The sequence below is a fragment of the Janthinobacterium sp. NKUCC08_JDC genome (genome assembly GCF_019345575.1).
Taxonomy (GTDB): domain Bacteria; phylum Pseudomonadota; class Gammaproteobacteria; order Burkholderiales; family Burkholderiaceae_D; genus Janthinobacterium; species Janthinobacterium aestuarii.
Map to the genome: position 1 here is coordinate 519,045 of NZ_JAHKQW010000002.1, position 113,786 is coordinate 632,830.

At 61.9% G+C, this 113,786-nt stretch carries 107 protein-coding genes and 1 pseudogene (2 of these 108 cut by a window edge); 41 read left to right on the forward strand and 67 right to left on the reverse strand.

The window, feature by feature from the left end:
* Positions 1–521: the 5' portion of a hypothetical protein gene (locus tag KO538_RS08345; protein ID WP_219328014.1), read on the reverse strand. 85 nt of this gene lie to the left of the window's left edge; the window shows 521 of its 606 coding nt (coding positions 1–521); the start codon lies at positions 519–521; the stop codon falls past the left edge of the window.
* 89 nt (positions 522–610) lie between these two features.
* Here KO538_RS08345 and thiL point away from each other — a divergent pair, with 89 nt between their 5' ends.
* Entirely contained in the window at positions 611–1,591 is a 981-nt protein-coding gene (gene thiL, locus KO538_RS08350) for a thiamine-phosphate kinase (RefSeq protein WP_219328015.1), read from the forward strand.
* A gap of 1 nt (position 1,592) precedes the next feature.
* Here thiL and KO538_RS08355 read toward each other — a convergent pair whose 3' ends face one another.
* Genes KO538_RS08355 through KO538_RS08365 form a run of 3 tightly spaced genes read right to left on the reverse strand, consistent with a single transcriptional unit; the run spans position 1,593 to position 6,826 of the window.
* A complete protein-coding gene (locus KO538_RS08355; protein WP_219328016.1) occupies positions 1,593–4,181 on the reverse strand; it encodes an EAL domain-containing protein in 2,589 nt (862 codons plus the stop codon).
* Positions 4,178–6,208, reverse strand: coding sequence for an ATP-binding protein (locus KO538_RS08360; RefSeq protein ID WP_219328017.1), 2,031 nt, complete (start codon positions 6,206–6,208; stop codon positions 4,178–4,180). Before KO538_RS08360 ends, KO538_RS08355 begins: the two co-directional genes overlap by 4 nt.
* Positions 6,209–6,826, reverse strand: coding sequence for a YfiR family protein (locus KO538_RS08365; protein ID WP_161781465.1), 618 nt, complete (start codon positions 6,824–6,826; stop codon positions 6,209–6,211).
* A gap of 223 nt (positions 6,827–7,049) precedes the next feature.
* On the opposite strand from KO538_RS08365, the gene KO538_RS08370 reads away from it, so the two are divergent.
* Positions 7,050–7,532: a CinA family protein gene (locus KO538_RS08370; RefSeq protein WP_219328018.1), complete on the forward strand. Its 483-nt coding sequence runs from the start codon at positions 7,050–7,052 to the stop codon at positions 7,530–7,532.
* Here KO538_RS08370 and KO538_RS08375 read toward each other — a convergent pair.
* A complete protein-coding gene (locus tag KO538_RS08375) occupies positions 7,522–9,330 on the reverse strand; it encodes a diguanylate cyclase (protein WP_374106836.1) in 1,809 nt (602 codons plus the stop codon). The genes KO538_RS08370 and KO538_RS08375 overlap by 11 nt on opposite strands.
* Before the next feature lie 155 nt (positions 9,331–9,485).
* Here KO538_RS08375 and KO538_RS08380 point away from each other — a divergent pair, with 155 nt between their 5' ends.
* From KO538_RS08380 to KO538_RS08390, 3 genes are all read left to right on the forward strand, one after another.
* Positions 9,486–10,214 carry a hypothetical protein gene (locus KO538_RS08380; RefSeq protein WP_034746168.1) on the forward strand — a complete coding sequence of 243 codons (729 nt, stop codon included), beginning with the start codon at positions 9,486–9,488 and terminating at the stop codon, positions 10,212–10,214.
* Positions 10,215–10,556: a hypothetical protein gene (locus KO538_RS08385; RefSeq protein ID WP_219328019.1), complete on the forward strand. Its 342-nt coding sequence runs from the start codon at positions 10,215–10,217 to the stop codon at positions 10,554–10,556.
* A gap of 90 nt (positions 10,557–10,646) precedes the next feature.
* Positions 10,647–13,466, forward strand: coding sequence for a pitrilysin family protein (locus KO538_RS08390; protein WP_219328020.1), 2,820 nt, complete (start codon positions 10,647–10,649; stop codon positions 13,464–13,466).
* A gap of 6 nt (positions 13,467–13,472) precedes the next feature.
* Here KO538_RS08390 and KO538_RS08395 read toward each other — a convergent pair whose 3' ends face one another.
* A complete protein-coding gene (locus tag KO538_RS08395; protein ID WP_070301074.1) occupies positions 13,473–13,874 on the reverse strand; it encodes a DUF2809 domain-containing protein in 402 nt (133 codons plus the stop codon).
* A gap of 100 nt (positions 13,875–13,974) precedes the next feature.
* Positions 13,975–14,880 (reverse strand): LysR family transcriptional regulator, encoded by a 906-nt coding sequence (locus KO538_RS08400; protein WP_219328021.1) that lies wholly within the window; start codon positions 14,878–14,880, stop codon positions 13,975–13,977.
* Positions 14,881–14,979: 99 nt separating this feature from the next.
* Between KO538_RS08400 and KO538_RS08405 the strand changes: the two genes are divergently transcribed.
* Entirely contained in the window at positions 14,980–16,272 is a 1,293-nt protein-coding gene (locus KO538_RS08405; RefSeq protein ID WP_257620223.1) for an SGNH/GDSL hydrolase family protein, read from the forward strand.
* Here KO538_RS08405 and cysK read toward each other — a convergent pair.
* Complete coding sequence (gene cysK / locus KO538_RS08410) at positions 16,233–17,165, reverse strand: cysteine synthase A (RefSeq protein WP_128141793.1); 933 nt, start codon at positions 17,163–17,165, stop codon at positions 16,233–16,235. The two genes, KO538_RS08405 and cysK, sit on opposite strands and share 40 nt — an antisense overlap.
* Positions 17,166–17,264: 99 nt before the next feature.
* Positions 17,265–17,729 carry an FKBP-type peptidyl-prolyl cis-trans isomerase gene (locus tag KO538_RS08415; protein WP_034746152.1) on the reverse strand — a complete coding sequence of 155 codons (465 nt, stop codon included), beginning with the start codon at positions 17,727–17,729 and terminating at the stop codon, positions 17,265–17,267.
* A gap of 95 nt (positions 17,730–17,824) precedes the next feature.
* Here KO538_RS08415 and thpR point away from each other — a divergent pair, with 95 nt between their 5' ends.
* Positions 17,825–18,343, forward strand: a complete 519-nt coding sequence (gene thpR / locus KO538_RS08420; protein WP_219328023.1) for an RNA 2',3'-cyclic phosphodiesterase — start codon at positions 17,825–17,827, stop codon at positions 18,341–18,343.
* Here thpR and KO538_RS08425 read toward each other — a convergent pair.
* The gene (locus KO538_RS08425; RefSeq protein ID WP_257620224.1) at positions 18,340–19,197 is read right to left on the reverse strand and encodes a tRNA threonylcarbamoyladenosine dehydratase; all 858 of its coding nucleotides are present in this window, start codon (positions 19,195–19,197) and stop codon (positions 18,340–18,342) included. The genes thpR and KO538_RS08425 overlap by 4 nt on opposite strands.
* 112 nt (positions 19,198–19,309) lie before the next feature.
* Between KO538_RS08425 and pdxH the strand changes: the two genes are divergently transcribed.
* Together pdxH and KO538_RS08435 are read left to right on the forward strand one after the other, a co-directional pair.
* Positions 19,310–20,509: a pyridoxamine 5'-phosphate oxidase gene (pdxH, locus tag KO538_RS08430; RefSeq protein WP_219328024.1), complete on the forward strand. Its 1,200-nt coding sequence runs from the start codon at positions 19,310–19,312 to the stop codon at positions 20,507–20,509.
* 127 nt (positions 20,510–20,636) lie between these two features.
* Complete coding sequence (locus tag KO538_RS08435) at positions 20,637–21,884, forward strand: cyclopropane-fatty-acyl-phospholipid synthase family protein (protein WP_219328025.1); 1,248 nt, start codon at positions 20,637–20,639, stop codon at positions 21,882–21,884.
* A 22-nt stretch (positions 21,885–21,906) separates the two neighbouring features.
* Here the strand turns inward: KO538_RS08435 and msrA are convergent, their stop codons facing one another.
* A complete protein-coding gene (gene msrA, locus KO538_RS08440) occupies positions 21,907–22,440 on the reverse strand; it encodes a peptide-methionine (S)-S-oxide reductase MsrA (RefSeq protein WP_219328026.1) in 534 nt (177 codons plus the stop codon).
* Positions 22,441–22,617: 177 nt separating this feature from the next.
* Here msrA and KO538_RS08445 point away from each other — a divergent pair, with 177 nt between their 5' ends.
* Positions 22,618–23,124 (forward strand): flavin reductase family protein, encoded by a 507-nt coding sequence (locus KO538_RS08445; RefSeq protein WP_034746143.1) that lies wholly within the window; start codon positions 22,618–22,620, stop codon positions 23,122–23,124.
* A gap of 38 nt (positions 23,125–23,162) precedes the next feature.
* On the opposite strand, the gene KO538_RS08450 is transcribed toward KO538_RS08445, so the two are convergent.
* The 11 genes from KO538_RS08450 to KO538_RS08500 all read right to left on the reverse strand — a co-directional run bounded on the left by KO538_RS08450 (position 23,163) and on the right by KO538_RS08500 (position 34,369).
* Positions 23,163–23,849 (reverse strand): OmpW family protein, encoded by a 687-nt coding sequence (locus KO538_RS08450; protein WP_219328027.1) that lies wholly within the window; start codon positions 23,847–23,849, stop codon positions 23,163–23,165.
* 98 nt (positions 23,850–23,947) lie between these two features.
* Positions 23,948–25,333 (reverse strand): SGNH/GDSL hydrolase family protein, encoded by a 1,386-nt coding sequence (locus KO538_RS08455; RefSeq protein WP_219328028.1) that lies wholly within the window; start codon positions 25,331–25,333, stop codon positions 23,948–23,950.
* Positions 25,334–25,574: 241 nt separating this feature from the next.
* Positions 25,575–26,594 (reverse strand): L-threonylcarbamoyladenylate synthase, encoded by a 1,020-nt coding sequence (locus KO538_RS08460; RefSeq protein WP_219328029.1) that lies wholly within the window; start codon positions 26,592–26,594, stop codon positions 25,575–25,577.
* Entirely contained in the window at positions 26,591–27,787 is a 1,197-nt protein-coding gene (locus tag KO538_RS08465; RefSeq protein WP_219328030.1) for a 5-(carboxyamino)imidazole ribonucleotide synthase, read from the reverse strand. The genes KO538_RS08460 and KO538_RS08465 overlap by 4 nt, the downstream gene beginning before the upstream one ends.
* Positions 27,788–27,802: 15 nt before the next feature.
* On the reverse strand, positions 27,803–28,300 hold the full coding sequence (purE, locus tag KO538_RS08470; protein WP_034746126.1) for a 5-(carboxyamino)imidazole ribonucleotide mutase: 498 nt from the start codon (positions 28,298–28,300) through the stop codon (positions 27,803–27,805).
* A gap of 1 nt (position 28,301) precedes the next feature.
* Positions 28,302–29,195 carry a phosphoribosylaminoimidazolesuccinocarboxamide synthase gene (locus tag KO538_RS08475; protein ID WP_034746123.1) on the reverse strand — a complete coding sequence of 298 codons (894 nt, stop codon included), beginning with the start codon at positions 29,193–29,195 and terminating at the stop codon, positions 28,302–28,304.
* Between the two features lie 104 nt (positions 29,196–29,299).
* Complete coding sequence (gene fba, locus KO538_RS08480) at positions 29,300–30,364, reverse strand: class II fructose-bisphosphate aldolase (protein WP_034746119.1); 1,065 nt, start codon at positions 30,362–30,364, stop codon at positions 29,300–29,302.
* Positions 30,365–30,443: 79 nt separating this feature from the next.
* Positions 30,444–31,892 carry a pyruvate kinase gene (gene pyk, locus KO538_RS08485; protein ID WP_046684386.1) on the reverse strand — a complete coding sequence of 483 codons (1,449 nt, stop codon included), beginning with the start codon at positions 31,890–31,892 and terminating at the stop codon, positions 30,444–30,446.
* A gap of 110 nt (positions 31,893–32,002) precedes the next feature.
* The gene (locus tag KO538_RS08490; protein WP_070301064.1) at positions 32,003–33,214 is read right to left on the reverse strand and encodes a phosphoglycerate kinase; all 1,212 of its coding nucleotides are present in this window, start codon (positions 33,212–33,214) and stop codon (positions 32,003–32,005) included.
* Positions 33,215–33,291: 77 nt separating this feature from the next.
* Positions 33,292–33,642 carry an AzlD domain-containing protein gene (locus KO538_RS08495; protein ID WP_034746111.1) on the reverse strand — a complete coding sequence of 117 codons (351 nt, stop codon included), beginning with the start codon at positions 33,640–33,642 and terminating at the stop codon, positions 33,292–33,294.
* Positions 33,635–34,369, reverse strand: coding sequence for an AzlC family ABC transporter permease (locus KO538_RS08500; protein ID WP_219328031.1), 735 nt, complete (start codon positions 34,367–34,369; stop codon positions 33,635–33,637). The genes KO538_RS08495 and KO538_RS08500 overlap by 8 nt, the downstream gene beginning before the upstream one ends.
* A 258-nt stretch (positions 34,370–34,627) precedes the next feature.
* On the opposite strand from KO538_RS08500, the gene KO538_RS08505 reads away from it, so the two are divergent.
* The 4 genes from KO538_RS08505 (at position 34,628) to KO538_RS08520 (ending at position 36,934) form a co-directional block, all read left to right on the forward strand.
* Positions 34,628–34,822, forward strand: a complete 195-nt coding sequence (locus KO538_RS08505) for a zinc-finger domain-containing protein (protein WP_034746106.1) — start codon at positions 34,628–34,630, stop codon at positions 34,820–34,822.
* Between the two features lie 72 nt (positions 34,823–34,894).
* A complete protein-coding gene (locus KO538_RS08510; RefSeq protein ID WP_034746103.1) occupies positions 34,895–35,320 on the forward strand; it encodes a nuclear transport factor 2 family protein in 426 nt (141 codons plus the stop codon).
* A complete protein-coding gene (locus KO538_RS08515) occupies positions 35,320–36,345 on the forward strand; it encodes a YheT family hydrolase (protein WP_219328032.1) in 1,026 nt (341 codons plus the stop codon). Before KO538_RS08510 ends, KO538_RS08515 begins: the two co-directional genes overlap by 1 nt.
* Positions 36,338–36,934 carry a DUF2946 family protein gene (locus KO538_RS08520; RefSeq protein ID WP_219328033.1) on the forward strand — a complete coding sequence of 199 codons (597 nt, stop codon included), beginning with the start codon at positions 36,338–36,340 and terminating at the stop codon, positions 36,932–36,934. The genes KO538_RS08515 and KO538_RS08520 overlap by 8 nt, the downstream gene beginning before the upstream one ends.
* Here the strand turns inward: KO538_RS08520 and KO538_RS08525 are convergent.
* The gene (locus tag KO538_RS08525) at positions 36,931–38,439 is read right to left on the reverse strand and encodes a M48 family metalloprotease (RefSeq protein WP_374106840.1); all 1,509 of its coding nucleotides are present in this window, start codon (positions 38,437–38,439) and stop codon (positions 36,931–36,933) included. The genes KO538_RS08520 and KO538_RS08525 overlap by 4 nt on opposite strands.
* A 267-nt stretch (positions 38,440–38,706) precedes the next feature.
* On the opposite strand from KO538_RS08525, the gene moaC reads away from it, so the two are divergent.
* Positions 38,707–39,213 (forward strand): cyclic pyranopterin monophosphate synthase MoaC, encoded by a 507-nt coding sequence (gene moaC / locus KO538_RS08530; RefSeq protein ID WP_176388214.1) that lies wholly within the window; start codon positions 38,707–38,709, stop codon positions 39,211–39,213.
* A gap of 172 nt (positions 39,214–39,385) precedes the next feature.
* Here the strand turns inward: moaC and KO538_RS08535 are convergent, their stop codons facing one another.
* The gene (locus KO538_RS08535; RefSeq protein WP_219328034.1) at positions 39,386–40,279 is read right to left on the reverse strand and encodes a sialate O-acetylesterase; all 894 of its coding nucleotides are present in this window, start codon (positions 40,277–40,279) and stop codon (positions 39,386–39,388) included.
* Positions 40,280–40,579: 300 nt separating this feature from the next.
* Between KO538_RS08535 and KO538_RS29330 the strand changes: the two are divergent.
* A pseudogene (locus KO538_RS29330) lies at positions 40,580–40,714 on the forward strand (cyclic pyranopterin monophosphate synthase MoaC); the annotation flags it as partial.
* 279 nt (positions 40,715–40,993) lie between these two features.
* On the opposite strand, the gene KO538_RS08540 reads toward KO538_RS29330, so the two are convergent.
* From KO538_RS08540 to KO538_RS08555, 4 genes are all read right to left on the reverse strand, one after another.
* Entirely contained in the window at positions 40,994–41,755 is a 762-nt protein-coding gene (locus tag KO538_RS08540) for a hypothetical protein (RefSeq protein WP_219328035.1), read from the reverse strand.
* Positions 41,739–42,752 carry an acyltransferase gene (locus KO538_RS08545; RefSeq protein ID WP_219328036.1) on the reverse strand — a complete coding sequence of 338 codons (1,014 nt, stop codon included), beginning with the start codon at positions 42,750–42,752 and terminating at the stop codon, positions 41,739–41,741. The genes KO538_RS08540 and KO538_RS08545 overlap by 17 nt, the downstream gene beginning before the upstream one ends.
* A 16-nt stretch (positions 42,753–42,768) precedes the next feature.
* Positions 42,769–43,560 carry a sialate O-acetylesterase gene (locus KO538_RS08550; protein ID WP_176388218.1) on the reverse strand — a complete coding sequence of 264 codons (792 nt, stop codon included), beginning with the start codon at positions 43,558–43,560 and terminating at the stop codon, positions 42,769–42,771.
* Positions 43,561–44,540: 980 nt separating this feature from the next.
* Positions 44,541–44,918 carry a DUF6713 family protein gene (locus tag KO538_RS08555; protein WP_219328037.1) on the reverse strand — a complete coding sequence of 126 codons (378 nt, stop codon included), beginning with the start codon at positions 44,916–44,918 and terminating at the stop codon, positions 44,541–44,543.
* 163 nt (positions 44,919–45,081) lie between these two features.
* Here KO538_RS08555 and KO538_RS08560 point away from each other — a divergent pair, with 163 nt between their 5' ends.
* A complete protein-coding gene (locus tag KO538_RS08560; RefSeq protein WP_219328038.1) occupies positions 45,082–45,804 on the forward strand; it encodes a flagellar brake protein in 723 nt (240 codons plus the stop codon).
* A 21-nt stretch (positions 45,805–45,825) separates the two neighbouring features.
* Here KO538_RS08560 and KO538_RS08565 read toward each other — a convergent pair whose 3' ends face one another.
* From KO538_RS08565 to recA, 7 genes are all read right to left on the reverse strand, one after another.
* Complete coding sequence (locus KO538_RS08565) at positions 45,826–46,374, reverse strand: pilin (protein ID WP_374106837.1); 549 nt, start codon at positions 46,372–46,374, stop codon at positions 45,826–45,828.
* Between the two features lie 131 nt (positions 46,375–46,505).
* Positions 46,506–47,387 carry a succinate--CoA ligase subunit alpha gene (sucD, locus tag KO538_RS08570; protein ID WP_034746085.1) on the reverse strand — a complete coding sequence of 294 codons (882 nt, stop codon included), beginning with the start codon at positions 47,385–47,387 and terminating at the stop codon, positions 46,506–46,508.
* 13 nt (positions 47,388–47,400) lie between these two features.
* Positions 47,401–48,570 carry an ADP-forming succinate--CoA ligase subunit beta gene (gene sucC, locus KO538_RS08575; protein ID WP_034746081.1) on the reverse strand — a complete coding sequence of 390 codons (1,170 nt, stop codon included), beginning with the start codon at positions 48,568–48,570 and terminating at the stop codon, positions 47,401–47,403.
* A gap of 78 nt (positions 48,571–48,648) precedes the next feature.
* Entirely contained in the window at positions 48,649–49,209 is a 561-nt protein-coding gene (locus tag KO538_RS08580) for a DUF2889 domain-containing protein (RefSeq protein ID WP_034746078.1), read from the reverse strand.
* 277 nt (positions 49,210–49,486) lie between these two features.
* Positions 49,487–51,025, reverse strand: a complete 1,539-nt coding sequence (locus KO538_RS08585; protein ID WP_219328039.1) for a class I SAM-dependent methyltransferase — start codon at positions 51,023–51,025, stop codon at positions 49,487–49,489.
* Between the two features lie 156 nt (positions 51,026–51,181).
* Positions 51,182–51,637 carry a recombination regulator RecX gene (gene recX, locus KO538_RS08590; RefSeq protein ID WP_034746072.1) on the reverse strand — a complete coding sequence of 152 codons (456 nt, stop codon included), beginning with the start codon at positions 51,635–51,637 and terminating at the stop codon, positions 51,182–51,184.
* Between the two features lie 203 nt (positions 51,638–51,840).
* The gene (recA, locus tag KO538_RS08595; protein ID WP_034746069.1) at positions 51,841–52,944 is read right to left on the reverse strand and encodes a recombinase RecA; all 1,104 of its coding nucleotides are present in this window, start codon (positions 52,942–52,944) and stop codon (positions 51,841–51,843) included.
* Between the two features lie 255 nt (positions 52,945–53,199).
* On the opposite strand from recA, the gene KO538_RS08600 reads away from it, so the two are divergent.
* The 6 genes from KO538_RS08600 to KO538_RS08625 are packed head-to-tail and all read left to right on the forward strand — an operon-like array spanning position 53,200 to position 61,135.
* Complete coding sequence (locus KO538_RS08600) at positions 53,200–53,934, forward strand: response regulator transcription factor (protein ID WP_099376370.1); 735 nt, start codon at positions 53,200–53,202, stop codon at positions 53,932–53,934.
* Positions 53,931–55,472, forward strand: coding sequence for a sensor histidine kinase (locus KO538_RS08605; protein ID WP_034746063.1), 1,542 nt, complete (start codon positions 53,931–53,933; stop codon positions 55,470–55,472). Before KO538_RS08600 ends, KO538_RS08605 begins: the two co-directional genes overlap by 4 nt.
* A complete protein-coding gene (locus tag KO538_RS08610; RefSeq protein ID WP_219328040.1) occupies positions 55,465–55,779 on the forward strand; it encodes a DUF4212 domain-containing protein in 315 nt (104 codons plus the stop codon). The genes KO538_RS08605 and KO538_RS08610 overlap by 8 nt, the downstream gene beginning before the upstream one ends.
* Positions 55,776–57,824: a sodium:solute symporter family protein gene (locus tag KO538_RS08615; protein WP_070301053.1), complete on the forward strand. Its 2,049-nt coding sequence runs from the start codon at positions 55,776–55,778 to the stop codon at positions 57,822–57,824. The genes KO538_RS08610 and KO538_RS08615 overlap by 4 nt, the downstream gene beginning before the upstream one ends.
* A gap of 41 nt (positions 57,825–57,865) precedes the next feature.
* Positions 57,866–59,887 (forward strand): S9 family peptidase, encoded by a 2,022-nt coding sequence (locus KO538_RS08620; protein WP_257620229.1) that lies wholly within the window; start codon positions 57,866–57,868, stop codon positions 59,885–59,887.
* Between the two features lie 33 nt (positions 59,888–59,920).
* Positions 59,921–61,135: a 6-phosphofructokinase gene (locus KO538_RS08625; protein WP_070301051.1), complete on the forward strand. Its 1,215-nt coding sequence runs from the start codon at positions 59,921–59,923 to the stop codon at positions 61,133–61,135.
* Here the strand turns inward: KO538_RS08625 and KO538_RS08630 are convergent.
* Complete coding sequence (locus tag KO538_RS08630) at positions 61,132–61,968, reverse strand: IclR family transcriptional regulator (RefSeq protein WP_083292463.1); 837 nt, start codon at positions 61,966–61,968, stop codon at positions 61,132–61,134. The two genes, KO538_RS08625 and KO538_RS08630, sit on opposite strands and share 4 nt — an antisense overlap.
* Before the next feature lie 163 nt (positions 61,969–62,131).
* Here KO538_RS08630 and KO538_RS08635 point away from each other — a divergent pair, with 163 nt between their 5' ends.
* Together KO538_RS08635 and KO538_RS08640 are read left to right on the forward strand one after the other, a co-directional pair.
* The gene (locus KO538_RS08635) at positions 62,132–63,748 is read left to right on the forward strand and encodes a GMC family oxidoreductase (RefSeq protein WP_257620230.1); all 1,617 of its coding nucleotides are present in this window, start codon (positions 62,132–62,134) and stop codon (positions 63,746–63,748) included.
* A gap of 128 nt (positions 63,749–63,876) precedes the next feature.
* Positions 63,877–65,208, forward strand: a complete 1,332-nt coding sequence (locus KO538_RS08640) for an MFS transporter (RefSeq protein ID WP_219328041.1) — start codon at positions 63,877–63,879, stop codon at positions 65,206–65,208.
* A 64-nt stretch (positions 65,209–65,272) separates the two neighbouring features.
* On the opposite strand, the gene purM is transcribed toward KO538_RS08640, so the two are convergent.
* Positions 65,273–66,316, reverse strand: a complete 1,044-nt coding sequence (gene purM / locus KO538_RS08645; RefSeq protein ID WP_077408694.1) for a phosphoribosylformylglycinamidine cyclo-ligase — start codon at positions 66,314–66,316, stop codon at positions 65,273–65,275.
* A 188-nt stretch (positions 66,317–66,504) separates the two neighbouring features.
* Between purM and KO538_RS08650 the strand changes: the two genes are divergently transcribed.
* From KO538_RS08650 to panB, 6 genes are all read left to right on the forward strand, one after another.
* The gene (locus KO538_RS08650) at positions 66,505–67,587 is read left to right on the forward strand and encodes an AI-2E family transporter (protein ID WP_219328042.1); all 1,083 of its coding nucleotides are present in this window, start codon (positions 66,505–66,507) and stop codon (positions 67,585–67,587) included.
* A 76-nt stretch (positions 67,588–67,663) separates the two neighbouring features.
* Positions 67,664–68,332 carry a DnaA regulatory inactivator Hda gene (hda, locus tag KO538_RS08655; protein ID WP_058048421.1) on the forward strand — a complete coding sequence of 223 codons (669 nt, stop codon included), beginning with the start codon at positions 67,664–67,666 and terminating at the stop codon, positions 68,330–68,332.
* Positions 68,332–69,003: an HAD family phosphatase gene (locus KO538_RS08660; protein ID WP_034747702.1), complete on the forward strand. Its 672-nt coding sequence runs from the start codon at positions 68,332–68,334 to the stop codon at positions 69,001–69,003. The genes hda and KO538_RS08660 overlap by 1 nt, the downstream gene beginning before the upstream one ends.
* Complete coding sequence (gene pcnB, locus KO538_RS08665; protein ID WP_034746042.1) at positions 68,996–70,372, forward strand: polynucleotide adenylyltransferase PcnB; 1,377 nt, start codon at positions 68,996–68,998, stop codon at positions 70,370–70,372. Before KO538_RS08660 ends, pcnB begins: the two co-directional genes overlap by 8 nt.
* Positions 70,372–70,848, forward strand: a complete 477-nt coding sequence (gene folK / locus KO538_RS08670; RefSeq protein WP_219328043.1) for a 2-amino-4-hydroxy-6-hydroxymethyldihydropteridine diphosphokinase — start codon at positions 70,372–70,374, stop codon at positions 70,846–70,848. The genes pcnB and folK overlap by 1 nt, the downstream gene beginning before the upstream one ends.
* A gap of 109 nt (positions 70,849–70,957) precedes the next feature.
* Entirely contained in the window at positions 70,958–71,833 is an 876-nt protein-coding gene (gene panB, locus KO538_RS08675) for a 3-methyl-2-oxobutanoate hydroxymethyltransferase (RefSeq protein ID WP_181878004.1), read from the forward strand.
* Positions 71,834–71,998: 165 nt separating this feature from the next.
* Here the strand turns inward: panB and KO538_RS08680 are convergent, their stop codons facing one another.
* From KO538_RS08680 to KO538_RS08720, 9 genes are all read right to left on the reverse strand, one after another.
* Complete coding sequence (locus KO538_RS08680) at positions 71,999–72,331, reverse strand: helix-turn-helix transcriptional regulator (protein ID WP_034746036.1); 333 nt, start codon at positions 72,329–72,331, stop codon at positions 71,999–72,001.
* A gap of 1 nt (position 72,332) precedes the next feature.
* A complete protein-coding gene (locus KO538_RS08685) occupies positions 72,333–73,625 on the reverse strand; it encodes a type II toxin-antitoxin system HipA family toxin (RefSeq protein ID WP_257620231.1) in 1,293 nt (430 codons plus the stop codon).
* 175 nt (positions 73,626–73,800) lie between these two features.
* Positions 73,801–75,288 (reverse strand): aldehyde dehydrogenase, encoded by a 1,488-nt coding sequence (locus KO538_RS08690; RefSeq protein ID WP_219328044.1) that lies wholly within the window; start codon positions 75,286–75,288, stop codon positions 73,801–73,803.
* Between the two features lie 196 nt (positions 75,289–75,484).
* A complete protein-coding gene (locus KO538_RS08695; RefSeq protein WP_034746027.1) occupies positions 75,485–76,330 on the reverse strand; it encodes an ABC transporter permease in 846 nt (281 codons plus the stop codon).
* Positions 76,327–77,256, reverse strand: coding sequence for an ABC transporter permease subunit (locus KO538_RS08700; protein ID WP_070301043.1), 930 nt, complete (start codon positions 77,254–77,256; stop codon positions 76,327–76,329). The genes KO538_RS08695 and KO538_RS08700 overlap by 4 nt, the downstream gene beginning before the upstream one ends.
* 7 nt (positions 77,257–77,263) lie before the next feature.
* Positions 77,264–78,412, reverse strand: coding sequence for an ABC transporter ATP-binding protein (locus KO538_RS08705; protein WP_219328045.1), 1,149 nt, complete (start codon positions 78,410–78,412; stop codon positions 77,264–77,266).
* A 197-nt stretch (positions 78,413–78,609) separates the two neighbouring features.
* Positions 78,610–80,070 carry an aspartate aminotransferase family protein gene (locus tag KO538_RS08710; RefSeq protein WP_219328046.1) on the reverse strand — a complete coding sequence of 487 codons (1,461 nt, stop codon included), beginning with the start codon at positions 80,068–80,070 and terminating at the stop codon, positions 78,610–78,612.
* 12 nt (positions 80,071–80,082) lie between these two features.
* Entirely contained in the window at positions 80,083–81,453 is a 1,371-nt protein-coding gene (locus KO538_RS08715) for a glutamine synthetase family protein (RefSeq protein ID WP_034746018.1), read from the reverse strand.
* 56 nt (positions 81,454–81,509) lie between these two features.
* Positions 81,510–82,277, reverse strand: a complete 768-nt coding sequence (locus KO538_RS08720) for a gamma-glutamyl-gamma-aminobutyrate hydrolase family protein (protein ID WP_034746016.1) — start codon at positions 82,275–82,277, stop codon at positions 81,510–81,512.
* Between the two features lie 282 nt (positions 82,278–82,559).
* On the opposite strand from KO538_RS08720, the gene KO538_RS08725 reads away from it, so the two are divergent.
* A complete protein-coding gene (locus tag KO538_RS08725; protein WP_034746015.1) occupies positions 82,560–83,705 on the forward strand; it encodes an MFS transporter in 1,146 nt (381 codons plus the stop codon).
* A gap of 4 nt (positions 83,706–83,709) precedes the next feature.
* Here KO538_RS08725 and KO538_RS29630 read toward each other — a convergent pair whose 3' ends face one another.
* The 5 genes from KO538_RS29630 to KO538_RS08750 form a co-directional block, all read right to left on the reverse strand.
* Complete coding sequence (locus KO538_RS29630) at positions 83,710–84,534, reverse strand: hypothetical protein (RefSeq protein WP_219328047.1); 825 nt, start codon at positions 84,532–84,534, stop codon at positions 83,710–83,712.
* A complete protein-coding gene (locus tag KO538_RS08735; protein ID WP_235194146.1) occupies positions 84,531–85,082 on the reverse strand; it encodes a sigma-70 family RNA polymerase sigma factor in 552 nt (183 codons plus the stop codon). The genes KO538_RS29630 and KO538_RS08735 overlap by 4 nt, the downstream gene beginning before the upstream one ends.
* A 64-nt stretch (positions 85,083–85,146) precedes the next feature.
* The gene (locus KO538_RS08740; protein ID WP_219328048.1) at positions 85,147–87,033 is read right to left on the reverse strand and encodes a beta-propeller domain-containing protein; all 1,887 of its coding nucleotides are present in this window, start codon (positions 87,031–87,033) and stop codon (positions 85,147–85,149) included.
* Positions 87,034–87,130: 97 nt separating this feature from the next.
* Positions 87,131–87,754, reverse strand: a complete 624-nt coding sequence (locus KO538_RS08745; protein WP_034746006.1) for a trimeric intracellular cation channel family protein — start codon at positions 87,752–87,754, stop codon at positions 87,131–87,133.
* 4 nt (positions 87,755–87,758) lie between these two features.
* A complete protein-coding gene (locus KO538_RS08750; protein WP_034746003.1) occupies positions 87,759–90,194 on the reverse strand; it encodes a penicillin-binding protein 1A in 2,436 nt (811 codons plus the stop codon).
* Between the two features lie 136 nt (positions 90,195–90,330).
* Here KO538_RS08750 and KO538_RS08755 point away from each other — a divergent pair, with 136 nt between their 5' ends.
* Positions 90,331–91,224, forward strand: a complete 894-nt coding sequence (locus KO538_RS08755) for an HTH-type transcriptional regulator ArgP (protein ID WP_034747696.1) — start codon at positions 90,331–90,333, stop codon at positions 91,222–91,224.
* On the opposite strand, the gene KO538_RS08760 is transcribed toward KO538_RS08755, so the two are convergent.
* The 4 genes from KO538_RS08760 to KO538_RS08775 form a co-directional block, all read right to left on the reverse strand.
* A complete protein-coding gene (locus tag KO538_RS08760; RefSeq protein WP_034746000.1) occupies positions 91,225–92,097 on the reverse strand; it encodes an ABC transporter permease in 873 nt (290 codons plus the stop codon). It lies immediately after the preceding gene.
* Positions 92,094–92,939, reverse strand: coding sequence for an ABC transporter ATP-binding protein (locus KO538_RS08765; protein ID WP_034745997.1), 846 nt, complete (start codon positions 92,937–92,939; stop codon positions 92,094–92,096). Before KO538_RS08765 ends, KO538_RS08760 begins: the two co-directional genes overlap by 4 nt.
* A gap of 1 nt (position 92,940) precedes the next feature.
* Positions 92,941–93,897, reverse strand: coding sequence for an ABC transporter substrate-binding protein (locus KO538_RS08770; RefSeq protein ID WP_257620272.1), 957 nt, complete (start codon positions 93,895–93,897; stop codon positions 92,941–92,943).
* A gap of 88 nt (positions 93,898–93,985) precedes the next feature.
* Positions 93,986–94,870, reverse strand: a complete 885-nt coding sequence (locus KO538_RS08775) for a TauD/TfdA family dioxygenase (protein ID WP_219328050.1) — start codon at positions 94,868–94,870, stop codon at positions 93,986–93,988.
* Positions 94,871–95,081: 211 nt separating this feature from the next.
* Between KO538_RS08775 and KO538_RS08780 the strand changes: the two genes are divergently transcribed.
* Positions 95,082–95,567 (forward strand): tetratricopeptide repeat protein, encoded by a 486-nt coding sequence (locus tag KO538_RS08780; protein ID WP_219328051.1) that lies wholly within the window; start codon positions 95,082–95,084, stop codon positions 95,565–95,567.
* Positions 95,568–95,585: 18 nt separating this feature from the next.
* Here KO538_RS08780 and can read toward each other — a convergent pair whose 3' ends face one another.
* The 7 genes from can to KO538_RS08815 all read right to left on the reverse strand — a co-directional run bounded on the left by can (position 95,586) and on the right by KO538_RS08815 (position 104,549).
* Positions 95,586–96,257: a carbonate dehydratase gene (gene can, locus KO538_RS08785; protein ID WP_034788731.1), complete on the reverse strand. Its 672-nt coding sequence runs from the start codon at positions 96,255–96,257 to the stop codon at positions 95,586–95,588.
* A gap of 135 nt (positions 96,258–96,392) precedes the next feature.
* On the reverse strand, positions 96,393–97,526 hold the full coding sequence (gene dnaJ / locus KO538_RS08790) for a molecular chaperone DnaJ (RefSeq protein WP_034745985.1): 1,134 nt from the start codon (positions 97,524–97,526) through the stop codon (positions 96,393–96,395).
* Positions 97,527–97,686: 160 nt separating this feature from the next.
* On the reverse strand, positions 97,687–99,630 hold the full coding sequence (dnaK, locus tag KO538_RS08795; RefSeq protein ID WP_034745982.1) for a molecular chaperone DnaK: 1,944 nt from the start codon (positions 99,628–99,630) through the stop codon (positions 97,687–97,689).
* A 91-nt stretch (positions 99,631–99,721) separates the two neighbouring features.
* Entirely contained in the window at positions 99,722–100,258 is a 537-nt protein-coding gene (gene grpE / locus KO538_RS08800) for a nucleotide exchange factor GrpE (RefSeq protein ID WP_034745977.1), read from the reverse strand.
* Positions 100,259–100,602: 344 nt separating this feature from the next.
* Positions 100,603–101,712, reverse strand: a complete 1,110-nt coding sequence (hemH, locus tag KO538_RS08805) for a ferrochelatase (RefSeq protein WP_034745975.1) — start codon at positions 101,710–101,712, stop codon at positions 100,603–100,605.
* A gap of 150 nt (positions 101,713–101,862) precedes the next feature.
* Positions 101,863–103,530 carry a DNA repair protein RecN gene (recN, locus tag KO538_RS08810; RefSeq protein ID WP_034745972.1) on the reverse strand — a complete coding sequence of 556 codons (1,668 nt, stop codon included), beginning with the start codon at positions 103,528–103,530 and terminating at the stop codon, positions 101,863–101,865.
* Positions 103,531–103,577: 47 nt separating this feature from the next.
* A complete protein-coding gene (locus KO538_RS08815; protein WP_235194145.1) occupies positions 103,578–104,549 on the reverse strand; it encodes an NAD kinase in 972 nt (323 codons plus the stop codon).
* 262 nt (positions 104,550–104,811) lie between these two features.
* Between KO538_RS08815 and KO538_RS08820 the strand changes: the two genes are divergently transcribed.
* The 4 genes from KO538_RS08820 (at position 104,812) to gloA (ending at position 107,478) form a co-directional block, all read left to right on the forward strand.
* A complete protein-coding gene (locus KO538_RS08820) occupies positions 104,812–105,078 on the forward strand; it encodes a hypothetical protein (RefSeq protein ID WP_034745969.1) in 267 nt (88 codons plus the stop codon).
* 114 nt (positions 105,079–105,192) lie between these two features.
* The gene (locus tag KO538_RS08825) at positions 105,193–106,428 is read left to right on the forward strand and encodes a sorbosone dehydrogenase family protein (protein WP_080698447.1); all 1,236 of its coding nucleotides are present in this window, start codon (positions 105,193–105,195) and stop codon (positions 106,426–106,428) included.
* A gap of 105 nt (positions 106,429–106,533) precedes the next feature.
* A complete protein-coding gene (locus KO538_RS08830; protein ID WP_034745965.1) occupies positions 106,534–106,956 on the forward strand; it encodes an OsmC family protein in 423 nt (140 codons plus the stop codon).
* A gap of 114 nt (positions 106,957–107,070) precedes the next feature.
* Complete coding sequence (gene gloA / locus KO538_RS08835) at positions 107,071–107,478, forward strand: lactoylglutathione lyase (protein WP_080698394.1); 408 nt, start codon at positions 107,071–107,073, stop codon at positions 107,476–107,478.
* Positions 107,479–107,482: 4 nt separating this feature from the next.
* Here gloA and KO538_RS08840 read toward each other — a convergent pair whose 3' ends face one another.
* On the reverse strand, positions 107,483–108,388 hold the full coding sequence (locus KO538_RS08840; protein WP_219328052.1) for a LysR substrate-binding domain-containing protein: 906 nt from the start codon (positions 108,386–108,388) through the stop codon (positions 107,483–107,485).
* 92 nt (positions 108,389–108,480) lie between these two features.
* On the opposite strand from KO538_RS08840, the gene KO538_RS08845 reads away from it, so the two are divergent.
* Positions 108,481–108,948, forward strand: a complete 468-nt coding sequence (locus tag KO538_RS08845; RefSeq protein ID WP_034745960.1) for a DMT family transporter — start codon at positions 108,481–108,483, stop codon at positions 108,946–108,948.
* Positions 108,949–109,020: 72 nt separating this feature from the next.
* Here the strand turns inward: KO538_RS08845 and KO538_RS08850 are convergent, their stop codons facing one another.
* The 4 genes from KO538_RS08850 to KO538_RS08865 all read right to left on the reverse strand — a co-directional run bounded on the left by KO538_RS08850 (position 109,021) and on the right by KO538_RS08865 (position 112,292).
* Positions 109,021–110,343 carry a TolC family outer membrane protein gene (locus KO538_RS08850; protein ID WP_034745957.1) on the reverse strand — a complete coding sequence of 441 codons (1,323 nt, stop codon included), beginning with the start codon at positions 110,341–110,343 and terminating at the stop codon, positions 109,021–109,023.
* A gap of 141 nt (positions 110,344–110,484) precedes the next feature.
* Complete coding sequence (locus KO538_RS08855) at positions 110,485–110,808, reverse strand: rhodanese-like domain-containing protein (protein WP_034745954.1); 324 nt, start codon at positions 110,806–110,808, stop codon at positions 110,485–110,487.
* A gap of 13 nt (positions 110,809–110,821) precedes the next feature.
* Positions 110,822–111,472, reverse strand: a complete 651-nt coding sequence (locus KO538_RS08860; protein ID WP_034745951.1) for a protein-L-isoaspartate O-methyltransferase — start codon at positions 111,470–111,472, stop codon at positions 110,822–110,824.
* 169 nt (positions 111,473–111,641) lie between these two features.
* The gene (locus KO538_RS08865; protein WP_034745948.1) at positions 111,642–112,292 is read right to left on the reverse strand and encodes a TetR/AcrR family transcriptional regulator; all 651 of its coding nucleotides are present in this window, start codon (positions 112,290–112,292) and stop codon (positions 111,642–111,644) included.
* Between the two features lie 296 nt (positions 112,293–112,588).
* Between KO538_RS08865 and KO538_RS08870 the strand changes: the two genes are divergently transcribed.
* Positions 112,589–113,458 (forward strand): head GIN domain-containing protein, encoded by an 870-nt coding sequence (locus KO538_RS08870; RefSeq protein ID WP_034745945.1) that lies wholly within the window; start codon positions 112,589–112,591, stop codon positions 113,456–113,458.
* Positions 113,459–113,528: 70 nt separating this feature from the next.
* Positions 113,529–113,786: the 5' portion of a YkgJ family cysteine cluster protein gene (locus tag KO538_RS08875; RefSeq protein ID WP_219328053.1), read on the forward strand. The gene runs 21 nt beyond the window's last position; the window shows 258 of its 279 coding nt (coding positions 1–258); it begins with the start codon at positions 113,529–113,531; its stop codon lies off the right edge, out of view.

Consider the following 113,786-nt stretch of genomic DNA (forward strand, 5'->3'; position numbering starts at 1 on the left):
TAGATGGCCTGGACATGGCGCGCGCTGGCCGCGCGCAAGTCGATATCGCTGTCGCGGTCCGGAAGCTGGGCATCGGCCACATGTCCCTCGACCAGGGTCAGGTAGTAATGGCGCGGCTTGCCACGCAAGTTGGCGCAAAACTGCAGCACCAGGCCATTCTCGAACAGCAGGGCGCCGCTGCGGCCACCTTGTTCCAGCAGCACGCGACACGTCGGCAAAGGCTGCCGCGCCGCGCGCAGAAAACCGGCCAGATGCACCTGATAACCGAGTTCCAGGCCATTCGCACCCAACTGGCCGCGCTGCAGATACACCTTGAACGACGCCGGCACGGGCCGGCCGGCGCGGCGGAACAGGCGCGCATCTTCGTACAGGCACAGCTGGCCGCCGTCGCTGATGGCGTCGAAGCCGCGCGCCGCCAGCTCCTGCGCTTCGAAGGTGCGCAAGCCGACGGCTTGCGGGTCGCGCAGCCAGCCGTGGTCGAGCCAGGATTGCAGTAAGACGTGAATATCGGGGAGGGGCATGGCAAGCTGTTCGGCAGTGGCAAAGGCGCCTATTGTATGCCAGCCTATAATAGCCGGGCCACACCCTCACTCAACGAACTGACCACGCCATGGCCCCACACGACGCGCTTTCCGAATTCGACCTGATCAAACAATATTTCGTGCGCCAGCGCCCCGGCCGCGCCACCCTGGGCATCGGCGACGATTGCGCGCTGATCACGCCCGGCGCGGGCAAGCAGATCGCCATCTCGTCGGACATGCTGGTCGAGGACCGGCACTTCTTTGCCGGCGCCGACGCCCGCATGCTCGGCCACAAAAGCCTGGCCGTGAATTTGTCCGACCTGGCCGCCATGGGCGCGCGCCCCGTGGCATTTACCCTGGCCCTGGCCCTGCCGCAAGCGGAGCGCAACTGGCTGGCCGGCTTTGCCGACGGCCTGTTTGCGCTGGCCGACGCGTTTAATTGCGAACTCATCGGCGGCGACACCACCAAGGGCCCTTTGAATATCTGCATCACCGTGTTCGGCGAACTGGCGCCGGGCCAGGCCCTGCGCCGCAGCGCGGCCGTGGCGGGCGACGACATCTGGGTCAGCGGCACCTTGGGCGACGCGCGCCTGGCCTTGGCCGGCTACCGCAAGGAACAGGCATTGTCGCCAGCCGACCTGGCCATGGCAGGCGCGCGCATGCACACGCCGACGCCGCGCGTGGCGCTCGGCTGCGCGCTGGCCGAAGCGGGCCTCGCGCATGCGGCCATCGACATCTCGGACGGTCTGGTGGGAGACCTCGGTCACATCTTGAAAGCGTCGCAGGTGGGCGCCACGCTCGACGTCGACGCCCTGCCTGCCGGCCCGATACTGGCGCAGCAAGCGACCGACCTGCGCCGCCGCCACACGGCCGCCGGCGGCGACGATTATGAATTGTGCTTCACGGCGCCCGCTTCCTCGCGCGACGCCATCGCCGCCCTGGCGGCCAGCTGCGCCACACCAGCCACGCGCGTGGGCAGCATCGAGGCCAAAGCGGGCTTGCGGCTGGTGGATGCGGCAGGGCAGCCGCTCGATCTGCAGCTGTCTTCCTTCGACCACTTCACCGATTGAGCTAGCGCACCGCCACCCGCGCCAGCCCCGGCTGGTTCACCATCCAGTAGTGCTGGAAGGCCAGGCGGATGTTGTCGCGCAGCTGGGTGTCGTCCCACGGCTTCGTATAGAAACGGTAGATGGCGCCCCGGTTGATCGAGTCGAGCACGGCTTCGAGGCCCGTGTAGCCGGACAGGATGATGCGGATGGTTTCCGGGTACAGCTCCTTCACCTTGCTCAAAAACTCCGTGCCGCTCATGCTCGGCATGCGCTGGTCGCAGACGATCACGTGCACCCTGTGCAGGGCCAGCATTTCAAACCCTTCGGCCGGCGTGCTGGCCGTAAGGATCTGGTAGCCCTCGGGACGGAACAGGCGGTGCAGCGACGACAGCACGTTGACGTCGTCGTCGACGATGAGCAGCGTCTGCGCGGGCTGCGCGGCCGGGTCGTGGCCGGGCGGCAGACCGGCGCCGGCGACGATCATCTGCCCCAGTTCCAGCGCCGGCAGGGCGCGGCTGAAATAGAAACCCTGGATCTCGTCGCAGCGGTTGCGCCGCAGGTATTCGAGCTGCGGACGCGATTCCACGCCCTCGGCCACGACGCTCAGTTTCAGGCTGTGCGCCATGCTGACGATGGCCAGCGCGATGGCCGCGTCGTTCGGGTTGCTGGTGATGTTGCGCACGAAGGCGATGTCGATCTTCAGCTTGTCGATGGGGAAGCGCTGCAGATACGCGAGGCTCGAATAACCGGTACCGAAATCGTCGATGGCCACCTTCACGCCGATTTTCTTCAGTTTGCCCAGCACGACGATGGTGCGCTCGGCGTTCGACATCAACGCCGTTTCCGTCAATTCCAGTTCCAGCAATTCCGGCGCCACGTTGTGATGCGCCAGCGCGCGCGTCACTTCGCCTTCCAGGTCGCCTTCGGCAAACTGGCGGCTCGACACGTTCACGGCCACGTGCACTGGCCCCACTTCGCTGTCGCGCCATTCGGCGATCTGGCGGCAGGCGGCCTGGATCACCCAGGCACCCACGCGCACGATCAACCCCGTGTCTTCCAGCACCGGCACGAATTCGGCGGGCGCCACCAGGCCGTAGCCGGGACGGCGCCAGCGCAGCAGCGCTTCCACGCCGCTGATGCGGCCCGTGCGCAAATCCACCTTGGGCTGGTAGTACAGGATGAATTGATCGTGTTCGAGCGCATGGCGCAGCGCCAGTTCCAGGTCCAGGCGCGCCAGCACCTGTACGTTCATGCCGGCCGTGAAAAAGCGGTAGCCGTCGCGGCCCGCCTGCTTGGCGCCGCCCATGGCCGTATTCGCATATTTGATCAGGGTTTCCGGGTCGGTGGCGTCGTCCGGATACATGGCGATGCCGATGCTGGCCGTCAGGGTGGCCGCGTGGCCGCGCAAGTCGAATGGCGCACGCAAGGCTTCGCGCACCTGGTTGGCCACGGCGACGGCTTCCTGCTGGTTGCGGCTCATGGTCAGTATCAGTGCGAATTCGTCGTTGCCCAATCGCCCCACCGTGTCGCGCAGGCGCACGCATTCGACAAGGCGGTTGCTGAACTGGCGCAGCAATTCGTCGCCCAGCGCCGCGCCCAGGGTGTCGTTGATGCTTTTAAAACGGTCGAGCGCGATGAACAGCACCACGATGCGCCAGCTTTTCTCTTGCGCCAGTTCCACGGCCTGGGCCAGGGTCTGGTAGAACAGGCTGCGGTTCGGCAGCCCCGTCAAGCCATCGTAATGGGCCAGGTGCTTGAGGCGCTCCTGCGCCTGGCGCCGCTCGCTGATGTCGCGCGCCACGGCGATCAGCAGCAGGCCGCCCGCGCCAGGGGTGCCAGAATAGCCGCCCGTCACGGGCGCTTGCGCATACCAGTGCCAGCCCAGTTCCACGGGGATCAGGCTCAGGTCGCGCCGCACCAGTTCGTACTCCGTCACTTCCGTGGCCAGATGGGCCGCGCCGCCCGGCAGCGCGGCCAGCGGCGGGGCCGGCGGCGATGGCAGCAAGGTGCCCGGCGCCAGCGCCAGCAGTTCGGTGCGCGCATAGCCAAGCAAACGGCAAGCGCCGTCGTTGACGTCGACCAGGGTCATGCCCAGCACGTCGACGAGGAAGATGGCGTCCGTGGTGGCATCCATGGCGCCGCGAAAGCGCTGCAGTTCGGCCGTGCGCTGGCCCACCGTGCGTTCGAGCAGGGTGTTGTAGTGGCGCGCGGCGCGGTGCAGCAGACGCACTTCGAGCATGTTGCGGATGCGCGTGAGCACCTCGAGCGCGTCGAAGGGCTTGCTGATGAAGTCGCGCGCGCCCGCTTCCAGCGCCGCCAACTTGGCGTCCGGGTCGGCGGCGATCACCAGCACGGGCAGGTAGCCTTCCAGCTCCAGCGGACGCAGGGCATCCATCACCTCGTAGCCGCTCATGCCGGGCATCACCAGGTCGAGGATGATCAGGTCGAACTGGTGGCGCTGGTGCAGGCCGGCCACCGCGCGCGCGTCGAGGGTGCTGGTGATGGCCGTGTAGCCGCCGCTTTGCAGCAAATGCTCGAGCAGGCGCAGATTGACTTCCTGGTCGTCGACGAGGAGAATTTTCGCCGCGTAGATATCGGCCTGGCTGATCATGGCGCGCCCGTTCCCTTCTGCCGGCGCTGCTGCGCCACATAGGCCAGGGTGCTGTTGATCGCCTCGGTAAATTCATCGAGGTTGATCGGCTTGGTCAGATAGCGGTAGAACCCCAGCGCCATGCTGCGCTCGACGTCGCCCGGCATGGCGTTGGCCGTCAGGGCGATGACGGGAATGTGCGCCGTGCGCGGATCGGCGCGCAGCAGTTTCAGCGCGTCCGTGCCATTCACGTTCGGCAGATTGATGTCCATCAGGATCAGCTGCGGCAGGTGCGTGCGCGCCATTTCCACGCCCAGGCGGCCATCGGTGGCCGTCAACAGCTGCAATTGCGGGCAGTAGCGCACGATTTCCTCGACCAGGGTCAGGTTGGCGGGATTGTCTTCCACGTACAGCAAGGTCACGGGGGCGCTGTGATCGAGCAGCGCCCCGGCCAGGTCCGGCCGCGGCAAGGCGGGTGCCGCAGGCATGGGCAAGGCGTCGACCACGCGCAGCTCGATCCAGAAGGTGCTGCCCTCGCCGGGTGCGCTGGTCACGCCGATGCTGCCATCCATCAGCTCCACCAGGCGCTTGGTGACCACCAGGCCGATGCCGCTGCCTTCTTCCGTGCCGCCCTCCTGTCCCAGCCGGTTGAACGGCTGGAACAGCAGCGCCACCTGCTCGCCGTCGAGGCCCACGCCCGTATCGCGCACGCTGATGCGCACCCGGCCGGCCGCCTGCGGCGCGCAATCGATGGCCACCTGCCCCTGCTCGCGGTTGTACTTGAGCGCATTCGACAACAGGTTCAACAGGATTTGCTTGAGGCGCGTGCGGTCGGCCAGCACGTTCAGCGGACAGGCGTCGGGAAAGGTCATGCCGATGCCGCGCTGGCTGGCCAGCGGCGCGATCATGTCGCGGCATTCCTGCAAGATAGCGTCCAGGCCCACCGGTTCCAGCGACAGGCTGACCGTGCCCGATTCCACCTTGGCCAGGTCGAGGATTTCATTGATCAGTGTCAGCAGGTGGCGCCCCGATTTCAGGATATGCCCGGCGAACTCCTTCTTTTGTTCCAGGGTCGACGGCAGGCGGTCGGAACTGAGGATTTGCGCGAAGCCCAGGATGGCGTTGAGCGGCGTGCGCAATTCATGGCTCATCGACGACAAAAACGCCGACTTGGCGTAGTTGGCGCTGCGCGCCTCTTCCATCGCCATGGCCAGTTCGCCATTCGTCATTTCCAGTTGCATCGTGCGCTCGTGCACGCGCACTTCCAGTTCCTGGTTCAGGCGCATGACTTCCTGCTGCGCCTCGGTGCGCTGCTCGCCTTCGCGCGCCAGCTCGCCGTTCGAGCGCTCCAGCGCCTGCGTGCGCAGCTCGATCTCGGCCAGCATCTTGTTGAAGGAATCGACCAGCTGCGCCACTTCGTCGACGCTGAGCTTGCGCGCGCGGCGCGAATAATCGCCCGTCTCGATCACTTCGCGCGCCACGTCGGCGATGTCGAGGATCGGTTGCGTGATGACGAAATCGAGGCGGCGCAGCAGCAGCAAGGCCACCAGCAGCGCCAGCACCGTCACGCCCAGCGCGATGGCCAGGTAATCGGCCGTGCGGCCGGCCAGCTCGTAATCGGCGCGCAGATACACGGTGCCCAGCAGTTCGCCATTGTCGACGATGGGTTTGAACAATTCGACGGATTTGCCCGCGATGCTGACGCCTTCCTGGCCCGCCTTCGCCGGCAGTTCGCCCACGTGCTGATGCGCGCGGTAGCTGGCAAACAGGCTGCCGTCGGCCTTGTACAGGGCGCCGGCCGTCACGCGCGGACGGATGCGCATCAAATTGAGGTTTTCCAGCGCCAGGCGTTCGTCGTCGAAGGCCAGCGCGGCCGAACTCATATGCCCGAGCAGCTCGGCCTGGGTACTGATGTCGGCCACCAGGTTGCGGTGGTAGGCGCGCAAGTCGTAGACGACGATGGTGCCCAGCGAAATGACGAGCGCCACCAGGGTGGTCAGCAAGACCACCGACATCAGCTTGTGGCGGATGGAACGCAGTCTGATCATCTAGGCGCCCCCAGTCTGCACGCGGTAGGCGGCCAGCAGCATGCGCGCGCTGATGCGGATATGCGCCTGCGCCACGGGTTTCAAGGCCACATCGAAGCGGACCTTGTCTTCGGCCATCACAAAATTGATCATGCTGCCCATCGCGTAGACCTCATCCGAATCGGACACCGTCAGCAACGCCAGGCCACGGCTGGCGGCCAGCATTTCCTGCAGCGCCGTTTTCTCCAGCGCGCCCAGGTACAGCACGTGCAGCCCGGCCAGCGCTTCGCCGCGGCGTACTTTCTTCACCTGCACGGCACGGCCGTTGACGCTATGCCCGGCCACGCTCTGTTCAAGCTGCTCGGCCAGCGCATCGGCGCCCGCCACGCCGATCACCAGCGGCGAGTCGGGCCGGGCAAAGCTGCCGTCGGGCCATTCGACATAGCCGGCGAACTTGTACAGATACCCGGCCTTGACCTGGCGTTCCAGTTCCCCCGGCACCTGCGATCGCGCATCGGCGCACAGCACGCCCAAAAGCAGCAATAGCCAGCCCCAGCGCAGGGAACGGCAAGCGGCGCCGCGCGCGGGGCGGCGCAAGGGGCCAGGATGACGCCACCAGGTCCAGTTCAGAATTGCCATGACAACCGAGTAAAGATAATGCATACGAAGGCGCGGCACCATGCCGCTTGCCTGTTCGAGCGATGCGCACCTGGGTGGCGCAGCGACAGAGCGCCTGCCGGCCCGAAGTGGTAGCAAATGTATAAAAGAGTGTACGCATTTTCGCTGGTACCGGGGAAAGTTTCTTTTGCCGTCGGCCATGCTACAGTCTTGCCACCATTTTCACCGCATGCAGGAGTCATCCATGAGCAACGAACTCGTCCCCCTCTCCACCGCGCTCGGCCTGGCCTTGCAGGCGAAAGGCCTGCTGCTGGCCACGGCCGAATCGTGCACGGGCGGCGGCGTGGCGCAGGCCGTCACCGATATCCCGGGCTCGAGCGCCTGGTTCGAACGGGGTTTCGTTACGTACTCCAACGGGGCCAAGAGCGGCATGCTGGGCGTGCCTGCCGAACTGATCGCCGCACACGGCGCCGTCAGCGAAGAAGTGGCCGCCGCCATGGCGCAAGGCACCCTGGCCCACAGCGCAGCCCACGTGGCGGTCTCGACCACGGGCATCGCCGGCCCCACGGGCGGCGTGCCGGGCAAGCCCGTCGGCACCGTCTGCTTCGGCTGGGCCATGGACGGGCGCGTGCAGACGCAGCGGCTGGTGTTCGCGGGCGACCGCCAGGCCGTGCGCGAGCAGGCCGTGGCGCACGCGCTGCGCGAACTGCTGCGCTTTATCCAGTAGCGTCGGCGATGCAGGCGCGGTCGCGGCCCGCCTGCTTGGCCGCATACAGCGCGCTGTCGGCGCGCATCAGCAATTCGTGGCGGCCGGCGCCGTGGCGCGGATATTCGGCGATGCCGGCCGAAAAGGTGCAGCCCGTCAAGCTGTGCGGCGCCTGCTGGATCAGCAACTGGCGGTAGCGCGCGGCGATATCGTCGATCTTGTGCGCCGCGATGAGGCTGTCGGCTTCGCGCAACAGCAGGCAAAATTCCTCGCCGCCATAGCGGCAGACCATATCGGTGCCGCGCAGCTGGCCTTCCACCAGGCGCGCGAACTGGATCAGCACTTCGTCGCCAAAGTTGTGCCCGTAGGTATCGTTGACGCGCTTGAAAAAGTCCAGGTCGATGATGGCGATGGCCACGGGCGCATCCGCGTCGGCCTCGTGCAGGATGGCATTGAGGCAGGTTTCAAAATGGCGGCGGTTGTACAGGCCCGTCAGGTGGTCGCGCATGGCCTGTTCCTTCAGGCTGTCCTGCAGGGAATTGACGTGCAGGATTTGGTGCGCCAGTTCGCGGTTCAGGTGTTCGAGCTTGACGTTTTCCGATTCGCGCGCGGCCTGCAGTTCCAGCGCCTTGTCGCGCTCGGCTTTCAGGCTGTGCATTTCCTTTTCCAGATTGCGCATCAGGCTGCGCGACGCGCGCGCCGACTTGCTGCTGGCCTCGTAGGCGGCCTGGTATTGCTGCAGGAAACCATACGCCGCCTGCCATTCGCCCAGCTGGGCATTGATGTCGGACAAGCCGCGCAGGATCTGCTGCTGGTGGAATGGATTGCGCGTCCAGCTCAGCAGGCTGTGCGCCTGCGTCAGCGACGCCAGCGCCTGCGCCGTCTGGCCCGCGTGCAAGTCGAGCTTGCCGCGCACCAGCCACGCATGCATCTGCTCTTCCAGGTCCTGACCCCGGCGCGCGTACTCTTCGGCCCGCAACAGCAATTGCAGGGCACTGTCGGGCTGGCGCAGCAGGATCGCGGCGTGGGCGGCAATGCAGAAAAGAAAGGCGCGCACGGCCAGGTCTTCTTCCGGCCACTCGTAAAACGGTTCCACCAGCGCCAGCGCCTCGGCCGGCTTACCAGTGGCCAATAAACACATGGCCAGGTTGGCCGACACGATGGTTTGCTGGTATTTGAGCTTTTGCGTGCCGATGATCTCGAGCGCCTCGACCAGCAGGGGAATCGCGTCTTCATCGTTGCCCAGGTCATGCTGCGACGACGCCAGGTTCGACAGGCTGTTGACCCGGTGCGCGGGGCTGCCGAAGCGCTCGGCGATGTCGAGCGCCAGCAGGAAATTGCGCGGGCCGTCCTGCGTGTCGCCACGGTTCAGGGCATCGACGCCCAGGCGCGCGTACAGCATGAATTTGTGCAGCGAGTCGGGTATCTGCGCGGCCTGGCTGCGCGCCTGCAGGAAATGCTGCTCGGCATCGGCAAAATCGCCGCGCCGGCTCGCATACGCGCCCTGCAGGGCAGCCACTTCCATGCCCCCCTCCAGATCGCCGCTGTGCTGGAAATACGCGCCCAGGCGCTCGCATGACGGTTCGGCCTCGCCCGCGTAATACGCAAGCCAGCAATGATTAAGTTCCGCATACGCACCGCCGCGCGCATACTGTTGCCGTTGCGCCGCCGCCAGCGCCATCTGCGCCAGCCGGCGCGCCTGGCGGCGGTTGCCGACCAGGCAAGACAGGGCTTGCTGATTCAGACGGTCAATGTCGGCTTTATCGAGACTGGAGATCGGCACTGCGTCCTCGTTCACACTCTTGGGTGGATTTTTCACACAAAACTTGCTCTACATCAATGGTATCCTGATTAACATCATAACCAGATTCGCTGTTCCGCATGGCATATTTGCAAAGGATTGTGGTAAAAATGCCAGTCGCCGCTGTCACGGATCTTTGATTGTCACTGACGCAACAACTTGGAGTAGTCGCAATGCAAAACACGGTACATTTCATCCTGCAGGGCAAGGGCGGCATCGGCAAGACCCTCGTCTCGACCCTGCTGGCCCAGTGGATAGGCGGCAAGGACGACACGCCTTTGCGCTGCTATGACACCGATCAGGAAAACGCCACGTTCTCGCGCTACAAGGCGATGAACGTCAAGCACGTGCCCGTGATGACGGATGCGCGCAACATCGACCCGAAACGCTTCGACGCGCTGATGATCGACATTCTCGACACGGACGGCAACTGCGTGATCGACAATGGCGCGAACACATTTTCGCCGCTGATGGGCTACTTGCTGGAGAACGACTGTTTTTCGCTGCTGGAAGAATCGGGCCGCAAGGTGTACATCCACACCATCGTCGGCGGCGGCGATACCTTGCACGACACGGCCACGGGCTTTGTCGCGACAGCCCAATCGACGAAGGTGCCGTTGGTGCTGTGGCAAAACGAACACTTCGGCCTGCTGCAATCGGCGTCCGGCAAGCAGTTCGTCGAATCGCAGTCGTACAGCGACAACCGCGCGCGCGTGAAAGGCAGCATCACCTTGAGCCAGCGCAATCCCGACACCTTTGGCGCGGACGTCAAGAAAATGAACACGGCGCGCCTGACGATGCAGGAAGTGCTGCAGAACGACAAGTTCAACATCATGGAAAAGCAGCGCATCAAGGTCGTCTACCGCGACATCTTCGAACAGCTCGACAAGGTGCAGTGGTAGATGGACCAGCACAAACTGCGCAGCCACGTGTTCGACAAGACGGGCATCAAGGTCGACGTCGATGACCCGATATTCGCCCTCGTGGCGCTGAACGAAGCCGTGCTGGCGGAAACCGTCGAGCGCCAGCTGGCCCTGCTCGACGCCGCCACGCAGGCGTTGGCGGCCCAGGCGCGCGCGGCGGGCGGCTTGCCTGCGGCCGTGCCCCAGGCTGCGCCGCAAGCGCCCCTGTCCGCCGCTTGGTTTTCTCCGCGCGAATGGCGCTTGCTGGGCGCGGCTGCCATCGTCTCCATCGCCAGCGCGCTGCTGGTGCTCGGCGGCGCGGCCCTGCTGTATAAACTGTAGCACCGGCCGTAGTAACGACCGTAGCACCGTCGCGCTGCGCCAGCCACGAGCGAGCCGCAGCGTCTTCTCCACCCATCCCTGGAAGCATGCATGAAACCGATCAAACTGCTGGCCATTCCCGCCCTGCTGCTGTCGCTGTACGGCGCCCCGCTCACCCTCGCCCATGCCGCCGATGCGGCCGTCACGACAGGGGCGACGTCCGTGCCCCATATCGCCTACGAGAAATACACTTTGCCGAACGGCCTCGACGTGATTCTCGTGGAAGACCATAAATTGCCCGTCACGGCCGTCAACATCTGGTACCACGTGGGACCGGCGAATGAAGCGCCGGGCCTGACGGGCTTTGCGCATTTGTTCGAGCACATGATGTTTGCCGCCACCAAGCACGTGCCGCGCGGCATGGCCGACCAGTTGCTCGAAGGCGCGGGCGCCACCGATTCCAACGGCAGCACGGATTTCGACCGCACCAATTATTTCGACACGGTGCCGTCGAACCAGCTGGAACTGGCCCTGTGGACGCATTCCGACCGCATGGGCTATCTGCTCGACGTGCTCGATCAGACGGCGCTGACGAACCAGCAGGACGTCGTGCGCAACGAGCGCCGCCAAAGCGTGGAGAATGCGCCGTACGGCATCGTGCAGGAAGCGCTGTACCACCAGCTGTTTCCCAAGACCCACCCGTATTACGCCAGCGTCATCGGTTCGCACGCGGACATCCAGAACGCGAAGCTGGCCGACATAAAGGATTTCTTCAGCAAATACTATGGGCCCAACAATGCCAGCCTCGTGATCGCGGGCGACATCGACAAGGCGAAGACCAAGGAACTGGTCAATAAATACTTCGGCAGCTTCAAGAGCGGCCCGGCCGTGCCGAAACCGAATGTCGTGACGCCGCCCATCACGCAGGAACGCCGCATCGTGGTACAGGACCGGGTCGAGTTGCCGCGCGTCTTCATGGCCTGGCTGACGCCGTCCGCCTACACCAGGGACGACGCGGAACTGTCGATGGCCGCGCACATCCTGGCCGGCGGCAAGTCCAGCCGTTTATATAAATCCCTCGTGTACGACAAGCAGATTGCGCAGGACGTGGGCGCCAGCCAGGGCTCGAACGCTCTCACGTCGATTTTCACCATCGACGCGACGGCGCGCCCGGGCCGCAAGCCCGAGGAAATCGAGCAAGCCTTGCAGGCGGAGCTGGAACAATTGCGCGCCAAGGGCCCGACCGAGAAGGAACTGGAACGCGCGCGCAACAGCATCGAGACGAGCATGCTGAGCCAGGTGGAAAAAATGGGCGGCCACGGCGTGGCCAACTTGCTCAACGAATACAACCAGTACGTGGGCGACCCCGGCTACCTGGCCAAGGATATCGAACGCTACCGCCAGGTGACGGCGGCCGGCGTGCAGCGCGCCGTCGACCAGTACCTGAAAAACCAGTCGCGCGTGGTGGTCTATGGCGTGCCCGGCACGCCGGACCTGGGCGCGGAAGTGCCGACGCCGGCGCCGGGCAAGGTCAAGCCTGCGCCAGGCACTGCCATCAATGCGGACGAGCCCTGGCGCAATGCCGTGCCGAAGGCCGGTCCCGCACCGAAGATTGTTTTACCGCAAGGAAAATCGTTCACCCTGGCGAACGGCCTGACCGTGATCCACCACTACAACGGGGCCGTGCCGCTCGTGTCCAGCCAGCTCGTGGTGAAAAGCGGCTCGGGCGCCAATCCGCTGGCGCAGCCGGGCTTGTCGAGCTTTACGGCGCAATTGCTGCAGGAAGGCACGGCCACGCGCAGCGCGCCACAGATCGCCGACGACGTGGCGCAGCTGGGCGCGCTGCTCAATACCGGCTCCGGCGTGGACGCGTCGTTCGCCCAGCTGACGTCGCTCAAAGCCACGTTCCCGCAAGCGCTCGACGTGCTGGCCGACGTGGTGCTGCATCCGCAATTCCCCCAGGAAGAAGTCGAGCGCCAGCGCGCCAGCCGCATCGGCGAACTGGCGCAGCAGCGCGAAAACGCGGGCGCGGTGGCGGCCCGCGTGGAGGCGGCGGCCCTGTATGGCCCGCAGCATCCATATGGCTACATCCAGCTGGGCACGGAAGCGGCGTTGAAAGCGGCCAGCCGCGCCGACTTGCAAGGTTTCTGGCAGCAGCATTACCTCCCGAACAATGCGGCGCTGATCGTTTCGGGCGATATCGGCGAGGCGGAATTGAAAGCGCTGGCCGAAGCGAAGTTCGGCAGCTGGAAGGCAGGCACGGTGGCGCCGTCCGTGGCCGCCGCACCGCAGACCACAAAGGCAAAATTGATCCTGGTCGACAAGCCGGGCGCGCCACAAACGGCCGTGCGTCTGTCGACCATCGCCGTGCCGCGCGCCACGCCTGATTACGCACCGCTGCAAGTGATGAACGCGGCGCTGGGCGGCTTGTTTACCAGCCGCCTGAACACCAACTTGCGCGAAGAAAAGGGCTACACCTATGGCGTGCGTTCGCAATTCCAGTACCGCAATCAGCCTGGACCGTTCTCGATTGCCGCCAGCGTGCGCACCGATGTGACGGGCCCGGCCGTATCGGAAACCGTCAGGGAAATCCGCGCCATGATCGCCAAGCCCCTGAGCGGAAAGGAATTGGCGAATGCGCGCAACTCGCAAGTGCTGTCCTTACCCGGCCAGTTCGAGACGAATGCCAGCATCAGCGCCAGCATGGCCAACACGTATATCTACGGCCTGGGCCTCGACTATTACACGACCTTGCCGCAGCGCTTTGCCAGCGTGACGGACAAGCAGGTACAGCAGGTGGCGAAGAAATACCTGCAGCCGGAAAAGCTGATCGTCATCGGCGTGGGCGACAAGGCGAAGATCGCTCCGCAATTGTCGAAGCTGAAGCTGGCGCCCGTCGAATTGCGCGACGCGGAAGGTAACGTCAAGTAATCAGGATTAGCGGCGCTTGAACAGCGCCGCTTGATCCACCAGCGCCGCGATCGCCACGCCCGCCGTGTAGGCGATCAGGTCGACCCAGCCGAAGGCGGAACCCAGCACCAGGTGTCCCAGCGGATGCGCGCGCAACGCGACGATCCACGGCGCCTGGTATAGCTGGCCGAATTCCACGGCAAAGCAGATCAGCAAGGCCGTCAGCGCCAGCTGCCACGTGCGCATGCGCGTGGCGACAATGCCCAGCGCAAAGACGATCATCATGGCCCACAGGGCGTCGCCCGGATACTTGCCGAGCGCGGCAGGGACGAATTGGGGAAAGGCGCGCGAGGCCAGGCCCAGCGCGATGACAGCCACGGTTGCGCCCACCTGCAGCAGGCGGCGGCGTTCAGGTTTTACCAGGAACATATTTCCATTCAAAGGCACAATACGGGCCGAACCATTGCGGCCCGTCCGATATTGTACTGCGCGGCCGTGCCTGCCTGTAGCCTAATGCGCTTGGACAACCTCAGCCCAGCTCGACGTGCTGCGCCAGGAAATCGAGAAACACGCGCACGCGCAGCGGCACATGCCCGCCTTGCCCCACGAACACGGCATGCACTTCCTCGCTGTCGCCGGGGTTGCACTCTTCCAGCACGGCCTGCAGCCGGCCGGCCGCGATATCGGCGCGCACCTGGAAAGCGGCCAGGCGTGCCAGTCCCAGTCCCGCCAGCGCCAGTTGCCGCAAGGCTTCGCCATCGCTGGCCTGTGCATTGCCCGTGACCGGCACGACGACGTCACCCTCGGGCAGGCGCAGCGGCCAGCCCGAGCGGGCGCGCGCGTAATTGGCGTCGAGCAGATTGTGCGAGGCCAGATCGGTGGCCAGCTGCGGCGTGCGGCGCCGGGCCAGGTAGCCTGGCGATGCCACGATGACCATGCGCGTCTGGCCCAGCTTGCGCGCCAGCAGGCTGGAGCTTTTCAATGGCCCCGCCCGCACGGCCACGTCCGTACGCTGCTCGAGGATATCGACGACGGCGTCCGTGAGCACGATGTCGAGCGTCACCTCGGGATGGCGTTCGAGAAACAACGGCGCCAGCGGCAACAAGAAATGCTGGCCGAAGGGCACGTTCGCATTGACCTTGATTCTGCCGCGCGGCACATCCTGCACGCCGGCGCAGCGCTCGGCCTCGTCCAGCGCCGCCAGCACTTGCTGTCCCCGTTCGTACAGGCCGCAACCCTCGGCCGTCAGCCGCAGCTGGCGCGTGGAGCGGTTCAGCAGGCGCGCGCCCAGGCGCTCTTCGAGCCGCGAGACGAGCTTGCTGACGGCCGACGGCGTCATGCCGCAGGCGCGCGCGGCGGCGGAAAAACCGCCCAGCTCGACCACGCGCACGAACACTTCCAGCTCGCCGGAGCGGTTCACTTCCAGTCTGGCCATTGTGAATTCAACTCATAAATGTTCTTCGATGAGATAGTCTAGTACATAAATGGCTTTGCTTTCATCATGCGCACATTCCCCTTGATGAAGCGAGCCGCCATGCAACGATTGTCCCTCCTCCCCGCCACCCTGCTGAGCCTGGCACTGAGTGCTCCTCCCGCCCATGCGGCCGATCCCGCATCCACCTGGCTGGCCAGCTGGACGGCCAGCCCCCAAGCCGTGTGGGGCAGCGATTTCCTGTTCCCCAGCAATGTGCCCGCCGTGCTGCACGGGCAAACCGTGCGCCAGGTGGCGCGCCTCAGCGTGGGCGGCCCGCGCGTGCGCATCGTGCTGTCGAATGCGTATGGCAAGGTGCCGCTGCGCATCGGCGCGGCCACCGTGGCCCTGGCCGCTTCCGCTTCCGCCATCGAAGCGGGCAGCCTGCGCACGCTCACATTTTCCGGCCAGCCGGCGGCCAGCGTGGCGCCGGGCGCGCCGCTCGTCAGCGACCCCGTCGACCTGTCCGTGCCGGACCTGGCTCGCCTGACGGTGAGCATCCACCTGCCGCAAGCCAGTCCCGCCTCCACGTTTCACTGGGATGGGCGCGAAACGGCGTGGATCGCCCCGCAGGACCAGACGCGGGCCGCGCGCATCGATGACGCGCCTGGCGTGCAGACCACCACGGCGCGCCTTTTACTCAGTGCGATTCAGGTAGAGGCGGCGGCGGGGGCGCAAGCCGTGGCCATCCTCGGCGATTCGATTAGCGACGGCGCCAGCGCCAGCCTGGGGATGGATGCGCGCTGGCCCGATTTCCTGGCCAAGCGCCTGGCGCCGCACGGCGTGGCCGTGATCAATGCGGGCATTTCCGGTGCGCGGCTGTTGTCCGACGGCATGGGAGACAATGCCCTGGCCCGCTTCGAACGCGACGTGCTGGCGCAACCAGGCGTGCGCACGGTGGTCGTCTTGTTGGGAATCAATGACATCAGCTGGCCCGGCACGGCGTTTGCGCCACGGCAAAAACGGCCGACCCTGGAGGAATTAACAAACGGCTACGCCCAACTGGTCGCCCAGGCGCGCAGCCGCGGCGTGCGCGTGATCGCGGCCACCCTGACGCCGTTCGCCGGCGCCCTGCCCGGCACGCCCTTGAGCAACTATTATCAGCCGGAAAAAGATGCGCTGCGCCAGCAATTGAATGCGTGGATACGCGCCAGCGGCCCTTTTGACGCCGTACTCGACTTCGACGCATTGGCGCGCGATCCGGCGCACCCGCTGCGCCTGCTGCCCGCCTACGACTCGGGCGACCACCTGCACCCGGGCGATGCAGGCAACCGGGCGCTGGCGGAAGGGATAGATCTGTCCCTACTATTTACAAATCAGTCGCCCAAGCCCGCGTACAAAGCGGTACTCAGGTAGCGCTCGCCAAACGACGGGATGATGGTGACGATGTGCTTGCCCGCGTTTTCCGGACGGCGTGCCACTTGCAGGGCAGCCCACAGGGCGGCGCCCGACGAGATGCCGACCAGCAAGCCTTCATCGCTGGCGGCCAAGCGCGCCGTGGCGAAGGCGTCGTCGTTCTTGACGCAAATGATTTCGTCGTAGATGGCCGTGTTCAAAATCTGCGGCACGAAACCGGCGCCGATGCCCTGGATCGGGTGCGGCCCTTTTGTCCCCTTCGACAGCATCGGCGACGCTTCCGGTTCCACGGCGATCACTTGCAGGCCGGGCTTGCGTTCCTTCAGCACTTCGCCGATGCCGGTAATCGTGCCGCCCGTGCCCACGCCAGCAACGACGATGTCCACTTGCCCATCCGTGTCGCGCCAGATTTCCTCGGCCGTCGTGGCGCGGTGGATGGCGGGATTGGCGGGATTGTTGAATTGCTGCAGCATCAGGTAGCGCGGATCGGCCGCCACCAGTTCTTCGGCCTTGCGGATGGCGCCCAGCATGCCTTCGCTGCCGGGCGTAAGCACCAGCTCAGCACCGTAGGCGCGCAGCAGGATGCGCCGCTCGCGGCTCATGGTGTCGGGCATGACGAGGGTGCAGCGGTAGCCGCGCGCGGCGCATACCATGGCCAGCGCGATGCCCGTGTTGCCGCTGGTGGGCTCGACGATGACGGTATCGGAATGGATCTTGCCTGCGGCTTCCGCGGCGACGATCATGGCCAGGCCGATGCGGTCCTTGACGCTGTGCGCGGGATTGTAGAATTCGAGTTTGGCCAGGATGGTGGCCACACTGCCGGCGGCGATGCGGTTGATGCGCACCAGGGGGGTGTTGCCGATCAGTTCAGTGACGTCGTTGGCGATGTTCATGGGGGTGGTCTCCACAGCAATTTCAGGAGAACCCAGTCTACCGCGTTTCAGAGCGTAAATGGCGGCGGCGCGGGCATGCGCCGCCGCCAAACTGAACAATTACTTCACGTCCAGCAATTCCACGTCGAAGATCAGTGCCGAGTTCGGCGGAATGTCGCCATTGCCGGCGCCGCGCGGGCCGTAGGCCAGTTCGCCTGGAATGATCAGGGTGCGCTTGCCGCCCACTTTCATGCCGGCCACGCCCTGGTCCCAACCCTTGATGACCATGCCCTTGCCGAGCGGGAAGTCAAACGGGCCACGACCGACAGAGCTGTCGAACTTCTTGCCGCGCGAATCTTTCGCCAGCGGACGGTAGAGCCAGCCCGTGTAATGCACGGTGACGTTACTGCCGACGGACGCTTCCTTGCCCGTGCCGACCTTGTTGTCGATCAGGATCAATTTATCGGCGACAGGGCCGGGGCTCAGCGAGACGGCCGAGGCGGGAACAGGCGCTGGCGCCTGTGCCTGCGCCAGCGACGCGGCGACGGAGCAGATCAGGGCAAACAAAACGGAGCTACGCGTCATGATGTATTCTTTCAGTGAGTTTCGGTAAGATCCCTGCCAGTGCAAGTGGGCAGGGAACGCCAATAATAGCAAACCGCCGCAACGATAGGAAAAACTTGTCGCCCGATACACACTGCCCCCGCCTGTTTTACGCGCTGTGGCCCGATGCGGCCACGCGCGCGGCCCTGGCCGCCTGGCAGGCGCGCCTGGAAGGCAAACCCGTGCGTCCGGACAAGCTGCACCTGACCCTGGCCTTCCTGGGCCAGCGCCCCGCCGGCGACCTGCCGGCCCTGCTGGATATTCTGGCGCACACACCGGCGCATCCCATGCCCTTGCTATTCGATCACGCCAGCCATTTTACGAAGCTGGCGCTGGCCTGGGCCGCCCTGGCGCAGCCGTCGCCCGCCCTGCTGGACTTGCGCGCGGCCTGCATGCGTAACTTGGCGGAACAGGGACTGGCGCCCCGCTTCGAGCACGACCGTTTTACGCCGCACGTGACCCTGGCGCGTCAGGCGCCGCCGCCGGCCATCGGGGACTTCGCGCCCATCGCCTGGCTGGCGGACGAGCTGGTGCTGGTGGAATCGCTCAAGAGCAGCGGCGACTACCGCATCCTGGCCAGCAGGAAATTAAGCTAGGCGGCGTCCGGTATCGACACAGCTACCTCGGCTAATTTGTCCTGGCGCAAGCTTTTCAGCGCATGCGCGGCCGCCACCATGCCGAAGCTGGCCGTCACCACCACGCTGGAACCGAAGCCCGCACAGTTCAGGCCAGTGACGCCGGCGGGCGCGCCGCCATCGATGGCGCACGCTTCAGCGCTCTCGGGGGTGCTCAACGGCTCCATGGAAAACACGGCGTCGACATTGAATTTGTTTTTCACGCCACGGGGGAAACCATATTCGGTACGCAAGAGTTTGCGTACTCGCTTGAGCAGCGGCTCCTGTTCCGTTTTCGACAGGTCGCGCACGGCGATCAGGGTCGGGTCCGTCTGCCCGCCCGCGCTGCCGATGGTCAGCATGGGAATGTTGCGCGCGCGGCAATATGCGATCACGGCCGCTTTCGCCTTGGCATTGTCGATGGCATCAACGAGGTAGTCGAAATCGCGCCCGCCCAGCAGTTGGTCCAGATTATCGGGGGTAATAAAATCCTCGATCTGCGTGACCTGGCAAAACGGGTTGATCAGTTCGATGCGTTCAGCCAGGGCCGTAATCTTGGCCTGGCCAATGGTGTCGCTCATGGCCTGGATCTGGCGGTTGATGTTCGATTCGGCAACATTATCGAGATCGATCAGGGTCAGGCGGCCGATGGCGCTGCGCGCCAGCGCTTCGACGATCCAGGAACCGACGCCGCCCACGCCGATCACACACACATGGGCGGCGCGGAAACGCTCCAGCGCGGGCGCGCCGTACAGGCGGGCGATGCCGCCGAAACGCCGCTCAAAATCGATCTCGGTCAAGTCCATGGAAATTAGTTCATTGGTGGAGGTATGCATGGCGCCATTTTAACGGACACTGCGCTGACGGATATTCTAAAATAGCCGAATTGACACAGCGACAAGCCGTACTGTCGCCACGCCCCCACACCGCCCACCACGAGAACTCGCCATGACCTCTCCCCTGTTCGACTCCGTTCCCGGCTTTGACCAGCCCATCGCCGTGCTCAAGCATTGCCACGACAAGATCCGCAAGCAGCTGACGACCCTGCAAAACCTGCTGGGCCATCTGGCACAGCACGGCAACACGGCGGATGCGCAGCAGGCGGCCAAGGCGGTGTTGCAATATTTCAATAAAGCCGCCCATCTGCACCATGACGATGAAGAGCAGGACTTGATGCCCATGCTGCAAGCGACCGCCACGGGCGACGATGCCGCCCTGCTGGCGACCCTGGTGCCGGAAATCCTGGCCGACCACCAGCGCATGGACCAGGCCTGGCTGACCCTGCGCCCGGAACTGGACGCGATCGCGGCCGGTACGGGCACGCAGCTGTCCGCCGATGGCGTGGCCGCCTACGTTGCCGCCTACCATGCCCATATGAGCAAGGAAGAGGGCCAGCTGGCGCCCATGGCCAAGCGCCTGTTCAGCGCGCAGCAGATGGAGCAGCTGGGCACGGCCATGCAGCGCCGCCGCGGCATCGCGCCCGATGTGCCAGAAGTAGCGGACGCGGCCGCCGTGCTGGCCGCCATGCGCACCGATTACGTGCAATCGAGCCTGAGCGAGACGGATGTGCTGGCCGATCCCATCGCCCAGTTCCAGAAATGGTTTGCCGAGGCCATCAACGCGCAAGTGATGGAGCCGAACGCCATGGACTTGTCCACCGTCAGCCCTGATGGCAAGCCTAGCTCGCGCATCGTGCTGATCAAGCAATTCGACGAGCGGGGTTTTACCTGGTACACGAATTACCACAGCGACAAGGGCCAGCATCTCGAACACAACCCGCACGCCGCCCTGCTGTTCTTCTGGCGCGAGCTGGAGCGGCAAGTGCGCATCGAGGGCACGGTGGTAAAAACCACGGCGGCCGAGAGCGACGAGTATTTCAATGTGCGTCCCCTGCAAAGCCGGCTGTCGGCGATTGCCTCGCAGCAAAGCGCGCCCATCGACAGCCGTGCCGCGCTGGAAAGCAATTACGAAGCCGTGGCCGCCGCCGTTGGCGACGCGCAGCCGCCGCGCCCGGCCCACTGGGGCGGCTACCGCCTGCAGCCGGAGCGCATCGAATTCTGGCAGGGGCGCCGTTCGCGCTTCCACGACCGCATCGTGTTTACGCGCGGTGCTGACGGGCAATGGAGCATGCAACGCTTGCAACCATAAGCAGGATAGCCAAGGCGGCGCAAAGCAAGCTGGTCAATATCGGTGTAGGCTATGACGTTAGAAGTTACTAAATGACATTGTTTCTCAATTTGCGGCTCCAGCCGGGGCCGCTTCATTGGAGGCCATTTTGTTTGTACAAAACCAACTCAAGTCCTGGATCGCCAGCATCCGCAGCAAAACCGCCTTGCCGCTACGCATAGAATTGTGGAACGGCCAGCACGTCGACCTGTCCAGCGAAGCGCCCAGAGTCACCATCCGCCTGCCAACCGTCGCCTCGGCCCGCTATCTGCTGAACCCGTCGCTGGCGAATCTGGGTTCGGCCTATGTGGAAGGCAATATCGAAGTCAAGGGCACGGCCCAGGACATGATTTCCATCTGCAATGCCCTGGCACGCAATACCCTGAAGCCGGAAGGCAAGCTGGCCCGCATCGTGCGCAGCTTTACGCACGACAAGAGCAAGGATGCGGAAGCCATCCGCTATCACTACGATGTGTCGAATGCCTTCTATGAGCAGTTTCTCGACCCCGGCCTCGTGTATTCCTGCGCGTATTTCGAACAGGGCGATGAAACCCTGGCGCAGGCGCAAGTCAAGAAAATCGACCATATCCTGAAGAAAATCCAGCTGCAGCCGGGTCAGACCCTGCTCGACATCGGCTGCGGCTGGGGCGCGCTCGTCATGCGTGCCGCGCAGCAATATGGCGCCCGCTGCGTGGGCGTGACCCTGTCGGAAAACCAGTACGCGCTGGCGCGCGAGCGCGTGGCGGCGGCCGGCCTGGCGCACCTGATCGATATCCGCCTGCAAGACTACCGCGACGTGACGGGCCAGTTCGACCGCATCACCAGCGTGGGCATGTTCGAACACGTGGGATTGAAGCATTTGCCCGACTACTTTTCCATCATCAACAAATTGTTGGCGCCCGACGGCATGGCGATGAACCACGGCATCACCTCGACCGATCCGGACAATGGCGAAACGCCGTACGGCGGCGGCGAATTCATCGAAAAATATGTGTTTCCGCATGGCGAGCTGGCGCACATCGGCAATGTCCTGAAAACCATGCAGCAGGGGGGGCTGGAAGTGCTGGACGTGGAAAACCTGCGGCGCCACTATGCGCGCACGTGCGCCCTGTGGACGGAAAATTTCGAAGCCCATGCCGAGCAGATCCGTCCGCTGGCGGGCGAACGGCGCTTCCGCATCTGGCACGTCTACCTGGCCGGCTGCGCCTATGCCTTCGAGCAAGATTTGATCAGCCTGTACCAGATCGTCTGCGTGAAGGCGGGGCGGCGTTCTTCCACCTTGCCCTGGTCGCGCAACTACATGTATGCGCAGGAGAATACGCAGGAAACAAGGCCGGCGCCCGTGCTCACGCCCTGACAGTCGGACACGTGCGGGGCGCTTACTTCAGGCGCCCCGCATACATGGCGCGGAATTTCTCCACCTTGGGCGCGACGACGAGCGCGCAATAGCCCTGCAAGGGATGCTGCTCGACATAATTCTGGTGGTACTCCTCAGCCGGATAAAAGGTGGCTGCCGGCGCCAGCTGCGTGACGATGGGCGCATCCCACACGCCGGCCATCTCCGCGAGCACCTTGCGCGCCACCTTTTCCTGCTCCGCCGACTGGTAATGGATGACGGAGCGAAATTGCGTGCCGACATCGTTGCCTTGCCGGTTCACGGTGGTGGGGTCGTGCAAAGTAAAAAAGATTTCCAGCAAGTCGTGATAACTGATGACGGCGGGATCGAATTCCAGGCGCACCACTTCCGCGTGGCCTGTCTCGCCCGTGCACACCTGTTCATATGTGGGGTTGGGCACGCTGCCGCCCGTATAGCCGGCCTCGACGCGCGTCACGCCGCGCACTTCCGCGTACACGGTATCGAGGCACCAGAAACAGCCACCGCCGAATACCGCTAATTCCGTCTGTTGATGCATGATGTCCTCCCGCAACGCCTCTGCGACGTATCATTTCATTACTGTAACGCAAAGCGCCATAGCCTGCAGTGCCGCTTGAAACGGTGCGTGGTGCACCGCACATAAGGGGCATGCCGGCCACGATTGCGCTGGCGCGGCCGATTTTTGGCATAATGTCAGCAAATAGACAGGTCACCCATGAACACACGCTCTCCCCGCGCGCCAGCGCAAGAATTCGATACGGCACATTTCCGCCAGGCACTGTCGCAGTTTGCCACCGGCGTGACGGTCATTACGACGCGCCTGGCCGACGGCAGTTTCCGCGGCTTGACGGCCAGTTCCTTCAATTCCGTCTCGCTGTCGCCGCCGCTGGTGCTGTGGAGCCTCGGTTCCGTGGCGAACAGCATGCCCATCTTCAGCGGCAACTCGCATTACGTCATCAACGTGCTCGGCGCCGAACAGGCGGAACTGGCCACGCGCTTTTCACGCCGCACCCCGAACCCGTTCGACGACGTCGAATACGAACTGTCGCGCACAGGCCAGCCCATCCTGAAAGGCGCGTCGGCCTGGTTCGAATGCCACAACCGCAGCCGCTATCCGGAAGGCGACCACGTCATTTTCGTGGGCGAAGTGGAACAATGCGCGTTTGCCGCGCAACCGCCCTTGATCTTCCACAATGGGAAGTTCAATACACCGCCAGCCTGAGCGGGACAAAAAAAATCCGCCGAGGCGGATTTTTTGTTTTACAGGGTAAAGTTATACCCGATGCTGACACTCACGGCGAGCGGGTCGAGCGTGATGCTCTGCGTCTGCCCCGTCGAGAATTTCGCCTTGGTTTTCAGGAAGGTCTTGACCACGGCCACGTCGGCAAACCAGCGCTCGTTGATCGCCAGGGTGCTGCCAACCACCAGGCTGCCTGCCAGCTTGTTGTCCAGGCGGTAGGTGACCGGTTTTCCACCCGGATCGAGCAAGGCCGTCATCTGGCCCGAGCCTTTTTCTTTCTGGAAATAGGCATATGTCAAACCCGCTCCCACGTAAGGACGGATCATCGCATTGGGCTGGAAGAAACGGTACTGGATGAAGGCCGTCGGCGGCAAGGCTTCCGCCGTCCCCAGCTTGCCCGTACCCTTGATGGAACCATCGCCGACCAGCTCATGCTTGTACGGCACGCCCAGGATCATTTCAGCGGCAATATTGTCCGTGATCATGTAAGCAAAGGTCAGGATGGGCTTGGTGTCCGCCTTGACGTCGGCCTTGGTGTTCGGCAATGCCGGCGCGGAAATGTCGCCACTGTCGACGTGCGGCGTGATCTTGTTGACGCCGGCCTTGACCATCCAGGTGCCTGCGCTTTGCGCCGAAGCGCCCGTCGCCATGGCCATCGCGGCGGCCGCGGCCAGCACGCGTACAGCGGTATTCAAACGATTCTTCATCTTGTCTCCTGATTCATTGTGTGCGGAGTGTTCCGCTATCGAGTCTTGTCGCTGCCAGCGCCAGCCACGTCCCGGAGACGCAGCTGGCACGGCCATCCTTACAGCCAGCCCCGCACAACCATGTCCTTGGCCACATAACGTGCCAGCAGCAGGTTGTTGAACGGCGTAGGATGCACATCATCGGCATACGAGTAGTGGCTGACGTCGCCCGCTTTCAGGTTCGTGCCATTGCACACCAGCGAGCTGCCCAGAATATTGCCTGGCGCGCTCAAGTCGCACGCCGTCTCGCTGACGTTGGTCAAGCCATACGGGCCAGGGTTGGTGGCCTGGTCATGGCTGACGGCAAACACGTCGACCAGCAAGACTTTCGCATTGGCGCTCAGGCCGCCACTGAGTTCGCCGTTGAAAGCGCTGACCATGGCGTTGATGAGCGCCTTGGTATTGGCATCCTTGCTCAGGCCAGACGGCGTACCGGCCACGTCAGGCAGATTGTTGACGATGACATAGTTGGCGCCCTTGGCGATGATCTGGTCCTTGACCAGCGCCACCAGTTCGGTACCCGCTTGTTTCATAGCGGCAACCAGCGTCGGTCCCTGAGCCACAGCGTAATCGGCACCGGCCTTGGCGCCGGCAGCGTTACCCGTCACCGTCGCATCGGCTTGCGCCTTGGCGGCCAGGGCGGGGGCCAGGGTTGGGGCATTCGTATTGCCGGCAATCACGGCGGCTTGCACGGCGGCACCGACGATGGTCGTCGACGTGGCGCCCGGCGCGGCGCTGGCCGTCTTGATGGCGGCGCCGATGGCAGCTGCTGCCGTCGCAGGGTTGGTGGCGCCAGCGGCCAGAGCCATGGCCAGGTTGGTGGCGAAAGCCTGGGCGCCTGCGGCCGCGCCTGCAGCCTGGCCAGCAGCGGTCGCACCTGCTTGCAATGCGCCCAGCTGGAACAGCACGTCATTGCCGCCGGCCATCACGAAAACGGCTTCGGTGCCGCTGAACTTGCCACCGGAAACGGCCAGGTGGTTCGCGATCTGCGTCACCACGGGGACGGTCAAGGCGCCCAGCGGGCTGCCCGTCAATTTGTTGTTCGGACCGACGGGGTTGGTGACGCGCGAACCGCCCATGGCGTAGCCGTAGCAGCCGGCATGCTTGACGCGCGGTACGGAAAGGCCTTGCGCCGCATTCCCCTCCAGACCCGTCTCGGCGGCGCATGGCGCGGCCAGGCCGAATTGCGCGGCCAGGTGCTCGGTCCAGTTCTTGCCCGTCAGTTCAGGATTGATCTTGGTATTGTCGCCATTGATGGTGAACTTGCCGCCACCTTTCGCCTGCACCGTACCCACGGCATACGAGCCGACATCGGACAGGCTGTCGCCGAACGACACCTGCGCCGTGTATTTGACTTTCAAGGCTTGATCACCGCCACTGGCGCCGCCGCAACCTGCCAGGACAGCCGCAGCCAGCACGGCCAGCGCGAATTTTGTTTGATGCATTTTGTCTCCTCGGTCTTTTTTCTGGTTTCTAAACGAACGGGCGTGCTATTCGCTACCCAACTAATATGCCATCGTTCCTCAGGCTTGTATAGAAAATATGTTTTAAAAATCAACGAAATAACAACATCGCCAGCGCCCTGTCACGAGCGGCCGATCTGCTGAATTATGGAGGATTTACTATGTTTCGTGGCAAGCATTGCTATTGCGCTGCATCAATAAAAAGCCCCTTGCGGGGCTTTTTTCAGACGGACAGGAATTGCTGCAAGATACCACTTGAGCCGAACGCGGCACGCCGCAAACGGTCATTGACGCCCAGCCACTCAGGGCCGGTCGGAGGCGCTTCGACGAGTATCAGTTCGGCGCCGACCTGGTCCATCGTGCGCAGCGAGGCATACAGCGCATGTGCGTAGTTTTCCGGCTTGGCGGCCAGGCGCACGCTGGCGCTGGCCGGCGGCAGATCCGAGTAATGGATCAGGGCCACGCGGCGCCCGTCGTTGAGCAGGCGGTTCAAGGTGGCGCTCACGTCATCGCTGTGCTGCATCGCAACAGGCGTATGTGGCGCGTAATGCGATTCCAGGGTACCCGAGGCGCGCGGCGCGGCTGCATCGGCAACAGCCGGTGCGCGGCCGATGACGGCGGCGATCTGCTCGCTGCTGATATGGCCGGGACGCAACAATACGGGACCATGTGTGGCCAGGCGCGACAGGTCGACGATGGTCGACTCGATGCCCACGTCGCTCTGCCCGCCATCGAGCACCAGGCCCAGCAAGCCGCTGTCGAGTTCCGCCGCGAATTCATCGCGCACGTGCTGCGCCGTAGTGGGGCTGACGTTGCCGAATTTGTTTGCCGACGGCGCGGCCAGGCCGCCCTTGCCGCCCTTGAAAGTGCGTAGCAATTCGATAGCCACCGGGTGCGACGGGCAGCGCAAACCCACCGTATCCTGGCCGCCGGACACGGCGTCGGGGATATGCGCGGCGCGCTTGACGATCAGGGTCAGCGGACCGGGCCAGAAAGCGGCTACCAGTTGCTGCGCTTCCGGCGGAATATCGTCGGACCAGTGCGCCAGGTCGGCGCCGGGCGCCACGTGCACGATCACGGGGTGGTCCGATGGACGGCCCTTGGCTTCGTAGATGCGCGCCACGGCGGCCGGGTTTTCCGCATCGGCGCCCAGGCCATACACGGTTTCTGTCGGGAAGGCGACGAGGCCGCCCTCTTCCAGCACGGCAGCGGCCGCTGCCAGGTCTTGTGCGGGCACGCTCACGGCGCGATTCCCAGGATCAGGCAAGCGTCGCGCAACCGCTGCTGCGCCTGCGGCAAGCTGGCGGCGATGAAGGTCAAATGGCCCATCTTGCGGCCACGGCGCGGGTCATCCTTGCCGTACAGGTGCAGACAGGCGCCCGGCAACGCCAGCACCTGGTCCCACGCCGGTTCAGTGACCACATCGCTGTCGCCGGCAAACCAGGCGTCGCCGAGGATGTTAAGCATCACGGCCGGCGAATGCTGGCGCACGTCGCCCAGCGGCAAGCGCGCCATGGCCCGCACCTGCTGCGCGAACTGGCTCGTAACGCAGGCATCCATCGTGTAGTGGCCGCTGTTATGCGGGCGCGGCGCCATTTCATTGACCACCAGGCTGCCGTCTTCCAGCACAAAAAATTCGATGCACAGCACGCCGACGTAACCGAGTTCGGCCACCATGGCTTGCGCCGCGCGCTGCGCCTTGGCGGCGCAATCGTCGGACACGTTCGGGCCCGGCACGGTGGTGGTAAACAAGACGCCGTCGCGGTGCACATTCTCGGCGATCGGATAGACGACCGATTCGCCATCCACGCCGCGCGCCGTCAGCACGGACACTTCATACGCCAGCGGCAGCATCTTTTCCAACAGGCAAGTTACTTGTCCCATTTCCGCAAAGGCGGCACGCACTTCGTCGCGCGTGCGCACGCGGAACTGGCCCTTGCCGTCATAGCCCATGCGCACGGTTTTCAAGATACCCGGCAACAAGTCGTCGCCAATGGCGTCGATATCGTCTTGCGTGGCGATCACCATGTGCGGCGCCGGCAGCACGCCCGACTTGGCCGCGCAGTCGACAAAGAAACGCTTTTCCGCGATGCGGTCCTGCGCCACCGATACGCCATGGGCGTTCGGCGCCACGAACACGCGTTCGGCCAGGCGCGACAGGCTGTCGGCCGGCACGTTCTCGAATTCCGTGGTGACGGCCAGGCATTGCGCCGCCAGAGCGTCGAGACCGGCTGCATCGCTGTAGCCGGCATTGATGAGGCGCTGCGCCACCTGCCCCGCAGGGCAGGCGTCCGATGGTTCCAGTACGGCCACCTGATAGCCCATGCTCTGGGCGGCCTGGGCAAACATGCGGCCGAGCTGGCCGCCACCCATCACGCCCAGCCACGCCGGTGGATGGGCGGCGGGCAGCAATGGGGAAGTCGATTTACTATTCATTATTTTTCAAACACATTAATCAGGCAAGACCATGGCCTTGGCGGCCGCCGTTTGCGTGGCACGGAACGCTTCCAGGCGCTCGGCCAGGGCGTCGTCATTGGCGGCAAGCATCGCTACCGCCGTCAGCGCCGCATTCGCCGCGCCCGCTTCACCGATGGCGAACGTGGCCACCGGCACGCCCTTGGGCATTTGCAGGATGGACAGCATGGAATCTTCGCCGCGCAAGTATTTCGACGGCACGGGTACGCCCAGCACGGGCACGATGGTCATCGCCGCCACCATGCCAGGCAGGTGGGCCGCGCCGCCGGCGCCGGCGATGATGGCGCGCAAACCGCGCGCGCGCGCGCTTTTCGCGTACGCATACATCTCGTCGGGCATGCGATGCGCGGAAATGACTTGCGCTTCGTACGGCACGCCAAACTGTTTCAGCATGGCGACCGCGTTCTGCATCACGTCCCAATCCGAAGACGAGCCCATGATGACGCCGACCAGCGGCTTGTTTTGCTCAGTCATCTCAGGCCTTCAGCTTCTCGCCCGTCAGGCGTTCGATGGCTTCGAAGTACTTGGCCTGGGTTTTTTCGATGACGTCGGCCGGCAGCGCTGGCGCCGGTGCGGTCTTGCCCCAGGTCAGCGTTTCCAGGTAGTCGCGCACGAATTGCTTGTCGAACGACGGTGGCGAAATGCCAGGCTGATACGAATCCGCGGGCCAGAAGCGCGACGAGTCGGCCGTCAGCACTTCATCCATCAAATGCATGACGCCATTGTCGTCCAGGCCGAATTCGAACTTGGTGTCGGCGATGATGATGCCGCGCGTGGCAGCGTATTCGGCGGCCGTCTTGTAGAGTTGAATGGCGACGTCGCGCATCTTGGCGGCCAGTTCGGCGCCGATGCGCTCTTCCATTTCAGCAAAGCTGATGTTTTCGTCATGCTCGCCCAGCTCGGCCTTGGCCGCCGGCGTGAAGATCGGCTCCGGCAATTTTTCCGCCTGTTGCAGGCCCGCTGGCAGCTTGATGCCGCAGATGCTGCCCGTGTCCTGGTAATCTTTCCAGCCCGAACCGATGATGTAGCCGCGCACGACCGCCTCGACCATGATCGGTTTCAAGCGCTTGGCCACGACGGCGCGGCCCTTGACTTGTTCCACTTCCTCGGGCGCCACCACGGATTCCGGCGCCACGCCGGTCAGGTGGTTCGGCACGATATGGCCCAGTTTCTCGAACCAGAAATCGCTCATCTGGTTGAGAACCTTGCCCTTGCCGGGGATAGGCTCGTTCATGACGACATCGAAGGCCGACAGGCGGTCCGTGGTGACGATCAGGATCTTGTCGTCGCCAACGGCGTAATTGTCGCGGACCTTGCCGTGGCCCAGCAATGGCAGGGAGTGGATGGAAGTCTGATAGAGGCTGTTCATAGCGGGGGAATAGTTGGATGAAACGAAACCGGCAGGCAGGGGGTGCCCGCCGGTCGAGAAAATCGGGCACGGAGGATTGCCTCCGGCCCGTTCCAGACAGAATTTTACTTCACAATTTGCGACAGCTCGCCGGCCTTGTAACGCTCGGCCATTTTTTCCAGTGGCATCGCCTTGATTTTCGACGCCTGGCCTTCGCAGCCGAATGCCTGCATGCGGGCGCGTACGATTTGCTCTGCAGCAAGACGGGCTGGCTTCAGGTAGTCGCGCGGGTCGAATTTCGACGGGTTTTCAAACAGGTATTTGCGGATCGCGGCCGTCATCGCCAGGCGGATATCGGTGTCGATGTTGATCTTGCGCACGCCGTGACGGATGCCTTCCTGGATTTCCTCGACTGGCACGCCGTAGGTTTCCTTCATGTCGCCGCCGAATTCGCGGATGATGGCCAGCAATTCCTGCGGCACCGACGAGGAACCGTGCATCACCAGGTGAGTGTTCGGGATGCGTGCGTGGATTTCCTTGATGCGGTCGATGGCCAGGATGTCGCCCGTCGGCTTGCGCGTGAATTTGTAGGCGCCGTGCGAGGTGCCGATGGCGATCGCCAGGGCGTCGCACTGGGTGCGCTGCACGAAGTCGGCCGCTTGCGCCACGTCCGTCAGCAGTTGCTCGCGGGTCATGGTGCCATCGGCACCGTGGCCGTCTTCCTTGTCGCCCTTCATGGTTTCCAGCGAACCGAGCACGCCCAGTTCCGCTTCCACCGTCACGCCGATGGCGTGCGAGAATTTTACGACTTCACGCGATACTTCCACGTTGTATTCGTAGGAAGCGACCGACTTGCCGTCCGCTTCCAGCGAACCGTCCATCATCACGGAAGTAAAACCCGAGCGGATGGCGGCCATGCAGACGGCCGGCGACTGGCCGTGATCCTGGTGCATGACGACGGGGATGTGCGGATACGCTTCGACGGCGGCGTCGATCAGGTGGCGCAGGAACGCTTCACCGGCGTACTTGCGCGCGCCAGCGGACGCTTGCATGATCACCGGGCTGTTGAGCGCATCGGCGGCGGCCATGATGGCTTGCACTTGCTCCAGGTTGTTGACGTTGAAAGCAGGAATGCCATAACCGTTTTCGGCGGCATGGTCCAGCAGTTGACGCATGGATACGAGAGACATGGTAATACTCCAGATAACAATAGAAACCGTTGCGGCGCTTCGCGGTCGATGACCGCGGCGGCGCCTGAATTCTTGGACCTTAGTCGAATTCTCCGACCTTCACAATTTTCAAGGCATTCGTGCCGCCCACCTGGCCCATCGGCTCGCCCCAGGTGACGACGATCATGTCGCCCTTGCGGACGATGCCCTGCGCCACCAGCAGCTCTTCCGCCTGCTTCAGCACTTGCGCGCTGGGGGCGTTCTGCATCAGATGATACGCCCGAACATTGCGGTACAGCGCGGCTTTGCGCAAAGTCGTGACGCTGGGTGTCAGTGCATAGATCGGCGTGTCGATACTGTGGCGGCTCATCCACAAGGCGGTGGAACCGGATTCCGTCAGCGCCACGATGGCTTTGACGCGCAAATGGTGGGCCGTAAACAGCGCGCCGTACGCGATCGACTGGTCGATGCGGGTAAACGTGACGTTGAGGAAATCGGCATCGAGCTTGTTGTATTCGGACTGTTCCGCTTCCACGCAGATGGCGGCCATCATTTCCACCGTCTCGATCGGGTATTTGCCCGAGGCCGTTTCGGCCGACGTCATGACGGCGTCCGTGCCGTCGAGCACGGCATTCGCCACGTCGGATACTTCCGCGCGGGTCGGCACGGCGTTGACGATCATCGATTCCATCATCTGCGTGGCCGTAATCGCCAGCTTGTTCGACGCGCGCGCCATCTTGATCATGCGCTTTTGCAAGGCCGGCACGGCCGCATTGCCCACCTCGACCGCCAGGTCGCCACGCGCCACCATGATGCCGTCGGAAGCGTCGAGAATTTCCTGCAGCGCAGGAATGGCTTCCGCACGCTCGATCTTGGCGATCATCATCGGCTTGTGGTGATACGGTTCACCGGCGATATTGGCCAGCTGGCGCGCCATTTCCATGTCGGTCGCGCATTTCGGGAAGGAAATGGCCAGATAGTCGGCCTGGAAACTCATGGCCGTCTTGATATCTTCCATATCCTTGGCCGTCAGCGCCGGGGCCGACAAGCCGCCGCCCTGGCGGTTGATGCCCTTGTTGTTCGACAGCTCGCCGCCAATTTTGACGGTCGTGTGGATTTCGCTGCCGTGGATGCGCTCGACGATCAGTACGATGAGGCCGTCGTTCAGCAGCAATACGTCGCCCTTGTGCAAGTCGCGCGGCAAGGCCTTGTAGTCGAGGCCGACTCTTTCCTGGTTGCCCAGTTCACCGTTTTCGCCCCACTTGGCGTCGAGGATGAAGCGCTCGCCCGCTTCGAGCTGGATGCGCGTGTTTTCAAACTTGCCGACGCGAATCTTCGGCCCTTGCATGTCGGCCATGATGGCCACTTCGCGGCCGCACTCGGCGGCCGCCAGGCGCACCAGCGCCGCGCGGTCGATATGGTCTTGCGCCTTGCCGTGGGAAAAATTCAAGCGCACCACGTCGACACCCGCACGTATCATTTTGACCAGGATATCGAAGTCAGTGGAAGCGGGGCCGATTGTTGCTACGATTTTTGTACCGCGTGGCATAGGAGTCCTTGTGCGCGAGCGAAGGTGAGCAAGACCTGGCGGCTGAGCCGCCCGGCAAGGTAAAAGCGCAGCGGTCAGGCTGCGCTTGGTGGCACGACAGTCAGGCCGGATCAGCCTGCGCGTTGCATCAGGATCTCAACTGCTGGGAGGGTCTTGCCTTCCAGGAATTCCAGGAAAGCGCCGCCACCGGTCGAGATATAGCTGATTTTATCGGTAATATCGTATTTGGCAATCGCCGCCAGGGTGTCGCCACCGCCAGCGATCGAGAAAGCTTTCGAATCGGCAATGGCCAAGGCCAGGGTCTTGGTGCCGTTGCCGAACTGGTCGAATTCGAATACGCCAACGGGGCCGTTCCACACGATGGTGCCGGCGGCGCCGATCTGCTGCGCCAGCAGGGCCGCCGTTTTCGGGCCGATATCGAGGATCATGTCGTCGTCCGCCACGTCGGCCACGTCCTTGACGGTGGCGGCTGCCGTTGGCGAGAATTCCTTGGCGCACACGACGTCGACGGGAATCGGTACTTGCGCACCGCGCTTGGCCATGATCTCGATGATGGCTTTCGCCTCTTCAACGAGCTCCGCTTCCACCAGCGATTTGCCGACATTCAAGCCGACGGCTTTCATGAAGGTGTTGGCGATGCCGCCGCCGACGATCAGGTTATCGACCTTGTCGGACAGGGCTTTCAGAATGGTCAGCTTGCTCGATACTTTCGAACCAGCAACGATGGCCAGCAGTGGACGGGCTGGCGCGTGCAGCGCTTTCCCCAGCGCATCGAGTTCGGCGGCCAGCAGCGGGCCGGCGCAGGCGACGGGCGCGAACTTGGCGATGCCGTGCGTGGACGCTTCGGCGCGGTGGGCCGTGCCGAACGCGTCATTGACGTAGATATCGCACAATTTGGCCATTTTTTGCGCCAGCTCATCGCTGTTTTTCTTTTCGCCCTTGTTGACGCGCACGTTTTCCAGCAAGACCACTTGGCCGGCAGCCAGATTTTCTAGGCCGGCGCCATCGATCCAGTTTTGTTTCAGTGCAACTTCCTGGCCCAACAGCTCGGACAAACGTGCCGCCACGGGCGCCAGGCTGTCGGCCGGCTTGAACTCGCCTTCCGTCGGACGGCCCAGGTGCGACGTCACCATGACGGCGGCGCCAGCATCGAGGGCGGCGCGAATGGCCGGCACCGAGGCGCGGATGCGCGTATCTTCGGTGATCTTGCCACTGTCATCTTGCGGGACATTCAGGTCGGCGCGGATAAACACGCGCTTGCCTTGCAGTGCATTTTGGGCGATCAAATCTTGCAGACGGATGAAGTTGAGAACAGCTGACATGGCGATCCAGATGACGAGTGGAAGGAAGTGCGCTATTTTACCGCAAGGACCAGACCAAATCGCCGATTTGTCCTGCTTTACTGAAAAACATGCAACAGTCGCAAGCCCGTGAAAACCAGCATGCCGAAGACGATGGTTTGCAGCATATTGCGGCGAATCACGAAAAAGAGCGTGGCGGCAATACCCGACAAGAGTTTCAAATTGGATAAGTCGAAGTGCACTTGCTGCCCTTCCATCAGCAGGTCGGGCGCGATGATGGCCGCCAGCGCGCAGGCCGGCGCATAGCGCAGCATCTCGCCCACACGGCGCGGGATGGTGATGTGATGGCCGATCAGCCAGAAGGTGCTGCGTGTGGCGGCCGTTGCCACCACCAGCACGGCGATGGCGATCCACACGTCGGCCCTGCCCCAGTCGATGCCGTCAATCATGGCGTTTTGTCCATTTTTCAGTCAATTCTTCCACGGCCATGGCGCTGACCATGCCCACCACGACGGCTACCAGCAAGCCCAGCTTATACGGCAGGCTGAAGGCCAGCACGGCCACCGCGCCCGCCACCAGCACGCCGCACAGGGCGGCGCGGCTGAGGATCAGCGGCACCGTCACGCACAGGATCGCCAGGGTCCCGGCAAAACCGAGCCCCCATTCGGCCGGCACGACGGCGCCCAGCACGATGCCGATGAAGGAACCGATTTGCCAGGCCAGCCAGTTGGGGTAGATCAAGCCTTTCAGGAAAGGCAGCTTGGCCGGGTCCGGCGTTTCATGGGGGTAGCGTTGCAGGAACAGGCCCACGGTGATGTCGCCGGCCACATAGCCGAGCGCAAAGCGCTGGCGCCACGGCAGATGGGCGAAATGGGGAGCCAGCAGCACGGAAAAGATAACAAAACGCAAATTGACGACGAGGGCTGTGGCGAAGATCACCCACACGGGCGCCTGCGCCGCCAGCAGAGGCAAGGACGCGAGCTGGGCCGAACCGGCGAAGACAAACAGGGTCATGGCCCCCGCCTGCGCGACAGTCAAGCCGCTTTTCACCATGGCCACACCCACCACCATGCCCCAGGCGGCAATGCCCAGCAGGGTGGGCGCACCCAGGTTCAGGCCGGCGCGCCAGGCGTCTTTCAGCAGGGCCTCGTCCTTGGCGGCCGGGACGGCGTTCATGCGGCGCTCCGGCCGAGGTAGTGTGGTAACTGCACAACAATGGTGCGCGGAGAACGGCTCCGCAACGGTGATACCGGCAAGGCAAATCCAGTCAGGGTGGCGCTACGGCAGCCATATTGTCGCGAAAAACCGCGCCGCAGCCGAAGATGATCAAGCCGACATTTTAGCCATGATTTTTGCTGTCTGCCTGAATCCGTTAAAATCGTGCTTTTGGCAGCAGCCGACTTCCTTCCATACAGCCTCACGGAGCATGACAAGATGACAAAAACCACCCAGCCAGCGGTCGAACTCGACAGTAAAGACTTGCCAGCCCACTGCCCTAACCCGGCCATGCCGCTGTGGTCGTCGCATCCGCGCGTGTTCCTGGAATTCAACAAGGACGGCGTCGCCAAGTGCCCGTACTGCGGCACGGCCTACACGCTGAAGGAAGGCGCCAGCGCCGGCCATCATTAAACTGCCCAGCGGCGCGCCCCCAGCGCGCCGTTTTTATTTGCATCAAGTTATACCGTTCAGCCCGGAGTCGTCATGAAACGTCTGAAAGAACTCAATGGCAGCGCCGCCGAAGTCGAAGCGGCGTTTTACGATGCCTTGCACCGCGCCGACCTCGAAGCGCTGATGGCGCTATGGGCCGACGATGAAGAAATCGTCTGCATCCACCCGGGTGGCGCGCGCCTGATCGGCCATGCCGCCATCCGCGCCTCGTGGGAAACCATTCTGGCCGGCGGCGGCCTGCACATCGTGCCGGCGCAGCTGCATGAAACGCACAATCTGATGAGTTCGGTGCACACGGTGATCGAAGGCGTGACCCAGGAAGAAGGCGGCCCGGCGCATCTGCTGGCCACGAATGTGTATGTAAAAACGCCGCGCGGCTGGCGCATCGTGCTGCACCACGCTTCCATCGCCCCCGGTGGCGCACCGGCCGACGCCGCGGGGACGCAGATCCTGCACTGATGGCTTTGTCTCTTTCCTACACCGCCCCGCTGTGGCTGCCTGGCGGCCACGCGCAAACGATTTATCCGGCCGTATGCCTCGCCAAGCCGGCCGTGGCCTTCCGCCGCGAACGCTGGCAAGCGCCCGATGGCGATTTCGTCGACGTCGACCTGGTCGACGGCCAGCCTGGCCAGCCCTTCGTCGTGCTGTTCCACGGCCTGGAAGGCTCGTCGAACAGCCATTACGCGCGCTCACTGATGGCCGAGGTGGCCGCGCGCGGCTGGTCGGGCGCCGTGCCGCATTTTCGCGGCTGCTCGGGCGAGGCGAACCTGGCGCCCCGTTTTTACCATTCGGGCGATGCGCAGGAAGTGGATTGGATCGTGCAGCGCCTGCGCCCGCGCGCCACGGGAAAGTTGTATGCGGCCGGCGTCTCGCTGGGCGGCAACGCCCTGCTGTGCTGGCTGGGCCAATCGCAGCACCAGGCCGATTTCATCGATGCGGCAGCGGCCGTGTCCGCCCCGCTGGACCTGGCGCAAGGGGGCAAGGCCCTGTCTTCCGGCGCCAACCGGCTCTACACGCGCATGTTCTTGAACACCTTGAAGCCGAAATGCCTGGCCAAGCTCGAGCAGTTTCCCGGCCTGTTCGCGCGCGACGCCATGCTGGCCGCGCGCGATCTGCACGCCTTCGATAATGTCGTCACGGCACCGCTGCACGGCTACCGCGACGCCGACGATTACTGGCACCGCGCCAGCGCCAAACACGTCTTGCACGATATCACCGTGCCGACCCTGGTGCTGAATGCGCAAAACGATCCTTTCCTGCCCGGGCGCTTCTTGCCGCGCAGCGCCGCGCCGAAGGTCACGCTCGAGTATCCGCGCCACGGCGGCCACGTCGGCTTTGCCGCTGGCAAGCTGCCGGGAAGCTTGTATTGGCTGCCGCAACGGCTGCTTTCCTTTTTTGAAAACGGCAACATGGCGCCGTCTGTGTCGCAAAGCTGGCACGCTGGCGGTGCGCGCACTCACATGGAAAACGCTACACATGGATGAACTCGTCAAGCAAGCCCTGGCCAAATGGCCGAACGTACCGCACTGCTACGGCTGGCTGGGCCTGGATGCGCGCGGCCACTGGCGCATGCGCGACCAGCAGGCGCAACAGCAACAACTGCCCGGCGACAAGATCGCCCACGCGGCCCTGTTGAATTTCATCAACCGCAATTACGCCCAGGATGAACGCGGCTGCTGGTTTTTCCAGAATGGCCCGCAGCGCGTGTATGTGAACCTGGAAGCGACGCCGTACATCGCCCGCAGCGACCCGCAACACGGTTTTGTCTTGCAGACAGGCGCGCCACTATCGAGAATCGAGCAGGTTTACCTGTGCGACAACGGCGCGCTAATCTTGCGCCACGCCGATATCGTGGCGCAGGTCGACGACCGCGACATGGCGCAAGCGCTGGCGTCGCTGCGCGTTGATGGGCTGGCCTTGAGCGACGAGACCCTGCTAGCCTGGCTGGAGCATGCTCAAGGCAATTTGATGTTATTGCATGACAGCAAGGAGATCGCCGTGCAGCCGCTGGGCTATGACTCCGTGCCGCAGACCTTCGGCTTCCAGCGGGCGCCGCAAGCCGATAAAAACTAGCCCTTCTGGTCCTTGATCTGCTCGCGGCGCTTTTCCTGCAGTTCACGCTCGCGCGCATCGATCACGGCCTGGTCATAAAAAGTTGCGTCCGTCGATTTGCGGGCGATCGTCAGCTGGTCCAGCGCGGCCATGGTGGCGCCCTGCAGCACGTAGGATTCAGCCAGCGCCATGTGCTGCAAGGTCATCTTGCCCTGGTCCGCATAGGCTTTCGCCAGCAAGTCGTAGAGTTCCGGCTCTTCCTTGTAGAGCTGCACCTGCTCGCGCAGATACACGGTCGATTGCTCCAACTTGCCCGCAGCCATCAGCGCTTCCGCATACTGATGGGCAATACCGCGCGAGAGGGGAAATTGCTGGCGCGCAGCGTCCGCCGCCTTCAGGGCTTGCTGCGCCACTTCCTTCTTTTGCGCCGGCATCAACAGCACTTCCAGCCCCATCGCCGTCAGCAAGGAATTGGGCGCCTGCGTGCCGCCCGAGGTAAACACATTCGGCCCCACCGGCTGGTGCAAGGCCGCATTGGCCGCATCGAGTTCCTTTTGCGCCTCCGCCGGCTTGCCCTGCTTGACAGCGACAATGGACAAACCGTAATGGGCGGCCGTCACCTGGAAGCGGCTTTGCTGTTCCAGCTGCGTCTTGAAGACGGCCTTGGCGTTCAACAGGCCTTGCACGCTTTCATCCTGCAGCACGCGGGCGCGCGCACGGGCCAGATGGAAACTCAGGCTGTCCGCACGCTGCTTGTACGGCTGCTCGCGGATGCGCGCCTGGATGTCGGCGATGCGTTCCGTCGTCAGCGGGTGGGTCTGCAGGTAGGCGGGCATCAAGTCGCTGTACGAGCGGCTGGCCGCCTGCATGCGGCCGAAGAAGGCCACCATGCCGGTGGTGTCGAAACCGGCTTCGCCCATGATCTGGAAACCGATGCGGTCCGCCTCGCGTTCGGCGTCGCGGCCGAAATTGAGCTGGCGCTGGATGGCCAGGCCCTGGCCGGCGGCAAACACGCCCATGGCCACATCGCCGCCTGCACGCGAAGCGAGCGCCGCCAGCAGCATGGCCGCCAGCGGCATCAGGGCGTCCTGGCGCTGCTGGCCCAGCATGCGCGCGATATGGCGCTGCGCCACGTGGCCGATCTCGTGCGACAGCACGGACGCCAGTTCCGCCTCCGTTTGCGCCGCCAGCACCAGGGCCGAGTGCACGCCGATGAAGCCGCCGGGCAAGGCAAACGCGTTCAACTGGGGATCGCGTACGGCAAAGAAGAAATAGTCGTAATTCGTTTCGCCACGCACGCTGGGGCGTGCCGCCACGAGCGCGTTGCCGAAGGTATTCAGGTATTCGAGCAAGGGCGCGTCGTCGAGGTAGTCGCGGTCGCCGCGGATGCCGCGCATGATTTCCTCGCCGATCTTGCGCTCCATCGCCGGCGACAGGTCTTCGCGCGACGTGTCGCCCAGGTTCGGCAGGTTCGGCGCCGGCGGCACGGCCAGCGGCGTCCAGCCGCTTCCCGGCTTGGCCGCCACGCTGGCGGCTGGCACCGCTGGCGCGGACGTATAGGTTTGCGCCAGCGCACAGGGCGCCGCCAGCCACAAGGCAGCCAGCACCGACGCGCGCCGGGAGCCGCGCAGCCATGCCGCAGCGGCGTTTTCAACGATGATCGGAAGGGGAGTTTTTGAATTCACGGGTGCTATCATACCTTGTTAGCGGCGCCCATTCCCACGCGTCATGCCAGTGGCATGAGGTCGTGACAGGGCGTGCCGCGCTTCCCTTTTCTTACCTATTTTGACGCCATGACAACAGCAGACAAGCAAGCCCCCGCCGGGGAACTGACCCATTTCGACGCCACGGGCCAGGCCCATATGGTCGATGTGGGCAGCAAGGAAGACACGCGGCGCAGCGCCGTGGCCGCCGGAACCATCCGCATGCAGCCGGCCACCCTGGCATTGATCATTTCCGGCAACGCCAAGAAAGGTGACGTGCTGGGCATCGCCCGCATCGCCGCCATCATGGGCGCCAAGCGTACCAGCGACCTGATTCCCCTGTGCCACCCGCTGGCCCTCACGCGCGTCACCGTCGATTTTGAAGTGGACGAAGCGGCCAACAGCGTGCACTGCCGCGCCCAGGTCGACACAACGGGCAAGACGGGCGTGGAAATGGAAGCGCTCACTTCCGTGCAGATCGGTCTGCTGACGATCTACGACATGTGCAAAGCCGTCGACCGGGGCATGGTCATGACGAATGTGCGCGTGCTGGAAAAGCATGGCGGCAAGTCGGGTGATTGGACAGCGGCTGTGTGAGCTCCAGTGGCAAGCGCGCTAATTTAGTACGCCGCACCGTCAAGGCGTTAGTCTGGCAGCCTGCTGCACGCAAGCAGATGCATGGCGCGTCCCATGAAAAGAGCCAGAACCACTAACGCCATGGCGTGTATCGACTGGCGAAGGGCACAGGGGCGCTTACTTCGCGCAGATGTCATTCAAGAGCAGCTTTCACTGAATCAAGCCACATCGATGACATTTTCTCTTGCCCTTTTTCGTTTAAATGACAAGCATCAAACCTGTACTCATCACCCAGCAAATTCGTGTTTGGCCCGGGATAACGCTTCAATTCAGGCGCATTGCCAAATATTAATTGAGCAGACTCGATATTACGGTCATACGCCATCCCGCAACGCGAATGAGCAGCAATCATCCAGCGGTTTACCTTGATTTTACTATTGACGTAGCCAATTACTTCGCCCAATCGCTGTATATACACATCTTTGTCAGTACCGGAATCCGAAGAACCCTGGTGCCAAAACGCAAAATCAAATTTAATTCCCTGTGCCAGGATTACGCCGATTGCAATGTTGAGCTTTCCAAATGCCACACCACCTGCCTGCCAATCTGCCACTTTAGTCCCACCCACACCGATCGGCATAAAAATGACTTTACGCGCGATACCTGCGCCAATCAGCTTTTTCCCCAGCGGCATCCACATTGATCCATGATTACAATCGGCCCACTCAAAGGGGTCACTTGCAATTTTTATCACACCATCTTTACCAACCTGAAATACATTATCCACAGCAGGATAAACATGTTCATTGCAATTCGATGATATCGATTGACCGATGACCAAAATTCGTAGTTCCGGCAAGGGATCGGGAATACCGGGGGTGACGGGAATGACTGGAATGATTGGGGGGACCGGGGGGACTGGGATGACTGGAGTGACCGGAGTAACCGGCGGGACGGGAATGACGGGAATAATCACAGCACCGTCAGGCGCACTGCCAGTACCGCCGCCGCATGCGGCAATTACCAAAATACAAGATAGGCCGAGAAGATACTTAAACAAACGAAGATTTTTCATCATTGAAGTCATGTTGACATCCATAGAAAAACATCACGTCTGGCGCGTGCGGTGTTCGCAAGCGTCCACATTCAAGTCACCTTCCATGCAGCATGGATGAAGAGGGATATTGCTCATACATCTCAGAAAGCGCTAACAACACTCCATGAAATATATCGAAAAAAAAACGCTCGTTATTGAGAAAAATCGAAAGATATGTCTTATGGGAACAAATGACATTGCTGTCTTCCCATGAGGTCATGCCAAATGCAAAAATAGCAATTAAATAGAAGAGGAAAAGTGATAAGAAGGAAGAGTGGGGCTTGCAGACTTGTTGAAGCATTGACGTCCACGGAGGTCGGTCTGTTGCCGACCTGAGACATGTGCAACGCCGTCAATTGCGGCATGGTCTTGACGAACGTGCGCGTGCTGGAAAAGCATGGCGGCAAGTCGGAAGACTGGTGGTGATATAGCAAGACACAATTTGACTACACCGCTGTATCGAAACTAGACTGACAAATGCTCTGCAAGAAGCAAAGCATTCCTCATGCTTATCTATCCGGAGGAATATTATATGCAGGAGCTAACTAGGCGGCAAGAAATGACGGGCGGTTAAAACGTCATACGTTCACCACCCCGCCACAGAAAAACTATACATCAACAAATACCCCTGTCGGTTCGACAAGCGTGTATTATTTTTTGGCACATCAGCATGCGCCATTTATTGCAAAAACGAAGTTTTTAAAATTACTTAAAATAATATAGCAAGGATTCCTTTTGATATTTCACACTTGCAATATCTACGCTTTGTATCTTACTGAGCCATAATTGAGCCAATGTATTTTGCCCAAGCTCATTCAGCGAACAATTTCCAGAGCGATACTTTTCATCGAGCTGAGCAACATCCGGCCCAGGAAACCGATTTAATAGAGCTTCCCATTTTCCCGAAGTAGCATGCGTAGTATTTTTTTCACCACATTTACCATTGCGTCCAATTATCCATTTTTCCACAGCCATACCAAGACTCACGGATTTGACTACGCGCCGGACTTCGCCTTCATATTTTGACTCTAGCAATTGATTATCTGCAAACCAACCTTGCCATAGTGCGTAATTAAATTTTATATTTCTTAATTTCGCCGTTTTCATGGCTAACTGCAGATCTTTATATAAAACCCCACCAGTCAGCCAATCATCTACACGCTCTCCCGATGCGCCAAGCGTCATGAAAAAGACACGTTCAGCGATACCCGCCTGAACTATTTTTTGACCTAAAAGCACAGAAATATTATCAGCAGCACAGTCGGCCCGTCCGGTCGAGAGCCGTGCAGGGGTCTCCTGTCCGTTCAAACCAAGTAGATACACACCCTGAACTTTTTCATGTGCCACTTCGCGACAGGCCGCCGTGCCACCTTCTTGCATTACAAGTATATGAAGGTCGTGGGCGCTTGTTGATACCGAAAACAAAAGCAACGGTATTACCAGAAAAATCTTAACACCCGACAACATAACGACTCCGTTTTTTCAAAACTTTCTTCATTATTAAAACCACAGCGATGGACACACAAAAAACAACTCCGACCTCCAGGAAAATTTTTCCAGCCTCACTGAAAAATACATTTCTCGCCATCAACTTAGAAAATGCATAAATAACAAAACCATGCACAAAAAACAATCCAAAACTTATCTTTGCAAAATATCCTAATATTTTATTTTCACGATTCATGAATCGTTCAAAAAGAAAAAATATAGCGACCAACAATGCCAATTTCCCAATTGAAATATAATTTGGAAGGCCTAAACCGCTAAAAAAATCCGGAGGAAATTTTGGTTGTTTAAAATACAGTGATGCAGAAATAAAAAACACAAAAAAGGAAACCGTGATAATTATTGTTTTAACCGACTTGCTTAAATTATCCAATACTGATGCATTACTTGCCGCCAGCACGCCAAACAAATAAAATCCTAGGAAGTGCAGGAATGCCAGAATAGCGTTTGAATTATTTATTGGCCGGGAAGAAAAAGCACTAAACAGCAATGCAAAAAAGGTCACCACATACAATGACTTCGTTTTAGACAACACATTAAAAACTGGCGTCATCAAAAAAAATATTACTATCATCGGTATAAACCAGAGTGGGAAAACAATTGCCCACCCAACAAGCAGAGACCACAATACATAATTTAATGGGGTCAAATCAAATAGAACATTTTGTGAAACATAAAGCTTCAAGGACAAAGCTATAAATGCAAAGAAAAAATATGGCAAAATTACATACTTTGCCTTTTTTAGCAAATAGTCCATGTAATTAAATTTATTCACTTCCAGATAACAAAATAAATATCCTGAAATAAATACAAACCAAGTTGTAGCATCCGTCAAAGTAAAATTCAGATACTTTCCCATGCCGCCCATTTCCTGAATGGATGGCGTATGAGAAAGGATGACAAAAAGTATCGCCATGCCTCTGAAATTATCCAAAAAATACCTAAAATTCAATTTCATTTATTACTCAATTCCATTATTTAAGGGCGGACTTTATTGATTCCAACCACATCGCCGCCATTTCATCTTGGCCACTTTTTTTAAGGTGACAACCATCAGTCCTGTACTCATCTCCCAACAAATTGCTATTGGCACCGACATAACGCTTAAGCTTGGCCATTTTCCCCATTTCCATCTGAGCAGATTCAATATTGCGATCATAGGCTCCGAAGCATCGCGAGTGAACGCCTATCAGCCATCGATTAATTTTTACTCGCTCATCGACGTAATCAATTACAGCGCCAAGACGACTCATGTAGGCGTTTTTCTCCATTCCGGAATTTGACGACCCTTGATGCCAGAAAGCGAAATCAAAACCAATTCCTTGTCCCTGAATTAAAGAAATTGCAGAATTCAATTTCTTAAACGCGATTCCATTCGCCTGCCAATCTTCAACCTTGGATCCGCTAACACCAATGGGCATAAAAGTCACTTTACGTGCAATACCAGCATCGATCAGTTTCTTCCCAAGAGGCATCCACATTGAACCTCTTTCACAATCCGCCCATTCAAACGGATCTGCCGCTGCTTTGACAGATCCATTGTTACCGATCTGAAATACATTATCTACTGGGCCATATTTATACTCGTTGCAATTGGATGATATAGACTGCCCTATCACCAAAATACGAAGTTCCGGCAGTGGGTAAATAATGACAGGAACAAAAACAGGTTCATTAGAACTTCCTGCACTACTCGAATTACCTCCCCCGCATGAGGTCGCCATCAGGCCTATAAAAATGGCCAACGCACATTTAATCAATTTCATTTTTTCTCTGAATGATCTATATTTTATGGCATGGAAAAAGCCAGCCTCTTGAACTTTTTTAGAGCCCTACGACAGCCAGACAGCAATAAAGTCAGCCATGTATCTACTCTCGTGCCCACACTGGCAGCTACTTACATCATCAACACGACAAGAAATGTACAAACAATCAACGAGAAAAAGATCAAGTCATGTAAAAAAATACAATGTTATCGACTCAATTCCGTAGCGGAAAAGTAATGAAAAATCACTAAAGTGTAACATATTCATGCGTAAATAAGATTTACGTCAGAAGAAATCACACTTCCCATTGCATAGAAAGAAACATTTGTTACAATTAGATACAAACCAAGTGCATTATTTTCATCATTCCTCTTCATATCCGCAGCTAAAGGCACGCCGTCTCGTCTTCGTCTCAACTGGCAATCGCTTGTCAGCATAATACGTTCGTGTCTCACGTAATCTGTACATAACGAGGCAGACCATGTCAACGACACATCGTTGATTCATCGACCTAGATTCGCTCACGTTCGCTTCTTCGCCAGCTAAAATGCAGCATCAGAATTGCATAGCAAAACACCGACAACAGGGTTACCGCCCATCACATCTCTGACGTTTGCTCGGAAGTGCTGTTTTTACGACGCATGGATACAATAGGACAAACTAAAGATATATGGAACGCGCCGCGCTGCACCGGTTTGTCAGTGATTAAAGTCGGAGGAGGGTATGGCAAGTATCTTGCGCGGCAATTCGAGGGAACAATATCCCTCGCATGCCAATTGGCCCACGTGGCATGTCCGGCAACTTGGTTATCAAGTAAGAGAAGTTTCGATTCGCCCACCAAGAGAGTTGCCAATCCCGATACTGGCTTGATGGCAACAGATATTTCCTTGCCAGCCACTGCAATACCTGGATGAGGCTTGCCCGCCACCTTCAAGTAATGTCTTTCTCACATACCCAGGATTATCGCGCACGAGACCGCGTCACAAAACGTGCCGTGTGCGAAGATCGTCCGCACGCCATGCAAACAATAGCCACAGGCCACATCCCAGGCACAGGACGATAATGGCGATCGACAGGGGCAAGTGAAATTGCGCCAGTCCCGCCAGTGCGAAGCCGGCGTGGATCAGGAAGGTGCCCACGCCCAGTACGGCGCATACTGCCGCATAGCTAGGCGCATGTCTGGTGTTCAGCAATACATGCCGGTAGCCGATCAGCACCACGGCAATCGCCGCCAGGTTAAACACGAGAAAACCCTGCACGCCGCCCGGCAGATGGAACATCTCCCACTCTTTCCAGTAGGCAGCGTCGATTTGATGCAGGATGAGGAACAACATGGTCCAGAAGTAGCTGCGCGGCATAGGATTTACATTCGTCAATATTGATCCCATTGTAAAGCCTGCACCGCGCGGCGGCGCGTGCACCTGGCATTTTTCGATGCCAATATGAATTTCATTGATATAAATGCTTTTTCATCAAGAAATCATGCATACTGCGAGTCGTCCATATCCAGATGAGCATCGCATGACAAGCAAGCAGCCCGCCGTGGAAACCAAGCTCCAGGACTTCGACTTCGAGGCTATGAATCTGCAGGTGGGTGGCCGCATCCAGTTCATCACGCACCGCACCATCAAACCCATCCAGCATTTCTCGACCCTGATCGGCTATGTGAAAGACGAGTACCTGATCGTCAAGATTCCCATGGAAAACGGCGCTTCCATCGTACTCAACGAGGGCGACAAGCTGACCATCCGCGTGTTTTCCGGCGTCACCGTGTGTTCGTTTTCCTGCAGCGTGCTGCGCATCTTTGGCCGCCCGCTCAACTATGTCCACCTGAGCTTTCCCGATGCCATCCAGGGCACCAGTCTGCGCACGGCCATGCGCGTCAAGGTGGACATTCCGGCACAGCTGAGCTACCGCGACGTGGCGGCCGTGCCCGTGTTCATCGTCAACCTCAGCGTCTCGGGCGCGCTGATCGAGGCGCCCAGCATGCTTACGCCCGATGACGAAGGCGTGGCGCTGAGCTTTACCCTGCTGGTGCAGCCGAACAAGCATCAGATGCGCGTCAACACGCGCGCCCGCATCCAGAACGTGAGCGTGGGCAAGCCGTCGAATGGCCACGCCACCGGGGTAGCTGAAATTCATACGTACGGCGTGCAATTCATCGACCTGGAACCGACCCACTACACCCTGCTGCAAAACCTCACGTATGAAGCGCTGATCGCGGACCGGCAAAAAATCGTCTGATACCCAACTGGCAAACGCCACCTACAGCGTCGATGTCACGTCGGGAATGTTGCTTTTGGTAATCGCTTCCTTCGCTGCCGGATTCGTCACGGTGGTGCTATTGAACCAGGTCAGGCTGCTGGTGCCCGGCTTCATGGTCATCGTCACGGTTTGTCCACCGATACCCGTGCCCAGGTCGGCCGCCAGGGTCAGCTCGATATTGCCCTTGTCGACCTTTCCGCTGGCCACTTCGCGCGTGGCACTGAACACGGGGATGGCGCTGGGCACGGCCGGGGTCGGCGTGCTGCAGGCGGCCGCCTCGCCGCCATTTTCCTGCACGCACAGGGCCACGGCAGTCTTCAGCGGCGCAGCGGCCGCCAGCACATTGCTGACCTTGGCCCGCATCGTATAGTCGCCGTACTGTGGAATGGCCACGGCCGCCAGGATGCCGGCGATGGCCACCACGATCATCAGTTCTATCAGGGTAAAACCGCTTTGCGCGCGCATCGTATCCTCCCATTGTGCGTTGCTCGTGCCGTGCATGGTGCAAGCGCCATGCCAGCGGCGCGCCCGGGCAGCGGCGGTACGCATGGAAAGAAAAGCGACGCATTTGGGCGGGTTCGGACCAGCGCCGTCCGCCCAGGCCGGGAATCGGCCTGTCTGGCGGACAAAAAAAAAGGAGCCGAAGCTCCTTTTTTGTACTGCATGAACCAAGCTGAAAATTACAGCATGGCTTTCAGCAGACGCGCCATTTCCGACGGGTTTTTGGTCACGGTGATGCCGCAAGCTTCCATGATTTCCAGCTTGGCTTGTGCCGTATCGGCACCGCCCGAGATCAGCGCGCCGGCGTGGCCCATGCGCTTGCCTGGAGGAGCGGTTACGCCAGCGATGAAGCCAACGACCGGTTTTTTCATGTTGTCTTTGATCCAATAAGCCGCGTTGGCTTCGTCCGGACCACCGATTTCGCCGATCATGATGACCGCGTCGGTATCTGGATCGTCATTGAACATCTTCATGATGTCGATGTGCTTCAGACCGTTGATCGGGTCGCCGCCGATGCCGACTGCCGACGATTGGCCCAGACCCAGTGCGGTCAATTGACCCACTGCTTCATAGGTCAGGGTGCCCGAACGGGACACCACGCCGATACGGCCCTTCTTGTGGATGTGACCTGGCATGATGCCGATCTTGATTTCGTCTGGCGTGATCAGGCCTGGGCAGTTAGGGCCCAGCAGCAAGGTCTTGCTGTTGGCTTTAGCCATGCGGTCTTTCAGGGCCATCATGTCGCGGACAGGAATGCCTTCGGTGATGCAAATGGCCAGATCCATTTCAGCTTCGACAGCTTCCCAGATCGCCGCTGCCGCGCCTGCTGGCGGTACGTAGATCACGGAAACGTTGGCGCCGGTTTCTTTTTTCGCTTCGGTAACGTTAGCGAAAATAGGAATGCCTTCGAAATCTTCGCCGGCTTTCTTCGGGTTCACGCCTGCCACGAAGGCAGCTTTGCCGTTCGCGTAGTCGCGGCAACCGCGGGTGTGGAACTGGCCGGTCTTGCCGGTGATCCCTTGGGTAACGACTTTGGTATCTTTATTGATCAGAATGGACATGTTGATTCCTTAATTAAGCTTGACCGGCAGCAGCGGCAACGACGCTCTTGGCTGCATCTTCCATGGTGTCGGCTGCGATGATAGGCAGACCGGAATCGGCCAGCATCTTTTTGCCCAGGTCTTCGTTGGTGCCCTTCATGCGCACGACCAGCGGTACGTTCAGCGAGACGGCTTTCACTGCGGCGATCACGCCTTCAGCGATCACGTCGCAACGCATGATGCCGCCGAAAATGTTCACCAGGATGGCTTTCAGGCCTGGGTTTTTCAGCATGATCTTGAACGCTTCGGTGACTTTTTCTGCCGTGGCGCCGCCGCCGACGTCCAGGAAGTTGGCTGGCTCGCCGCCGAACAGCTTGATGGTGTCCATGGTGGCCATGGCCAGACCGGCGCCGTTCACCAGGCAACCGATGTTGCCGTCGAGCGAAATGTAGGCCAGGTCGAATTTCGACGCTTCGATTTCAGCTGGATCTTCTTCGTCCAGATCGCGCAGGGCGACGATTTCCGGATGACGGAACAGGGCGTTCGGGTCAAAGTTGAACTTGGCGTCCAGGGCGATGACTTTGCCGCTGCCGGTGACGATCAGCGGGTTGATCTCGGCCAGCGAGCAATCGGTTTCCCAGTACGCTTTGTACAGGCCTTGCAGGTTGACGCGGGCGTCGGCGATGGAGCCGGCAGGCACGCCGATTTTGGCGGCGATGTCGTCTGCCTGGGCATCGGTCAGGCCGGTGCCTGGATCGATGGTGACGTGGTGGATCTTTTCAGGGTGGCTCTCGGCCACTTCTTCGATGTCCATGCCGCCTTCGGACGACGCCATCAGGACGATTTTCTGGGTAACGCGGTCGGTGACCAGCGAAACGTACAGTTCTTGTTTGATGTCGGCGCCTTCTTCCACCAGCAGGCGGTTGACTTTCTGGCCTTCGGCGCTGGTCTGGTGCGTGATCAGCTGCATGCCCATGATCTGGTCAGCGTATTCCTTGACCTGTTCGATCGATTTCGCCACTTTCACGCCGCCGCCCTTGCCGCGGCCACCTGCGTGGATCTGCGCCTTGACAACCCATACCGGGCCGCCCAGGGTTTCCGCAGCCTTGACGGCTTCTTCGACGGACATGCACGGAATACCGCGTGGTACCGTCACTCCGTGCTGCCGGAGGATTTCTTTGGCTTGATACTCATGGATTTTCATGCTGGCTTCCCTTCTGATACTGATTTGTAAAAATACGGTTAGTGGTGCAAAAAAAACAGGAAAAACAGAGCGCCGGGGTCACGCTTTGGCTACCCAGCGCGGGTAATACTGTGCCACCGCCCCGCCATCGGTGCGCAGGGCGTGGCATTTGTCGAGTTGAAACGGCTTTTCATGCGACAAGTCAGCATTCTCACCGTCACGGGTCGACCAGACATCGCCGGCAAATGCCTGAACCGTCGCAGTCGGCAAGACTTGCGCCAGTTCGGTCAAATGGGTACAGCCAGCGATTCCCGCCAGGCGCTGTTTCAAGTCGCGGCGGAAATTCTTCAATAAATTCAAACCGATCAGCGCCCTGTAAGCGGGGCCGATGGTATCGCAAAAACCGGGATAGGGCACGGCATCGGAGGCAGCTTCGGCCTCGACAATGGTCAGTTCGCGATCGACGGTAATACGTAAGTGGAGGTCATGCAGAGGGGCGCCGGCGGGACGGGGGCCGGAGGCCAGGGTCGCGTCATAGCTTTTGATGTCGGTGATATGGGCGTCAATATCCCACAGGCCGTCGTCGCGCATATACGCTTGGACGTCGATAACGCGGGAGTGCCGTAGGGCGCGCCGGGATACGGGAGTTGACAGGGGCATAAGACCGATGCCGCTTGCGCGGCCATAATTAGTAAGCAGCCATGTGCCTAAAGCACTCTGTTCGCAGCTTCTACGAACAGCAACCGCACCTGCGGCGCCGCAAAAACCCTAAAAGTGTAGCACACAGGGCGCTAGTTGCGCCGCAACATAATTTTTTATTGGTCGTGCCGTCTGCCGCAAATCATTAACGAAAATCGCAAAATCAATGACAATTATTCACAATGCAGATAACTTGAAAGCATGCCTGCGGCACCGGCGCACTGGCCGGCACCGCGCTTCAGTCAGCCACACCCAGTGCGCGTAAAACGGGCAAGGTGCGCGCGGAAAAATATTCCGCGCGCGCCAGCAGTTCGGCCAGGTTTTCCTCTTCCGTCAACAAGGGCTGCCCGTCCTTCGTCAGCAGTTGCTCCAGGCGCAGCAGTACCGGCCACGTCGCGCGCACCCATTCTTGCGGCGTTGGACAACCTTGCTGTTTTGCCCACAGGAACAGTTGTTGTAAATGCGATACAACCACGCCGCCGCCCGTCAGGGGGCTGGCGAGGCTGTGCAAGTCGGTTCTTGCCAGCGCCTGCTCCAGCAAGTGCGCATTCAGCCGCGCCGTCTGCGGCCGCGCCACGGCGATGTCGGCCTCGTCCTGGACGGCAAGCACGCTGCCCTTGCTGACCAGCACCAATATGATCTGCAGCAAGGCGGCCAGGCCGGCTTCGCTACCCGCCAGTTGCAGCTCCAGTTCGCCTATCGTGTACACGCGATGGTCGGCCATGGCGTCGAGCACGGGCGCATACACGCGCTCGTCCATATCGGCGTCGCCCAGCACCCCATGCACGCTCAACACCACTTCGTCGCGGGGCACGGCCAGCATCACGCGCACGGCCCGCACGGCGCTGACCTGGGCCAACGGCGTCAGCCTGCGCGCGCCCTTGACCCAGTAATCCTTGCGGAATTGCTCGTTGACGAGAAAGGCGCGCGTCGTCTCGCGGAAGACGGGATCGGGTATCTCGGCCAGGAATTGCTGGTGTTCGGCCGTCAGGTTCAGCATGTCGACCAGAGCGGTATAGTTGGCGGACGAGGCGAACTCCAGCTTGGCCTCGCCCAGCATGGCCGCAACGCTGGAAAAGGCCATCGGCTGCCAATCCGCATTGAAATATTCGTGTGCAATATAGTTGCGGTCCAGCGCTTTCAGCTTCTCGAAACGGTCCGCCAGCAGGGGATTGGCCTCCAGGTAGCGCGGTTGCACGGCGATCATCCTGTCGACAAAATCGATGGCGCCGTCGACTCGTGCCAGCACGCCCACGCCGGGCGCGCTCATGACGCGGCTATGCTCGGCCAGCAAGTCGCGCATCGGCATCATGGCACTCCAGCCCGGCTGCGTGTTATAGCTGATATAGGCGACGCCACCCACTTTCAGCTTGCGCTGCAGGAAATCGACGATCAAGGCGCGATTTTCTGCCGAGACCCAGCTCCAGATCCCGTGCAGGCAGATAAAGTCGAAATCGGGCAAGTCGTCACGGCGGCAAAACTGCGCGAACGATTCGTCCGTGAACTGTGCGCCGGCGCCGGTCACGCTGGCCAGCTCCTGCGCAAAGGCGGCCTGGGACGGATTGAAATCATTGCCATGCCAGCGCGTGGAAGACGCCGCCGCATGGATGTTGGCGCTGATGCCCTGGCCAAAGCCCAGCTCGCAAGCCGTGCCGCTGGCCGGCAAGGCAAGCCCGGCAGCCAGCAGGGGCAGCCGCAGGCGCAGAGGATTCAATTCTTCGTAATAGCCATAGGTATAGGCGATTTCGGCCACATAGCCGGCATTCCAGTTGCTCATCTCGATCCTGTCACGGTCAGTGGTGCTGCGCGCATCGCACAGCGTTCGAGCGCCAGAATACCTTATCGCGCGGCGTCGCCATACTGGAAACAAACGGCGTTTGAAAGCGCAGTTCATGGGGCACGACGGAGGCCGGCCGGCGCGCCATGGTCAGCCTCATTCCTCGTCGGGATCCAGCCCCTTCAAGGCCGCTTGCACGGCGCGCTGGGAAAAGCCGCGCTGCATCAGGAAGCGCATCTGCTTGTTGCGCTGCTCGGCATCCTGCGCTACTTCACCAAACTTGCGGCGCCACACTTCGCAGGCGCGCGCAACTTCCCCTTCGGCCAGGCCCGCCTTGAGTTCCTGCAGCGCCTCGCCGCCGATGCCATGGCTTTGCAACTCCGCCATGATGCGGCTATTGCCGAAGCGGGCCGAGCGGCGGTGGATCAGCGACTCGGAAAAGCGCTCCTGCGACAGCCAATTGGCTTGCTCCAGGCTGTCGAGCAAGGCTTCCACGTCATCGCCCTCCTGCGCATGGCGCTGAAGCTTGCGCCGCAATTCCATGCGGCTGTGTTCACGCATCGACAAAAAGCGTAGCGCCCTGCCCTTCAGGCTTAGTTGTACTGCGGCCATACACCCACCTTGTCTTTCATTCCACAATCACATCACCCAAACACAATCGCCGCCCGGCGCAACAGCGCGGGACGGCGATCATGGTCCTACCTTGCGGCAAGCCATGCGTAGGCCGGATCAGGGCCCTTGGACCGTAATCCGACAACATTGTTGACGTCTGTGGTGTTGTCGGATTACGCGCGGCTTTGCCGCGCTAATCCGACCTACTCTGGCTTGGCTTCCGCAGCCTTGGCAGCCTTGTCGGCGGCTTTATCCGCTTTTTCCGGCTTTTCAGCAGCCAGCGGCGGCAGTTCGCGCACGCCCAGCGAAGCGCGGACCTTGTTTTCGATTTCGCGGGCCAGCGCCGGACGCTCCTGCAGGAAGGCGCGAGCGTTGTCCTTGCCCTGGCCGATACGTTCGCCGTTGTAGCTGTACCACGAACCGGATTTTTCCACGATCTTGGCATCCGAGCCCAGGTCCAGGATTTCGCCTTCGCGCGAAGTGCCTGCGCCGTACAGGATGTCGAAGTGCGCTTCCTTGAACGGTGGCGCGATCTTGTTCTTGACGACCTTGACCTTGGTTTCGTTGCCGATCACTTCATCGCCGGACTTGATCGAGCCGGTGCGACGGATATCCAGGCGCACGGAGGCGTAGAATTTCAGCGCATTGCCGCCCGTGGTTGTTTCCGGGCTACCGAACATCACGCCGATCTTCATGCGGATCTGGTTGATGAAGATGACCAGGGTATTGGTGCGGTTGATGGAACCGGTCAGCTTGCGCAGGGCTTGCGACATCAGGCGCGCTTGCAGGCCTGGCAGGGAATCGCCCATGTCGCCTTCGATCTCGGCGCGTGGCGTCAGTGCGGCCACGGAGTCGATGACGACGAGGTCGACGCTGCCCGAACGCACGAGGGCGTCGCAGATTTCCAGCGCCTGCTCACCCGTGTCCGGTTGCGAGATCAGCAATTCGTGCAGGTTCACGCCCAGCTTTTGCGCGTAACCGACGTCGAGCGCGTGCTCGGCGTCGATAAAGGCGCACGTGCCGCCCAGTTTTTGCATTTCGGCGATGGTTTGCAGGGTCAAGGTGGTTTTACCCGACGATTCCGGACCGTAGATTTCCACCACGCGGCCGCGCGGCAAGCCGCCCACGCCCAGCGCGATATCGAGGCCGAGCGAACCGGTCGACACGACTTGCACTTCTTCGATCGGTGCGCTGGCATCCATGCGCATGACCGAACCTTTGCCAAACTGCTTCTCGATCTGCGCCAGTGCGGCGGCGAGCGCCTTGGCTTTTTCCGATGCGGGTACTACAGCTTTTTTATCGTCCATATGTTCTTTCAGCCGTTCTACAGTTGCGGATTCACGTGACGCATCTACGTGAACCGTGCAGCCTGCGATAGCGCCAGTGGGTTAAATTCTTTACACAGACAGTACTGTATAAAAAAACAGTGATCAATGCAAGCGGAACGTGGATTTGTTTTGAAACAGATCAATACAAGCGTGGATTTTCACAAAAATTCGCCACCTTGCGGAAAATGAAACACAATACAAGCTTCTACCGCCGCAAAGCATAGGAAGTGCACCATGCGTATTTTACTTGCCGAAGATGACAGCGTGCTGGCCGATGGCCTGACCCGCTCGCTGCGCCAGTCCGGTTATGCGATCGACTACGTCAAGACGGGGCAAGAGGCCGATACGGCCCTGTCCACCCAGGAATTCGACTTGCTGATCCTCGACCTGGGCCTGCCCAAAATGTCCGGCCTGGAAGTGCTGCGCCGCCTGCGCGCACGCGCTTCGCTGCTGCCTGTGCTGATCCTGACGGCCGCCGATTCCATCGAACAACGCGTGAATGGCCTCGACCTCGGTGCCGATGATTATATGGCCAAGCCGTTCGCCTTGTCGGAACTGGAGGCAAGAGTGCGCGCCCTGACGCGCCGCGGCGCTGGCGGCGGCGCCACCATCATCAAGCACGGCCCCCTCAGCTACGACCAGGTGGGGCGCAGCGCCTACATCAACGACCAGATGCTCGACCTGTCGGCGCGCGAACTGGGCTTGCTGGAAATCCTGCTGGGCCGCACCGGCCGCCTCGTCTCGAAAGAGCAGCTGGTCGACCACCTGTGCGAATGGGGCGAGGAAGTGTCGAACAACGCCATCGAAGTGTATGTGCACCGCCTGCGCAAGAAGATCGAAGTGGGCGGCGTGCGCATCGCCACCGTGCGCGGCCTCGGCTATTGCCTGGAAAAATACTCGGAAACGGCGCGCCTGAACGCTGAAGCGGGCGAGTCGGCAAGCCCGGCCAGCGGACCCGCCAGCAAGTGAAGGCGCGCGAGGCGCCAGCGGACGAGCCGGATGATGACGACTGGTTCGAGCCGCCCACCACGGAGCAGGACGACACCATCGAGCATTCGCTGTTCGGCGAAATCCTCGACTGGATGCTGGCGCCCCTGCTGCTGCTGTGGCCGATGAGCATCGCCATCACCTATCTGGTGGCCAAGGGCATCGCCAATCAGCCGTTCGACCATGCGCTGGAAGACAGCGTGACCGTGCTCACGCAGCAAGTCAAGCAGGCCGATGGCGCCATGTTGCGCCGCGCGCCGGACAAGAACAGCAGCAATAATAATGGCCGCGACTTGCTGCGCGGCGACGATGTCGACACCCTGTATTACCTGGTGGTGGGTCCGCGCGGCGAATACCTGGCCGGCGACCGCGATTTGCCGCCGCCGCAGGATCCCGACAAATACCGCAGCGGCATGGTGCTGTTTCGCAACGACACCATCCACGGCACGCCCGTGCGCGTGGCGTTCAGCTATCTCGACATTCCTGCCGACAACGACGATGAGCCGCACCGCGCGCTGGTACAAGTTGCCGAAACCCTGGAGAAACGCGCCCAGCTGGCCAATGAAATCATCAAGGGCGTGATTTTGCCGCAGTTCATCATCCTGCCCGTGATCCTGGCTCTCGTCTGGTTTGCCCTGGCGCGCGGCCTGTCGCCGCTGGCGCAATTGCAGGAGCGCATACGCGCCCGGCCACCCGACGATTTATCGCCCATCGAATCGGGCCAGGTACCCGAGGAAATCACGCCGCTGGTCGGTTCGCTCAACGAGATGCTGGCGCGGCTATCGCTGTCGATCGACATGCAGAAACGCTTCATCGCCGATGCCGCGCATCAGATGAAAACGCCGCTGGCCGGCATGCGCATGCAGTCGGAACTGGCCCTGCGCCAGACCGACCACGACGAGATCCACCGCTCGCTGCTGCAACTGGCGAAAAGTTCGGAAGCGGCCACGCGCCTCGTCAACCAGCTGCTGGCCCTGGCGCGCGCGGAAAACCAGCCGCAGGCGGGCACGGCGTTCGAGCCGATCGAGCTGAGCGAACTGGCGCGCGGCGTGGTGCAGGACTGGGTGCAAGCTTCGTTTGCCCAGCATATCGACCTGGGCTTCGAGCAGCCCGCGTATTCGATCATGATTTCCGGCAATGCCATGATGCTGCGCGAGCTGCTGAGCAACCTGATCGACAACGCCCTGCGCTACACGCCGTCGGGCGGCAGCGTCACGGTGCGCGTGCGCAGCACCCTGGAACTGGCCATCCTGGAAGTGGAAGATACGGGTCCCGGCATTGCGCCGGCCGAGCGGGCGCACGTGTTCGAACGCTTTTACCGCATTCTCGGCAGCAATGTCGACGGTAGCGGCCTGGGCCTGGCCATCGTGCGCGAAATTGCGCAGCAGCATGGCGCCGAAGTCGATATTTTTAACAATCCGCGCGCGCAGTCGCCGAAGCTGCCGGGCACCCTGCTACGCCTGAGCATCGCCCTGCTGTTGCCGGACGCGCCAGAAGAGGATGACGTCACGTATGGATAAGCCGAGCCCACCCGTTGCCCCGGCGCGGCCATCGCACGCGCCCAGCCCCGAGCTGCAGGCGCGCCGCGACATCCACTGGCGCAAGACGCGGCGCCTGACGGCCATCCTGCTGCTGGTGTGGCTGCTGACGGGTTTTCTAACCGTATTCTATGCGCGCGAGCTGCTGCACCTGAACCTGTTCGGCTGGCCGCTGCCCTTCTATATGGCGGCCCAGGGCGCCTCGCTCGTGTACCTGGCCATCATCGCCTTCTATGCCTGGCGCATGCGACGCCTCGACCGCGACTTTCATGCCGAGGAGCAAGCATGAGCGGCCAGCGCAGTTTCTTTGCGCGGCTGAGCCGCTACTACCTGCTGTTTACGGCCGGTTTCGCCGCTTTCCTGCTGGCCTTGTCCGTGCTGGAACAGGAAGGCATGCCGCGCGCGTGGATCGGCTACCTGTTCATGCTCGTCACCATCACCCTGTACGCCACCATCGGCGTCATCAGCCGCACCTCGAACGTCACCGAATACTATGTGGCGGGGCGCCGGGTGCCGGCCATGTTCAACGGCATGGCCACGGCCGCCGACTGGATCTCGGCCGCCAGCTTCATCAGCCTGGCCGGCGGCCTGTACCTGAACGGCTTCGACGGCCTGGCCTTCATCATGGGCTGGACGGGCGGCTATTGCCTGGTGGCGCTATTGATCGCGCCCTACCTGCGCAAATTCAGCCAATACACGATTCCCGATTTCCTCGCCGCCCGCTACGGCAGCGGCACCGACAAGCGGGGCGCCAGCGTGCGCGTGGTGGCCGTGGCCGCCACCATCATCGTGTCGTTTACCTATGTGGTGGCGCAGATCTACGCCGTCGGCCTGATCGCCTCGCGCTTCACGGGCGTGGATTTTTCCGTCGGCATTTTCCTGGGCCTGGCCAGCATCCTCGTCTGCTCCTTTCTGGGCGGCATGCGCGCCATCACCTGGACGCAGGTGGCGCAGTACATCATCATCCTCGTCGCCTTTCTGATTCCCGCCATGTGGCTGTCGGTCAAGCATGCGGACAATCCCGTGCCGCAGATCGCCTACGGCAAAGTGCTGACGCAACTGAGCGCGCGCGAACACGTGCTGGAAACGGACCCGAAAGAAAACGAAGTGCGCGCCATCTTCCGCCAGCGCGCGCAAAGCTACCAGGCGCGCATCGACGGCTTGCCCGGTTCCTGGGAACAAGGCCGCCTGGCGGCCCAGCGCCAGCTCGATAGTTTGCGCCAGCGCAATACCTCGCTGTTCGACATCCGCAACGCGGAGCGCTACCTGATCGCCTATCCGAAAAGTCCGGACGAGGCACGCGTGCTGTGGCAGGCGGCGCAGGCGCAGAACCAGAAACGCGCCGAGCCGATCATTCCACACGCGCAGCCATTTCCCGCCGCAGACCGCGAGCAATCCGACATCAAGCGCAACAATTTCCTGGCCCTCGTGTTTTGCATGATGCTGGGTACGGCCGCCCTGCCGCACATCCTCATGCGATCGTACACCACACCCTCCGTGCACGAAACGCGCGTTTCCGTGTTCTGGACCCTGTTCTTCATCTTGTTGATCTATCTCACGATTCCCGCGCTGGCCGTGCTGGTCAAGTACGATATTTACTCGGCGCTCGTGGGCACGCAGTACGCGAACCTGCCCACCTGGGTGTCGTACTGGGCCAATGTGGACAAACTCAGTCCCCTGATCAGCATCGTCGACGTGAACCGCGACGGCATCGTGCAACTGGCGGAAATTTCCATCGACGCCGACGTGCTGGTGCTGGCCACGCCCGAGATCGCCGGCCTGCCCTACGTCATTTCCGGCCTGGTGGCGGCAGGCGGCCTGGCCGCCGCCCTGTCGACGGCCGATGGCTTGCTGCTGGCCATCTCGAACGCCCTGTCGCACGACGTCTATTACAAGGTGGTCGATCCCACGGCTTCGACGCAAAAGCGCGTGACGATTTCAAAATTGCTGCTGCTGGCCGTGGCCTTCATCGCCGCCTATGCGGCCTCGCAAAAGCCGGCGGACATTTTGTCGCTGGTGGGCGTAGCCTTTTCCCTGGCCGCCTCGACCCTGTTCCCGCCGCTGGTGCTGGGCGTCTTCTGGCAACGCGCCAACTTCCAGGGCGCACTGGCCGGCATGTTGACGGGCTTTGGCGTATGCCTGTATTACATGCTGCACACGAGCACCATGCTGGGCGGCAATGCCAGCGGTCAATGGTTCCACATCGCGCCCATCTCGGCCGGCATCTTCGGCGTGCCGGCCGGCCTGGCCGCCGCCATCCTCGTCAGCTGGCTGACGCCGGCGCCGGGACGCCGCAGCACAGGGCTGGTCGAACATATCAGGGCGCCGGAGTGAGCGTCCATAGGTCAATTTTTTATTCCAGGTTACAACACACCATGCCCCAGGCTTTCTTGCGTCTGCTACAGATCCTGGCCGCCTGCGCCAGCCTGTTCGCCCTTTCCGCACAGGCGCACACGGCCATCGCGCCGCCACCACTGTCGGCCTTCTTCGCCAACCCCGAATTCAGCGGCCCCCAGTTGTCGCCCGATGCGCGCCATCTGGCCGTGAAGGTGAGCGGCGCGAACAATCGCGAACGGCTGGCCATCGTCAACCTGCTCGATAACAGCATCAAGGTCGTGGCGCAATTCAGCGATGTCGACGTGGGCGACGTCGAATGGGTCAACAACGAACGCCTGATCCTGAACACGCGCGACCGCCAGACGGCGCCCGGCGACATGCGATTCGGGCCGGGCCTGTTTGCCGTCAACCGCGACGGCAGCAACTTTCGCCAGCTGGCCGCCCGCAGCGCCATGCCCGATGCCTCCACCTCGATCTATAAACTGCTGCCCTGGCATACCTACCTGACGGGCCAGCGCGGTGCGCAGGATTCCCAGGCCGTGTATGTGCGCAGCACCGTGTACGCCTCGACGGGCGAAGTCGACTACGAAGGCTTGCGGCAGCTCGATACGCTCACGGGCCGCAGCACGGCCGTCAAGCCGCCAGGCAAGGTGCGCCGCTGGCTGCTCGACCAGCATGGCGAACCGCGCCTGGCCGTGACCCGGGAGCGCAATATCGAAAGCGTGCAGTACCTTGATCCGGCCAGCGGCGCCTGGCGCACGCTGGCGCAGTTCGACGCCTACCTCGGCGGCCCCGACGCCTTCACCCCGCTCTCCTTCGGCCCGGACGGCACCCTGTATGTGAGCGCCCGCATGGGCAGCGATACGCTGTCCGTGCATGCCTATGACCTGGCCGGCAGCCGCATCGTGCCCACGCCCATCATCTCGCTCGACGGCTATGACTTCAGCGGCAATCTGATCGTCGGGCAAGGCAAGCTGCTGGGCGTGCGCCACCTGAGCGATGCGCGCGCCACGCGCTGGTTCGACCCGGCCATGACGGCGCCCCAGGCACGTATCGACGCCCTGCTGCCAGCGACCATCAACCTGGTCTCGCTGGCGGCCCGCCCCGCCACACCCTTCATGCTGGTGACCTCGTATTCCGACCGGCAGCCGGGCAAATTCTCGCTGTTCAACAGCGACACGGGCAAGCTGAGCATCATCGGCGAAGCGCAGCCGCTCATCAAGCCGGCGCAGATGAGCGAGCAGCAGCTGGTGCGCTACAAGGCGCGCGATGGCCTGTCCATTCCCGCCTGGCTCACCGTGCCCGCCACGACTTCCGGCAAGCAGCTGCCGCTGGTCGTGCTCGTGCATGGCGGCCCGTATGTGCGCGGCAGCTCCTGGCAATGGAATGCCGAAGTGCAATTTCTTGCCTCGCGTGGCTATGCCGTGCTGCAACCGGAATTTCGCGGCAGCACAGGCTTTGGCGCCAAGCATTTTCGCGCCGGCTGGAAACAATGGGGCTTGAAGATGCAGGACGATCTCGCCGATGGCGCGCGCTGGGCCATCGCCGAAGGAATCGCCGATCCGCGCCGCATCTGCATCGCCGGCGCCAGCTATGGCGGTTATGCCGCTTTGATGGGCCTGGTCAACGATCCCGACCTGTTCCGCTGCGCCATCGACTGGGTGGGCGTGACCGACATCAACCTGCTGTATAGCGGCCACTGGAGTTTCAAATCCGACCTCGGCGATGACTGGAAACAGTACGGCATGCCCGAGCTGATTGGCGACCGCACGGCCAACGCGGCCCAGTTCCAGGCCACCTCGCCCATCGCCCAGGCGGCGCGCATCACCCAGCCCCTGCTGCTGGCATACGGCGCCGCCGACCAGCGGGTGCCGCTGTACCACGGCAAGCAGTTTTACGCGGCCGTCAAACAGCACAACCGCGATGTCGAATGGGTGGTCTACGATGAGGAAGGCCATGGCTGGACATTGCCGAAGAACCGCATCGACTTCTGGGGCCGGGTGGAGAAATTCCTCGACAGGACTATCGGAAAAGACAGCGTCCCGGAAAAAAAGGAGTAGGCTGGAGGGCCGTTCCATTTACGAGGAAATCCCATGCCGTCTGGAAAAATTCTTGTCGCCCAGGGAGGCGGTCCCACCGCCGTCATCAACCAGTCGCTGGTGGGCGTGGTGCTCGAGTCGCGGCGCTTTCAGCATGTCACGCGCGTGTATGGCGCGCTGCACGGCGTGCGCGGCATCGTCAATGAAGAATTCGTCGATCTGACGCAGGAAACCAGCCACAACCTGGAACTGGTAGCCGCCACGCCATCGTCGGCCCTCGGTTCCACGCGCGACAAGCCCGACATCGCCTACTGCCAGCAAATCTTCGAAGTGCTGCGCGCGCACGAGATCGAACATTTCTTTTATATCGGCGGCAACGACTCGTCCGACACCGTGCGCATCGTCAGCGAAGAAGCCCACAAGGCCGGCTATCCGCTGCGCTGCATCCACATCCCGAAAACCATCGACAACGACCTGGTGGGCAGCGACCATACACCGGGCTTTCCCTCGGCCGCGCGTTTCGTCGCCCAAGCGTTCGCCGGCGCCAACCTCGACAACGCGGCCTTGCCCGGCGTGTACGTGGGCGTGGTGATGGGCCGCCACGCGGGCTTCTTGACGGCCGCCTCGGCGCTGGGCAAGAAGTTCCCCGACGACGGCCCGCACCTGATCTACCTGCCCGAGCGCGTCTTCGTGCTGGAACAGTTCCTTGCCGACGTAAAGGCGACCTATGAAAAATATGGCCGCTGCGTGATCGCCGTCTCGGAAGGCATCCACGACGCCTCGGGCGAACCGATCGCCAGCCTGCTGGCGAAAGAAGTCGAACGCGATGCGCACGGCAATGTGCAATTGTCCGGCACGGGCGCGCTGGCCGACCTGCTGTGCGACGAAATCAAGGCCAAGCTCGGCATCAAGCGCGTGCGCGGCGATACCTTCGGCTATCTTCAGCGCTCCTTCATCGGCTGCGTTTCCGACGTCGACCAGCGCGAAGCCCGCGAAGTGGGCGAAAAAGCGGTGCAATTCGCCATGTGGGGCGACCGCGACGGTTCGGTGGCCATCAAGCGCACGGGCTTTTATTCCGTCGATTACGAGTTGCTGCCCCTGACAGAAGTGGCAGGCAAGACGCGCACCATGGAAGACGAGTTCATCAGCGCCAGCGGCACGGACGTCACCGATGCTTTCCGCCTGTACTTGCGTCCGCTGCTGGGTTCAGGCATGCCCGATGCGTTCCGCCTGCGAGCCGCGAAAGTAGCGAAGGTGCTCAAACCCTAGCTGTTTTCCGCAAGCAACAGCGGCCGTAGTTTCACGGCCGCCTCCTTGAGCTGCGGCACGTGCTGCATCAGTTGCTCCACGGATTTGCGTGCCACGGGCGCGTGGCAGGCGACAGCCGCCACAATGCGTCCGTCGGCCGCGCAGATGGGCACGGCCACGGCCACCATGCCGTGCACGAATTCCTCGTCGTCGATGCCGATGCCCAGCCTGGCGATGCGCACGATCTCGCGCTCGAGCAACACGGGGTCGGTAATGCTTTTCGGCGTGCGCGCTTCCAAGGTCAGCATGGCCAGCAGCTCGCGCCGCTCCAGCAAACTCATGTGCGCCAGAAATAATTTTCCGCTGGCCGTGCAATGCATGGGCGCCCGGCTGCCCAGCACCAGATGCAGGCGCAGCGGTTCCTGCGTTTCCACGCGGTCCACATAGACGATCGCATTGCCTTCGGGAATGGCCAGGTTGCACGTCTCGCCCGTGATGGCCACCAGGCTGCCCAGGATGCTGCGGCTCACGCGGATCAGGGCATTGTTGCGCAGGGTGGCCAGCGCCAGGTTGGTCGAGGCGGCACCGGGCACATAGCCGCGCCCCACGGGCGTGCGCAGCACATAGCCATGCTGCTCCAAGGTATCGAGCAAGCGCATCATGCTGGCCTTGGGCACTTGCATGCGCGCGGCCAGCTGCGACAGGGTCAAGGGCTGGCTGGCGCTGGCCAGGTGCTCGATCAAACGCAGCACGCGCAAGCCCCGCGCCTCGTCGCCATGGCTTGCCGTCGTACCGGTCTCCACTTGACCACCTTCTTCGGCCTCGCCCGGCCGTTTTTGAAACGCATCATGCATGTTCTGTTTCACCTCTCGCGTATGCGGCTGTTTCCGCTTGTCCCGGTGCCGCACGTCTTTTATAAATGGAACCAGACGTTCCAAAAATAACCAATAAAGACCAGTGTATCGCAAAAAACGCCCGCCGAGGCGGTGCGATACCGCAACGCAGGAGACAAGAACAATGTTGCAAATACACTACGATTACATCGTTGTCGGCGCCGGTTCCGCCGGCTGCGTGCTGGCCAACCGCCTGTCGCACGACAGCAACAATCAGGTATTGCTGCTGGAAGCGGGCGGCAAGGACAACAATCCCTGGATACACGTGCCGGTCGGCTATTTCAAGACCATGCACGATCCCAAGCTCGACTGGTGCTACCGCACGGAAGCGGACGCCGGCATCGCCGGGCGCCAGTTGCAATGGCCACGCGGCAAGGTACTGGGAGGCTCCAGCTCGCTCAACGGCTTGCTGTACGTGCGGGGCCAGAAGGAAGACTACGACCGCTGGGCCGAACTCGGCAATGCAGGCTGGAGCTATGCCGAGGTGCTGCCCTATTTTAAAAAATCGGAGGACCAGGAACGCGGCGCCAGCGATTACCATGGCGTGGGCGGTCCGTTAAAGGTGTCGGACCTGCGGCTGCGCCGCCCCATCGCCGAGCATTTTATTGCGGGCGCCACGGAAAGCGGCATCCCCTTCAATGCCGATTACAACGGCGCCACGCAGGAAGGTGTCGGCTATTTCCAGCAGACAGCCAGCAAGGGCTTGCGCTGGAGCACGGCGAAAGCCTTTTTGCGCCCCGCCCGCAAGCGCGCCAACCTGCGCGTGGAAGTGCGCGCGCAAATCACGCGCGTGCTGTTCGAGGGCAAGCGCGCCGTCGGCATCGAATATCAGCAGGATGGCCAGCTGCGCCAGGCGCGCGCCAGCGGCGAAGTGATTTTATGCGCGGGCGCCATCGGCTCGCCGCAAATCCTGCAATGCTCGGGCGTGGGACCGCGCCCCCTGCTCGATGAAGTGGGCGTGCCGCTCGTGCACGACTTGCCCGGCGTGGGACAGAATCTGCAAGACCATCTGCAAATCCGCCTCGTCTTCAAGACGCGGCTGAAAACCCTGAACGATGAAGTCAACAGCCTGTGGGGCAAGCTGTGGGTGGGCATGCAATATGTGTTTTCCCGCTCGGGGCCATTGACCCTGGCGGCCAGCCAGGTGACAGTGTTTACCAAGTCGTCGCCCGACGTGGAGCGGCCCGACATCCAGTTCCACATGCAGCCGCTGAGCGCCGACAAGCCGGGCGAAGGCGCACATCCGTTTTCCGCGTTCACGTCGTCCGTGTGCCAGCTGCGCCCGCACAGCCGCGGCCACGTGTCGATCAAGTCCGCCGACCCTCTCGCCTATCCGGGTATCTACCCGAACTACCTGTCCGACCCGCGCGACCAGCAGACGGCGATCGCCGCCCTGCGCGTGGCACGCAAAATCGCCGCCGCCCCGTCGCTGGCGCCGCACATCATTTCCGAGTTCGTGCCCGGCCCGCAGTTCCAGAGCGATGAAGAACTGCTGGACGCGGCGCGGCGCTTCAGCCAGTCGATCTACCACCCGAGCGGCACCTGCAAGATGGGGCATGACGCCATGGCCGTCGTCGACGAGCGCCTGCGCGTGCACGGCATGCAGAACCTGCGCGTGGTCGACGCGTCGATCATGCCGGAAATCGTCTCGGGCAATACGAACGCGCCCACCATCATGATCGCCGAAAAAGCGGCCGACATGATTCTGGCGGACGCAGTACGCCTGCCCAAGGCGGCCTGACTCGCCCCCATTCCGTTCCCAAAGGAGGATGCCAGCGGCGGGCAGAGCGGCCCGCCCCTCAATGACTTGGCAATCAGCCAGGCATCAGAAAAAAACACATAATCGATATCGATAGGAGACTAGATATTATGGATAACAATACGAGCAATCCGAAAAAGGCCAAAGAGCTACGGAAAGTCGTGATGGCCAGCGTGATCGGCGCCACCATCGAATGGTATGACTTCTTTTTATACGGCGTCGTGGCCGGCATCGTGTTCAGCAAGCTGTATTTCCCGGGCGGCGATCCGCTCGTCTCGACCATGCTGGCCTACGGCACCTTTGCGGTAGGTTTTCTGTCGCGCCCCATCGGCGGCGTGATCTTCGGCCACTTCGGCGACAAGATCGGCCGCAAGAGCATGCTGGTGATGACCCTGATGATCATGGGCATATCCACCTTCCTGATCGGCGTGCTACCGACGTATGACCACATCGGTTACTGGGCGCCTGGCCTGCTGCTGTTCCTGCGCGTGCTGCAAGGTATCGGCCTCGGGGGCGAATGGGGCGGCGCCGTGCTGATGGCGTATGAATATGCGCCACCCAAAGATCGCGGCTTCTATGCCAGCCTGCCGCAGATCGGCCTGGCCATCGGTCTGTGCCTCGCTTCGGGCGTGGTGGCGATCCTGTCGTATACGCTGACGGATACGCAATTCCTGTCCTGGGGCTGGCGCGTCGCCTTCATCCTGTCGGCGGCCCTCGTCTTCATCGGCATGTGGATACGTTTGAACGTGATGGAAACGCCCGAGTTCCAGGCCGTCAAGGAGAAGAACGCGGAGACGCAGATTCCATTCTTCGACCTGCTGAAACGCTATCCGGGCAATGTCTTGAAGGGCATGGGCGCGCGCTATATCGACGGCGTGTTCTTCAATATCTTCGGCGTGTTTTCCATCACCTACCTGACCAACACCATCAAGATAGACCGCACGGAAGCGCTGATGGGCGTGATGGCATCGGCCGTCGTGATGTGCTTCTGCATTCCGTTCTTCGGCAGGCTGTCGGACCGCATCGGCCGCAGCAAGGTGTTTTTCTGGGGTTCATTGATCACGGGCGTGTCGTCGATTCCGGCCTTCTGGATCATGCTCAACCATGCCGACAATCCGCTGCTGCTGTGGTGTTCCGTGATCATCCCGCTGGGCGTGCTGTATTCAGCCGTGTACGGCCCGGAAGCGGCCCTGTTCTGCGACCTGTTCGACGCCAAGGTACGCTACACGGGCATCTCCTTCGTCTACCAGTTCTCCGGCATCTTCGCCAGCGGCCTGACGCCCATCATCGCCACCTACCTGCTGAAAACGGGCAATGGCGAGCCATGGCACATCGTCGGCTACATCCTGTTCGCCTCCCTCGTCTCCGCCGTCAGCGTGGCCATGATCGGAAAAGGAGGCTCGCAGCCGGATGGCCGCATGAAGACGGCGCACGCGCGGTAGACATCCAGGCGTAAAAAAAGGCAGGCCTCTCGCGAGTGCCTGCCTTTTCCATTCAAGCTACAACTTAGATGACGATCGTCTGATGCTCGTCGCCCACGCGGGCGCGGATCGTGCCGATGCGCGACACGGTTTCGCCGGCCGCTTGCAGCTGGGCGATGGCGGCGTCCGCGTTCTCTTGCGAGACGATGACGGTCATGCCGATGCCGCAGTTGAAGACGCGGTGCATTTCGGCGTCAGCCACGCCGCCGTGCTGTTGCAGCCACGTGAACAGCGGTGGCATGGTCCACGATTTCGAATCCAGTTCGGCCACCAGGCCAGGCTGCAGCACGCGCGGGATGTTTTCCACCAGGCCGCCACCGGTGATGTGCACCATGCCCTTGACTTCCATGGCATCCATCAGCGCCAGCAGCGGCTTGACGTAGATGCGCGTCGGCTGCATCAGCACGTCGGCCAGTTTACGGCCGTGGAAGTCGCCTTCCAGGTCAGGTTTCGCCACTTCGATGATCTTGCGCACCAGCGAGTAACCGTTCGAGTGCACGCCCGACGAGGCCAGGCCCAGCACCACGTCGCCCGGAGCGATCTTGGTGCCGTCGATGATTTTCGATTTTTCCACGGCGCCGACGGCAAAACCTGCCAGGTCGTATTCGCCGGCCGGGTACATGCTCGGCATTTCCGCCGTTTCGCCGCCGATCAGCGCGCAACCGGCTTGTTCGCAACCTTGGGCGATGCCCTTGATGACGTCGGTGGCAATGGCCACGTCCAGCTTGCCGCAAGCGAAGTAGTCGAGGAAGAACAGCGGCTCGGCGCCTTGCACCAGGATGTCGTTGACGCTCATGGCGACCAGGTCAATGCCGACCGTGTCATGGCGGTTCAGTTCGAATGCCAGGCGCAATTTGGTGCCGACGCCGTCGGTGCCCGAGACCAGCACCGGTTCCTTGTACTTCTTGCTGATTTCAAACATGGCGCCAAAACCGCCCAGGCCGCCCATCACGCCTTCGCGCAGGGTGCGCTTGGCAAACGGCTTGATTGCTTCGACTAAAGCGTCGCCTGCGTCGATATCGACGCCAGCGTCACGGTAGGAAAGGGAAACATTAGAAGTCTGGTTCATGGTGTGGTGGCAGCGGAGGCGGTAAAATAGAAGGCGGATACCCGCCGGCACGCGCGCGCAAGCATGTTTTTCAACATCGTGCGGCAGGGCGCCAGCGGGTGAATTCGGTCGATCAAGACGCTATTTTATCAAACTGCCCCGCCATTTCGTAATTAACTGCCTTTTTTTAACGCAACAGTACAAACTACATGCCATTCGCCATCACCGCCGAACAGAAGCAAACAGCATTTTGGATCGCGGTCTGGCTGGCATTTTTGCTGCTGCTCGTCAGCCTCGGCCCCATCCTGACGCCCTTCCTGGCCGCCGCCATCCTCGCCTACGTGCTCAATCCTGGCGTGGACCGCTTGCAGCGCCTCCATTACAAGCGCTTTTACGTGCCCCGTCCGCTGGCCGTGCTGGTCGTCGTAGTGTTGTTTTTCCTCGCCATTACGGCGCTGGTGCTGATCGTCGTGCCCGTGTTGCAGAAGGAAATTCCCTTGCTGCAGGCGCAAATCCCGCAATTCCTCAGCAAGGCGAACGAGTTCCTGGCGCCGAAACTGCGCGACCTCGGCATCCGCGTGCGCCTGGACGGCACGGGCATCAAGCGCATGCTGAGCCAGCAGATGGCCACCAGCGGCGATGAAATCTGGAGCACGGTGCTCGCCTCGGCCCGCATCGGCGGCACTGCCGTGCTGGGCTGGCTGGCCACCGTGGTGCTGATTCCCGTGGTGCTGTTCTACCTGTTGCTGGACTGGCATCCGATGCTGGCGCGCATCGCCGGCGCCGTGCCGCGCCGCTGGGTCGGCCGCACGGTGGGCATGGCGCAGGAAGTCGACACCCTGCTGGCGCAATACCTGCGCGGCCAGTTGCTCGTCATGCTGGTGCTGGCCACGTATTACTCGGTGGCGCTGGCCATCGCCGGTTTTGAAGTGGCATTGCCTGTAGGCATCATCACGGGCTTGCTGGTGTTTATCCCCTACCTGGGCTTCGGACTGGGCCTGATGCTGGCGCTGATCGCCGCCCTGCTGCAATTTTCCGACTGGAGCGGCCTCATCGCCGTGGCCGTCATCTACGGCTGCGGCCAGGTCATCGAAGGCTTTTTCCTCACGCCGCGCCTGGTGGGCGAGCGCATCGGTTTAAATCCGCTGGCCGTGATCTTTGCCTTGCTGGCTTTCGGACAATTGTTCGGTTTCGTCGGCGTTTTGCTTGCTTTACCCGCTTCTGCCGTCCTGATGGTCGCTTTTAAGCATCTAAGACGCCACTACCTCTCCAGCAGCTTCTATAATACCTAGTAAAAGCGGATATCATATCAACCTAGCAATACCACGATGCACATGCAGTAATGAAAAACAGGACAAGGCGTACGCCATGAAACAACTGGTGCTCGATTTAGGCACAGACCAGGCGCACAGCCTCGATACCTTCGAGGTGGGACAGAATGCCGAAGTGGCGCAGCTGATGCGCCAGTTCGCTGCGCGCACTTCGCGCGAACATTTTGCCTACCTGTGGGGCGAACTGGCCGCCGGCAAGAGCCACCTGCTCAAGGCCCTGGCCAGCACCGAGCGCGCGCGCTACATTTCGCCATTCTCGATCGAGTCCGAATTCGTGTATTCGCCTGACGTCGACCTGTACCTGCTCGACGACTGCGAAAAGCTGTCGCCGCTGGCGCAGATCGACGCTTTTGCCCTGTTCAATGAAATCCGCGCCAACAAGGCGTTCATGGTCTGCAGCGGCGCCGTGCCGCCCGCCGTGCTGCCCGTGCGCGAAGACTTGCGCACGCGCATGGGCTGGGGCCTGATCTACCAGATCCACGGCTTGACCGACGATGAAAAAATCGCCGCCCTGACCCAGGCGGCCACCACCCGCGGCTTGACCTTGTCGCCCGGCGTGTTACCCTATCTGCTGTCCCATTTCCGGCGCGACATGCGTTCGCTGTCGACGATGCTGGACTCTCTCGACCTCTACTCCCTTGAAACCCAACGCCCGATCACCTTGCCATTGTTGCGCGAGTTGCTGCAGGCGGAAGCGAAAGAATGATGAATCTGGCCCTGTTTGACCTCGACCACACCCTGCTGCCCATCGACTCGGATCACGAGTGGGGCGAATTCCTGGTACGCATCGGTGCCGTGGACGCCGCCGAATTCACCCGCCGCAACGACGAATTTTTCGCGCAATACCAGGCCGGCACGCTCGATCCGGTGGAATACCTGGAATTTTCGCTCGGCACCCTGGCGCAATTCCCGCGCGAACGCCTGGAAGCGCTGCACCGCCAATTCATGGCGGAAGTGGTCATGCCGGTCATCCGCCCGGAAGTCGTGGCCCTGCTGAAACAGCACCAGGATGCGGGCGACCTGCTGGCCATCGTCACGGCGACCAACCATTTCATCACCAAACCCATCGCCGATGCGCTGGGCGTCGAGCACCTGCTGGCCGCCATGCCCGAATATGACGACGCAGGCAACGTCACGGGCAAGCTGGTCGGCACGCCGACCCTGGGCGCGGGCAAGCTGACCCACACCCACGCCTGGCTGGAAAAGATGGGCAAGGAACTGGGGCAGTTCGAGCGCAGCTATTTTTACAGCGATTCGCACAACGACATTCCCCTGCTGTCGGTCGTGACCCACCCTGTCGCGACCAACCCCAATACCGCTTTGAGCGCACACGCATCCCTCCACGGCTGGCCATCACTCCACTTATTCAATGATTAAAAAATTCATCCGCAAGATCCTCGGCGTTAAAAAAGAGGCAGCGCGCGACACCACGGCCCCCATCGTGCTCGGTCCTGCGCAACACGGAATCGACCCGAAACTGGTGTCGTCGAATGCCATCCGCGTCACCAGCAGCCTGCAGGAAGCAGGCTTCGAGGCCTTCGTCGTCGGCGGCGCCGTGCGCGACCTGCTGCTGGGCGTGAAACCGAAAGACTTCGACATCGCCACCAACGCCACGCCGGAACAGGTCAAGCGTTTGTTCCGCCGCGCCTTCATCATCGGCAAGCGCTTCCAGATCGTGCACGTGATGTTTGGCCAGGATTTGCTGGAAGTGACGACCTTCCGCGGCGCCGGCGCCGACTCCGCGCCCAAGGATGAACATGGCCGCGTCCTGCGCGACAACACCTTCGGCTTGCAGCACGAAGACGCGCTGCGCCGCGACTTCACGATCAACGCCATGTATTACAACCCGGCCACGCAGGAAGTACTCGACTACCACGGCGGCGTGGAAGACATCCGCGCCAAGACCTTGCGCATGATCGGCAAGCCGGAAGAACGCTACCGCGAAGATCCCGTGCGCATGCTGCGCGTCGTGCGCTTCGCCGCCAAGCTGAAATTCACCATCGAGCCGCATACGGCCGCGCCGATTCCCGTCATGGCGCCGCTGATCAACAACGTGCCCGCGCCGCGCGTGTTTGACGAAATGCTCAAACTCCTGATGAGCGGCCACGCGCTGGCTTGCCTGCAGCAGCTGCGCAAGGAAGGCTTGCATCACGGCCTGCTGCCGCTGCTCGACGTGGTGCTGGAACAGCCGCTGGGCGCGAAATTCGTCACGCTGGCGCTGGACGCCACGGACCAGCGCATCGCCGCCGGCAAGACCGTCTCGCCAGGCTTTTTGTTTGCCTCGCTGCTGTGGCACCAGGTGCTGGAAAAATGGACGGCCTACCGCGCCGCAGGCGAATCGACGATTCCAGCGCTGCACCTGGCGGCCGACGACGTGCTCGACTCGCAAACGGAAAAACTGGCCTTGCAGCGCAAGATCGGTTCCGACATGCGCGACATCTGGTCGATGCAGCCGCGCTTCGAGCGCCGCGTCGGCAAGGCGCCGTACAAACTGCTCGAGCACCTGCGCTTCCGCGCCGGCTACGACTTCCTGTTGCTGCGCTGCGCCTCGGGCGAGATCGACATGGACATCGGCGAATGGTGGACAGCCTTTTATGAAGGCGACGAGGAAACGCGCGAAGCGCTGCTTGTCAGCGCCAATGCCGCACCGGGGGCCGTCAAGAAGAAGCGCCCGCCACGCCGCAGCACGCGCAGCAAGACCAGCACGGGCGGAGGTTCGACCACCGGCAGCACCAGCGGCGAATAATGACGGTCACCGCCTACATCGGCATCGGAGCCAACCTGGGCGACGCACGCGCCAACGTGCAGGATGCGATCGCGCGCCTGGCGCGCCTGCCCGGTGCATCGCTGGTCGACGCCTCCGCCAGCTACCGCACGGCGCCCATCGATTCGAGCGGTGACGACTACATCAACGCCGTGGCGCGCATCACAACCACCTTGCCGGCTGAAGAACTGCTGCTGGCGCTGCACGCCATCGAGGCGGCGCACGGGCGCGAGCGGCCATACCGCAACGCCCCGCGCACCCTGGACCTGGACTTGCTGCTGTACGGCGATGAACAGATCGCCAGCGCCACCCTGACGGTGCCCCATCCACGCATCACCGAGCGCGCCTTCGTGCTGGTGCCGCTGCTGGCCCTGACGCCCGCCATCGTCGTGCCCGGACGCGGGCCGGCGCAAGCCTTCCTGGCAAGCGTCGCCGACCAGGCCATCAGCCAGCTCTGAGCCACGGCGCCAGACATACACTACAATGCCGCCCCTGCAGCACGCCGCATAAAGTACTACACTAGCGGCGTCGCAATCGCATCACCCCCTTTCACTCTAGAGAATACCTATGTCCGCTTATTTGCAAGGAACAGATCTGGCAGCCAAAGACAAGGCCGCCACACCGGCGCCGGCGCCAGCCAAGCCTGTCGCCAACAAGGCCGTGACCATCCATACCCTGGCCACGCTGCGCGCCGCCGGCGAAAAGATCACCATGCTGACCTGCTATGACGCCAGCTTCGCGTCGCTGATGGACCGCTGCGGCGTGGAGATTCTGCTGATCGGCGATTCGCTCGGCATGGTCTGCAATGGCCACAATTCCACCCTGCCCGTCACCGTGGCCGAACTGGCCTACCACACGGCGTCCGTCGCACGCGGCAGCAAGTCGGCCATGATCATGTCCGACCTGCCGTTCGGCGCGTACGGCACGCCTGAAACAGCCTATGCGAACGCCGTCATCCTGATGCAGGCTGGCGCGCACATGATCAAGATCGAAGGCGGCGCCTGGCTGGCCGAGACCGTGCGTTTCCTCACCGAGCGCGGCATCCCCATCTGCGCCCACATCGGCCTGACGCCGCAATCCGTGCACCAGCTGGGCGGCTATAAAGTACAGGGCAAGAGCACGGAAAGCGCGGCCGAACTGAAGAACGATGCGCTGGCGCTGCAAAACGCGGGCGCCGCCATCGTGCTGATGGAAGCGATGCCGACGCAGCTGGGCAAGGAAGTGACGGACATGCTGACGATACCGACGATCGGCATCGGCGCAGGCCCCGACTGCTCGGGCCAGGTGCTCGTCATGCACGACATGCTGGGCGTCTTCCCAGGCCGCAAAGCGCGCTTCGTGCGCAACTTCATGGAAGGCGCCGCCAGCATCGACGACGCCGTCACCGGCTATGTGAAAGCCGTCAAGGATGGCAGCTTCCCGGCGCTGGAACACTGCTTCTGATCCAAGTAACCCCCATAAATTATTGTGATTTCTGACTTCCATAACCGGCACTCTGCGGCGTTGCCCACCGCTCGCAGTGCTCGCACTGCGTCGCGGCGGACGCCTTGCATAGCATCCGGCTATGTTCGTCATAATTTCACAATAATTTCCTGAGGATTACTTAGCCTATTGAGGCGATATCGCCCCGGTACTTGCCGGGGCGATTTTTTTTTCGCGCAGCGTTTCTGTCCGTACAAACGCCACCTCCAGCCCAAAGAACTGTCCTATGCGGTTCAGCGTCTGGATGGTTGGATTGCCCTTGCCGCTCTCGATTTCCTTGATGACCTTCGTGCTCACGCCCCGGTGCGTCGCAAACTCTGCCTGCGTCATGCGCGAGATGGCGCGCATTTCCTTAACGGCGTGCTGTAGCGTGACGGCGCCTGCTTCAATGGCTTCGTAAAGCACCGCCCTGCGCTGCCGCAGCTCCTCCTTGTCAACGGTCTTTTTGGTACGCGCCATGTCAGTGCTCTCCCAAGGCCTTGAGCTGTTCGAGCTGCCCGGCGATATGTGGCCGAAGGAAAGCAATGATGTCATCATCCACGCCTGCCTCCTGCATATGCTGTTCCAGCGCAGCCAGTTGCTGGGCAAATCCATATAGCGCGAGGCGAACCTGCTGGCGCTCGACGTCCGTCATGCCGATCGTAGCCAGTATCGTCGTCCAGTCATGCAGCTCATTTTGAGTATCCGGGTGATACCAGCGCGCCGCGCGTGGTATGCCATCCGGGTCCAGATACATCGGTGCAAAATCGAACAGCGGCGTGAGGCGCACCTCGGCACCCACTTGCTGTACCGCCGTATTGCGTGCGTGATTATCGGTATTGCGCATGGCCAGGTTCAAGATATCGCGTTTGAGAAATTCAATGGTTTCCGCAGTCTTGTCGCTGACGACGGCGCGCAGCGCCTGCAATAATACAAACTGGCTGGGCGTGGCTTCAAAGCCAACGATACCTGCCAGCGAAGCGGCGCTTTCCTGATGCAGTCGCAGCACTTTTCCATCGCGGATGCGGCGGTCAAAACGGGGAATGAACAAGGTATCGTCCTGGTAGCGCAGTTGGCCTTCGGTGCGCAAGCCCACCGCGCGCGCCACAGTCATGTATGCGGCTTCATTTCTCAATACCTTGGCGTCGCTGGCGGTCTTTCCGCGCGGACGCTTGACGATGAAATGTGCAGCCGCATACTTGTCCGCCAGAGCGCCATCGGCATGCCAGAGGCCAGCATGGTCGGTAGTCAGCAGATATTTCGGTGCCGCTCCTTGTACCCCCAGACTGCCGGCGGCCAGCATGCTATGCATCAGCATGCGCTCATTGAAGGCATCGCCGCGACCTATAATCTCCTCCAGTGAAAAGCCGGTCTGCGGCTTGCCCTTGTCGTGGCGATTCATATGGTGTGCGTAGTACTGCACGGCCTCGGCGATGCGCACGCGCCCGACTGGATTGAATGCACCGGCACACGCAAGCGGAAAATCGGCAGCCGGACCATCGGCCAGTTGAAGCTGCCCAAGCAGATATGTCCGGCCGCTTCCCTGGGGAATCAGGTCAAAGATAAAAGCTGGCCATTGCGCCAGCTTCTGCATTTCTGCCGTGACGGGGAACCGCAGCGAGACAGGTCCACTCTCAAGCTTGAAGAAGGCATAATCGAGGTCATACTCGAACAGGGTACCGGTGCGTGGATTGCCGCCTGCAGGATCAAGCAAAGTCAGCGATGCGCAATCGTGCCACGCATCATCATGAAAAATTTGAAAATGGCAGTGCATGACGGCTCCAATTGGATCTTATAGTAGCTAATTGTGTTCAGTTTATCCTTAAATTAGCACTTATACGATCCAAATTTTAAAAAATACATCGCCATAAAAAATTTAATGGCTCCTAAAAGGACTATTTTAAGCCATTAACACCATAAATTAGTCCTTTTAAGTTCTATTTTAAAAATTATCCCACCTGTATCCAAGTCGTCTTCAATTCCGTGTACTTGTCCAGCGCGTGCAATGACTTATCACGCCCGTTGCCCGACTGTTTGTAGCCGCCGAACGGCACGGTGATGTCGTCGCCGTCGTACTGGTTGACGTGCACGGTGCCCGCACGCAGGGCGCGCGCCGTCTGGATGGCCTTGGTGATGTCGGACGTCCACACGGCCGCCTGCAAGCCGTACGGCGTGGCATTGGCCTGTTTGATGGCTTCGGCGATATCCGTAAAGCCCAGCACGGAAAGGACAGGGCCGAAGATCTCTTCGCGTGCGATCGTCATGCCGGCGTCCACGCCGAAGATGGTCGGCTGCACGTAGTAGCCGCCCGTCTCCGCGCGCACGGCCTCGCCGCCGCCCAGCAACTGCGCACCCTCCTGCTTGCCGGAAGCGATGTAGCCCATCACGGTCTTCATCTGCGTGGCGTCGACAATCGCGCCCATGACGGTGGCTTCGTCGAGCGGGTCACCGGGCTGGAAGCGGGGCAGCATGGCCAGCGCCTTGGCGATAAATTCTTCCCTGATCGATTCTTCCACGAACAGGCGCGAGGGCGCATTGCAGCTTTCGCCCTGGTTGAAGAAGATGGAACCGACGGCGGCCGCTACGGCCTTGTCCAGGTCCGGGCAATCGGCGCAGACAATGTTGGCGGACTTGCCGCCCAGTTCCGTCCACGCCCGTTTCAGGTTCGACTGGCCTGCCATCTGCACGATCAATTTCCCCGTGCGCGTGGAACCCGTAAAGCCGATGCAATCGACGTCCATGTGCAGCGCCAGCGCGGCGCCGGCCTCGTTGCCGTAACCTGGCAACACGTTGAAGACGCCCGCCGGCACGCCCGCTTCCAGCGCGATGTCGGCCAGGCGCAGCGCCGTCAGCGGCGATTTTTCGGACGGTTTCAATATCACGCTGTTGCCGGCCGCGAGGGCGGGAGCGATCTTCCAGGCGGCCATGATCATCGGATAGTTCCACGGCACGATGGCGGCGACGACGCCCACCGGTTCGCGCGTGATCAAGGCCAGGCTGTTGGCGGGGGTCGGTGCGATTTCATCGTAGACTTTATCGATCGCCTCGCCATACCAGCGCAGGCAGTTGGCTGTGGCGCCCACGTCCACGCTCTGGCTGTACTTGATCGGTTTGCCCATGTCCAGGGTTTCCAGCAGGGCCAGCTCGGAACCGTATTTCTGCACCAGGTCGGCGAACTTGATCAGCACGCGCTTGCGCTGCGCCGGCGATTTTCCTGCCCAGCGGCGGTCCTCAAAGGCGGCGCGGGCGGCCTGCACGGCCGCATCCACATCCGCACCATCGCAGCGGGCCACCTGCCCCAGCAAGCGCCCGTCGATGGGCGACAGATTGTCGAAAGTCTGGCCGGATGTGGCCCAGGTGCGCTCGCCGTTGATGAAGGCGCGGCCATCGATCGTGAGCGCTGCGGCCCGCGCATGCCAGCTGGTGTTTTCCGTCATGGTCGTCTCCTGCAAGGTGAAAACGCCAGCTTACTCCTAAGTAGGGCGTAATAAATTATTGTTATTTCTGACTTCCATACCCGGCGCTCTGCGGCGTTGCCCGCTGCTAGCAGTGCTCGCACTGCGTCGCAGCGGGCGCCTTGCAGAGCATCCGGTTCTGTTCGTCATAACTTCACAATAATTTCCCACGACCTACTTAGTCTTCCAAATACGCTGCGGACAGTTGCTTGCGGCGTCTGCGGTCGGCGCGCGCCAGCATCACGGCGTACGCGATCACGGCGAGCGTCACGACGAGGATGGTCAGCGCAGCGATGGCGTTCACGCGCGGATCGAGCCCCAGGCGCGCGCGCGAGAAGATCACCAGCGGCATCGTCGTCGAACCGGGGCCGGACAGAAAAGCCGAGAGCACCACGTCGTCGAGCGACAAGGTAAACGTCAGCAGCCAGGCGGACGCCAGCGCTTGCGTGATGTTCGGCAGGGTCACGAGGAAGAACACCTGGTGCGCGCGGCAGCCCAGGTCCATGGCCGCTTCGGCCAACGACTTGCTCATTTCTTGCAGGCGCGATTGCACCACCACGGCCGCATACGCCATGCCCAGCAGGGTGTGGCCGAGCCAGATGGTCAGCACGCCCCGTTCGGGAAAACCGAAGACCTTTTGCATGGACACGAGCATCAGCAGCAGAGAGAGGCCGATGATCACTTCCGGCATCACCAAGGGCGCGCTGACCATGGACGAGAACAAGGTACGGCCACGGAAGCGCTGGTAGCTCGTCAAGGCAAAGGCGGCAAACGTGCCGAGGATGACGGATGATGTGGCCGACATGAAGGCGATCTTCAGTGACAAACCGAAGCCCGAGATGATCTCCGTATCGCTCATCAACTCGCTGTACCAGCGCAGCGAAAAACCGCTCCACACCATGTCCTGGCGCGAGCTGTTGAACGAAAAGACGATCAGCACGATGATGGGCAGGTAGAGGAACAGGTAGCCGAGCGAGAGCCAGCCACGGCCGAACCAGCGCTGCAGGAAAGTACGTCCGTTCATGTGCGCTCCTCCGCGTCCTGCTCCGTCTTGTATTTGTTAAAAATCGCCATCGGCACGAGGATCAGCAAGACCACCAGCACCGTCACCGACGACGCCATGGCCCAGTCGTTATTGGTGAAATATTCATCCCACAGCACGCGGCCGATCATCAGGGTTTCCGGGCCGCCCAGCAGCTCGGGAATCACGTATTCGCCCACGGACGGAATGAACACCAGCATGGCGCCGGCGATGATGCCCGACTTCGACAGGGGCACGGTGATGCGCCAGAACGCCTGCAAGGGCGTGGCGCCCAGGTCGGCCGCCGCTTCCAGGTAGCGCATGTCCATTTTCACGAGGTTGGCGTACAGGGGCAGGATCATGAAAGGCAGGTAGGCGTACACCATGCCGACGACCAGCGAGAACGAGGTATTCATCATGTGCAGCGGTTCGCTCACCACGCCCAGCGCGATCAGCAGGTCATTGAGCAAGCCGTGGTTGGCCAGGATGCCCTTCCACGCATACACGCGCAGCAGGAACGAGGTCCAGAACGGCAGCATCACCAGCATCATCAGCACGGGTCGGATCGACGGTTTGGCGCGCGCCATGAAGTAGGCGAACGGGTAGCCGATGAAGAGGCAAATGGCCGTGGTAATCGCCGCGTACTTGATGGAACTGAGGTAGGTGAGCAGATACAGTTCATCGGCGGCGATGAACAGGTAGTTGGCAATTTTCACCTTCAGCACGACGATGCCGTCAACGTAAGACAGCAAGCCGCCGAACGGGCTGCCCGCCGTGTCCATGTCGGACAGGCTGATACGCAGCACGATCAGGAAGGGCACGAGGAAGGCGGCCGCCAGGAACAGCGACGGCACGGCGATGACGGCGTTGCGCCCGGTGACCCAACGCAGGGTGACCAGGCTACGCAGCGATTGCAGGAGGGATGTCATAATGGCCTCAGCTGGTCAGCACGACGATGTCGGCGCCATCCCACCACACCCACACGCGCTGTTCGCGCTCGAGGCGCACGGCGTCGTGGCGGGCCGCGTTGGTGCGCGACACTTTCACCACGGTGCCGCTGTCGAGGCGCACGTGGTAGCTGGTTTCGTTGCCAAAATACGCCATGGCGACGATCACGCCCTGGGCGCAGTTGTAGCCGTGTTCCTTTGGTGACGCGCGCTCCTCCAAAGCGGGTGGCGCGATCTGGATGCCGATTTTTTCGGGGCGCACGGCCACCGAAACATCCATGCCCAGGTTGCCCGTGATGCCGTGCGAAACATAATGCTCGCCATCGGGCGTGGCGATGACCACGTGATCGGGTTCGTCCTGCGTGATGCGGCCGTCGAACAGGTTGACGCTGCCGATGAAGTCGGCCACGAAACGGCAGTTCGGCGTTTCATAGATTTCGCCCGGTGCGCCCACCTGCAAGATGCGCCCTTCGCTCATGACGGCGATGCGCGTGGCCATGCTCATGGCCTCGTCCTGGTCGTGCGTGACCATCACGCAGGTCACGCCCACCTGTTCGATGATGTTGACCAGTTCCATTTGCGTGCGCTCGCGCAGTTTTTTATCCAGTGCGCCCAGCGGCTCGTCGAGCAGCAGCAATTGCGGCCGCTTGGCCAGGCTGCGCGCCAGCGCCACGCGCTGCTGCTGCCCGCCCGACAACTGGTGCGGCTTGCGCTTCGCGTATTGGCCCAGCTGCACCAGTGCCAGCATCTGCTCGACGCGCGCCGCCACTTCCGCTTTCGGCAAGCCATCGCGGCGCAGGCCGAAGGCGATGTTGTCCCACACGGACAAATGCGGGAACAGCGCGTACGACTGGAACATCATGTTGATGGGGCGCTGGTGCGGCGGCACATCGACGATGCTGTTGCCCGCCAGGGCGATGCGCCCCGACGTCGGCGTCTCGAAACCGGCCAGCATGCGCAGCAGGGTCGACTTGCCGCAACCCGAACTGCCAAGCAGAGCGAAAATCTCGCCCTTGTTGATCGTCACGGAAATATCATTGACGGCGCGCACGCCATCGAATTCCTTGACTAGTTGATCAATCAGCAAGAAAGGCGCTGGGGCGTCGCTGGCCGACGCGGCTGGTGTTGCTATCGTCATGTGTGGGTAGCTTCTGGGTAAGAGGGTGTCAAAATGAAAAACTGGCCGCTACAAAGAGCGGCCAGGATGGAAGTTTAGCGGAACTGCCGCTTATCGGGTCTAAAAATTGTACAGATGTCGATAAAAACCCAACAGCAGAGACTGGGGTCGTACCCTCAGGGTACGACCCCGGCCCTTGCGTTTGGGTTCGACGATAGCTAAACCCACCCCTTCGCCTGTACATCCGCATACGTCTTGTCCAGGCACAGCCGTATCAAGCCCACCATTTCATCGATCTGCGCGCGCGTCATGACCAGCGGCGGGGCGACGATCATGCGTTCGCCCACGGCGCGCATGATGACGCCGTTGTCGAACATGTGGCCGCGGCAGATCATGCCCACGCCCTGGCCCTCGTCGAACAGCTCGTTCTCGTGCACGGTGGCGCCCTTCTTGCGCACCAGGTTCAGGCCCGCGACCAGGCCGCAGCTGTCCGCATAGCCGACCAGCGGGTGTTCGCCCAGGCTGGCGAAGCACTGCTGCAGGTACGGTCCCGTATCCTCGGCCACCTTCGCCACCAGCTGCTCTTCCTCGATGATGCGGATGTTTTCCAGCGCCGCCGCGCAGGCGACGGGGTGGCCCGAATACGTAAAGCCGTGGGTGAATTCGCCACCCTGCTCGATCAGCACCTTGGCGACACGGTCTCCCACCAGCACGCCGCCCAGCGGCACATAGCCCGAGGTGACGCCCTTGGCGAACGTGATCAGGTCGGGCTTGATGCCGAACAGTTCGGAGCCGAACCAGCGCCCCAGGCGGCCGAAGCCGCAGATGACTTCATCGGCGATCAGCAAGATGCCGTACTTGTCGCAGATGCGCTGGATTTCGGGCCAGTAGGTCGATGGCGGGATGATGACGCCGCCCGCGCCCTGCACCGGTTCGCCGATAAAGGCGGCCACCTTGTCGGCGCCGATTTCCAGGATTTTGTCTTCCAGCCAGCCGGCCGCCTTCAGGCCGAAGGCTTCCGGTGTCAAGCCGTGGCCCGACTCCAGGTAATTGGGCTGGCCGATATGCGCGATGCCCGGGATCGGCATGCCGCCCTGCGCATGCATGCCGTCCATGCCGCCCAGGGACGCTCCCGCCACCGTGCTGCCGTGATACGCGTTGTGGCGGCTGATGATGGTGTGGCGTTCCTTGTGGCCGAGGATGTCCCAGTAGCGGCGCACCATGCGCAAATTCGTGTCGTTGCCTTCGGAACCGGAACTGGTGAAGAACACGTGCTGGAACTGCGGCGGCGATATCTGCGCCAGCTTGGCCGCCAGCTGCGCGGCCGGCACGTTCGTCGTGCCAAAGAAGCTGTTATAGAACGGCAGCGTTTCCATCTGTTTGTACACGGCTTGCGAGATCGACGTGCGGCCGTAGCCCACGTTCACGCACCACAGGCCCGACATGCCGTCGACGATCTTCTTGCCCTGGCTATCCCACAGGTAGACGCCGTCGCCGCGCACCATCACACGCGCGCCTTTCGACGCCAGGTCCTGGAAATCGGTGAACGGATGCAGGTAGTGGGCCGAGTCCATCTGCTGGATGGCGGCCGTGTCGTACACCTGCGGCGCCGCGTTTTTCTGCGCCACGGAGGCAACCAGGGCGGCGCTTGGCGCCAGCGGATTATTGGATGTGCTCATTGAGATCCTTTCTTAAACGTGGAGCAGAAGATGTTCGCGCTCCCACGGGCTGATGACGGTCATGAACTCCTGGTGCTCGAGGTCCTTGATGGCCGCATACACGTCGATGAAGCGCTCGCCCAGTACCGTGCGCAGCTTGTCTTCCGCGCGCAGCAGTTGCAGGGCCTCGGGCAAGCCTTGCGGCAATTCGAACTTCATGTCGTAGGCGCTGCCCACCATCATCGGCGTCGCTTCCAGCTGCTCCGTCATGCCCAGGTAGCCGCAGGCCAAAGTGACGGCCAGGGCCAGGTAGGGATTCGCATCGGCGCCGATGATGCGGTTTTCCACGCGGCGGTCCTGCACGCCCGATTCGGGCACGCGGAAGCCCACCGTGCGGTTGTCCAGGCCCCACTGGATGTTGATCGGCGCGGCCGTGTGGCGCACGATGCGGCGGTAGGAATTCACGTAGGGCGCGACGATGGCCATGGCCGACGGCATGTAGCGCTGCAAGCCCGCGATGTAATGCTTGAAGATGGGCGCGGCCGAGCCGTCCTCATTGCTGAAGATATTCAGGCCCGTCTTCGCATCGACGACGCTCTGATGCACGTGCATGGCGGACCCCGGCTCGCCCGCCATGGGCTTGGCCATGAAGGTGGCGTACATATCGTGTTTCAAGGCCGCTTCGCGCAGGGTGCGCTTGAAGAAGAAGACCTTGTCGGCCAGGCCCAGCGGGTCGCCGTGCAGGAAGTTGATTTCCATCTGCCCCGCGCCGATTTCGTGGATCAGGGTGTCGACGTCAAGGTTCATCAATTCGCAGTAATCGTAGATATCCTCGAACAGGGGATCGAACTCGTTGACGGCGTCGATGCTGTACACCTGGCGGCTCGTCTCGGCCCGGCCGCTGCGCCCGATGGGCGGTTTCAGGGGCAAGTCCGGGTCCATGTTCTTCGCCGTCAGGTAGAACTCCAGCTCGGGCGCCACGACAGGTTTCCAGCCCTTGTCCGCATACAGTTTCAGCACGCGCCGCAACACGGATCTTGGGGCGAAATCGACCAGCGCGCCGTCGGAAAAATAGCAGTCGTGGATGACTTGCGCGGTGGGGTCCGTGGCCCACGGCACCATGGTGATGGTGGTGGGATCGGCCTTCAAAATCATGTCGCGGTCGGTGCTGGAAATGGCGCGGTCGTAGCCGCCATCGTCGACCGGGTAATTGCCCGTCACCGTCATGCCCAGTACCGCTTCCGGGATGCGCATGCCGCGCTCCTGGGTGAATTTCCCGCGCGGCAGGATCTTCCCCCGCGCCACGCCCGTCAAGTCGGGGACCAGGCATTCAATTTCCGTGACGCGCTTTTCATTGAGCCACAAATCCATGTCCGTATAAGTGAAATTTTCGCGTATTGCCATGTTTCCCTCTCGCTGGTCTTGATCAAACGCCGCGTGCTACGCGTGCGGCGCGCCGGTCATTCTTTCTTTCGGTGCTGCTGTTCCTGGTAATCGCGGCATGCCTGGCCGAAGGCGCCAAACAGGCGCATGGACTGCGGGTTGTCTTCCACCTGCCACTCGGGGTGCCATTGCACGGCCAGGGCAAAGCCGGCGGCGCTGGCCACGCTATACGCCTCCACCAGGCCGTCGTCGGCCAGCGCTTCCACCAGCAAGCCATCGGCCAGCCGGGCGATGCCCTGGCCATGCAGGGAATTGACCATCATCTCGCTCTCGCCGCCCAAGAGGCGCGACAGCAGGCCGTCGGGCATCAGCTTGATGCGGTGCGCGGGCCCGTACTGGCGCTCCAAAGGATCGAGCACGTTCTCGCGGTGGTCCTGCATGCCCGGCACCGCATGCACGGCCTGGTGCAGGCTGCCGCCCAGGGCCACATTGACTTCCTGGAAGCCGCGGCAAATGGCGAGCAAGGGCAGCTGGCGCGCCAGCGCGACGCGGATCAGGGGCAAGGTGGTGGCGTCGCGCGCGGAGTCTTGCGGCAGGTCGGGATGCAGGATGTCTTCGCCATACAGGCGCGCATCGACGTTCGAAGCGGAGCCGGTCAGCATGACGCCGTCGGCGATGTGCAGCGCCGCTTCCAGGTCCGCGTCCGCGCCCAGGGCGGGCAGCAGCAGCGGCATGCTGCCGGCGCCGTGCAGCACGGCGTGCAGGTATTTGTCCTGCGCCATGTGCCAGGCGTGGCTGCCAAGCTGGCGCTGGCAGGCGGGAACGAGAACGATGGGACGGCGCATAGAGCTACCTCGCTGGCGTGACGATCCAATGACAACGCCATGACAGCGCTGCCGCTCGCTTCACTGTACAGCAGAGCCGCAGGCAGCGGCCACACCGATGGGCATGGCCATCGATGGCACACATCGCCTACACTACGGCTTTGCAATATTGCACTTAGTAAAATCATCATATGCCCGTCCGGCGCCAAACACCAGCGCCGCAGGCAAAGTCCCTCACTTTCCCATGCATCCACACCGTATTCCAGCCTTCCCGAACACCTTTTCCACCCCAAGGGGGCGGCCATGAAGCACATGCCGTGGCGCGACTTCTTCGCCCTCGTCGTCAGCATCGGCGTGGTCGGCCTAGGCCTGGGCGCCACCATGCCGCTCACCGCCTTGACCCTGCACCAGCGCGGCGTGGGCACGGACATCATCGGCATGATCACGGCCGTCAGCGCCCTCGGCATCCTGGCCGCCTCGCCATTCGTTTCGCGCTGGGTGGGACGTTTCGGCGCGCGCGCCACCATGCTGGGCGCCGTGTGGGTGGCCTCGCTGGCGACGATCGCCATGCAGTGTACCGACCATCTGCTGGCGTGGAGCGTGCTGCGCTTCCTGTTCGGCGGCGCCATGGGCGTGTTGTTTACCATCGGCGAAGCTTGGGTGAACCGGCTGGCGCCCGACAATTCGCGGGGCCGCGTAGTGGCCATGTACACCACCAGTTTTACGTTTTTCCAGCTGATCGGACCCGCCCTCGTGGCGCTGTTCAACGACAAGATTTCGTGGAGCTTCGCCGCCTGCGGCCTGCTGTTTTTGCTGGCCGTGCCGGGACTGATGCTGATCTCGAACAGCGGCCCGGAAAGAGAGCCGGAAGAACATGGCGTGAAGTGGACCCTGATCCTGCCACGCATGCCGATGATCGTGCTGGGCGCCGCCTTCTTCGCCCTGTTCGATACGCTGGCATTGAGCCTGCTGCCGCTGTACGCGATGGAGCACGGCATCGGCACGGACCTGGCCCTGCTGTCGGCCACCGTGGTGCTGGTGGGCGACACGGGCCTGCAATTCGCGCTGGGATGGATGGCCGACCGCTACGGCCGCGCCAAAGTCCACGCGGGCTGCGGCGTGGCCGTCTGCCTGCTGCTGCCGCTGCTGCCGTTTGCCGTCGGCACGCCGTGGCTGTGGTGGACCTTGCTGCTGTTGCTGGGCGCGGCGGCGGGCGGCATCTACATGCTGGCGCTGGTGGCCTGCGGCGAACGGTTTACGGGCCTGTCGCTGACCAGCGCCAGCGCCATCGTCAACGCCACCTGGGGCGTGACAAGTGGCGGCGGCCCCCTGCTGACGGGCGTCCTGATGCAATCGGTGGGCGTGAACGCCCTGCCGGCCGTGATGTGGGTATGCGCCGCCATTTTCGTCGGCAGCGCCGTGTGGGAACGCAGGAAGGGGATCGTTTAAACCGCTACTTTTTTTCCAGCCGCTGCCGCAGTTCCTCGGCCACCGGATAGTCGGGATAGGCCTGCCGGAACGCCGTCCACTCCTCGCGCGCCAGTGCGTCCTCGCCGGCCTTGAGCAGGGCGTCGATCTTCACCAGCCACACGCCAGCGTCGAGTTTTGCGGCCGGCGGCAGCGGCGCGGAGCGGGCCGCGACGGGCGCGGGCATGGCCAGCGCGCGCTGCACGGGCGCCTGGCGCTGCAGGCTGGACTCGGCCTGCATGGCCGCTTGCTGCTCCATCGCCTCGCTCATCGCCGTGGCAGGCGCCGGTGGCGGCGGCGGTGCTGGCGGCGCCGGTGGCGCTACTGCTACCGTCTGCGGGGTGGGAAACGAGACTGGCGCCGGCGGCGCTGGCTTGGCTGCCATTTTGGCCATGGCGCGCGGCGCTGGCGCAGCTGCTGTCGATTCGGCAGCCTGCGGCACTGGCGCCGCTGCCGGCACCACCTCCTGCGTGACCGGTTCCCCCACCACAGGAAATTGCGCCGGCTTCGAGCCGAACCAGTCCACGCCGATCAGGTTCACGGTCAGCAGCACGGCTGCGGCCAGTCCCAGCGGAACGCGCCAGCGCTGCAGGTAGTCCGGCGATTTCTTGGCGGGCAAGGTGCGCAGCACGCCATCGGCGCTGTCGTTCGCGGCCGCCGGTTTTTGCAAGGCTTTTTCCGCGTCCGCCAGAATGGCCGCATCGAGCGCGCTGGAAGGCGCGGGCTGCGGCAGGCTGGCCAGCAGCGCGTTCAACTCCTCGTCAATCGGTGCGTCGTTCGGTTTGTCGTTATCTTGATCGTGCGTATTCATGCCTGTCCTCCCGCGCCAGCGGCGCTGTCCAAGCCCGCGCGCAATTTCTGCATGGCGTAGCGCAGCCGGCTCTTGACGGTTTCCGCTTCCGCCTCCGTCACGACGGCGATCTCGAGAATGCTCATGCCGCTGAACTGCTGCAGCACCAGCGCTTCCTTCTGCTCCACCGGCAGCGCGGCGATGGCCGCATGCAGCAACGCATGCTGCTGTTTCTGCTCCAGCGATTGCGGCGGCGATGCGCCCTCGTCCGCCAGTTCGCCCGCAGCGTCGATTTCCTGTCCTTCCCGCTGGCGCAGCAGGTCGATCAGGCGGTTGCGCGCGATCTGGTACAGATAGGTGCGGAATGCCGCCTGCGGCTGGTAGCCGGCGCGCGCCGCATGCAGACTGGCCCACGCATCCTGCACGATCTCGTCCACCCACGCGCGGCGCGGCGAACGCCAGGCCACGAAGCGGTACAGGCCATGGCTATGGCGCCGGTACAGTTCGCGAAACGACGGCAGGTCGCCGGCGCTATAGCGCAGCATCAGGTCTTCATCCGTCGCGGTCATCAGGGTGTCGGGCATGCGGACCAGTGTAGCCGAACTACGCGGCAGCGGCAATTTCACTACGCCGTCAACGTGCAGTGGGTGCATAGCTGATGCGGCGCACTTCGCGTATCTGTCCTTCTTTGAGTGCCCCTTCCACCAGTTCATAGCCGAGCAAAGCGAAGACCCGGCCCTGCAGGAACAGGGGCCGCGCATTGCCATACCAGTCCACGCAGGACGCGCGGCAGCCGTCATCCGGCGCCTGGCCCGGCCGCGCGGCCAGCGCCCCCAGTTCCGTCAATGTCAAACCGCTGTTGCGCAAGTAGAGCACGGAGGCGGATGACTTGTTAAGGCCAGGCCGCTCATCCGCGCCCAGGATGGGCAAGCCGATCACGCCCTCACCGGCTGCTTGCGGCTTGTAGAAAAAGCCGTGGCTGCGCGACTCGCCCTGCGCCGCGTCGGCGCGGATGTAGCGCGTGGCAATCGCCGCCTGCGCCCCCAGGCCGATGGTGCTGAAGTGCAGATCCCTGCCCTGCGCGCCGATCACTACGGCGTCATTGCCCAGCGCCTCGATGCGCTCGACGCCATGCGGCAGGGACAAGGCTTGCACGCTGCCCGCATCGGCCCAGCGCACGGCGTACAGGGGCTGGCGCGGCCAGGCCTGGTCCGCCTTGCGGCGTCCCGGATTGCCCGGATTGCCGTACAACAGATAGGACCCCACGTAGCGGTTCTGCAAACCGTAGCCGCCGCCACCGGGCAGCGGCTTGTAGCTGCTGGCGGGCGCGCTGTCGCGGCCATCGGAAAACGACGCCAAGGGTACGCGCAGCAAGGCCATGTCGCCCCGCCCTCTTGCACCATCCCACATGGCGTCGCCCTGGCCCTCGGCACGCAGCAGCACGTTCAGGTGGCCGTCAGCGCTTTCCAGGAACGAGAACTGGTCGACGGGCGCGCCGGCCACCTTCAGGGCGCTGGGCGCGCTGCCGTCGAGGGGAATGCGGAACACGCCCGAGTCACTGCCGCGCCGCGTCGTCCACACGAAAACGGATTCGCCCGACACATAAAATACGCGGCCCTGCGGCCCCATCACGGCCGTCGCTTCGCAGCGCATGTCGCGCTGCGCCAGGTCGCACACGGTGACCGTATGCAGGGTCAGGCCGAAGCCCGTTTCAGGTTCTTCATCGGTACGGTAGATGCGCGTGGCCGGGGCGATGCGCTTGAAGTCGGACGGCACGACGTCAGGGCGCCAGCGGCGCAGCGCGGGGAAGCCGCCGAACGGGTCGCCCCGGCGCAGGTTCAGCGACAGGGGCGAATAGAACACCAGTTTGCCGCCGACCAGGCGGCTCGCGTAATTGCGCGACGAGTAATAATCGTTGGAGCGCAAGTGATAGGTGGAACGGTAGGCCAGCTTGCCGTTCGCATCGATGTCGAACAGGCCGATCTCCGTGCCGCCACGGCTGTAGCTGTAGCCGATCACCACGACCGTGTCGCCATCGATCAGCATTTCGTCATACCAGCTGCCGGAAGGATCGCTGCCCGGCGCGAACGCGTCGAGCGAGGACACTGGCTGCAAGGCATTGCCTCCCACCTGCACGGTGAACAGCTTGCCACGCCGGAGCATCACCAGGTGCTTGCCATGCAGCTTGACGATGCCGCCTTCGTCCACGCCCGCCGTCTGCACATTGGTGACGGATTCCGCCGCTTCTGCCGATGGCGCGGGGGCAGCCTTGGCCGCCATCGGCGCGGGAGGAGCGGGAGGAGCGGGAGGAGCCGACATGGACTGCGCCGTGGCGCGCTGCAGTTTCTGCTGCTTCAGCAGCAAGGCATCCTGGCGCGCCTGCAACTGCTGCAGGTAGCTGCTCAAGGCCTGCTCGCTGGCGAACGGCGCCAGGGTCTTGCGCGGCGCCGTGCCGGCGGCGTGGCTGCCTGCCGACAGCAGCAGGGACAGTGTCAATGTGATCTTGAGGGCGCTGGACATCGCTTCTTCTCCGGTTGGCTGGGGTGTCCAACATGAAACGCGGCAGCGCAGAAAAAGGGGTTAAAGGCGCGTGAAAATAATCACGCAGCGTTTTACCTTATTCAAAACCCCGTATGCGGTCGCCATTGAAATTCGGCAGCCGCCACTCGAAGTGCAGCGCCAGGAAGCGGAACAGGAAACCGGCGCCGATGGACGCCAGCTGCGCCACAGAGCTGTCGACCTTGAAGTACAGCAGGCCCACGTACAGGCTGCCCGTGAACAGCGCCACGGTGGCATACACTTCGCGCTGCAGCACGAGGGGAATCTGGTTGCACAGGATATCGCGCAGCAGGCCGCCAAAGACACCCGTGATCATCCCCGCCAGCACGACGATGGCCGGATGCATCTTGGCCGACATGGCGATGTCGCAGCCGATCACGCAAAACGCCACCAGGCCCAGTCCATCGACCAGCAGGAAGATGGCGCGCAGATGGTGCAGATAGCGAGCGACAAAAGCCGTGACGATGGCAGCGCCGATGGTAAACAGCAGGTACTCGGGATGCGCGATCCAGCCCAGCGGATAGTGCCCCAGCAGCACGTCGCGCACGGTACCGCCGCCGAGTGCCGTGACGGTGCCGATCATGCAGATGCCGAACAAGTCCATGCCGCGCCGCATGCCCATGATGGCGCCGGACATCGCTTCGGCGACGATCGCCACCAGGTAAATCGTATATAGCAGCATGCTCTTACTCTTCCGAAAATGATTTGAGAATTTGTTCGCGTTCGCGCGCTTCGCTCAGGGTGCGCGCTTCGTTCGTGCCCGTGCTCGAGCCGCCATCGCCGGCGCCAGCCTCACCGTGCGCCATGCGCGTATCCGCATCGCCGCTGCCGCAGCCGACGCTGCTGTGGATAAAGGCAAAGTTATCCTTCAGGCAGTCGCCGGCCAGATATTCGGCATACACGTAATCGCCGTCGAGCAGGGCCAAGCCAGGCGGTTCGGCCAATACTTGTTCGCGGCGGCCCTGCACGGCCACCTGCATGTAGTCGCGCCAGACGGGCAGCGCCAAGGTGCCGCCCGTAGCGTTGCCCAGGCTTTTCGGCTGGTCGTAGCCGAGCCAGACGACGGAGACGAGGCCGGACGAGTAGCCGGCGAACCAGGCGTCGTAGGCGTTGTTCGACGTGCCCGTCTTGCCGGCCGCGTCGCCACGCCCCAGCGCCAGCGCGCCGCGGCCCGTGCCGCTCTTGACGACGTCGCGCAGCATGCTGTCCATGACGTAGGCGTTGCGCGTGGAGATCACTTGCGTGCCCGGCGCCGGCTCGCCCTTGGCGCGTGGCGCCGCATCGCTGAACAGCACTTCTCCGCTACGGCTGCGCACTTCCTTGATCAGTTTCGGCGGCATCTGCATGCCGCCGTTGGCGAACACGGCATACGACTGCGCCAGCTGCAGCGGCGTGACGGCGCCCGCGCCCAGCGCCAGCGGCAGGGACACGGGATTGCGCGCGCCCTCGAAGCCGAAACGCGTGGCGTAGTGCTGCACGTAGCCGGGGCCGGCCGCCTGCATCAGGCTCACGGCCACGAGGTTTTTCGAACGCACGAGGCCGCGCCGCACGCTGATGAAGCCTTCATAGTTGTTGCCGTAATTGCGCGGACGCCAGGGCCGTGCGCCCGTTTCCTGCGGCAGCAGCAAGCGCTGCGTGTCGTCGACGGCCGTGCCGGGGAAATATCCCTTTTCCAGCGCCGCCGAATACACGAAGGGCTTGAAGCTGGAACCGGGCTGGCGGTAGGCCTGCATGGCGTGGTTGTAGTGGTTGCGGTAGAAATCGAAGCCGCCCGCCATGGCGACGATTTCGCCGCTGTGTGCCTCGACGGAAATGAGCGCGCCTTCCATCTCGGGCAGCTGGCTCACCAGCCAGCCCTTTTTCGCCGCGTCGCGCACCACGCGGATCACGCTGCCCTCGGCGATGGCGCGCTTGCCATCCCAGGCCAGCTTGCCGCCCAGGCGCGCTTCCGATGCCGTCAGCACGATCTCGTCGCCATTGCGCAGCTGCGCCGTCACCTGGCGCTTGCCGGCGGTATCGACCTTGCGCACGAGGGCGGCGCGCAGTTCTCCGCTGTCCGGGTAGGCGGCCAGCTGGCGCGCCACGCTGTCTTCGGAAGCGGCCAGGCGCGCTTCCGGGCCACGGTAGCCACGGCGCGCCTGCGCATTCAATAGCCCATCGCGCAGCGACTTGTCGGCCGCCCGCTGTGGCGCCATGCGGATGGTCGTCGTCACGTCCAGGCCCATGCTGTAGGCGCCTTCGGGATAGCTTTGCAGGATCAGCTGGCGCGCTTCCTCGACCGCATATGCGGCCGCATGCACGGAGCTGTTGCGGTCCTTGTTCAGGGCCAGTTTTTCCGCCACGGCCGCGTCGTATTCGGCCGGCGTGATGTAGCCGAGTTCGCGCATGCGCTGCAGGATGTAATGCTGGCGCACGGTGGCGCGCTGGGGATTGGCGACGGGGTTGTAGGCCGACGGGGCCTTCGGCAAGCCGGCCAGCATGGCTGCCTCCGCGATGCTGACGTCGGCCAGCGGCTTGTCGAAATAAATGTTCGAGGCGGCGGAAAAACCGTAGGAACGCTCGCCCAGATAAATCTGGTTCATATACAGTTCCAGCAGCTTGTCCTTGCCGTAATGCTGTTCCAGCTTGTAGGCGAGCAGCATCTCCGTCAGCTTGCGCTGCACGGTCTTTTCGCGCGACAGGAAGAAGTCGCGCGCCACCTGCATGGTGATGGTGCTGGCGCCTTGCGCATGATGGCCCGTGACGACGTTGGCCAAGGTGGCGCGCGTCAAGCCATAGAAGTCGACGGCGCCATGCTCGTAGAAACGCGCATCCTCGATGGCCAGCAAGGCCTGGCGCATGCGCAGCGGGATTTCCTTGAGGGGCAAAAATTCGCGGCGTTCTTCGCCGTATTCGGCCAGCAGCTCGCCTTCGCTCGAGAAAATACGCAGCGGCAGCGCGGGCTTGTACTGGGCCAGGTGTTCGACGGCCGGCAAATCCTGCCACGCCTGGCGCAGCCACCAGCCGCCCGCCAGCGCGGCGGCCATGCCCAGGCCCAGGGTCAATCCCAGGCCGAATTTCAGATTGCGCGCCAGCTTAGACTGGGGCTTGCGGATGCTGCTGTCGTTCGCTTGTGCTTCCATGGTGGGATTCCTTGCTGTCAGGAGGCCGCACGCTGGCGCGCGGTACTCCATCAAAGAGGCATTGTGCACTGCAACACACTCATCCTTATGAAAAGTAAGTATTATTTAGTATTGATAAATTTTTCTTATGCAAGCGATGACCATGGATCTCAATCCCAAACATACGGAAGCATTCCGCGCCGTCGTCGAAACGGGCAGTTTCGAACAGGCGGCGCTGCGGCTGCACCTGACCTCCCCCGCCATTTCCCAGCGCGTGCGGGCACTGGAAAGCCAGTTGGGCAATGCACTGATCGTGCGCAGCCGCCCCGCGCGGGCCACACGCATGGGCCAGCGGCTGATGCAGTATCTGAAACGGGCCAAGTTGCTGGAAGCGGACTTGCAGGCGGAACTGGCGGTGCAGCAGGATGCCCCGCTGACCCTGGTGCTGGCGCTGAACGCCGATTCGATGGGCACCTGGTTTTTCCCCGCCCTGTCCGAGGTGCTGATACGCGAGCGCGTGCTGCTGGATCTGACCGTGGAAGACCAGGACCACACGTACACCTTACTGGAAACAGGCATGGCGATCGGCTGCATCAGCACGGAGCCGAAACCCATGCGCGGCTGCACGGCCGAGCCGCTGGGCGTGATGCGCTACTGGCTGGTGGCCACGCCCGCGTTCCGCCAGCAGTGGTTCGCGCACGGGCTGACGCGCAAGGCGGCGCGCACGGCGCCCGTCGTCGCCTACACGCGCAAGGACACCTTGCAATCGTCGTTCCTGCAAGAGGCGCTGGGGCTGCCCGAAGGGGCCTACCCCTGCCATTACGTGCCGGGCGCCACCTCGCACTTCAACGCCATCCGCTACGGCCTCGGCTACGGCATGGTGCCCGAACTGCTGCTGAAAGCGAACACGGATGGCGAACTGGTGGAAATGCTCACGCCCAAGACCCCGGCCGACGTGGCCCTGTACTGGCACACGTGGAAGGTGCAGTCGCCACGCATGGAGCAGTTGTCGCGGCAAATCATCGCGGCGGCGCGCAGCATGCTGAAATAACTATCGTTGCATGCCCCAGCGTTTCAAGGTGACGCGCTCCAGGCTGCGAAAACCGATGTTTTCCACCAGCAAGCCGATGACGATGACGGCCGCCAGACCGGCAAACACCTTGTCCGTGTACAGCTCGTTGCGGTTCTGGAAGATGTACCAGCCCAGGCCGCCCTGCCCCGACGTCGTGCCGAACACCAGCTCGGCCGCAATCAGGGTACGCCAGGCAAACGCCCAGCCTATCTTCAAGCCCGAGACGATGGAAGGCAGAGCACCCGGCACGAGGATGTGCAGCACCAGGCGCAAGCCGTTCAAGCCATAGTTGCGGCCCGCCATGCGCAAAGTCTCGGGCACGCCCTGGAAGCCTGCATACGTGTTCAGGGCCAGCGGCCACATTACGGAATGGACGATGACGAATATCAGGCTGGCGCGCCCCAGTCCGAACCACAGCAAGGCCAGCGGCAGCAGGGCGATCGCTGGCAAGGGATTCAACATGGCCGTCAGGGTTTCCAGCACGTCGCGCCCGATGCGGCTCGACACAGCCAGCAAGGTCAGCACGAAGGCGGCCAGCACGCCCACCGCATAGCCTTGCAGCAAGACGACGAGGGAGGCGGCTGTGCGCGTGAGCAATTCACCGCTGGCGATGCCGCCGATAAACGCCTGCGCCGTTTGCAAAAAACTGGGCAGCAATAAATCGTTCTGCGTCCAGCGCGCCGCGCCTTCCCACAGCAGGGCCAGGCTGAGCAAAATGAGCGCCTTGCGCCACAGCGCGTGCTGGCTCACACGCTGCCAGTGCGACAGCGGCTGCTCGACGGTGACGCCGGCTGGCGGCGGCGCGGCGTAGATGAATTCCTGGCGGATCGGCGGTTCCAGCAGCGCGCTCATACGGCCTCCCGCTGCGCATTAACTGCTTGCGGGACGGCAGCTACTTCCTCATCGAACAGCAAGCCGTGGATGCGGCTGCTGGCGGCCTGGAATTCCGCGCTGCCCGCGCTGTGCAAGCCGAATTGATGGCTGTTGAGTTCAGCGCGCACGCGGCCCGGATGGGGCGACAGCAGCAGGATGCGGTTGCCCACGACCAAAGCTTCCTCGATCGAATGCGTGACGAACACGAGGGTAAAGCGCAGCTCTTCCCACAGGCGGCTCAGTTCTTCCTGCATCTTACGCCGCGTCAGCGCATCGAGGGCGGCAAACGGCTCGTCCATCAGCAGTACTTCCGGCTGCATGGCCAGGGCGCGGGCGATGGCGACCCGCTGCTTCATGCCGCCAGACAAGGTGTGCGGATGGGCATCCTCGAAGCCGGCCAGGCCCACCTTGGCGATCCAGTGATGGGCGCGCTCGCGGGCCGCCTGCTTGTCCAGGCGCTTGCTGGCAAGCAAGGGGAACATGACGTTTTCCAGCACGGTTTTCCAGGGCGGCAACTGATCGAATTCCTGGAACACGACGACACGGTCCGGCCCCGGTTTATGAATGGGCTGGCCCTGCATGGCGATGCTGCCCGCGCGCGGCACGATGAAGCCGGCCACGGCTTTCAGCAGTGACGACTTGCCGCAGCCCGATGGTCCCAGCAGCACGAAACGGTCGCCTCGAAACACGTCGAAACTGACGTCATGCGTGGCGCGCACGGTGCGCTGCTCGGTGCGGTATTCCAGGCTGACATGTTTGACGCTGAGTAATGGCTGTAGCGCAACGGGAGGACGGACCAGATGAAAAGCGGGCGCGTTCATGTCAGCCTCCTTGCGTGATGGCAGGATCGTCAAAGAAATAATCGCGCCAGCTGCCGGGCAAATTGCGGATGGCGCTCACGCGGTGCAGGAATTGCGCAAGGCCATAGGTGTTTTGCGGGGCAATCTTGAATTGCACTTGCGGATTGGCAAAGATTTTCAACAGCAAGTTGCGGTCCACTTTGCTCTTGTTGACCTTGATGTAGATGTCGGCCGCGCCTTGCGGGTTGCTGCTCGCATACTGCGCCGCTTCCGCCAGCGCGGCGATGAAGGCGCGGTAGGTTTTCGGATTGTCCTTGCGGTACTTTTCCGTTGCATACAGCAGGGTCGACGAGCTGGGTCCGCCTTGCACGTCGTACGAGTTCAGGATGATGTGCGCGTTCGGGTTTTGCGCCAGTTCCTGTTCCTGAAATGGCGAATTGCCGAAGTGGCCGCTGAGCTCCGTGCCGCCGGCGATGATGGCAGCCGCCGCATCCGGATGCGGCAGGGTTTGCGTGATCTTGTCGAGGCGGGCAAATTCCTTGTCGCCCCACTGTTTCGCCACGGCCATTTGCAGGATGCGCGCCTGCACGGAAACGGAGACGGCCGGCAAGGCGATGCGGTCCTTGTCCGTCAAGTCCACCAGGGTTTTTACCTTGGGATTATTGCTGACCAGGTAATAGGGGAAATTGCCCAGCGAAGCCACGCCGCGCACATTCTGCCGGCCTTTCGTGCGGTCCCAGATGGTCAAGAGCGGACCCAGCCCAGCACCCGCGATATCGATATTACCCGACAACAAAGCATCGTTGATGGCCGGGCCGCCGGACAGGGTGATCCACTCGACTTTCACATCGACGCCCTGCTGCTTACCATGCTTTTCAATCAGCTTTTGTTCCTGCGCGATATTGAGCAAAAGAAAAGTGATGCCATGCTGGCCCGCGATGCGGATCTGCCCTTCGGCCCGGGCCATGGGCATGGCCATGCACAGCACGGCGATGGCGGCGAGCAGGCGGCGGGTAAAGGTCAAGATCGGCAACATGGACACTCCTTGGTCAACTACGTTCAAAAAATCAGTACGGCGCATCGCCTTCGATCGTCGTGCGGTAGAGCTTGCGGCGCTGGTCGGACGGACAACCTGTCGCCAGATGCATCAGGGAACGGTTGTCCCAGAACACCAGGTCATGCGGTTGCCAGCGGTGCACATACAGATGCTCGGGGCGCACGCTATGGGCAAACAGTTCCTCGAGCAGGGCGCGGCTTTCATCGTCGGGCAAGCCGACGATGCGCGTGGTGAAATGTTCGCTGACAAACAGGGCGCGGCGTCCCGTTTCCGGATGCACGCGCACGACGGGATGGGTAACGGGTTTGACTTCATCGATCTGCGCCTGCGTCAGCGCGGGCCGCCATGGGTTGCGGCGGCGCAATTCCTCGTACTGGCTCAGATAGCTGTGCTCGGCACGGGCCCCGCGCACGGCGTGGCGCAGCGCGGCCGGCAAGCTTTCCCACGCCAGGTGCATGTTCGCAAAGACGGTATCGCCGCCCTCGTCCGGCAACTCTTGCGCGTGCAGCATGGAGCCGAGGCTGGGCACTTCCTTGTACGACAAGTCCGAGTGCCAGAAATGGCCCGCGTCCCCGAGGCCGATGGGCTGGCCGTTTTCAACGATATTCGAGATGATCAGCACTTCCGGCTGCGATGGCAGCTGGAACTGGCGTAGCACATGGATTTGCAGCGGGCCGAAGCGGCGGCTGAAATCGACTTGCTGCTGCGGCGTGATGCGCTGGTCGCGAAACACCAGTACGTGATGGTCGAGGTGAGCGTGATGCAGGCGCTGGAAATCGCCCTGCGACAGCGGCTGCGCCAGGTCCAGACCCAGCACTTGCGCGCCCAGGGGTGCATCGAAAGTTTCGATCTGGAAAGGGCTAGTGGATTGCACGGGTTTCAGGACGGCCGACATGGGAGTTCGCCAAGAGTCTGGGGAAGTCCACTGTATGCCGGCCTGCGGTCCTTGCAAACGAAGCATTTACTATATGGATATGCGCGGCGCGTTGCGCCACGCTGCAACAGGCACTGTCACGCAATGGCGCAGCAGCAGGGGCTTTGCCCGGGAATGGGGTGAGCATGCAATTTGCTTACCCACCAATTCTCAACCATAGACCAGGATAGCCATGCCCACCTACGCCCTGCTGCTCGCCTTGCTGTTCCCTGCTTTCGCCCACGCGCAGGATAGTGAGGGTGAAAGCGATCTCAGCTACAAAGCCTATGTGCACAGCGACAAGCGCATCAAGTGTTTGTACGGCTATGCGGCCGACAAGACGGGCGACCATGCGGCCGCCGTCGCCATCTTTGAAGATTGCATCCGTCGCTGGAACGATGTGTATTCGATGATTTGGCTGGCCCAGCTGTATGAAACGGGCATCGGCGTGTCGAAGGACTTGCAACAGGCGACGGCGCTGATGCGGCGCGGTGCGTATACGAATGATGACGCCGCCTACGCGCGGCTGGCGCGCTACCACTATGGCGTGGCGCTGGCCGAAGGCCGGGGCACGCCGCAGGACATTCCCCAGGCCAGAATCTGGCTGCGCCAGGCGGCGCAGGAGGGCGTGCGGGAGGCGGCCGATTATCTGGGCCGCCTGGACAATGCGGCGCCGTAGGCACGGCGCCAGCATCGATTACGCGATGGCTTCGTAACGGGCCAGGCGCGTCGCCATGCGCGGCGCCAGTTCGTGGCCAGCCGTGACGGTCACTTCCAGGTCGTTCAGCAAGCCATCCTTCAAGCCATAGACCCAGCCGTGCACGCTGAGTTCCTGGCCGCGTTCCCACGCATCTTGCACGACGGTGGTCTGGCACACGTTCAAGACTTGTTCGACGACGTTCAGTTCGCACAGGCGGTCGCCGCGCTGGCGGCTCGTCAGCACGTCGCCCAGATAGCGCTCGTGCTTCTGGCCCACGTCCTGGACGTGGCGCAGCCAGTTGTCGACCAGGCCGATGCGCGTGCCCGTCATGGCAGCATGCACGCCCTTGCAGCCGTAATGGCCGACGATGATGATATGTTTGACTTTCAGCACGTCCACGGCAAATTGCAGGACGGACAGGCAATTGAGGTCGGAATGCACGACCACATTGGCAATATTACGGTGCACAAACACGTCGCCAGGCGCCATGCCCAGCAGTTCATTCGCTGGCACGCGGCTGTCGGAACAGCCGATCCACAGGTATTCGGGCGACGTTTGCGCTTCCAGGTTCTTGAAGAAGTTCGGGTCTTTCGCCACCATCGAGTCGGCCCAGCGGCGGTTACGCTGCAGCAGTTCCGCCAGGGCCGGGCCATTTTTCTGTTCGGTCATATCGCTCCCATTGTGTACGTACGACTGAATTGGCGGCAAATCGCGCCCATAGGCCGGCGATACCGCACATTGCTCAGTCGTGATGAAAAAAACGCCGGGATGTTGAAGCATCCCGGCGCATGGTATTACGTGTGCTTATTCAAAAAAATCCTTGACCTTGTCTTTCCAGGTCTTGCTTTGCGGACTGTGCTTGGCACCGCCCTCGGTCGTCGACTTTTCAAAGTCGCGCAGCAGGTCTTTCTGTTTTTCCGTCAATTTCACGGGCGTTTCGATGGCCACGTGGCAGAACAGGTCGCCCGCGTAACCGGAGCGCACACCCTTGATGCCCTTGCCTTTCAGGCGGAAAGTCTTGCCCGACTGGGTGCCTTCCGGGATCGTGAACGACACTTTGCCGTTCAGGGTAGGCACTTCGATTTCGCCACCCAAAGCTGCCTTGGTGAACGAGATCGGCATTTCGCAATGCAGGTCGTCGCCTTCGCGCTGGAATACGGCGTGCGGCTTGATGTGGATTTCCACATACAGGTCGCCCGACGGACCGCCATTCGTGCCCGGTTCACCGTTGCCGGACGAACGGATACGCATGCCGTTGTCGATACCGACTGGAATTTTCACTTCCAGGGTCTTGTTGCGCTTGATGCGACCGGCGCCGCCGCACGGCGTGCACGGGTCGGTGATGACCTTGCCGCTGCCATGGCATTTCGGGCAGGTTTGCTGGATGCTGAAGAAACCTTGCTGCATGCGCACCTGGCCGTGGCCACCGCAGGTACCGCAGGTGGTGGGCGACGTGCCCGGCTTGGCGCCGCTGCCGTGGCAGGTATCGCACTTGTCCCAGCTCGGCACGCGGATAGTCGTGTCGAAGCCGTGAGCAGCTTGCTCCAGTGTAATTTCCAGGTTGTAGCGCAAGTCGGCGCCACGGTACACCTGCGGCCCCGCATTGCGGCTGCGTCCACCGCCACCGCCAAAGATGTCGCCGAAGATATCGCCGAAGCTGTCGGCAAAGCCGCCAGCACCGCCGCCGAAGCCGCCACCGCCGCCCATGTTCGGGTCCACGCCAGCGTGACCATAACGGTCATACGCATCGCGCTTTTCCGGATTGGTCAGCATCTCGTAGGCTTCTTTGACTTCCTTAAACTTTTCTTCCGATTCCTTGCTATCCGGATTGCGGTCCGGATGGTATTTCATCGCCAGTTTACGGTAAGACTTTTTGATCTCTTCTTCCGAAGCATTTTTTGCGACACCGAGTGTCTCGTAAAAATCACGCTTTGCCATGTTGTCGGCACCTTGCAGTCTATCTACTGATGTAAAAATTACACGAAAAAGCCGAGTCGAGTGCTGCACTGGGCAACGACTCGGCTCGGCCGGTCTTCGCGGCTAATCCCGCGATGTAGCGTTCAGCCCGGCTGCCCCCAGTTCATGGGAGCGCAAGACATTACTTGCTGTCTTTGACTTCTTTGAAGTCAGCGTCAACAACGTCGTCTTGCTTGGCGCCTGCGTCCGATGCGCCAGCAGCTTGCTGTGCACCTTCCGCGCCGCCGGCAGCTTGCTGCGCTTGCATGTCGGCATACATTTTTTCGCCCAGTTTCTGCGATGCGCTCGACAGTGCTTCCACCTTGGCGTCGATCTCAGCCTTGTCGCCCGCCTTGATGCTTGCTTCCAGGTCGGTGATGGCCGCTTCGATCTTCTCTTTCTCGCCCGCATCCAGCTTGTCGCCGTATTCGGTCAAGGATTTCCGGGTCGAGTGTACCAGAGCATCGGCCTGGTTGCGCGACTCGGCCAATTCTTTGACCTTTTTGTCTTCTTCCGCGTTCAGCTCGGCATCCTTGACCATCTTCTGGATTTCAGCCTCGGTCAAGCCGGAATTGGCCTTGATCGTGATCTTGTTTTCCTTGCCGGTGGCCTTGTCTTTCGCGCCGACATGCAAGATGCCGTTGGCGTCGATGTCGAAGGTCACTTCGATCTGTGGCGTGCCGCGCGATGCTGGCGGGATGCCTTCCAGATTGAATTCGCCCAGACCCTTGTTGCCGGCGGCGATTTCGCGCTCACCCTGGAAGACCTTGATGGTCACCGCAGGCTGGTTGTCGTCGGCCGTCGAGAACACTTGGCTGAACTTGGTCGGAATCGTCGTGTTTTTGTGGATCATCTTGGTCATCACGCCACCCAGGGTTTCGATACCCAGGGACAGAGGAGTAACGTCCAGCAACAGCAAATCCTTGCGTTCGCCCGACAGGACCGAACCTTGAATCGCTGCGCCCACGGCGACGGCTTCGTCCGGGTTCACGTCCTTGCGTGGATCCTTGCCGAAGAATTCCTTCACTTTTTCCTGCACCTTCGGCATACGGGTCATACCGCCGACCAGGATGATGTCATCGATGTCCGACACTTTCACGCCTGCATCCTTGATAGCGATGCGGCATGGTTCCATCGTGGCCGTGATCAGCTCTTCCACCAGCGATTCCAGCTTGGCGCGGGTCATCTTCAGGTTCAAGTGGACCGGCGCGCCGTTCGCCATGGCGATGTACGGCTCGTTGATCTCGGTTTGCTGCGACGACGACAATTCGATCTTCGCGCGCTCGGCCGAAGCCTTGATGCGCTGCAGAGCGATCGGATCTTTTTTCAGGTCGATGCCGTTGATCTTCTTGAACTCGTCGATGATGTAATCGATGACGCGCTGGTCGAAGTCTTCGCCGCCCAGGAAGGTGTCGCCGTTGGTCGACAGCACTTCAAATTGTTTCTCGCCATCAACATCCGCGATTTCGATGATCGACACGTCGAACGTACCGCCACCCAAGTCGTACACGGCGATTTTACGGTCGCCTTTTTCGGTCTTGTCCAGGCCGAACGCCAGCGCTGCCGCGGTTGGCTCGTTGATGATGCGCTTGACGTCCAGGCCAGCGATACGGCCGGCATCCTTGGTGGCTTGACGCTGCGAGTCGTTGAAGTACGCAGGCACGGTGATGACGGCTTCGGTGACTTCTTCACCGAGGTAGTCTTCTGCCGTTTTCTTCATCTTGCGCAGGACTTCAGCCGAAATTTGCGGCGGAGCCAGTTTTTTGTCGCGTACGCCGATCCATGCATCGCCGTTGTCGGCTTTCATGATCTGGTACGGCATCAGCGCGATGTCTTTTTGAACTTCTTTTTCGTCGAACTTGCGACCGATCAGACGCTTGACTGCGTACAGCGTGTTTTTCGGATTGGTCACGGCCTGGCGTTTCGCTGGCGCGCCGACGAGAATTTCGCCATCTTCTTGATAAGCAATAATCGACGGCGTCGTGCGTGCGCCTTCAGCGTTTTCGATTACCTTTGGTTGACCGTTTTCCATGATGGAAACGCAGGAATTCGTGGTTCCCAGATCGATACCGATAATTCTACCCATGATTTATTTCCTTTTATTTGCTAGATTTCAGATGGTTCTTATATGTGGCAAAGCGGCATGTTTTCAAGGCTTGCTTGATGCCGCCCTCTGATTATTTTGCTTGCGCGGTCGTTACAATGGCTGGACGCAGCAGGCGGTCCGCAATCATATAGCCCTTTTGCAGGACTGACACGATGGTATTGGCTTCCTGGTCCGCCGGCACCACGGCAACGGCCTGGTGTTTCATCGGATCGAGCTTTTCACCCTGCACTGGCAATACTTCCACCAGGCGGTTGCGCTCGAACGCGGCGTTCAGTTGCTTCAAGGTCATTTCGACGCCTTCTTTCAGCGATTCGATGGTCGGTGCTTCCACCGTCAGCGCCGTTTCCAGGCTGTCTTTGACCGGCACCATGGCTTCGGCAAAGCTCTCGACTGCGAATTTGTGCGCTTTAGCAACATCTTCCTGCGCGCGGCGACGGATATTTTCGCCATCAGCCTTGGCGCGCATGAAGGCATCGTGCATCTCTGCAAGACGCGCTTCGGTACTCGCCAGCTGCTCTTCCAAAGTAGGCTCTGCGGGAGTCGATGGGGCAGTCGCCGCGGCGTCCGCTTGCGGATTAGGTACAGCTTGGTTTTCCTGATCTTGCATCTGAAAAGCTCCTACAATCAATGGCTTAAATGAGTTAGTCTAACTATCTTTACAACACTAACGGGCAGATGGGGCTATATCCTATTGTTTCAAGGGGTATTCGTGGCAAAACCGGAATTACATCGGTCCATGTTACAGCGTATTACAAAATGCTATCCATTTCGGCCAGCGATCCGTGCGCGCATCCCTTGATTTTCCAGGCTTCCCACGGCAAAGCGGGCATTCTACCAGCCCCGCCGCCGCCATCGCCACTGGCTGTGTTGCTATTTGGAAAGCTGCTTGGCCGCGCCAGACATGACAAAGCCGCGCAAGCGCGGCTTTTTATTGTCAAAAATTTACAATCCTTAATTCGTCGCGCCCAAGGCCAGCGCTGCTGCACGCGCCTGCTCGCCCGCTTTCTTGTCCGCTTCGCGCTGCGCCGCCGTCTTCATCGTCGGCCAGCCAATCATGTGCTGTTCCGCAATTTCCGCCATGCCCGCAATCCAGGCCGGCGTTTCGTTCAGGCAAGCGATGTAGTGAAACTGCTGGCCGCCGGCCGTCTCGAAATCATGCTTCGCTTCCATGGCGATCTCTTCCAGGGTTTCCAGGCAATCGCTGGTAAAGCCCGGGCACAGCAAGTCGACGCGCTTGACGCCCTGCTGGGCCAGCGCCACCAGGGTGGGCGCCGTGTACGGCTGCAGCCATTCGGCCTTGCCAAAACGGGACTGGAAGGTCACCACATATTGCTCTTTAGTTAATTTCAGCTTTTCCGCCAGCAAGCGCGCCGTTTTCAGGCATTGGCAGTGGTAGGGATCGCCCAGCAGCAAGGTACGCTTGGGCACGCCATGAAAACTCATCACCAGTTTTTCGGGACGGCCATGCGCTTCCCAATGATTCAGCACCGAATCTCGCAAGGCGTCGATATACGTGTCGTGCTCGTGATATTGCTTAATGAAGCGCAATTCCGGCACATTGCGCACGGTGGCGTAATGGGCAAACACGGCGTCGTAGATGGAACCCGTCGTCGTGCCCGAGTATTGGGGATAGGCCGGCAGGATGGCGATGCGCTCGCAGCCTTCGTTTTTCAGCTTGGCCAGCACTTCCGGCAAGGAAGGCGAACCGTAGCGCATGGCCATCGCCACCGTCACGCCGTCATGGCCGCGCTCGGCCAGGGCGCCGGCCAGCAACTTGGCCTGCTTTTGCGTATGCACTTTCAGAGGCGAGCCCTCGCGCGTCCAGATCGACGCGTATTTCTTGGCCGACTGGCCGGAGCGGAACGGCAAGATGATCAGGTTCAGGATGAACCACCAGACGATGCGGGGAATCTCCACCACGCGCGGATCGGACAAGAATTGCTTCAGGTAACGCCGCACGGCCGACGACGTCGGTGCATCGGGCGTGCCCAGGTTGACGAGCACCACGGCGCTGCGGTCGATGCTGCCATGCGTGTACGGCGGTTCTGTTTGAAATGACATGAAGGCTCTTCGAAGGCGTTGGATGGATTAGCCAGTTATTATAGTTGCATTGAGTTAATAGCGAAGTGCTGGGGTCAGACCCTCAATGCCGCTAACGTCAAGCTCAGCGCTAACGCATCCGGGGGTCTGACCCCGGATTTAAGCCTGCGTTTAAATTGCCAGCAGTTCACGCGCATGCTTGCGCGTGGTGGCCGTGATTTCCAGGCCGCCCAGCATGCGCGCCACTTCTTCCACCCTGGCCTTGGCGTCGAGCATGTCGATGCGCGAGGCCGTCTTGCCATTGTCCAGGGTGCTTTTCGCCACCTGGAAATGCTGATTCGCCTGGCTGGCCACCTGCGGCAAGTGGGTCACGCACAGCACCTGGCGTCCCTGCCCCAGGCGTTTCAATAGCCGCCCGACGACCTCGGCGACGGCGCCGCCGATGCCGCTGTCGACCTCGTCGAAGATCAGGGTCGGTGTGGTGGTGGCGTGCGAGGTGATGACGGAAATGGCCAGCGCGATGCGCGCCAGTTCGCCGCCGGACGCCACCTTGGCCAGGGAACGTGGCGCCGTGCCGGCATGGCCGGCGACGAGGAACTCGACTTGCTCGAGTCCGTGGGCGGCCGGTTCGCACGGGTGCAGGGCGATTTCAAAACTGCCGCCCGTCATGCTCAGTTCCTGCATGGCGCGCGTGACGGCTTGCCCCAGTTCCAGGGCGGCGGCGTGGCGCGTGGCGGACAGGCGCTCGGCCACGGCGCGGTACTCGGCCTCGATCTTCGCTTCCTGGCGCAGCAAGCCTTCGATGTCGGAAGCGTCCGCCAGATGCTGCAGCTTTTCCGACAGCTTTGCGTGTTCCTCCGGTAACTCTTCCGGCGTGACGCGGAATTTGCGGGCCGTGCTGTGCATGGCTTCCATGCGCGCATCGAGCTGGTGCAGGCGCTCCGGGTCCAGTTCCACCCGGTCCAGGTAATTGTTCAGCGCGTACACGGATTCCTGCAGTTGGATGCGCGACGATTCGATCAGGTCGACAATCGGCTGCAATTCCGCATCGACGGACACGAGCTTGCCCAGCTTCTGGTTCAGGGCCGACAGTTGCGACACGATCGGGTGGTCTTCCGACTCGGAAATGAGGGACAAGGCTTCCTGCGCCCCTTCCAGCAGGCTGGCCGCGTGCGACAAGCGGCTGTGCTCGTTCGTGATGTCTGTCCACTCGCCGGGCTTGGCGGCCAGTTTTTCCAGTTCGCCCACTTGCCATTCCAGGCGTTCGCGCTCGTACAGCACGTTGGCCGCATTCGTTTCGAATTCCTCGCGCTGGCGCACGAGGGCGCGCCAGCGCTTGTGCAAGGCGGCCACTTGCCGCGCGTCCTGTTCCGCACCCGCTTCGCGCGCCGTCGCCTGGCCGTCGAGCAAGGCGCGCTGCGCTTCGCTTTTCAGCAAGGACTGGTGTGCGTGCTGGCCGTGGATATCGACCAGCATGTCGCCCAGTTCGCGCAACTGCGCGGCTGTGGCGGGGATGCCGTTGATGTACGCTTTCGAGCGGCCCGCGTTGTCGATCACGCGGCGCAGCAGGGCGCCGCCATCGTCGTTGGCAAATTCATGCGCCACCAGCCAGGCTTGCGCCACGTCGCTGACGGAGAAATCGGCCGTGATGTCGGCCTTGGCCGCGCCTTCGCGCACCACGCTGGCGTCGCCGCGCCCGCCCAGCGCCAGGGTCAGCGCATCGATGAGGATGGACTTGCCGGCGCCCGTCTCGCCCGTCAGCACGCTGAAGCCGGCGGAAAATTCCAGTTCAATGGTATCGACAATGACAAAATCGCGAATGGACAGTGTATGGAGCATGGCTTCTGTGGTTGGGCGGCGCACCGCGGGTTGAGGTGGAGAAAAAGTTAGCTGAGCTTGCCCTCACCCGACGGGTACTCATTCCAGTGCAATTTTTCACGCAGGGTGTTGTAGTAGCTCCACCCTTCCGGATGCAGGAAGGTAATCGTGTGCGGCGAACGGCGGATGAGGATGCGGTCTTGCTGCACCAGGCTGGCAAAGGTCTGCATGTCGAAATTGACGCTGATATCGCGCCCGCGCACGATTTCCACGACGATCTGGCTGGAATCGGGCAAGACGATGGGGCGGTTCGACAGCGCATGCGGGGCGATCGGCACGAGCACGATGCCGCCCAGGGTCGGATGCAGCAATGGGCCGCCGGCCGACAGCGAGTATGCGGTCGAGCCCGTCGGCGTGGAAATGATCAAACCATCGGAACGCTGGTTGTACATGAAGTGGCCATCCACCTCGACGCGCAATTCGGCCATGCCGGCGCCGGCGCCGCGCGAGACGACGACATCGTTGACGGCCATGCCCACGTGAATCGACTCGCCGTCGCGCAGCACGCTGCCTTCGAGCAAGGTGCGGCGTTCGGCCTTGAAGCGGCCGCCGAGAATTTGCGCCAGCACGGGCAGCATGCGCTCGAGCGGGATATCGGTCATGAAACCCAATCGCCCTTGATTGATGCCGATCAAGGGTACGTCGAATGGCGCCAGCTGGCGCGCAATGCCCAGCATGGTGCCGTCGCCGCCCATGACGATGGCGCAATCGGCGGCGGCGCCGATCTCGGCCGGCGACATGGCGCGCACGCCGGGAAACGCCAAGTTCAGGTGCGCGGCCGTCTCCGCCTCGAAGACCACCGTGTGGCCCAGCACTTGCAGGAAATCGACGATGCTTTTCACGGGTTCGGCAATGCCATCCGTATTCTGGCGCACGACCAGGGCGATGGTCTTGGCGCCCAGGTTGAAGCGCTCGCCCGGGGCTGGCAAGGTCGCGGCTGGCTGTTCGGCGCGCTGTTCGGCGTGATTATCGACGGGCATAAGAGTCTCGGTAGTGAATTCGGTGGCAAACCGCCCCAGGCTGTCGCGTCGCACGCCGGCATCGCATGATACTGTATATATGCACAGTATAGTGCGGCTGCCGTGTGCCCGCAAGGGGCGTTCTTGGTGTTGCACGCAGTGTAGCGCAGAAAAAGAATCGTCCATGCGTGCGCCAGCGCTCCCTGCATGGACAAATCCGCTTGCAGATGGCCTGCCGCGGCAGGACACTGATTTCACGTTACTTTTACTGTCAGGAGGCCATATGGTTACCCAGCATAGCGAACGCAAGATCAATACCGATGAAAAGGTCAAGAATGACGGCGTCGACCGTCTGCCGCACGAGCGCGATGAATCGCCCGATGCGCAAAACGTGCGCCCGCGCAAGATCATGCAACAGGCGGCCAGCGACTTGGAACAGGGCCTGGTCGACACGGACCGCCGCGCCCAGCCCGGCGTGGAAAAGGTCAAGCCCAGCGAACCGAAACAGGCCCGTCCCGACCCGCAGCTGGAACCAAAGAAGGCGCGCTGACTCCAACTGTCACGCACTGCTAGCGTTATGGAGTACGTCATGCACCGTTAAGTCTGTTCCTTGCTGCTGGCCGCCGTCTGCGGCCCCACTACCACCCATGCCCAGGCGCCCGCCATGCCCGTCGGCTTCGGCCCGCAACCCGTGCTGCCTGCGCCGGACAAGCAACTGATTCCCACCGTCAATGTGGCGCCCGTGCAGCGCTGGACGGCGGCACAGCGCCCCGTGGCCGCGCCCGGCCTGGCCATCCATGCCTATGCGCGCGACCTCGACCATCCGCGCTGGCTGTACGTGCTGCCGAATGGCGACGTGCTGGTGGCGGAAACGAATGCGCCGCCGAAGCCCGACGATAACAAGGGCATCAAGGGCGCCATCATGCAGATGCAGATGAAAAAGGCGGGCGCCGCCACGCCCAGCGCCAACCGCATCACCTTGCTGCGCGGCGTCGATGCAAACGGCGTGGCGCAAACGCGCAGCGTGTTCCTGCAAGGATTGAACTCGCCATTTGGCATGGCGCTGGTCGGCAACGAACTGTACATCGCCAATGCCGACGCGCTGCTGCGTTTTCCCTACAAGGAAGGCCAGACGAGCATCACGGCGCCTGGTGTCAAGGTGGTGGATTTGCCGGGCGGACCCATCAATCACCACTGGACCAAGAACGTCATCGCCAGTGCCGATGGCAAATTTCTCTATGTTGCCGTCGGGTCCAACAGCAATGTGGGCGAGAATGGTCTGTCGGCCGAAGACGGCCGCGCCGCCATCTGGCAAGTCACGCGCGCGACGGGCAAGGCACGCGTGTATGCGACGGGTTTGCGCAACCCCGTCGGCCTGGCCTGGCAGCCGCACAGCGGGGCACTGTGGACGGCCGTCAATGAACGCGACGAGCTGGGCAACGACCTGGTGCCCGACTACATGACGTCCGTCAAGGACGGCGCCTTCTATGGCTGGCCCTACAGTTATTTCGGCCAGCACGTCGATGCGCGGGTCAAGCCGCCACGTCCCGAACTGGTGGCCACCGCCATCGCGCCCGACTACGCGCTGGGTGCGCACACGGCCTCGCTGGGACTGGCATTTTATGACGGCGCCCTGCTGCCCGAACGCTACCGGGGCGGCGCCTTCATCGGCCAGCACGGCTCGTGGAACCGCAAGCCTTTCAGCGGCTATAAAGTCATCTTCGTGCCCTTCGCGAATGGCGTGCCCAGCGGGCCACCGCAGGACATCATCGCCGGTTTCCTTGACAGCAATGGCAAGGCGCAGGGGCGCCCCGTCGGCGTGGCCGTCGACAAGGCGGGCGCGCTGCTGGTGGCGGACGACGTGGGCAATGTGATCTGGCGCGTGACGCCGGCGCCGTGAGCGGCGATGCCCGGCGCGCGCATGCGCCCCCTGTGTGGCGCAACGAACGGAAGGGCAAGGGTGGCACGCGCATGATGGGCGCTCGAACCACGCAAGGAGTACATCATGAAAAAAACAGGATCAGCCGTCTGGAGTGGCGGCCTTAAAGATGGCAAAGGGTTTATTTCCACCCAAAGCGGCGCGCTCGACAATGTAGCCTATGGCTTCAACACGCGCTTCGAAGACGGTCCCGGCAGCAATCCGGAAGAACTGATCGGCGCGGCCCATGCGGCCTGCTTCACCATGGCCCTGTCCGGCCAGCTGGGCGAGGCGGGCATGCGCGCCACCGCCCTGAAAACCACGGCCGATGTCAGCCTGGAAAAAATCGATGGCAGCTATGCCATCACGGCCGTGCACCTGACCCTGGTGGCGACCATTCCCGGCGCCACCGACGAAGCGTTCCAGGACGCGGCCCTGCGCGCCAAGCTCGGTTGCCCCGTATCGAAGTTGCTGGCCACGGAAATCACCTTGGACGCCCATCTGGAGTAATGCCGGCATGCCGTCCGCTGCTGTTCCATCACCGGGCGGCAGGGGCGGTCTCGGCAAGAAAGCCGTAAAACGCATAAAATCCTGCCATTCCCCTATCACCATCAAGGATTTACGATGCGTATTTTGCACACCATGTTACGGGTCGGCGACCTGCAGCGCTCCATCGATTTTTACACCAAGGTCCTGGGCATGACGCTGCTGCGCACCAGCGACAATCCGGAATACCAGTACACCCTGGCCTTCGTCGGCTATGGCTCGAATCCCGATCATGCGGAACTGGAACTGACGTATAACTATGGCACCACCAGCTACGAGCTGGGTACGGCGTATGGCCACATCGCCATTTCGGCCGACGACATCGTCGCCGCTTGCGCCGCCGCACGCGCGAATGGCGGCAACGTCACGCGCGAACCGGGTCCCGTCAAAGGCGGTAATACCGTCATCGCCTTCATCACCGATCCGGACGGCTACAAGATCGAATTGATCGAACGCAAGTTCGACGGCCAGGGCGGCGGGCTGTAAGTCCTCAGCCTGGCTCGGCGGCCTGTGCAATGGCCGCGCGTAGCCAGGCGATGCCCGCATCGCCGTCCGTGCGGCGGTGCCGTATCGTTTCAAACGCAAACGGCGCGATGGCAAATGGCGCGGCGTACAGCGCCAGCCCCTGCGCCGCACTGTCCTGCAAGGCGCGCTGCGCCACCGTCAGGATCAAGTCCGTCCCCCTCACGACCTCCGGTGCGACCGTCCAGTACGCCACACGCACGGCGATGCGGCGTGTCTGTCCCAGCTGGGCCAGGGCAGCATCGACTTCGGCCGCCATGCCGCCTTCGCTGGATGCCACCAGCACATGCGGGCGCGCCAGATAGGTTTCCAGGCTCAGCATTTCACCGGACGCCAGGCTGTCCGGGTCGAGCGCGCACACGAATGTTTCCTCGAACAGGGTTTCACGATGTAAGTGCTCGGGCAGTTGCGGAAACACGCCCAGCGCCAGGTCGATCTCGCCATCCTGCACGCCAGCGATCACGGCCGGGCGGCTGGCATAGCTGATGGCCAGGTCGATACCGGGCGCTTCCACGCGCAAGCGGCGCAGCAAACGCGGCAAGATCAGCGCCGCGCCGTAATCCGACATGGCCAGGCGAAACACGCGCTGCGCCGTGGCCGCCTCGAAGACGGCGCCACCGAGCACGGAGCGCACGCTTTGCAAGGCTTCGGCCAGCGGCCGCGCCAGCTCCAAAGCACGCGCCGTCGGCTGGAAGCCGCCCTTGCCACGCAGCAGCAGCGGATCGCCGAGCAGATGGCGCAAGCGGGCCAGCGCATGGCTGACGGCAGGCTGGCTCATGTGCAAGCGCTCGGCCGCGCGCGACAAGTGGCGCTCGCTGAGCAGCGCTTCCAGGATTACCAGCAAGTTCAAATCGACAACCCGCAGATTATTCATTTGGTGCATAGTTGGCTGACAAACTACGAATTGGATTTAATGATGACAGCATAATACGATGACTCCATTAACTTAAGGTGATGGAGTCACACATGCATGGATGGATTACCGTATTTGCCCCGCTGGCCATGCTGGCCGGCGCCGTCGTCCCGTTCCAGGCGGGCGCGAATGCCGCACTGGGCCGCAACCTGGGCCACCCGCTGTGGGCCACGCTCGCCTCGCTGGCCGTCAGCGCCGTGCTCGCGTCGCTCGTGATGCTGGTCTGGCGGGTGCCCGCGCCCGATGTCGGTCTCGCCATGCGTGGACCGGGCTGGTCCTGGCTGGGCGGCGCGGCCGGCGTGTTTTACATTACGGCCGCGCTGATGCTGGCCCCGCGCATGGGTTCCGGCCCCTTCATGGCGGCCGTCATCGGCGGACAGATGCTGGCCGCGCTGGCCATCGACCGCTACGGTTTGCTGGGCTTTGCCGTCAAGCACATTTCTCCGCTGCATTGGGCCGGTGCGGGACTGGTGGTGGCGGGGGTGATCCTCACGCAAATAGCCAACAGCCGTGCCGCGTGAAAACAGGTCAAGACGAAGAAAAACCAGCGCCGTCACCGGGGCTGGTTTTCATCTGAATCTGCAGAAAAAAGATTACTTGTCGAGCAAGGCGTTGACGGGCATCAAATCCGTTTCCTTCAACGTGCCGGCCGCCGCCTTCAGGCGCAAGCCGTTCATGATGGTGTCGTAGCGGGCTTTCGACAGGTCTTTTTGCGTCGAGAACAGTTGTTTTTGCGCATTCAAGACGTCGATATTGATGCGTACGCCCACTTGATAACCGAGCTGGTTCGACTCCAGCGCCGACTTGCTCGACACTTCCGCCGCTTCCAGCGCCTTCACTTGCGCCAGGCCGCTGTTGACGCCGAGGAAAGCCTGGCGCGCGCCTTGCGATGCCGTGCGGCGTGCCGTTTCCAGGTCGTTGCGGGCCTTATTTTCCAGCGCGATCGATTCGCGCACCTTGCTGGTGACGGCAAAGCCGCTGAAGATCGGGATGCTCCACTGCACGCCGATGGCGTTGTTGTTGGAACTGCCGCTGCCGCCGCCCGTCGTATAGGTATGGCCCGCGTTGGCGATCAGGTCCAGGGTCGGATAATGGCCGGCGCGGTTGCGGCCGATGTCGCGCTTGGCCGATTCCACGTTGAACTGGGCCGTGACGACGCCAAAGTTCTGCTCTTCCGCCGAGCTCACCCATGGTTCGATGGCGGCCGGTTCCGGCGCGCTGATGACCACGCCCGTGCGCATCGGCGCCAGCGACGTTGGCGCTTCGCCGATGATGGTTTGCAAGGCGCTGCGCTTGTTGGCCAAGTCATTGATGGCGGCAAATTCCTGCGCCACCACCAGGTCGTAGGCCGCCTGCGCTTCGTGCGTGTCGGTAATCGTTTGCGTGCCGACTTCGAAGTTGCGCTTGGCCGATGCCAGTTGCTCCGTCGTGGCCACTTTTTGCGCCTGCGTGGCGCCCAGGTTATCTTGCGCGCTCAGCACGTCGAAATACGCCTGCGCCACGCGCGTGATCAGGTCTTGCTGCACCTGTGCAAATTGCGCTTCCGCAATCGCCTGCGCCAGCTTGCTTTGCTGATAGGTTTCCCAACGATCCCAGCGGAACAGCGGCTGCGCCAAGGTCAGATTGTAGGTATTCGTGTGCACCTTGACCGTCGGCATGGAAATCGTACTGGTGATCGGCTCGATGCTGTTGCGCGTATTGCTGCCCGAAGCCGACACTTGCGGCAGCAAGCCTGCCAGTCCTTGCGGAACCCGCTCCATCCCGGCCGACAGGGCCGCACGCGCACTCGCATACTGCGCGTCATTGGCCAGCGCCTGCTGGTACACCTGGATGAGATCGGCCGCCTGCGCTTGCAGCGAGCATGTCATCGAGACAAAGGCGCTGGTCATCAGCACGGCGATAAGGGGTTTCCGCATTGCATTTCTCCGTTGGAGTCGTCAAAAGTTGATGGAATCAAAAATCTGCTACCGCTTGCCTTGCGCCCGCCGGATGAGCGGGGTACAGGCCTCCGCAGGCATGCAGGAAAACATGCCTGGGTGCATCTACTGCAAAATAACTTAGTATTTAGGCATCGCGCTGTCGACTTGCAGCGCCCAGGCGTGCACGCCGCCCGTCAAATTACTGATCTTGCCAAAACCATTGCGCTCCAGGAAGGCCGCCACTTGCATGCTGCGCATGCCGTGATGGCAGATGCAGACGATCTCGGCGTCTTCATCGAGGTCGTCGATGCGGGCAGGAATCGAGTTCATCTGCATCAGGGTGGCACCGTCGAGGTGGCACAGGTCAAACTCCCACTGTTCCCGCACGTCCAGCAACAACGGACGCGGGCGGGAAGGGTCAGCCAGCCAGGCGGCCAGCTGCGGTGCACTCAAATGCTCCATCGAATCGGTCGCCTCAGAACTGGAAATGCGACGGTGCAACAGCTTGCAGCGGCGTGACATTGGTTTCAAACAGCTTGCGCGTGTCGTAGGCCTTGTCCGAGCTGCGCGTGATCAGATGCGCGGACATGATCGGCGCTTCGCCGATGATGGCCAGGATGCGGCCGCCCACTTTTACTTGTTGCAACAACGCTTCCGGCAACACGGCCAGGGCGCCAGACACGACGATCACGTCGTACGGCGCGCCCTTGCTCCAGCCCTGGGCGCCGTCACCCAGTTCCACGGTGACGTTCGTCACGCCATTGGCGGCCAGGTTCTGCTCGGCCATGGTTTTCAATTGGGGAACGATTTCCACGCTCGTCACATGCCGCGCCTTGTGCGCCAGCAAAGCGGCCATGTAGCCGCTACCGGTGCCGATTTCCAGCACATTTTCATGCTTCTTGACGGCTACGTCTTGCAAAATGCGCGCTTCCAGCTTCGGCGTCAACATGCATTCGCCGCCGCCCAGTGGAATTTCGGTATCGACGAAGGCCAGGTTTTTATAGGCGGCCGGTACGAAATCTTCACGCTTGACCACGTTCAACAGCTCCAGCACGTCGATATCCAGTACGTCCCATGGACGGATTTGCTGTTCGATCATATTGAAGCGGGCTTGTTCGATATTCATCTTTGGACTCGGTAAGTGAAGTAATAATCCGCCATTTTATCGTTGAACTGGCTGAAAGCACATGTTAACCATAAAGGCGGGGAATGGAGGGAATTTGCGACGATCTGCAGATTTGGGGGGGCGAACCTTGGAAAAGGGGCAACTGAACGGTAGTAGCGGGCACGGCGCCTCAACTTTTCCCGGGCGCCTCCACCTGCAGGCTGCGCAAGCTCATGTCGATAAACGCATCCATGTAGGCGATCGGATCGATATTCTTGACCTCGCACGGCAGGAAGGAATGCGTCCACATCATCAGCATGGTGACGGGTGCGCTGAGGATGGTGCTGACGAGCACGGGATCGACCTGGCGGAATTCACCGCGCTGCATGCCCCGTTCGACCAGGGTGGCAATCAGCGCATTCCCACGCGTGACCACCTCTTCGTTGTAAAACTGCGCCAGTTCCGGGAAATTGTTCGCTTCGGCCAGCATCAGCTTGGTCAAACCGGCCAGCTTGGTGGCGCCGAACTCTTCCCACCATTGCATCATCATGCTGCGCAACAACTCGGCGCTGCTGCTGTCCGAGGCGGCCATGCTGTCTTCCGCCTCGCCGATCGACTGCACGATATTGTCGCGCACCACGGCCTTGAACAACTCTTGTTTATTCTCAAAGTACAGGTACAGAGTGCCTTTCGACACGCCAGCCCGCTTGGCCACATCTTCCAGGCGCGTCGATGCAAAGCCCCGTTCGACAAACAGGTCGAGGGCGGCGGCGAGCAATTCCTGCGGGCGGGCATCCTTGCGCCGCTCCCAGCGGGGCTTGGTATCAATCGGGGCTTGCATGTATCTTTCCAAGTAACTTACTTTTGAGTCATTAATAGTAGTCCTGTCTACCGCCAAGGTCAAGCGCGAGGCACCGCCGGGCACGTCGGATACAGGCATTGTACGCTCCGTGCCGACGCCGGGCCTGCGGCGCCGGGTGAAGCAGAATGCGTTTCAGTCCCCATTTTGCGCAGTTCATCGCATTTCCACTCAGCAAGCGTGTCCGATTTGCTACCTTGTCATCGACAGCACGGCAGCCGCGGCGCGGCAGCCGGCTTTTTCTGTTCCCAAACTAAAACAATCATAAAGGAAACACTATGCGTACCTTGCTGACCCTGTGCTGTGCCGTTGCCCTTGGCGGTTGCGCCATCGTCATCAACCCCAACGATGGCGAAGTGCGCCATGTCGACACGGGTGGCAATGCCATCCAAGGCAACGAGCAAGTGAGCCGCGACGTGCGCCAGGTCAGCAACATCAGCACGCTCGACATCGACAGCATGAAACGCATCGATATCAAGATCGACGTGCGCGTCGGGCCAGCTGCATCGCTGGTGATCGAAGCGGACAGCAATCTGCAGCCGCGCATCCATAGCGAAGTGAGCGGCAATACCCTGCGCATCTGGAGCGATACGAACATTCGTAGTAGCAATGGCATCCACGTCATCTACACGACGCCGCAATTGAAGAAGATCACCATTTCCGGCTCGGGCCGCCTGGTGGCCAGCGGTTTCAATGGCGACGATTTCAGCCTGGAACAACGCGGTTCGATGAAGAGCGAACTGTCGGGCACCGTGGGACGCTTCGACGTGGCCAACAACGGTTCCGGCAGCGTCAACGCGGCGGCCCTCGCCAGCGGCAACACGGATGCGGTGCAGAACGGTTCGGGCAACATCCAGCTGGGCAATGTGCGCGGCGAGCGCGTCAACGTGGCCGTCAACGGCTCGGGCAGCATCAGCGCCAGCGGCGCCGTGCAGCGCCTCGACGCCAACGTGAATGGTTCGGGCGATATCAACCTGGCCGCCCTGCGCAGCGACGTTGCCTATCTGGCGAGCAACGGTTCCGGCGACGTCGATGTCACCGTCCAGAATGAAGTCAACGCCCGCGCCAGCGGTTCCGGCCGCATCACCGTGCATGGCGATCCGGCCCGCCGCACGTTGTCGGGCAAGCGCGTCAGCATCGTGCGCTGAACGCGCCTTGGCGACGCATGGGAGCCGGCTTGCTATACTGTCGGCTCCTCACCCGCTCGCCTGAAATCCCATGTCACCCTCCGCCACCCTGGCATGCCGTCCTTCGTGCGGCGCCTGCTGCACCGCACCGTCCATCACCAGCCCGATTCCTGGCATGCCGGATGGAAAACCTGCGGGCATGCGCTGCGTGCAGCTGGCTGACGACAACCGCTGCAAGATCTTTGGCCGGCCGGAACGTCCCGCGTTTTGCGGCGGCTTGCAGCCATCCGAGGACATGTGCGGCGACAGCCGCGAGCATGCGGTGCACTGGCTGGCCGAGCTGGAACGG

Bases quoted from the DNA above. Each gene is read 5' to 3' on its own strand.
- pcnB (WP_034746042.1), top strand. From the start codon at position 68,996: ATGATTAAAAAATTCATCCGCAAGATCCTCGGCGTTAAAAAAGAGGCA.
- fba (WP_034746119.1), bottom strand. From the start codon at position 30,364: ATGTCTCTCGTATCCATGCGTCAACTGCTGGACCATGCCGCCGAAAAC.
- KO538_RS08745 (WP_034746006.1), bottom strand. From the start codon at position 87,754: ATGCTGCTATATACGATTTACCTGGTGGCGATCGTCGCCGAAGCGATG.
- KO538_RS08385 (WP_219328019.1), top strand. From the start codon at position 10,215: ATGGACCAGCACAAACTGCGCAGCCACGTGTTCGACAAGACGGGCATC.
- grpE (WP_034745977.1), bottom strand. From the start codon at position 100,258: ATGCAAGATCAGGAAAACCAAGCTGTACCTAATCCGCAAGCGGACGCC.
- purM (WP_077408694.1), bottom strand. From the start codon at position 66,316: ATGAACCAGACTTCTAATGTTTCCCTTTCCTACCGTGACGCTGGCGTC.
- can (WP_034788731.1), bottom strand. From the start codon at position 96,257: ATGACCGAACAGAAAAATGGCCCGGCCCTGGCGGAACTGCTGCAGCGT.
- KO538_RS08515 (WP_219328032.1), top strand. From the start codon at position 35,320: ATGGCTTTGTCTCTTTCCTACACCGCCCCGCTGTGGCTGCCTGGCGGC.
- sucD (WP_034746085.1), bottom strand. From the start codon at position 47,387: ATGTCCATTCTGATCAATAAAGATACCAAAGTCGTTACCCAAGGGATC.
- KO538_RS08630 (WP_083292463.1), bottom strand. From the start codon at position 61,968: ATGCATGATGCGTTTCAAAAACGGCCGGGCGAGGCCGAAGAAGGTGGT.
- KO538_RS08680 (WP_034746036.1), bottom strand. From the start codon at position 72,331: ATGGCGCGTACCAAAAAGACCGTTGACAAGGAGGAGCTGCGGCAGCGC.
- KO538_RS08565 (WP_374106837.1), bottom strand. From the start codon at position 46,374: ATGCGTACCGCCGCTGCCCGGGCGCGCCGCTGGCATGGCGCTTGCACC.
- recX (WP_034746072.1), bottom strand. From the start codon at position 51,637: ATGGCCGCAGTACAACTAAGCCTGAAGGGCAGGGCGCTACGCTTTTTG.
- cysK (WP_128141793.1), bottom strand. From the start codon at position 17,165: ATGAACATCGCCAACGACGTCACTGAACTGATCGGCAACACCCCCCTG.
- KO538_RS08760 (WP_034746000.1), bottom strand. From the start codon at position 92,097: ATGAGCGCGCTGCTGGAACCGCCGATCCGCCAGGAATTCATCTACGCC.
- KO538_RS08555 (WP_219328037.1), bottom strand. From the start codon at position 44,918: ATGCCGCGCAGCTACTTCTGGACCATGTTGTTCCTCATCCTGCATCAA.
- KO538_RS08865 (WP_034745948.1), bottom strand. From the start codon at position 112,292: ATGCAAGCCCCGATTGATACCAAGCCCCGCTGGGAGCGGCGCAAGGAT.
- KO538_RS08405 (WP_257620223.1), top strand. From the start codon at position 14,980: ATGCAACGATTGTCCCTCCTCCCCGCCACCCTGCTGAGCCTGGCACTG.
- KO538_RS08770 (WP_257620272.1), bottom strand. From the start codon at position 93,897: ATGGCCATGCCCATGGCCCGGGCCGAAGGGCAGATCCGCATCGCGGGC.
- recA (WP_034746069.1), bottom strand. From the start codon at position 52,944: ATGGACGATAAAAAAGCTGTAGTACCCGCATCGGAAAAAGCCAAGGCG.
- msrA (WP_219328026.1), bottom strand. From the start codon at position 22,440: ATGCATCAACAGACGGAATTAGCGGTATTCGGCGGTGGCTGTTTCTGG.
- recN (WP_034745972.1), bottom strand. From the start codon at position 103,530: ATGCTCCATACACTGTCCATTCGCGATTTTGTCATTGTCGATACCATT.
- KO538_RS08505 (WP_034746106.1), top strand. From the start codon at position 34,628: ATGACAAAAACCACCCAGCCAGCGGTCGAACTCGACAGTAAAGACTTG.
- KO538_RS08580 (WP_034746078.1), bottom strand. From the start codon at position 49,209: ATGCCCCTGTCAACTCCCGTATCCCGGCGCGCCCTACGGCACTCCCGC.
- KO538_RS08820 (WP_034745969.1), top strand. From the start codon at position 104,812: ATGGTTACCCAGCATAGCGAACGCAAGATCAATACCGATGAAAAGGTC.
- sucC (WP_034746081.1), bottom strand. From the start codon at position 48,570: ATGAAAATCCATGAGTATCAAGCCAAAGAAATCCTCCGGCAGCACGGA.
- panB (WP_181878004.1), top strand. From the start codon at position 70,958: ATGTCCGCTTATTTGCAAGGAACAGATCTGGCAGCCAAAGACAAGGCC.
- KO538_RS08720 (WP_034746016.1), bottom strand. From the start codon at position 82,277: ATGCGCCGTCCCATCGTTCTCGTTCCCGCCTGCCAGCGCCAGCTTGGC.
- KO538_RS08825 (WP_080698447.1), top strand. From the start codon at position 105,193: ATGCCCGTCGGCTTCGGCCCGCAACCCGTGCTGCCTGCGCCGGACAAG.
- KO538_RS08610 (WP_219328040.1), top strand. From the start codon at position 55,465: ATGGATAAGCCGAGCCCACCCGTTGCCCCGGCGCGGCCATCGCACGCG.
- KO538_RS08475 (WP_034746123.1), bottom strand. From the start codon at position 29,195: ATGAACAGCCTCTATCAGACTTCCATCCACTCCCTGCCATTGCTGGGC.
- KO538_RS08625 (WP_070301051.1), top strand. From the start codon at position 59,921: ATGCCGTCTGGAAAAATTCTTGTCGCCCAGGGAGGCGGTCCCACCGCC.
- KO538_RS08780 (WP_219328051.1), top strand. From the start codon at position 95,082: ATGCCCACCTACGCCCTGCTGCTCGCCTTGCTGTTCCCTGCTTTCGCC.
- KO538_RS08355 (WP_219328016.1), bottom strand. From the start codon at position 4,181: ATGATCAGCCAGGCCGATATCTACGCGGCGAAAATTCTCCTCGTCGAC.
- KO538_RS08365 (WP_161781465.1), bottom strand. From the start codon at position 6,826: ATGGCAATTCTGAACTGGACCTGGTGGCGTCATCCTGGCCCCTTGCGC.
- KO538_RS08535 (WP_219328034.1), bottom strand. From the start codon at position 40,279: ATGACTTCAATGATGAAAAATCTTCGTTTGTTTAAGTATCTTCTCGGC.
- KO538_RS08540 (WP_219328035.1), bottom strand. From the start codon at position 41,755: ATGTTGTCGGGTGTTAAGATTTTTCTGGTAATACCGTTGCTTTTGTTT.
- moaC (WP_176388214.1), top strand. From the start codon at position 38,707: ATGACAACAGCAGACAAGCAAGCCCCCGCCGGGGAACTGACCCATTTC.
- dnaK (WP_034745982.1), bottom strand. From the start codon at position 99,630: ATGGGTAGAATTATCGGTATCGATCTGGGAACCACGAATTCCTGCGTT.
- KO538_RS08585 (WP_219328039.1), bottom strand. From the start codon at position 51,025: ATGAGCAACTGGAATGCCGGCTATGTGGCCGAAATCGCCTATACCTAT.
- KO538_RS08850 (WP_034745957.1), bottom strand. From the start codon at position 110,343: ATGCGGAAACCCCTTATCGCCGTGCTGATGACCAGCGCCTTTGTCTCG.
- KO538_RS08380 (WP_034746168.1), top strand. From the start codon at position 9,486: ATGCAAAACACGGTACATTTCATCCTGCAGGGCAAGGGCGGCATCGGC.
- KO538_RS08455 (WP_219328028.1), bottom strand. From the start codon at position 25,333: ATGCATCAAACAAAATTCGCGCTGGCCGTGCTGGCTGCGGCTGTCCTG.
- KO538_RS08450 (WP_219328027.1), bottom strand. From the start codon at position 23,849: ATGAAGAATCGTTTGAATACCGCTGTACGCGTGCTGGCCGCGGCCGCC.
- KO538_RS08860 (WP_034745951.1), bottom strand. From the start codon at position 111,472: ATGAATATCGAACAAGCCCGCTTCAATATGATCGAACAGCAAATCCGT.
- KO538_RS08390 (WP_219328020.1), top strand. From the start codon at position 10,647: ATGAAACCGATCAAACTGCTGGCCATTCCCGCCCTGCTGCTGTCGCTG.
- KO538_RS08710 (WP_219328046.1), bottom strand. From the start codon at position 80,070: ATGAGCACATCCAATAATCCGCTGGCGCCAAGCGCCGCCCTGGTTGCC.
- KO538_RS08560 (WP_219328038.1), top strand. From the start codon at position 45,082: ATGACAAGCAAGCAGCCCGCCGTGGAAACCAAGCTCCAGGACTTCGAC.
- KO538_RS08500 (WP_219328031.1), bottom strand. From the start codon at position 34,369: ATGAACGCCGTCCCGGCCGCCAAGGACGAGGCCCTGCTGAAAGACGCC.
- KO538_RS08765 (WP_034745997.1), bottom strand. From the start codon at position 92,939: ATGAACGCGCCCGCTTTTCATCTGGTCCGTCCTCCCGTTGCGCTACAG.
- KO538_RS08695 (WP_034746027.1), bottom strand. From the start codon at position 76,330: ATGAACGGACGTACTTTCCTGCAGCGCTGGTTCGGCCGTGGCTGGCTC.
- KO538_RS08415 (WP_034746152.1), bottom strand. From the start codon at position 17,729: ATGACGCGTAGCTCCGTTTTGTTTGCCCTGATCTGCTCCGTCGCCGCG.
- KO538_RS08640 (WP_219328041.1), top strand. From the start codon at position 63,877: ATGGATAACAATACGAGCAATCCGAAAAAGGCCAAAGAGCTACGGAAA.
- KO538_RS08845 (WP_034745960.1), top strand. From the start codon at position 108,481: ATGCATGGATGGATTACCGTATTTGCCCCGCTGGCCATGCTGGCCGGC.
- KO538_RS08550 (WP_176388218.1), bottom strand. From the start codon at position 43,560: ATGAAATTGATTAAATGTGCGTTGGCCATTTTTATAGGCCTGATGGCG.
- KO538_RS08650 (WP_219328042.1), top strand. From the start codon at position 66,505: ATGCCATTCGCCATCACCGCCGAACAGAAGCAAACAGCATTTTGGATC.
- KO538_RS08815 (WP_235194145.1), bottom strand. From the start codon at position 104,549: ATGCCCGTCGATAATCACGCCGAACAGCGCGCCGAACAGCCAGCCGCG.
- KO538_RS08705 (WP_219328045.1), bottom strand. From the start codon at position 78,412: ATGACGATAGCAACACCAGCCGCGTCGGCCAGCGACGCCCCAGCGCCT.
- KO538_RS08740 (WP_219328048.1), bottom strand. From the start codon at position 87,033: ATGTCCAGCGCCCTCAAGATCACATTGACACTGTCCCTGCTGCTGTCG.
- KO538_RS08545 (WP_219328036.1), bottom strand. From the start codon at position 42,752: ATGAAATTGAATTTTAGGTATTTTTTGGATAATTTCAGAGGCATGGCG.
- KO538_RS08425 (WP_257620224.1), bottom strand. From the start codon at position 19,197: ATGCATACCTCCACCAATGAACTAATTTCCATGGACTTGACCGAGATC.
- KO538_RS08660 (WP_034747702.1), top strand. From the start codon at position 68,332: ATGAATCTGGCCCTGTTTGACCTCGACCACACCCTGCTGCCCATCGAC.
- KO538_RS29630 (WP_219328047.1), bottom strand. From the start codon at position 84,534: ATGAATACGCACGATCAAGATAACGACAAACCGAACGACGCACCGATT.
- KO538_RS08685 (WP_257620231.1), bottom strand. From the start codon at position 73,625: ATGCACTGCCATTTTCAAATTTTTCATGATGATGCGTGGCACGATTGC.
- KO538_RS08495 (WP_034746111.1), bottom strand. From the start codon at position 33,642: ATGATTGACGGCATCGACTGGGGCAGGGCCGACGTGTGGATCGCCATC.
- KO538_RS08635 (WP_257620230.1), top strand. From the start codon at position 62,132: ATGTTGCAAATACACTACGATTACATCGTTGTCGGCGCCGGTTCCGCC.
- dnaJ (WP_034745985.1), bottom strand. From the start codon at position 97,526: ATGGCAAAGCGTGATTTTTACGAGACACTCGGTGTCGCAAAAAATGCT.
- KO538_RS08755 (WP_034747696.1), top strand. From the start codon at position 90,331: ATGACCATGGATCTCAATCCCAAACATACGGAAGCATTCCGCGCCGTC.
- pdxH (WP_219328024.1), top strand. From the start codon at position 19,310: ATGACCTCTCCCCTGTTCGACTCCGTTCCCGGCTTTGACCAGCCCATC.
- KO538_RS08750 (WP_034746003.1), bottom strand. From the start codon at position 90,194: ATGGAAGCACAAGCGAACGACAGCAGCATCCGCAAGCCCCAGTCTAAG.
- folK (WP_219328043.1), top strand. From the start codon at position 70,372: ATGACGGTCACCGCCTACATCGGCATCGGAGCCAACCTGGGCGACGCA.
- KO538_RS08830 (WP_034745965.1), top strand. From the start codon at position 106,534: ATGAAAAAAACAGGATCAGCCGTCTGGAGTGGCGGCCTTAAAGATGGC.
- KO538_RS08715 (WP_034746018.1), bottom strand. From the start codon at position 81,453: ATGGCAATACGCGAAAATTTCACTTATACGGACATGGATTTGTGGCTC.
- KO538_RS08735 (WP_235194146.1), bottom strand. From the start codon at position 85,082: ATGACCGCGACGGATGAAGACCTGATGCTGCGCTATAGCGCCGGCGAC.
- gloA (WP_080698394.1), top strand. From the start codon at position 107,071: ATGCGTATTTTGCACACCATGTTACGGGTCGGCGACCTGCAGCGCTCC.
- hda (WP_058048421.1), top strand. From the start codon at position 67,664: ATGAAACAACTGGTGCTCGATTTAGGCACAGACCAGGCGCACAGCCTC.
- hemH (WP_034745975.1), bottom strand. From the start codon at position 101,712: ATGTCATTTCAAACAGAACCGCCGTACACGCATGGCAGCATCGACCGC.
- KO538_RS08490 (WP_070301064.1), bottom strand. From the start codon at position 33,214: ATGTCAGCTGTTCTCAACTTCATCCGTCTGCAAGATTTGATCGCCCAA.
- KO538_RS08620 (WP_257620229.1), top strand. From the start codon at position 57,866: ATGCCCCAGGCTTTCTTGCGTCTGCTACAGATCCTGGCCGCCTGCGCC.
- KO538_RS08725 (WP_034746015.1), top strand. From the start codon at position 82,560: ATGAAGCACATGCCGTGGCGCGACTTCTTCGCCCTCGTCGTCAGCATC.
- KO538_RS08465 (WP_219328030.1), bottom strand. From the start codon at position 27,787: ATGAATAGTAAATCGACTTCCCCATTGCTGCCCGCCGCCCATCCACCG.
- purE (WP_034746126.1), bottom strand. From the start codon at position 28,300: ATGACTGAGCAAAACAAGCCGCTGGTCGGCGTCATCATGGGCTCGTCT.
- KO538_RS08370 (WP_219328018.1), top strand. From the start codon at position 7,050: ATGAGCAACGAACTCGTCCCCCTCTCCACCGCGCTCGGCCTGGCCTTG.
- KO538_RS08445 (WP_034746143.1), top strand. From the start codon at position 22,618: ATGAACACACGCTCTCCCCGCGCGCCAGCGCAAGAATTCGATACGGCA.
- KO538_RS08840 (WP_219328052.1), bottom strand. From the start codon at position 108,388: ATGAATAATCTGCGGGTTGTCGATTTGAACTTGCTGGTAATCCTGGAA.
- KO538_RS08395 (WP_070301074.1), bottom strand. From the start codon at position 13,874: ATGTTCCTGGTAAAACCTGAACGCCGCCGCCTGCTGCAGGTGGGCGCA.
- KO538_RS08700 (WP_070301043.1), bottom strand. From the start codon at position 77,256: ATGACATCCCTCCTGCAATCGCTGCGTAGCCTGGTCACCCTGCGTTGG.
- KO538_RS08600 (WP_099376370.1), top strand. From the start codon at position 53,200: ATGCGTATTTTACTTGCCGAAGATGACAGCGTGCTGGCCGATGGCCTG.
- KO538_RS08510 (WP_034746103.1), top strand. From the start codon at position 34,895: ATGAAACGTCTGAAAGAACTCAATGGCAGCGCCGCCGAAGTCGAAGCG.
- KO538_RS08690 (WP_219328044.1), bottom strand. From the start codon at position 75,288: ATGACGGAAAACACCAGCTGGCATGCGCGGGCCGCAGCGCTCACGATC.
- KO538_RS08870 (WP_034745945.1), top strand. From the start codon at position 112,589: ATGCGTACCTTGCTGACCCTGTGCTGTGCCGTTGCCCTTGGCGGTTGC.
- KO538_RS08360 (WP_219328017.1), bottom strand. From the start codon at position 6,208: ATGATCAGACTGCGTTCCATCCGCCACAAGCTGATGTCGGTGGTCTTG.
- pyk (WP_046684386.1), bottom strand. From the start codon at position 31,892: ATGCCACGCGGTACAAAAATCGTAGCAACAATCGGCCCCGCTTCCACT.
- KO538_RS08400 (WP_219328021.1), bottom strand. From the start codon at position 14,880: ATGGCCAGACTGGAAGTGAACCGCTCCGGCGAGCTGGAAGTGTTCGTG.
- KO538_RS08855 (WP_034745954.1), bottom strand. From the start codon at position 110,808: ATGGAGCATTTGAGTGCACCGCAGCTGGCCGCCTGGCTGGCTGACCCT.
- KO538_RS08520 (WP_219328033.1), top strand. From the start codon at position 36,338: ATGGATGAACTCGTCAAGCAAGCCCTGGCCAAATGGCCGAACGTACCG.
- KO538_RS08775 (WP_219328050.1), bottom strand. From the start codon at position 94,870: ATGTCGGCCGTCCTGAAACCCGTGCAATCCACTAGCCCTTTCCAGATC.
- KO538_RS08615 (WP_070301053.1), top strand. From the start codon at position 55,776: ATGAGCGGCCAGCGCAGTTTCTTTGCGCGGCTGAGCCGCTACTACCTG.
- thiL (WP_219328015.1), top strand. From the start codon at position 611: ATGGCCCCACACGACGCGCTTTCCGAATTCGACCTGATCAAACAATAT.